This is a genomic window from Shewanella livingstonensis (genome assembly GCF_003855395.1).
GTDB classification, from domain to species: Bacteria; Pseudomonadota; Gammaproteobacteria; order Enterobacterales; family Shewanellaceae; genus Shewanella; species Shewanella livingstonensis.
In genome coordinates this window covers 2,821,512-2,936,854 of record NZ_CP034015.1, presented here as the reverse complement: position 1 = coordinate 2,936,854, position 115,343 = coordinate 2,821,512, and the positions used below count along the sequence as shown (strand labels likewise).

Sequence of the window (115,343 nt, the reverse complement as noted above, 5' to 3'; positions counted from 1 at the left end):
AGAAAAGCATCAGCTTAGAGAAAGTGTATGTTATTGCAGCGATTCTTGAATGCTCAGTGCATGATTTAATCCCAGACGAGAAAGCGATTTTACTTGAGGCTGAATAGCTTAAGACACAAGATTGTTGAGTAAAGTGAAGGTTTATTTTGTCGTCATTAAGTCAGTTTTCGAATAAAATTGACTTAATAAAACTTTAAAAATATATAAAAAACAATGCTTTAAGTTTAAATAGGTGTTGATTGTATTATTTTTTGAGTGTAATGTAGTCCCCAAGAATAAAGCAGGCTAAATTAAAGCCTGCAGTGCTGGGGATAATGACTCAAACAATTAACCATTCTATCGACGCTTATTTATCATACAGGCAAATCAAAGCAGCACCTTCGACTTTGAACTCAGAGCGAAGCAAGGCTTTTAAACTAAAAGAATTAATTGGCAAATGGCCAATTAGCGCTGTGACTCACAGTGACATTCTGCAGCTCATTCAAACGCTTGATGCGCAATATGCAAACAAAACTATCAACGAATTCTTAATCATTTTACGTGCAGTGTTTAATCGCGCATTACGAGATGGTGCTATAACTCAAAATCCTCTCACAGATATTTCAAACTTGAAAGTTCTTCATCCTGAGCCAGAGCCTTTCACTCTCAGTGAATTAGCTTCAATGAGTAAAGTAAAATCTGAATGCGAAAGTGGCAGAAACTTGTATCAGCTCGGTGTACTAACTGGTCTGCGTATTTGTGAATTACTTGCCTTGACGTGGGAAATGGTCGATTTAAGCCGCGCCCAGTTACGCGTAACCATTGCGTTAGTCGATAACATATATAAGACACCGAAAACAGCAGGCTCTGTTCGAACGGTTGAGTTATGCGATTCAGCGATTGAAATATTACAACAACAATATTTAATCACCGGTCACAAAAAAGCCGTTAACTTTACCGTTTTACAAGCTGATAATAAAACCAAGAAAACTCAACCTTTTTCTCCTGTTTTCTACAACAGCAAAACTAATCAACCTTTTCTTCACGCAAAACAATATAACAAAACCTATTTTACGCCATTACTGAAAGCTGCTGGCATCACTCATCGCGGCGCAGGACAGCTCAGGCACACATTTGCAAGCCAATCCCTCACCGCGGGGATACCCAAAGAGTGGATAGCGCGCCAAATGGGGCATAATTCTACAGCAATGATAGACATCCACTATGGCAGATGGATGTCTCAAGATGCACCTAATAATTTAGTTCTTGTTTCAAAGCAATTTTCAAGTGTTTTTGGACGAATTAAGCCTGACAAAACAGAAGTTCAATTTTCGCAAGCCACCAGTGATTTATTGCCTCCAAATCATACAGTTTTACAAGGGAGTTCCTTCGCGAGCAGCGGTCACACCGCATTTACACCTGAACAAGTCAACACGTTGTTACATCAGCATCCCCAACTGTTGATGCAATGCATCACTCAGCTTCTAGTTCAGTCGGCTATCGGAGGAAGTTATGAGAGAAATTAGGGCTTTCTATTCGATTGTTAATTACAGTTTTAATGCTAAAGGACGTAGGACTGGTAAAGCATCTCTTATTCATTCGCTTCGTCTTTCTAGCCCTAGTATGTCCGGATTAACTTATCTTGGGAAAATGAGTAAGTTATTTCGAACTCGTGACGAGTTGGCGGTAGAGTGGGATGTTGCTTTATCAGCAGCAAACCTGATTGATACTGACGAAGGTATTGTCCCCCTTGATTCATTTTCACAAGAGCAGCGTGAGCAAATATTGTTTGATGTGATGGGAGATACAACAAAAAGTGCAGGATCATATGCTGAAAAAAGCAAAATAAAATCAAAAGCTCTTTATAAGATAAAACAATGGTTAGAGAATGAAAATGTGTCAGGAACGTTTTCTTTGTTAATGAAATCTTATATTGAGTCAAATGAATTTATTAACATCAATGAAGTTAAAGACACACTAAATCAGTTAGATATACCTAGAAAAAAACAGAAAATCGCACAGATAACGAAATATATCAAAGCCCACAACGCCTTAATCGATAAGCCTAAAACACTCAACTCCACTAATTTCGAAGAAGTATTATTTAAAATCCCCGTCAATCATTGTGTAGGCACAGATATCATTAGTAATACTGAAATGATGAGTACGATGAAGTTGTTTTTGCAAACATTTTACTCTGAATATCCGATTAAATTGATGGTTTTACATCATGATGAGCGCTTACCAAATGAAAATACTGGCGGGCATGTTCATGCATTTATTTCAGGAAAAAACAGCTTGACTGGGGAATATGACTTACGTTTGTCACAAATAAAACGTGTGAATGAGTTTTTGATAAAACGAGGAGATACCAGTGATTGTTTAGATGAAACTGGTCGTTTACGTTACATAGACGCGAGCTCAGTCACCAGCTACATGCAGCAGATGTTTTATGAATTTATTAATGCAGACTTGTTTAATAAAAAAGACTTGAATGTCGAATTTTCACCTGCATCAGAGCGTAATTCTGAATTGAGAAAACAAATGAATGCTGAAGCTCGATTGCCCAAATATCAGCGTCAATTTAATTATTATAACCGCACAATTGAGTGGCAACAGCAACAGGTTACTGTGTTGAAAGAGACTTGGAACTCGATCACTTATAACATATCAACGAGTGTAGAAGAACAGGATAAATTGAAAGCTAAAAATATTGAATATATAGAAGAAAATCGCAAGTTAAAAATTGATAATGACAGCATCAAAAGCGAGATTTTTCAGGGACAGCAACTTGCACGAGATTTAACCGTTGATATACAGCATAAAAAGAGTGAAAAGGTTAAGTTAAATCAAACCCTTGATGGCATGAAAAAACAAGTTAATGAGCTGGGTAATATCATCAGCCAAAAGCGAGCACTAATAGACAGCTTAGCCGAGATGACCTTACAGAAACTACTTCCTTTGAGCCAAATATTGGAACGGATGTTTAAACGCTTACATGTTTACAATAACTCTGATGCGCGTGGATTCTTGGGTCTTATCGTTGATGCATTTAACGACAAGTTGTCACCCCAGCATCGAGATATTTCTATAGATATAGCTAAATTAACAAAAGACAGTGAACTAGAAAGTGCATTAAAACGAAAAAATCAGAAACTGACTAAGGATGAATTTGATTTAGATTAGTTAGTGTTAAAAATATCAATAATTTTGAGATTAATCGTCTTAGTTTTGCCATAGTCAGTAGTTAATTAAGTTAACATTTCTCAATAACGAACACATTAGGATCTTTGAAGTGCTACTAGCCTAACTAGGCGTAAATTCGAATAATCAATCCCCAAGCATAGGCCCACATACACCATTGTGCATGTGGGCCTTTTACGCTTAAGCAACATAACCTCTCTTTGTCTTACAGACTCAATGTAACAGCCTTCTCTGCACAGTAATGTAACCTATTGCCTGATATCTAGAATACTTTCGATAACGCTTTAGAGTGAGTTACTAGTGATTTTTATGTCACTTTAGAGTGAGTCCAATAGGTTTAGCTAACAATAGCGGCAATACAGATTAACCCGATGGCAGTGTTACTGCCAATGGTGGCAGAGATAATGTCACAGATGGCAGTTTGAGTGCCAACCGAGACATCAAAGAACATGAAAAAACTTTTAAGGTAATGATATTATTTGTTTTACTTGTAATTTAATAAGTGTTTTAAATACTTGGTGTAATTATCAATTAGTGTAAAATTTTCACTACAGCAGAGTGCGAGCCGAAATCGAAACTAAAAAAATTGGCTCTCTATGAGTGCGACCGTTTTTTGTTAACAAACAAAATCGCTCTCATAGAGAGCCAAATCATTGCAGATAAACTCATCATTATCCGACTAATCTAAGACATTCTGGCCCCATTTTATTTAAATAACAGCACTCAAAGAGTGCGTAAAAGTGTATATCGGCTATTTTGACGGCTAAAAAGATTAACCCACTTAAAAGTGGGTATATACAGTAACCCGGTACGCACCTATCCCACTTTTGGTTCCCAAAAGGTCGGATAGGTGCTCGGGTAAGGGGAAACCCCTTAACCCCAACAGCCACATGCTGTGCATGTGAAAAAATCAAAAGCGTGAAAGATAAAATCAGTATGCACACTTTTACGTGGTGCGCACTGTATTTATGTACAGTTATAATGGTGTTTCATCGATTTACGCTAAAAATCGAATAAAAATCGTTTTTTAGTTGTATCGTATTGAAAATAGAAAAATCGTAATCGTCTGATATTAATGCTTTTAATTTTTCTGGCGGTGACCACAAACTCTACTTTACGCGCAAGCTCGGTTTGTTTTTGTCTGTTAGGCACAATTAATTGCTTTACTTCAATAAGATAGCAAATGTAGGATGATATTAATCAATAACTTAAACGGCTGACTTTAAATTTATTTGGCCCTTTAATAAACTGTTAAAATTTTCAATCACCGACATGGAGTTCATGTGAACAAATACTTATCAATAATCTCTTTAGCTCTTTTATCATTTACTTCTCAAGCAACCAATTTAATCAATGATGAACGGATTAAAGTTCAAAAGGATTGCTTTACTTCAATATTCCAAAGCTATGATTCATGGCGTGGCTTTATGGAGAAAAAATATAGTAAAAGAATTAAAACCAAAGAGGAGCTACTCAAAAAATTGTCATGGTTTGATTCTATGTTCGGGGAGGATAATTTTAATCATTATAAGAATAACTTATCGTGTAATACGTTTAAATATCAAGTCGATGGCAATGATGTATACGGATATATTATTAAGCCAAAAATAAACTTAGAAAAATTACCTGTACTAGTATATAACCGTGGTGGTAATGGGAACTTTGGAGGCGTTGTTTTCGGGTCAATGATGCAGAACTTATTTCCTATTGCTAACGAAGGTTTTGTCATTATCGGTAGTCAATATCGTGGAACTTTTACCAAAAACCCATCTGCTCACGATGAATTTGGTGGAAGTGATGTTAATGATGTCACTGCATTATTAGATTACATCCCAAGTATTGAGGGGGCTGATGAACAGCGTATTGGGATGTATGGAGCTAGTCGTGGAGGAATGCAAACTCATCTAGCTTTAAAGAAAACGAGTAAAATAAAGGCAATAGCAACGATTGCTGGTACTACTGATTTGTTAAAAGAACTCGATTTTCGTCCGGCTATGGAAAAAGTATACGCTAATAGGATCCCCTATTACGATAAAAACAAAGTAGCAGAATTAGAGAGGCGCTCAGTATTAAAATGGGTTAGTGAACTATCGCCGAATATTCCTATTTTACTTTTACACGGTGAAAATGATAAACGTGTATCAGCTAAAAACTCTATTGAGTTAGCAAGTGCCCTAACTAAAAACAGCATTCCTCACAAACTTATTATCTATCCCAATGATAATCATGGTTTAATGCAAAACAAAGAAAAAGCAAATAAAGAGCTTGTTAGTTGGTTTCGGGAGTACTTGTAAAAAATTTCTAATCGGGTAGCCGGAGGCATCTAGCCTCCAGACCCATGCGACTCGGCACTGGGCGGTTCATTTAGAACGTTAAGTAAACCTTCTGAGAAGCAAAATAAATGAAGATACTGTACTTATTAGCAATTTTTTCCCTTTCAACCGTAGCAGAACCTGCAATTGAAATTGTAGGAAATGTCAACGACTCTGTTGAGGCTGTAATCGTACAAGAGTTTAATGATGGTGCAAGTTTATATTATGAGCATTTATTTGTTAAAAAATTACCTGAAAACTTAGGGAGCAAGATATTTAAAATTACTGAGAAAAATGCAATATTTACAATCTATTTTAAAGAGAAAATAAATGAACCAGGTTTTCAAAAAGTAAAAGGAAAATATTTTTGTCCTAATTTTAAGTGTTACTTTGGCCTATACGAACCTTTATACGTAAGATATTAGTATTACATGACAAGAGACTATGACTTTCTTGACAATCTAACCGATAAATATTTAAATGTCATATATCGACTACGAATGTTCACTATCTGAGATGTGACTTTTCGATTAGTAATTGATTATAATGAATTTTAGTTTTATTTTGTGTCTGGTTTCTTGGGTTCAAATTCCTATCCCTCCGCCACATTTAATATGAGAAAAGCCGTTGATTATCAACGGCTTTTTTTGTTTTTGGCGTTTGAGGGGCTCTCCATAAGGATTGACTCAGACAATGTATCTTTATCGAGCACCCAACAACGTATACTTTACACGTATCTGTTTAGCCAAATATTTACGCGACAAGGGCTTCCCTTTTGACGTAAAAGTCTCCTTACTAACTCGTGACAGAGCAGAAGCGGTCATCCGTAACATTGATGTTGCCGGAGCACTCAAAAAAATCATCAGGTCTATTGACCATCAAACCCGTATTAATGATTTTATTCGCTACGTTGATGAGGTCATTAACCATCTTAGAGCTCAGTTTGATGCTGATGATTCTGATATTACGTTCAACATCACGCAAAAACCTCATGCTATCCCCATTAGAGACACTAAGTTGTCTCAGCATCGTGAAACCACAGCTGTTGCGCAAGCAAAGCCTGTTATTGGGTTAAACGAAGCATTAAGCGCATTTATTATTTCAAAACAAAAATCAGCCATTCGGCCGCTGTCTATAAAGCAGCTTGAGCAGCGTACTCGGCATTTTATTGATACCGTATCATCAAAATCCATTCTTAAAACCAAGCTTCAAGCTGAATATAAATGTGTGCATGACATCACCAGTGCTGATGCGATGACCTATCGAGATGCTTTACTGACTCAAGGCCGAAGCTACAAAAGCAATAAAGAGTACTTAGCAGCAATATTCCAGTTCTTTAAATGGTGCCAGCTAATGAACTACTGCAACCACAACCCCTTTGAAAGCGTTACTGTCGGACAAAAACCAAAAGCTAAACCGAATCAAGCTAGAGACCGCTGGATGCATCCTGAACTTAAACGACTACTTCGCAGCTCATCATTCAAGGCTTCAACAACCGATTTCAAATGGGTCACCCGTTTGATGCTTTATGGTGGTTTAAGGCCTTCAGAAGCTTGCCAGCTCAAACCTGGAGATATCAAACTAATCGACGGCATACACTGCATTAGCATTGATGACAGTGGCGCTGTACAACGATTAAAGAACCTCAATGCTAAACGTTATGTGCCAATACATCAGCACTTGCTTGAGCTAGGCTTTATTGCGTTTGTTGAGCAAAGAAAATCAACACATACCCAGCTGTTTGATTATAAACCCGTTGGCATCATTGAAGATTGGTCAAAAACTTACTGCAAACAGCTCGCTAAGCTTCAAACCGAAATCGGCATGCAAGCGAATCAGCGTCCAACCGCCTACGGCCTAAGACACACGTTTATCGATGAAATGAAGCAATTAGATATCAGTGAGCACATCGTGGCGCAAATCGTCGGTCACGCTAATCCCAACATCACTTTCAGTCGTTACGGCAAAGATATAAACGTTGCTGCATTGCTTAAGGATATTGAGAAAATTGACTATCAAATTTGATGATCGGGTGTGGTTAATAAATAAACTTTAAACCTAAATTAACAATCTGTCTCGATTGGCAGTAACAGCGCCAAATGAGGCACAAACACTGCCAAAGCTGTCATTATTTCGCTACAGCAGAGAGCGAAAATTAATGGTATTGAAAATGGCTCGCAGTCAGTGAGTGCGAAAAAAAACGTGTAAATCAAACAAGCGTTTCAAACATTGCTTTTTTAATAAATTGTCTTAAATACTCTGTCTAGGGAATCCCCAGATAATCCTTTTAAATTTCAAAATAGTAGACACGCATGGTGCTATCTGATCTAATCAATTTCGCCAAAAACCTATTAAATCTAACACCATGCGTGATATCCATATACTACACGATTTGCTTAAAAAACAATGCCCAAAAATTCATCAAAAACGCCTTAATTCTCTGATGGTTGCCACTGAATCACTACTCGATGGAAATCAATTGTCACTCACTCAGCTTGGTCGCAATATTACAGGCTCTGTGGCGGCTAAACATAACATTAAACGTATTGACCGACTCTTAGGTAATCATCACTTAGTTCAAGATAAAATAACGATATATCAGTGGCATGCTCGTTATCTGTGTGCTTCAAACCCCATGCCTATCATCTTGGTCGATTGGTCTGATGTCCGTGAGCAGCTTCGAATGATGACATTACGCGCATCAATTAGTGTTCAAGGCCGTTCTGTGACCTTGTATGAACGCACTTTTTTGTTTGAAGACTACAACGCACCTCGCAGCCATAATGCGTTTCTCGCTGAACTCGCCAATGTTCTACCTCAAGGCTGTTGTCCGCTCATCGTGACCGATGCAGGTTATCGTAATACCTGGTTCAGAGAAGTTGAACGTTATGGTTGGTTCTGGCTTGGTAGAGTACGTGGCGATGTAAGCTTTATGCATCATGGAAAAGCGACCTGGTTCTCGAATAAATCGCTCTACCCGAAAGCAAACTCAACCGCTAAAGACATAGGTAATGTCCAGCTTGCACGTAAATCACCGCTAAGCTGCCATTTACATCTATTTAAGGCTAAGCCCAAATTACGTAAAGATAAGCGCTCTTCAAAAGCAGGCCGAAATCACACAGCACAAAAGAGTTATCGCTTAGGCAGCAAGGAGCCCTGGTTACTGGCGACCAACTTACCGCCTGAATATTTCAACTCGATAAAAGTGGTTGAGTTATATGCTAAACGCATGCAAATTGAAGAAACCTTTCGGGATTTAAAAAGCCCGCAATATGGAATGGGGCTGAGGCAAAGTCGCAGTCGGTGTCCAAAGCGATATGATGTGTTATTGCTTATCACAATGCTGGCAGAAATACTGTTGTGGTGTATAGGTATAGCCGCGAGGCATCTTGGCTGGCAGAAGGATTTTCAGGCGAACAGCATCAAACATCGCGCTGTATTATCCGTTGTAAGATTAGGAAAAGAAGTGCGGCGAAGGCCAAAATACACGCTGAAAGCATCGATAATTTACTGGGCATTAAACGAATATATCAAACTGGTTCATACCGCTGGCAGACCTAAATTATGAGGGGATCCGCCAGATTTCAAGCAGGCTATCCTTCTTCAAGATACAAGACAAATAAGAATCTAAAAGTATTAAATTTTGCTGCTTTAGAAAAACAATAACTATGTTACTTTTTCAATAAAATGCTTTTAACAAAATAGCAACTACTGTACAATTTTTAGTCGACTTTTAGACTCGAATGATTGTTGAAAATAGCTTAATTAAACTATGTTGATATTTGTCGATACAAAGTAAAACTTCGACAATCACTAGACAGGAATAATAATTTTAATCGAAGGAATCGATATGAGAATGATTTATTTAATACTTGCCATTTTGTCTTTTCAGGTTTCAGCTCTTGATGATAAAAGCTTTGTAAAAACTTATGACCTCAATAAAAACCACTATTACTTAAGTACTGGATTTCAAAACTATGAAAGCTTTAATCACTTTCAAGTTAAAGCGGGTACTTTTTTTCAAGCTTGTAATGACAATGGACTACAGCCTTGGGTAATAAAGCATGGTGAGGTCGTACCACAATTACTATGGGAGGATGGTTCAAAATACATTAACTGCTCATCAATTCAACAAGTAAATAACAATACATATCAGCTAAGTACAGATGAAGTTTTATTTAATCCTCATCCAACAAATGATATATATGTTACAGATGGAACAACCCAAGGAACTCGAATATTCAACGAGTTTGAATTCATAAAAGAAAGCATTAGTACGTTTAAAGATCCTGTTGAAATTCCTCAAAATATATTGAAAGTCGGGAGTGACAACTACCTTTACTCACTAGCTGGTGGTAACTATTTATTCGATATAACAACGAAAAAAAGCCATAAATTTCATAATTTAGAGCATTTTTACAATCAAAGAGAGTGCTCACTTTGGGGAACTTCGGTAGTTTGTATATTGGAGGGTAAGCTTTATATTTCCGATGGAACAGTAAACGGAACAAGGTTAATTTATGAGTCAGATGACGAAGACCGATATAATTTTACTGACACCAACAAACATGATGAATTTGTTACTCTTACTTTATTAGGGGAACAATCTAAACTCATTAAAATAAATATTGAAACAGGTGAGAAGCATACTTTATACGAGGCGAGTGAGAAATGGTTTTTACCCAAGAAAATCATACATACCAATGACGCTTCATTTTTTGTAGAATTAGCCATAAGCTCAAGAAATCAGGGCCACCGCATGAGTGTTTAATTTTTAACCGAACCACTAAATCCAGTCTTTAATACTGCTTCAAGCATCGATGGATTCATCATGCATCGCTTTTGTTTTCCAACAATGCTTATCTTCGTCGGCTCTGCACGTAACATATTCAAACTCATATGACGCAGGCATGACAGATTTTCCGCCCCATGAGCGTTGTATATTTGACATGCATCCTCACTCATACTGACATCAAGCACCCAGTGCATCGATTCGATGCCCCAATGTTCTCGAACGGCTATCGCTGCTTGTTCGGCACTTAACTCTTTAGAACTGATGTAATAACGATACTCAAGCTCGATTGGCTTTCCTTTCTCAAGGCGACAACTTTCAACCATAACGATATTTTTTAGCCCCTTCCACTTTGAAAAGTCACCGAGTAAGTTTTTACTATCAATAACATAGCACTGGCGACACTCAGTACGTCCGTGACCGTGTTCAATCACTGATTTGTCCGTATTGTTAGCTCGCTGGAAAGCGAAGGCTTGTACTATCGCTTCGCGTAGCTTTCCCTGGTTACTTTTAACGGCAAGCAGATAGTCACCCCCTTGGTCCACAATGGTTTTGGCTATCTTTGTTTGACAAGCCATCGCATCGATAGTCACTAACGCCCCTTTGATATCTAACATCTTTATCAACTCAGGAATGGCGGTTATCTCATTGCTTTTTTGTTCTGTTTTAAGCTGACCAAGCACTAATTTGTTTGAGGAAGCGTAGGCACTAATCATGTGTATGGTACTGGCTCTATCTTCACGATTGTATGACCCTCGAAGCGTTTTTCCATCAATAGCAATAACTTGGCCTTCAGTAAGGGTGTGTATCGAAGACATCCAATTGATAAAACATTGGTGAAACTGCTCAGGTTCAATGGTTGATATGATACGAGCAATCGTGTCATCAGCGGGAATGCCGTTCACGAATAGTTTGTTGTTTTTAAACCAATCATGATGCCCAAGAATGTATTCGCGAATATCAAACCAGCCTTTAGCGCCTGCGATAACGGCACATAGCGAACCAAACAGTACCTCAAAAAGGCAATAGGTCACTTTAGCCCCTTGACGCTGGTCTGTTATTGTTTGGAAATTCTCTTTGAAGTGGTCAATATGCATGGTGTGCTCCCAAAAAAAGGGAGTATAAGATCATAGCGAGATGTTAACGTCAAACCTTATGTTAAATTGATTGAAAAACGTTCACGATCTCGCCCTGCTCAAGAAATGAATCCGTACTCACTTATAATCTATTTAAATATAACAATAAAACTAAAAAATCAGATTTTATCTATAGGGATAAAGTGGAAAATTATTGGGGAGATTTATCAATATACTATATAAAAGACCAACTATTAATAAAAGGAAATAGCAGTCCTCACAGTAATGACCCAGACGATATTTTTTCATTAAGTAGTGATAACACGTTAACAAAAATAAAATTAACAGCTAATGAAAATCGAGTAAGTTACATAAATCAAACAGATGACGAGGTTTATTTTTACTGTGCTAATAATGGTGAACACATAAAGACTTACTCACCAGAAACAATGACATTTTTAGATACATCTTTCAGTCAAATTAATTATATATCTCAATCATTTATCCATGATGACAAATTATTTGTTGATAAAATCTTAAAAGAAAATAGTTATGGAAATGGGTTACATACATTCAACAATACCACTAAAACATTTGACTATATTTCAAGCGTAGAGAAAGGCATGCGAACAGTTTCAAGTGACATTAATTTTTCTAGTATAAATAATTCACATATTTTTGCTTATGGTTGGTTAGACGATAAAATAAAATCTTTAGAAAACTTAGGTTTTAATGAAAGAAATGGAAGCCATGTATTTTTTAAAATGTCGGTTGAAGACGGGGTGGAAGTAATTAACCAAACCTTACCTACCGATTACCCTAAATACGGAAATAACGCTATAAAAAATATGGAAAACGATGTCTTTTATTTGTTAAATGGAAAAGTAAACAAATATGATAATTTAGCTCAATCCACTAGCGAAGTATTTAATTATGAAAGAGATATCCCAGGAGGCTGGATAAATAATTTGTTATTCACAGATGAAAATAGATTATTTGTAGAAGCTAGCGCTAATGAATTAAGAATTATTGATACACAGTCAAATAAATCTTTCTCAACTAGTGATTTAGGTTTAGAGGCTGATTCGGTGTATCAGTGTGGGCAACTTGTTGTATCTCCGAATTTTTCATATGATACTGAAACAAAAATGAACTTTAACAAATGGAATGGCAGTCAATATACTCTCATACAATCAATAGATCTCCTATCCAGCAGTTATGATGTATATCACTTAGATAATAAAAATGGTAAATTTTATTACCTTAAAGCAACATATAATCAAGATTATGTTCCTAAACAAACACTTTCCATTTACTCTTTCGATTGCCAAACTGAAAAATCTGAAAAGTTATATTCGCTTGAAGAAGATGAAAGCACTCAAAACATACAGTATCTTGATAATAAAATAATATTCTCAAGCTATTTATATGGAGCTAATGGTTACACTTCGAAGTTGCAGTCTTTAGATCTTAACACAAACAACTTAACGATTTTACATGATGACTATTCTCAGTTTAATTCAGAATCTATGTTTTATACGAATAAGGGCGCGTACCATTTTAGATTAGAGAATGGGAAATTTAGATTTTCTTTGCTCTCAAATAATACCAATACTGAACTGAGTAGTTTAAATATCTCTAATATGTTTATGTCTATTTCACCATTCACGTTTGATAATGACCCAAAGAGCTGGATATTTCTACCCGTTACACTTTTAGATGGACTGCTTCAATTAGCAGTATATATGCCTGAGTATGACCGTTGGCACACTATAAAAATTCCAAATGTTTACAACGAAACAACTTTTGATTCGAAAAATTTATATTTTGACGGTCATTATTATTTCCGATATGAATCATACCTAAATGGCTACGAAATGTTTACTGTAAACCAAAGCTGCTTAGTTTCTCAAGTGGTTCACGGTGAGCAATGTAAAACACCATATGAAAACAGGCCTCCCATCATGCTAGATATTGATAGCCCGACATTGGAAGCTAATCAGTATCTTTATGTTCCAACCAGAGCATGGGATGAAGACATGGATAAGCTAACCTACTCCATTAACCAAACACCTAGCTGGGTGAAGTTTAACTCTGAAAATGGTGAAATTCATGGTCAAATCCCAGCAGATTTCAATACAAATATAGACAATATCATTATCACTGTTTCAGATGGCACAGAAACAACATCTAGCGTGCCATTTTCAATTAATATCAAAACTGATGATGAAGAAGGTAATACAGATACTGGTGGAAACGATGAGGATGATGAAACAGACACACCAACACCTGATAACTCTGAAAAAGGCGGTTCATCAGGCGGTACACTGTTCATTGAAATTTTATTAATCATTCTCGCTTTACTATCAAGACAAAAAATGTTGGTAAATTATATCAATTATAAAATACGAATAAATATGACCAAGCTAAGCCGCTTGCGATGAAACAGACCTTTTGAAAGAGCAAGTTAAGGGCTCCGCGGAACGGGTAGTCTATCGATATGGTAATTAAAGATGGCCAGACCAAGACAAACTATCGTTAGCTTTGAAGATACGCCTTACTATCACTGCTGTTCTCGTGTGGTACGTAAGGCATTTCTATGTGGAATTGATAATGCCACTGGTGAAAATTTTGAGCATCGGCGTGAGCGGGTTGATGCTCGTATTCTTGAGTTAGCGACCATTTTTGCTATTGATATTTGTGCCTACGCCGTGATGAGTAACCATCTGCATGTGGTGTTAAAAGTTCATGCTGATAAAGCAAAACTGTGGTCAGATAAAGAAGTGCTCATTCAATAGCACAAGGGCTTCAAAGGTACGTTACTTATGCATAAATACCTAAAAGAGGAAGACCTTAACCAGTTTGAGCTTCAAACGGTTAATGAATGCATTACCGAATACCGTAAACGCTTAATTGATATCAGTTGGTTTATGCGCTCACTCAGTGAGCCCATCGCCAGAATGACCAACAAAGAAGATAAGTGCACAGGCCGATTCTATTCGCTGCCATCCATGGCACTCACCCGTCGGGCCAGCTAAAGCTGTTCAAATTTATTCCCAATAAATTTGTGGGAAGGCAGGTTTAAATCTCAGGCTTTGCTTGATGAAGCCGCAGTACTAGCCTGTATGGCTTATGTCGATTTAAACCCTGTCAGAGCCAAAATGGCTGCAACTCCTGAAACCTCAGATTACACCAGTATTCAGCGCCGTATCAATTCAGCAATGAAAGGCGAGCAACCATCTGAGCTATTACCGTTTGTGGGTAATGAGCGACTCAATAGGCCTAATGGACTCATATTCAGCGTAAAAGACTACATAATATTGGTTGAAGATATCGGTCGGATTATTCGAGAAGATAAGCGTGGCGCCATTAGCTCAAGCAGTCAGAATATTCTGAATAGACTCAACATCCCTGCAGAGAATTGGCTTAAAATCACCACAGAGTTTGGTGCATTATTTAAAGGTGCTGTCGGTGCCTTACCTGCATTAACCGAATATTGTGAGCATTTAGAGTGAAAACGACGACAAGGCGTGGCAAATTGTCAGCGCTGGCTGTGCGCTTAAGCATTAATTTTTTGAAAACCACCATCTTCCTTCTACTTGATTGATATCAAGATTTTCTGCTTTGTTGAATTTCTTAGATGACCATAAATCACTAATTTAACGATAATATTTTAGCCATATCGATAAAAATTGATGCGTTGATCACATCTACCGTAACCCTCGCCAAAGCCATGAAAACGAGTTATGTTACTTGCTCAAATAATAGGAGGCATCGTTTTTGACGAGGGTTTATTGAACGTTAGAAGAGACGACATGCTACTTAATGCAGTTACGAGAATAATCAAATATCCAACTCTTGCACAATTAACGAAAGGGAAGGGAACTATTACAGTCTCGAATCCATTGATAAAACACATTAAAATTACTATAGGATAAATAACAATGATTGAAAATATTGAACCTGGAATTCCTTGTCCAACGTCAAATTGTGGCCATAAGATACAGTACACGGTAAAAGATTTGATTGATGGTAAAGTGATTAAATGTCAGCATTGCTTAGTTGAATTTTCAATGAATGAGGAGGGGTTAAAGAAGCGCGATAGCAACCATGACTGATTTAAACCATGCCTTGGAAAATGCAGATACAACAAAAAATCTCTGTAAAACACATTCAGTTGGGTGAGGCAACCGCATGAGTATTTTTTGCTCACAATGAATGATTACAATACTGGATTACTTCCAACGAACCATGAAGTGATAAATTACTGAATAAAATCAGTTGTAAAACATACTTACAATGTTTAAAAAAGGTTCGGATTCTCACTCAACATAATTAACTTTCTCATAGCCAATACATTCTAAACAGATTTAATATTCCTGCCGAAAACGGGTTAAAAATCACTACCGAATTTAGCTCACTATACGACGTTGCAGTAGGGGTATTACCTGCATTAAGTGAACATTGTGAGCATATAGACCGAAGCGACGACAAGGCACCAAAAATTGTCAGCGCTAGCTGTGCGCTTAAGCATTAATTCTTGAAAAACCACCATCTTCCTTATACTTGATTGATATCAAGATTTTCTGCTGCTCCTAACTTCGAAAATAGTTAGTAAACTACTAATTTAAATCTAATGTATTAGTCATATTGATAGAAAGAGGTGAGTTGAGTATATCGACTATACCTCTCGCCAAAGCCATGAAAACGAGTTATGTTATTTGTTAAAAAATGGCTCCGTTTTTTTATATCACCACAACTTATAGTGATTTGAGGATAAGTGGATGTTAAGGATTTTGATGTTTTCAACTATCTTAATGGCATTAAGTGGATGTCTGCCAACGACCGATGTTGAAATAAGCTTCAATACTGACAAGTTAAATATTGAACAGCAATATATGGCCCTATGCACTAATCTTAAAGCATTGGGCTTTGTTAGTGATAATTATGAACAAGAAGACGAAAGTGCTAATAAATGTTGGATGGTGGGCAGTTATTACATTGATCTGAAGCGTGTAAGTAATGGATTGATAGGGCAATATGTTGAAGTTATGTTCAGGGAAGATGAACAGCAATCAAAGTTAACTTATTCTGAGGTAGGAGATTTTAAAATGACTGACATGGGAGTTGCCCAATTTGAAAAACTGAAGGTCATATTAACCGAGGTCGTAGGAAAGTATCGCATTAAATAAAGTACTTTAACATGGCCGTATGTACCCCTCCGGTGAGTCAAGATCATACTCTGCTCACCGAAGGCTTTTTGGCATTAGTTTTCTGTACAACATTCTCAGTCTTATCATTGCTTTTGATGCGACTTATTTACTGCTAGAAGCGGCTATACTGCCCTGATGTTTATAAAGACGGGGCTTAATAGTGAAATCTGAACCAATCATGCGTAATTACAATAATTAAGACACCCACAATTATTTCGTAACCAGCCGCTGGACTAAATTTGGTTCAATCCCTGGAAGCATTACCGACTTTACAGAAACGTATGGCTATGACTACCTGACAGACCGTTTAGAAGACAGGACAATTAGTATTGCGAATGGTAGTAAAACGTATCAAGATTTCAATTATGATGACTGGGGTAATATTAAATTTAAAACGGGTGTGGGCAATTACACCTACTATGCAACTAAACCGCACCAGCTTAATGAGGTCAAATCAGCCTCTGGAGCGCAATTATATAAGTTTTTTTACGATGCCAACGGCAATAGTAAAACTGATGGCACCCGCACCTTTACTTATGGTAGTTACGACAAGCCAACATTAATCACGAAAGCTGGCAGTAGTTCTACCATGAAATATGGGCCTGAGCGTGAGCTTATTTATAAATCTGATACGTATGTCGAAAATGGCAAAAATGTGACTTATCAGACAACCTATTTAGGTAATTATGAAAAGGTATATCGTACGGGTGGCGCAGGTACATTAACCGAGCATAAGTTTTATGTCGGCGATATTGTCTATACCCAACGAAGCAATGGTTCAACTGATACTTTTTATCTACACAAAGACCATCAAGGCTCGGTCATCGCCACAACCAATGGCAGTGGCGCAGTCGTCTCGCAAGCGATTTATGACCCATGGGGTAAACGTACCGCTGTGTATCTTCATAGTTCGTTGGCTAGTTTTACGACCAGCGAACCGACAGACAGAGGATATACAGGCCATAAGCACATAAAAGACTTAGATATTATTCATATGGGTGGGCGTATTTACGATTCAACCTTGGGTAGATTCTTGCAAGCAGATCCCTTTATTCAGGCACCGTTGAATAGCCAGAATTACAATCGTTATTCCTATGTGTTGAATAATCCGATGAGCTATACCGATCCGAGTGGTTATTTTTTCAGTGGGCTGAAAAAATTTGTTAAAAACTGGTGGAAACCTATTTTAGCTGTAGTTGCCGTTGTTGCTACTTATGGTGCTGCCACTAATTGGGTTGCGGGATGGGGAGCTACATGGGGAACTGCTGCAACAGCAACTTCGGCAGCAACATTAACTACGGCAGGTGGAATTGTAACTGGGGGAATAGCTGGCGGAGCCGGTGGCTTTGTTAGTGGAGCACTGATGACTGGAAGTCTAAAAGGTTCTCTAACAGGAGCTTTGAAAGGGGCATTTAGTGGTGCAATATTTGGTGGAATTGCTGCTCATTATGGTAATACATGGAACTTTTCTCGGGTGATGTCTAATAGCGTTGCAGGTGGTATTTCAGGTGAAGCTACAGGGGGGAGCTTCCGGGAAGGCTTTAAGCTTTCATTTGCTCTTTCTATGACTAGGTTAGGATGGGAACATATCAAGGAACGAACAAATATGTTGAAACTTAGAGCAACAAAAATTGAAGGTAATAGACCTCCTGTATATAACAAGCATGGTGAACTGATGACCTACTCAAATAGAGATATGTCGCAGATTGTAGGTACAGATGCTGGAGATGGTAACTGGTTTACAAATTTGACAAAAGATTCAGGTATGGAAGGAACCATATTTGAAAATAAAAGTTCAACATGGGCAAGAAGCATGAATGCTATTTCTAAAGGTCATGACTTTTGGAATTCTGATATTTCGAAATTAGTTGGTTTTCAAGGTTATGACTCTATGACTGGCATGGTACTTTCAGGGACTGAAACTTATAATACAGCTTTCCAAGCTTGGAGCTTAGCTGGGATGGTTCCAACAGCGGCTTATACAGGTATCGCAATGACAGCCAATGTTCCTTACATTTATGATTGGCACAGAAGAGAATATTATGAATAAACTATTTCCCTTATTTCTTGCTTTAAATACTATGTTGTTAGGTTGCACTAGTATCGACAACAGGTTTTTAGATATAAATGAAAACCACTATTATGCTGATTGGTTAAAAACAATTGAGGAATCTAATGGTGAAGGAGTATATTTTATTTTTGAAGCTGTTGATTTCTCAGAAACAGGTGAAAAAAAACCAAGTTTGAGAAGGTTGAAAAAACTAATTAGTCTTTTTAAAAATAAACCGAAAGAGTGTTTAGAGCATATGGAAATTATTGATGAATCAAGAAACCTGTATGAAGGCGGTGGTGAAACAATTTATATAAGGTGCGGGAAATAGCATAATAAAACCCTTAAATTTTGATTTCAAATAACTAAACCCAAAGAAGCTTTCTTCAACGGTACTAGTTGCCCGAAGGTTTGGCTTCTTTGGGAGCAAAGCAAACACTAACGAAAACCAGCGGGAGCTGTTTTTCTTTTTTCTGGCGTTTGGGGTTTGCACTTCGCTTCCTTTGGGTTGGTGCCAAAGCGAGCAGGCGCTTGTGGGCTAGTTGAGTTTAATCAGTCCCGTTCGACTTATACTTCATTATGATTAAATTTTTAGATGCACAAATTAGCGCTTTTAAAGGTCCATAATTATTGACTTATTTCAACTTCAGGAATAAAGTCAATCTTAGTTAACAATTGCAGAGTTTGATGGTGTAAAAATCTGCAACTAAATGAATTTAAACGACTATTTTAAATATTTAATTCGAGAGTCTGGGTTCAAATCCCTATCCCTCCGCCACATTTATCGAAAAAGCCTCATCAGAAATGATGAGGCTTTTTTGTTTTGGCGAAAGATAGGACTTTGAACCCACGGGTTCCTCTTGTCTTTTTATTAAAAAGAGCAGAGCAGGCTATCCCTTCGCCACATTAAATACAAAAATCCGTTGATTATAATAGGCTTTTTTTCTAGAGTTTGAGGATCTCTCCACAAAGATTGACTCAGACAATTTATCTGTTTTTTATATCAGTAGGGCACCTTGATAACGTATACTTTACACGTATCTGTTTAGCCAAATATTTACGCGATAAGGGTTCCCCCATTGATGTAAATAAAACCGCTGCGTAAATGATGATATACAAACTCCCTTGTATTTATTAACAATATAATCAATACAACTCAAAATGGAGTTGGTCTCCATATTCGTTATGTCTAATAGGCAAACCTTTTAATTATGAAATTTAAATCAAAAAAATACAGTATCGACTCAACTGATTATCAAGTCGGTCAAGATAATATTTTAAAGTGGGGCATGGATGTTCATAACACCGTGTTCACCGTTTCTGTCGGGTTATCCATTTTGTTTATTGTGGCTCTACTGGTTTTTCCACCCGCTGATGCCAAAGCTGCCATTGATTCAGTGAAGGCAGCCGCTCTATCTCACTTTGACTTCGTGTTCATGTGGACTGCTAACATTATGCTCATTTTTGCCCTTGCGATAGCCTTTTCCCCATTAGGCAAAATTCGCTTGGGCGGTGACAGCGCCACCACTGACTACTCAACTATTTCTTGGATATCCATGCTATTTGCTGCAGGTATGGGCATTGGCCTTATTTTCTGGGGCGTGGCAGAGCCAACAGCGTTTTATACTAATTGGTTTGGCACCCCCCTCGGCGTGGAACCATTTACACCAGAAGCCCGTGAATTAGCGCTCGGCGCCGCGGTATTTCATTGGGGTTTTCATGCTTGGGCTATTTACGGCATGACTGCACTCTCATTGGCCTATTTTGTTTATAATAAGGGCTTACCGCTTTCTATGCGCTCGGTTTTCTATCCCATACTAGGTGATAAAGTTTGGGGTAAAATCGGTGATGTGATCGACATTATGGCGGTACTGGTTATTTTGTTTGGTCTTGCAACGTCACTGGGTTTAGGTGGTTCTCAAGCGGCCAGCGGTATAAGCCATGTGTTTGGTTTTGAAAATAGTATTTATCTACAACTGACGATTATTCTGCTCATTATGGGGCTGGCTATTCTCTCTGTGGTGCGTGGCATGGATGGCGGGGTTAAACTGTTGAGTAACATCAACATGATTATTGCCTTTATATTTCTGGGCTTTATCAGCATTCTTAATTTCACGACTGTGCTTGATTCATTGGTAACAGGCGTTGTTGGTTATGTTAAAAACATCATACCACTGAGCCAGAACTCAGGCCGTGAAGACACCAGCTGGTTACACGGTTGGACGGTATTCTACTGGGCCTGGTGGATAGCGTATGCGCCTTTCTTTGGTATGTTTGTTGCGCGAATTTCGCGTGGCCGCACCGTACGTGAGTTTCTGGCATGTGTGTTGATTATCCCTACTTTAGTGACCACTGCTTGGATGTCTTTTTTTGGTGGCATCGCGATTCAACAAATCATTGATAAGGTTGGCCAGCTAGGAACAGAGCAAGGTATTACCGATGTTTCCTTGAGTTTATTCTACATGCTCGATGCTTATCCAATGGGTGATTTGTTGTCCATTATTGCGGTTGTATTGATTATCGTGTTCTTTGTGACGACCTTAGATTCCGGCTCTATTGTGGTCGATAGTATGACCGCAGGCGGTAAGTTGGAATTACCGATGAAGCAAAAAATAGTGTGGGCGGTTATCTCTGCGGTAATCGCGATGGTGATGTTGTGGATTGGCGGTACTGATTCGATTCAAGCACTTCAGTCGGTTACCATTATCGCAGCACTTCCATTTGCTATTATTTTAATACTTGCTTGTATTAGTTTAGTTCTCGGCATGCTTACTGAGGTAAAACGCCGCAGTTAAGTCGCAAATAATTTGCTTAACGACTGTGAAGGGGTTTATCAAGATACATTATTGATAAACCCTTTTTTTAGTCTTGAATGTAGGCCGCTATTTCAATAATCTGGCAAAGAGTGTGAGATTAAGATTAACCATACAAAACTAGGCTTTCTATGTTTACGATACTGACATTTTTTACTGTGTTAATGTTACTGGCGACTTTACTGCCTCTTTCGCGGCATCCGCATTGGATTGTCAGGAGTATGGATTTTCCCCGATTACAATTGTCGATATTAGCCACAATGCTATTGATTGCTGATATGGTTTTTTTCGACATTCACATGCTCAGTACGCTGCTATTAGCGGTGATCACCACGTTGTGCTTAATTTGGCAGCTTAGCTGGATATTGCCTTATACTTTTTTATTTCCCAAAGAGGTTAAAACGTCCACTGAGTTTAATGTCGACAATCAACTCAGTATTATCACCTCTAATGTGCTCACGCCTAATCGTAATGCCGAAGCATTGATCCAATTGGTAAATGAACATAAGCCGGATGTACTGGTCACACTTGAATCTGACCAATGGTGGCAAGACAAGCTTAAGGTATTAGAAGCAGAGATGCCTTACAGCATTAAATGTCCTCTTGATAACCTCTATGGGATGCACGTTTATTCTCGTTTACCTTTAGGCGAACAACAAGTATGTTATTTGGTTGAGAAGGATGTGCCATCGATACATGCAACATTAACCTTACGCACCACAGACCATATTCGGATGCACTTTCTCCATCCAGCACCACCAAGCCCAACAGAAAATATTGAATCGGCACAGCGAGATGCTGAATTAGTCATAGTGGCTCGAAGTGTCGCAGACAGTGACCAGCCCGTGATCGTGACCGGCGATCTTAATGATGTAGCCTGGTCTGCCACGACTCGACTATTTCGTAAAATTAGTGGTTTGCTTGATCCACGTGTTGGCCGTGGGGCATTTAACACTTTCCATGCAGATTACTCATTTATGCGCTGGCCATTAGATCACTTATTTCATAGCCAACATTTTACTTTGCAACACATTCAGCGTTTACCTTCGATTGGTTCGGATCATTTTCCTTTACTGACTAGACTGTCGTTTACTCCGTCCCAAAGTACCCAACAGCAAGGTATTGACGGGGGTGGATCTGAGCATGAGTGGGCCAAAGACATATCTGCGGAACAAAATGTGAATAAGCATGATGTACCAAAGCCTGGTGAGGCTCAATAAGCATCTATAGTGACAATGATGAGCCTATATTCAAGATTTTATCTCTGTAAGCGGTTATTTTTTATTAATTAATGCTTATTAATTAAACGAGGAGTACTGTAGTAGAGTTGATCAAGCGTGTTGTTTCTCTGTGGGTCTAAACTCATTAGTGTTAATGTGTTCAAAGCAGTCTGGCGCTCCGTTGCAAACTTGTTTTTGTTAGGGGATAAAATGAATTTTAAAGACTATTACACGGTATTGGGCATTGATCCGCAAGCGGATGATAAAGCGGTAAAAGTCGCTTATAAAAAACTGGCGGTGAAATATCATCCCGATGTCAGTAAACATGCTGATGCAGAAGCAAAATTTAAAGAAATTGGTGAAGCTTATGCGATATTGCATAATGCTAAAAAGCGTGCTGAATATGATGAAGTTCGTCATCATCATCTAAACAGGTCACAACATCACTACGCTGATCAAGCTGGCGCCGCTGGTGGGCAAGATTGGGGGCAACAGCAAGGCGATCCTCAAAACGATCAAGAATTTTCTGATTTCTTTAATTCAATTTTTGGTGCAAGGCATTCAGGCTTTGACCCAAACGGACCACATCAAGCTCGTCAAACTCAGCACGCTAAAGGTCAAGATATCGAAATGGAGTTCCCGATGTTTCTAGAAGAAACATTGGCCGACACCCTTAAGCCTGTTTCATTTACCCTGCAACAACGCGATGCTCATGGTCATGTGGTTGATCATCCTAAATCCTTAAAAGTGAACATTCCCGCCGGGGTGAATAATGGCGAACGTATTCGTCTAAAAGGCCAAGGCGGACCAGGGCAAACCAAAGCCGATAACGGCGATTTGTATTTGAAAATTCGTTTTGCGCCTCATCCTTTATTCGACGTTGATGGTCGAAATTTGACTATTGTTGTGCCTGTGGCACCTTGGGAAGCGGTGTTGGGTACTAAGGTTAAACTGCCTACCTTAACGGGGCATATTCAATTAAGTATCCCAGCTAATAGTCAATCAGGGCAGCGGTTACGTATAAAAGGTAAAGGGCTATTGAGTAAAAAAGAGCAGGGCGATTTATTTGCAGTACTTAAAATAGTGGTGCCAACGTTATCAGACGATACAAGCAAACCCTTGTGGACTGAATTAGCTGAAAAAAATACATTCGACCCTCGTGCCAGTTGGAGTAAATAACGATGCTGCAGATTAATATAAGCGAACAAGATTGTTGGTTGAGCAGTGATGAACTGTGTGAATGCAGCGAAATTAGCTCGGCATTATTACTTGAGCTTGTAGAGCACAGTATTGCGATTCCGCTGCAGGGCGAGGTGATAGAGCAATGGCAATTTAGTGTTGAGAATTTACATCAAGTTAAAAAAGCCACGCGCATTCAACGTGATTTGGCCCTCGACTGGAGTGGTATTGGTTTAATTTTACAATTACTCGATGAAAGAGACCGACTGGAGCATGAAGTGCATATGCTAAAACAACAATTAAGTCGATTTAAAACATAGATTATCCAAATGGTTACAGTAAGCCATTATACAGTAGTAAATATAAGAGGTGGCTTGCTGTCTCTCTGATATGGCAAGTGATATCGATCGATATTAAGAAATGACAACAAGCAGACTGCTCTATCCGTGAGGGCTACATTTGCTTGTTATCGCGTTGAAGCAATATGTAGTAATGGCTTGATTCTAGCCGGACAACGTCGGTTCTATAATCGAGCCGTTTAAGGTCGTTGATCGTAGATCTAGTGGTCGTTTATAAATGTTTATTAAAGCGTTTCGCCGCTAATAAGACTCCAATACAGGTAAAGCCGAGTAACCACAGTGCATCTTTGCCTAATGACATCACTTGTGCTTCTCTGAGCACAATGCCTCGCACCATACGAATAAAATGAGTTGCAGGCAGCGCTTCGGCTACCCATTGTGCCCCAATCGGCATTGCTTCATAAGGGAACATAAATCCAGACAACAAAATAGATGGCATCAGCACAAAAATGGTTAACTGCATCGCTTGAAGCTGAGTTTTAGCTATGGTGCTAATGACCAGGCCTAATGCCAAACTGGCGCAAATAAACAAGAAAGACGCCAGGAATAACGAATCTAAGCCACCGCGCACCGGAACTGAGAATATCCAATGACCAGCACTGAGAATAATTGCTACTTGGATGAGCCCAACCAAAATATACGGAATGATTTTACCCAACATCAGTTCCAATGGTCGCACTGGTGTTACAATTAAAAACTCCATATTCCCCAGCTCTTGCTCACGTACAATTGCCGCAGATGTAAACATAATCATCGTCATTGTTAGGATAACCGCCAGTAAGCCGGGCACAATATTAACCACTGATCGCTGCTCTGGATTAAAGTATTCGACCACTTCAAATGTTGGTACATTCATTGTGGCTGAACGGTTAGCCACTTCGTCCAGTGGTAAATTTCTCAGCGCTCTGATCGTGGCGGCAACCATAGTATCGGAGCCGTCTAATAACCATTGTCCTACTGGCCGGGTAATTTGCGACGGCCTTTGTTTTGAATCAAATGCGGGATGGATTAACAAGCGTTGGGGTAAATCAAGCGGTAAATAAAGTACGGCTTTTACTTCACCGTTGGTGATGGCTTTTTCTGCTTGTTCGATAGAGTCATATTGATGTTTAAAGTCAACGGCTTGCGTAGCCACTATGGTCTGGGTAATCGCTCGGCTATAGGTGGTTTGGCTCATGTCGATAATGCCTGCGGGCACATGGCGAATATCAGTATTAATGGCATAACCAAATAACATTAATTGCAATAATGGGATCATTACAATCATGCCAAATGTCATTCGATCTCGAGAGAGCTGTTTCATTTCTTTGAAGACAATGGCAATTAATCTACCCCACATGTCGACCTCCGGTGCTAGTGACAAATACGTCTTCAAGACTCGGGCGAACGATTTCAAGTTGGTGCTGATCGCACACTGAACTCAGAAACTGCAACGGCTCTGTTATAGACTCATTGACGAGTACCCTTAAGCGGGTACCCGATTGAGATGCTGAAATAACGGCGTCAACAGCAGTCAGTTTCTGTTTTAATTCCCTGATATTATCGCCGCTGACTTCGATAACCGTGGCCCCCATTGATTGCATTAACTCACGCGGGGTTCCATTAGCTCGTTTGATACCATTTTCTAAAATGGCTAATTGATGGCAGCGTTCTGCCTCATCCATATAGTGTGTCGACACTAAAATAGTTGTGCCACTGTCACTGAGATCAAACAGATGCTCCCAAAAGTCCCGACGGTTTTGTGGGTCCACGGCTGAAGTGGGCTCATCAAGAAACAACAGTTCAGGGCGATGCATCGTAGCGCAGGCTAACGCTAAGCGTTGTTTTTGACCTCCACTCATGGTGCCAGCTAATTGCTTTTGTTGCTGCTCAAGGCCATATTGTTCCAGTAAGCTGGTAATACGGTTTTTATCTTTAACACTGTAGATGGCCGCAACAAAGCGCAAATTTTCCAACACTGTTAAATTGTCATACAAGGAAAATTTCTGCGTCATATAGCCTATTCTGCTTTTAAGCGACTCTTCGTTACCTTGCAGCGGTAAGCCTAAAATAGTCGCCTCGCCAGCACTGGGCTTTAGTAACCCTGTTAACATTCTAATTAAGGTTGATTTACCACAGCCATTGGGACCGAGAAAGCCATAAATACTGCCTTTAGGCACTTGTAAGTTGAGTTGGTTTACGGCGACTAAATCACCAAATCGACGGGTTAATCCTTTTGTTTCGATGGCATAAGCGGCTTGTTTCATGGTAATCGAACCTCAACACCCAAACCGATCGGCAAGTTTTCATTAATGGGTAAGTCTATTTCAGTTAAATACATTAACCGGGCTCTATCTCGTTCATTGAGGGCAAAATAAGGTGTAAAGGCCGGAGTACTTCTTATATTGCGTACGGTTCCTGTTACGGGTTGATTATGGCCATCAATCCATACTGGCACTAGGTCACCTTTATTTAATTTCCCCAGAGCTGTGGCGGGCAAATATACTCGCGCATAAAGTCGGTCACTGGCCAACAGTGTGACTAATTGAACATTGGCTGCGACTCTATCGCCAAGCTTCCAAGGTAAAACATCTACCACTCCCGCTTTAGGTGCTCGAATGCTTAACTCGGCTAAAGAGTGGTGTGCATCGGCTAGCGATGCTTGCGCCATGTCGGTTTGAGCTTGTGCTTGGAGTACTTCTTCACTGCGAGTACCATTTTTAAGCTCTAACCATTGTTGTTTTGCTTGAGTTAATTGCGCTGCGGTTTGATCCCTTGCTGCTTTGGCTGAATCAAAATCAGCTTTTGCGACAATTTTGTTAGACCACAGATCTTTCATGCGCAAATAGCTTCTGGCTGCTTCTTGCGCCTGGGCTTGTACAGCAAGCATTGCAGCGTCGGCGGCAGCGAGTTGCTCTAAACGAGTCCCCGTTTGCAATTGATTAAGTTTTGCTTGTGCTTGAGCCAGACTCGCTTGTCGCTGATTAATTAGCGATTGTGCGTGGCGCGGATCAAGTTGAAGAAGCAGGTCTCCAGTACTCACTTTTTGTCCTTCTGTAACCACAATCGAGCTTATCTGCTCGGCAACAGGGGCAGAAAGCATCATTCGGTCTCGTTCAATTAATCCCATTGCACGGTCGCCTTCCTCCCCAGTACAACCTGTAAGGAGTAAAATAATCACTAAACAAAATAGATGAGGTATCATCATTAAACTCCTGATCCTGAAGATAGTGTTGATGGCTCTTGGAATAAGCCTTGATTCATCACCAGCATATTATGGGCGAGCAACTGGTCCAGCATGGATTCGCTAAGAGGTAAGTCTAATTCTTTCAGTAACACTTTAGGCGCAATCAGTGGGAAAACCATTAAGCTCAGAAAACTTAAGCGGACCCATTTGGGATCGAGCTGCGGATTAATTTTTTGTTGGTTGGATAATTCTTTAATCCAGTCGCCGGCATAACCAATCATTTCATGAATGACATTGGATACAATGGTGAATGCTTGATCACTATCTTGTTGATTCAATGATTGGAAAATGAGCCTTGGCAGTGCAGGGGCTCTTTCCATTATTCGATAATAAGCCCGCATTAAGGCTTCAGGAGTGTCTTTTTGGTTGTTTAAATCGTGTCGGAATACACTGGCTACGGGGGCTATGGTTTCTCTTACCATGGTTTCAAACAAACCAGCCTTAGAATCAAAGTAGTAACGGATCATTGCAGCATCAACACCAGCACGTCGAGCCAGTTCGCGAATAGATACCCGATCATAGCTATTGTGAAGAAAACAGCCTTTTGCGGCGTCGATGAGTGCGGCGCGAGTTTGTGTCTCTCCTTTGGGTCTTCCCGGTTTATCTGCCATTTCAAATTCCGTTAATTCATCTGTTGATGAATAATAACAAATACTGTCAAAGAGAATAGGACATTAATTCCGCAATGTGTGATCTCGTGCGGAATTATAATAATGAATAGTGACTTTTATTTTAAATAAATCAGATTTTTAAATAACTCAGAATCTTAAATAAGCCTGAAATTATCAGCTATATTTGCTAAAATCCGTCTAAGAAATTATATCGGCCGTCATTTTGAGAGTGTCGGGTCGCTCTAACAGAGGTTTTATGAAGATGAATAAGGATAAGTACAGTATAGATAATACCGATTATACTGTTGGGCAAGATAACATTCAAAAATGGGGTTTTGATATACATAACGCCGTTTTTGGGATTAGTGCAGGTTTAATCACTGCTTTTTTAATCGCAATACTCATCATCGATCCTGCAACATCAAAAGAGTTTTTAGATGGTTTAAAATGGCAGATAATCGGCACATTTGATAGCCTCTTTATGTGGTCCGCCAATATTTTTGTGATCTTCTGCCTGGGATTAATTATCTCACCATACGGTAAAATTCGCTTAGGTGGAGATGACGCAAAAGCTGATTATTCAAGACTTTCTTGGATTGCGATGCTTTTTGCTGCTGGCATGGGGATTGGGTTGATGTTTTGGGGTGTTGCTGAACCTTTGGCCTATTATACTGGTTGGTTTGAAACACCATTGAATGTGGTAGCCAATACTCCAGAAGCCGCGGAACTTGCTCTTGGCGCAACGATGTTCCATTGGGGATTACACCCTTGGTCAATTTATGGTGTTGTTGCTTTGTCTATGGCTTTCTTTGCCTATAACAAAGGTTTACCACTGTCTATTCGTTCAGCTTTTTATCCTATCTTAGGAGACCGCACCTGGGGTTGGCCTGGACATATCATTGATGTTTTAGCCGTATTAGCCACATTATTCGGTCTTGCAACGTCATTAGGTTTAGGTGCTCAGCAAGCTGCTGCTGGTTTCCAACATGTGTTTGGCATTGAAGCTGACCTCACCTTACAAATTACTATTATTGTTGTAGTAACGATGCTGGCTGTTATTTCGGTAGTCCGAGGCCTTGAAGGTGGAGTTAAAGTAATAAGTAATATCAATATGTTACTTGCTGTTGCTTTGCTCATCTTTGTTGCACTTGTTACTTTCGCCGTTTCTATGGGAACGATTCCAACAACGGTAATGGGTTATATTAAGAATATTATTCCATTGAGTAATCCTATCGGTCGTGAAGATGAAGCTTGGATGCATGGTTGGACTGTGTTCTATTGGGCTTGGTGGATTTCATGGTCACCATTTGTAGGTATGTTTATTGCGCGTATCTCTCGAGGTCGTACAGTACGTGAATTCCTTGCCACAGTATTAATAGTGCCAACGGTAGTGACTATCTTATGGATGTCTGTGTTTGGTGGTATCGCCATTGATCAAGTTATCAATAATGTAGGCACATTAGGTAGTGAGGGGTTAACTGACGTGCCGCTTGCTATGTTCCAAATGTTTGATTCGTTGCCATTAGGTAATCTGTTATCAATGTTAGCCGTGCTATTGGTATTGGTTTTCTTTATTACCTCTTCAGATTCAGGATCGTTAGTCATCGACAGTATTACTGCCGGTGGTAAAATTGATGCTCCTATCCCACAACGTATTTTTTGGGCCGTAATAGAAGGTGCAATTGCAGCTGTATTACTTTGGGTTGGTGGTACTCAGGCGATTGAAGCATTGCAAGCGGGTGCTATATCGACTGGATTACCGTTCACCATTATTCTATTAATAATGTGTGTTAGTTTATTGATGGGTATGCGTACCGAAAAGCATAACAAAAGCTAGTTTTTAACTTGCAATAAAAAAGCCGATGATTAATTCATCGGCTTTTTTTATGCATTTTTAATTTAGGTTAGAGGTGTTATAACCATAAATTTTTAATCGCAGTGTCTGGACTAAAGTGATATTTAATTTGTGCCTGCAGTAATTCCGCAGTGGCAATAGCGTCGGTTAATGCATCATGAGGAGCATATGCTGGTAAGTTATAACGTTCACGACTATTAGCAAGCCGAATTGAATGTGGACGCTTTCGCTTAAAGAAATTAAATAAACTCTGAGATTCCGCCCGGTGCAAATTCGCTTCAATTTGCATGGTGTCTATTACCGGAAAAACAATTCCTTCATTAATTAACAAGCGTAGCGTGTGATTAAGAAAATCACGTTCAATATGTCGATAATGCACCACTACCACTTTACCGGCTAATTGATCTAAAAGCTGTTCCAAAATCAATAATAGATCAGGCGCCCCTTGTAAATCTGAGTGGGTTATACCGTGAATAATAATGGAGTTTTCTTGGAGTTTATCTTGTGGGTTGAGATACCATTGCTTTGCTTTACGGCAAAAAATACGCTGTAACGTAAAGGGCACTAAACCAATGCTAATGATGCTATTTTGCTCTGAGTCTAAGCCTGTTGTTTCAAAGTCCAGTGCAACAAAATCAATATCACTTAATGGCGTTTCATTGTGATAAGTTCCCGCATGGTAAAAATCATGCAAGCGTCGATCTTTACTGTTTTGCACTTTTAATTCTAGAAAGGCTTGCCAGTTTAAAATCTCCTGTTTACTGAAATTAGTCATGAGTTAGCCTTTAAAGTTTGTTGGAACTGTAGCGATATTTCAAAAAGTTCTGCGCATTACTTAACACTAAAAAAGCATCTTTAAGATTACGGCGTTCAAAATCAGACATACTTTCTGGTTCAATATTATTATCAGGTTCAATTCCAGATTCAATATCGGATGATTGGTGCCGTAGGCGCACCAAAGAGATAAGTTCCATGGCATGTTGTAAGTCTTCACCCTTTGAGGTGGGCAGAATACCCGCGTCGATAATATCCTCTAAACGTTCGAATGAGTTTTGCGATTGTGAGCCGATGGCTAGCGCATGTACTCGGATCAAGTCTGCTAATGGCGCAGTACCACGACGTTTTAAATTGATGGAGTTATTGTGACGACCGTCTTTTTCCATTACAAAATCTTTAAAAAACCCCAGTGGTGGTTTGCGGTTGAGGGCGTTGTGCGCCAGACAAGCTAAAAAGCGGTTATTTTTCTTGGCTTTACTCAAGATAAATGCATTTAATTGTTCAGCCCATTTAACCCGACCATAAACCCCGGTAAGATCGAAGAATATAGAGCAGTTTAATAAAGCTTTCGGGTTTGGGTTTTCTATCCAGTCACCAAAACACTCTTCCCATTCTGAGCGAGTTTTTCGGTACTCAGGATTACTGGCCATAATATCTCCAGTACAATAACTGTAACCGCAAGCGGCTAACCCATCACACACAAAATCAGCTAACTTTGCAAAATACTCACCATGCACCGCGACTTTATAGCTATTATCCAGAATAATGGCATTGTCTTGATCGGTTACCATCAGTTGCTCATCACGTGCCATTGAACCCAGTGCTAAAAAGCAGTAGGGAACCGGTGGCGGGCCGAATTTTTCTTCTGCAAGTTCTAATAAACGCTGCTTAAAGTTACGGCCGATTTCAGACATTGCCCGTCCGACCATATGCGAATTGGCATCTTCATTAACCATGCGCACAAAACAACTTTTTAACTGTGAAGAAAGCAACACTAGATCCTCGCAACTTTTCTGCTGGAAAATACTACTGACAAATAACAAACTATTTTGCGACTCATAACGGATAATATCGGCAACTTCAATTAAGCCTATGGGTATTTTATTTTTAAGAATAGGCAGATGATCAATATTATTACGGAGCATAAGTAGCATCGCTTCAAATATATATGCGTTATGATCCAGTGAAATTAAATCGGTCGACATGACTTGTGAAATAGGACTATCTACATTGACTCCCGCAGCAATAACCTTAGCGCAGAGATCATGTTCAGTAATAATACCCACGAAACTACTATCTTGTTGATCGTCTAAATCTGGATCATTGATTAATACGGCTGAAATATTCTCTTCGGCCATTATTTTCGCAACGGCTTGTATCGTGCTATTACAAGGCAGAATAACAGGCTCTCTAGTCAGTAAGGTTTTCACTTTAGAGGTGGTCAATGCATTGGCATCAACGGTTTTACCTTTTACCGCCTGTTTTAACCGAGTGGTATCCTCAGCCTCAACAAAATCTGCAAAATCATCATAATTTTCGCACAAGTCATTGAACACTGACTCTGGAATACAGTACACGAGAGTATCTTTTACTGCTTTGGCCGGAAAACGCACTTTATTATTAGTCAGTAAACCCATTTGGCCAAATAATTGCCCTTGATCAAGACGATTATAGAGCTCACCTTTACGGCGATATAACTCTACGACGCCACTGCGGATCATATAAAGTTCGGTAATCCTGTCATTAAAGTTAACAATCATACTATCGGTACGGTAATAAGAGATCTCAACACTTTGAGCAATATCAATGATGGCTTGTTCTGGAAGTTGATCAAAGGGGGCATGTTGAGCAATAAAGCTTTGAATTTCGAGTAGTTCGGCTGACATGAATAGGCCTGTTAATGTGTGATGACTGGAGCTTTGTTTATAGCTATGTCGATATTATACGAGTAAACGACGTAACATGGGAATCTATCGTTGTTATTGAATATTTAGCTGTGGGTCTACTACTGTGTTTTTACGGCTAATATCTAGGAATAACAACACAAACCACGTTCAGTTTGGATGAGTACCAGAGTATCCCAGTTGCTCCCATCCAGCTCTGGAATCATTAATTTACTGATGTTTAATAATGGATAAAACAACAAGAAACGGATTAAAGTAAGAGTGGATGAATAATATAGTTAGGTCAAGTAAACGTAACCTATTTACAGATCGCAGGTACACATCGGAGGGGCTATATCGGTCTGATATTTTTCAGAAAAACTATTAGGCCAGCGCTTTCATTGTGTTGCATTGATAACTTAAGTGAGTATGTTGGATTGTGATTGTTAAGTCGACTCAAAAGTGACGCTTGTTATAAGGCGCTTTGCATTGGCTAAAAAGGTTAAGCATTGCTATTCATCTCACGTCTATTGAGTAACAACAATATTTATGATTAAAGCGTTAATACTTTTAAGATAGCTTGAGGAATATAGTTAAGCAGATCACTCGCTAACACGCTATATTGGCTTAAATCCTTTGCGGCAATGTCGCCCGCTAAACCGTGCAAATATACCCCTAAACACGCAGCATTAATTGGACTAGCACCCTGAGCACAAAATCCAGCTATCATACCCGTTAACACATCGCCAGTGCCTGCTTTGGCTAGCGCACTATTACCCGTTGGGTTGATGAAGACTCGCTCGCCATCACTAATCACGGTGTGTTGACCTTTAAGTACGACCACTGTTTTATATTGTTTGGCTGCAATATTGGCATAATAGACTCGTTGAGCTTGGATCTTGCTGACATCAACATTTAATAATCGAGATAACTCCTTTGGATGAGGAGTGATAATGCTGTTTTTGGGTAGGATTATTGGTGTTTGCATTGTGCCGCTAGCGTGAGATAAACCACTGATAAAGTTAAGCGCATCGGCATCGAAAATCACTGGATTAGTGTTAGTTTGAATTTCCCTGAGCAGTGCATAAAAAAAACCTCTATTACCTTCAGGAACGATTAAGCTATTTAAATGGTTATTGCTATGGTTTTTATTATCGAGAGAATTATGAATAGCGTTAACGCTGAGTTGGTCAGTACTTTGGCCAAGGCTTAAGCCACTGCCTATAGAAATGACGCTGGCTTGGGTGAGTTTATCGCGAAGTTGTAACACGGCTTTTGCATCGATTGTTTGTACATCCATCGATTGCATATTGGTCGATGGCAGCTGTTTTAACAATAAATCAGTCGGTTGGGTGAGAATATGATCCTTTTCTGTTGGACTAATCAACAGCGGCAGGGTAACAACATTGGGCGTTAATGCACTCACACTGTCACACACAATCGGGCTACTGGCTAAAGTCACATAACCTGCACCCACTCGCAACGCCGATATACTCGACAGATAAGCCGCACCGCGATAATTAATTGAACCAGCAATATTAAGGACGTTGCCGAAAGTCATTTTATGGCTATCGTTTGGCCTAGGCGGTAATATTGCTTTGATATAGTCATGGATTAGAGTTTGCATTGGCCCTTGTCGTATAATATTAAATATCTACCATTAAACATCTATCCATTAAAGTAGCACACCCAGCCAATACTTAATGGCCGTCAATGCAAAAATATGATGATATTTCGTTGAAACTATTCATTAATCAATCCTAGACGTATTGTAGTGAATATGGCATAGATTACACCGTCTGACTATAGAGTTAACGTGAAGTAAAATGAATGACTAGATTAAACTAGGACATTATTAGTGGAGGAGGAATTGCAGCATTATTGGGTCAAGATTTATCCGTTAGCGATAGCGGACTACTTTCTTAACGCTGATATCGATAATCTGTATGTTGATGCTCATATTTGTCAAACTGGCGTAGATGATGACGTGATTTTTTGGTGAAAGTGCTGAGGTGATGGTGTGTTTAATGACGTTTTTCCGATGCAGGTTAAGCAAATCTGATTGGCGATAAAGGTTACATTATTATTCCTGATGCGTTTAGGACTTCTGTATACAGTTTGTATCATGCAGATAACTTAGTGGATTCATTTACCGATAACCGGAAATCTTTGGGATATCATTTTGAAGCCGACGAAGCGTGTCGATTGATGACTCAGGATATCGTACAAAGCAATATTGTATTGCATCAACATAACCTATTTTTTCACTCGCAATAAGCGAGAATCAAGGCACTGATTTAAGGTTGATTTAGCCGCTATGCTGACAAAATAACGGCTGACAATCATTGAGTTGGTTAACGTTTGTTATCTGTTGTAGGTTTGCTGACACTTTTATTGTCGCTGAACTGTATGGCGACCAATACCACAGCCACAATACTGGCTAGTAGCATTGCGGTAGAAAAGCTCGCAGTGATGCCACCGGGAATAAATTCAACAAACGAAGTCATAAACTGAGAGATGTGGATAAATGGGACTTCAATAGCTTGCAAGCATACTTTGATAGGTAATGGTAAGGCTGCTGGGTATATGTTAACCATTAGTTAGATCATGAATAAGATGTTTAGAGTAGTGCATAGTGAATATTGGCAGGTTGATGGTTAAGCGGGTTTAACCATAATGTGTTTGAAGTGCTGGGCACTCGTTAATTGCCTAAATTATTTAAATCATCAAAATAGTCTTGTGAGTGAGCATAAGCTAAATAAGTCAGAGAGTAAAAAGCTCAATTAGCCATTAGTGGCCAATTGAGCTGGTTTTATTTGTTAGCCTTCGTTCGCTAAGAACTCAATAATTTGTTCCATGTTCAGGTTAAAGTCATCAGCACGAACACATTTAACTATGATGTCGTCAGTGACGGTGGCTAAATCAATTTTTTGCCCAGTTTCAAAATGGTCTGGTTTTAAATGATAAAACGGTTTAACCAGTGGCCGGATAGGATCTTGTAAATTATGGCCTTGAACAATAGCCAATCTGTTTGACTCAAGTTGTACTACTGAGCCGACAGGATAAACGCCCATACAGCGAATAAACTGGTCAACTAAGTCTTTATCTAATTCATTGTTTTCAGCTAAGGCGCGTAAAATACTGAACGCTTTGACCTGGGCATAACCTTGTTTATAACAGCGGTGTGAAGTCAGTGCATCGAAAATATCGCATATGCTGATCATGCGGCCGTAAAGGGTTATTTTTTCCGCTGGTACGCCAAATGGGTAACCTAGTCCATTTAGTTTTTCGTGATGCAAACTGGCTACTTCTAAACTCAGTGCACTAATGCCTGGGGTATTTTTCATTATCTCAATTGAGTAACTGGCGTGAGTTTTCATAATATGAAACTCTTCTTCAGTTAGCCTATCGGGTTTATTCAGAATGCGGTCGGGGATCATGATTTTTCCAACATCATGTAAAAATGCACCAATAGCTAATTGATTAACAATGTCTTTGTCAATTTTTTTGTACACGGCAAACATGGTCATCAGCACGGACACAGACACAGAATGTTCTAATAAATATTCATCTTTATTACGAATATTAATCACACATGACAAAGCATTTGGATTATTAAAAATTAAATCTGTGGATTCAGCGGTAATTTTTTGTACCGGATCCATGTCCAGAGGCAAACCATGCTGTGCATTATGAAACAGCTTTTTTTGAATGTCTTTTGACTCATTAAACACTTGGCGTGCTCTCACTATTTCTTGATTAAAGAAATTTGCTTTAACATCGGTGCGTGCAGGCGTGAGTTTACGAGGCGGTTGAGACTTAGGCACACTGATTTTTTGCTCAGCTTTTTCGACAATAACTTCAGTTTTACTGGTATCAATAAGCAGTTTAGTAACCGATTTTCGCTTTAATGCTTCAATGACTCGTTCGCTTTTAAGCACACCAGGTTTAGCGAGCGAAAACGTATCTTTGGGTTCGGTTATTTCGACCACATACATTCCAACACAAACGTCAGTAATGTCATGTTCAATCAGCATAAATCGTTTCCTTGGGGTTACTTATCAACGTATGAGCCATGCTAGACATGATATTGTTATAGCAAGATATGTTTAATAATATAGCGTATTCAGCACTGTAATATAAGCGAAATAACTCAATGAAGATCAAGCTTTTACCAAAACACTTAGGAAGAGTTTATAAATGTATCGACAATGAAATATAAGACTTCATTGCAGTTTATGACGAATTACCTACTACGTCCAATATGTTTAAATTACCGTCATGTGATAGCGGCTATGTTATTCAATAGTTATTATTAGTATTGCGAATATATAAGCTTAAATTTTTACTCTATGTGTATTATCTAATACATCCTGTTTACATAAACGAGTAAGCATCGAGTGCTAACAATTCATACTCAACATCTTGGTGTATTTTTTGGGCAACACTTGCTTCACTTGCACCTAAAATAGCAATAAGCGGTAAAAAATGTTCCTGAGTCGGATGATTAAACTGGGCAAACGGCGCGAGCTGCATGTAGCTCAACAACGATTCGGTATCATTATTTACTAATTTCTCTTCAACCCACTTTGTGAATTGATTCATCATATCAACGCCATTGGGTGTTTTAGGCTGACGAAAAACCTCGCTTAAATTATGGCTTATTCCACCAGAACCAATGATAAGAATGTTGTGGTGTTTTAACGATGCTATAAGCTGTCCATATCGATAGTTTTCTGCTGCACTTACACGGGTATTAATCGATATTTGTACAATGGGAATGTTCGCGTGCGGGTACATTAATTTCAGTGGGATCCACACGCCATGATCCCAACCTTGTGTTAGAGATAAATTGACCTTAATACCTGCACTCATAAACGTGTCGGCAATTTGTTTTGCCAATACAGGTGCGCCAGGTGCAGGGTAGCGAATTTGATACAGTTCATTAGGGAAACCATAAAAATCGTGTACCGTTTTGGGCTGCGTTCCAGCGGTAATTACCACATCTTCGGTGACATCTAAATGGGCCGAAAATACCACAATGGCTTTTGGGGTAGGAAGCTGTTGGCCTAGTCGTTGTAAAAAACGCGATGTGTTGCTGTTTTCAACCGCCATCATAGGCGATCCATGCGATATAAACAGCGGATGTTGAAGTTGCTTCATATTCTACCTCGTGTAATGCCAATGGGTTGATTTAGCGTTTTTGAATCGGCTTTGGCCAACATTATATTGTTAGTCACATAGATGATAAACATGCTTATAATGGATAAACAATCAACATAGCGTTGTTAATGTATGGATAAACTCGACACCATGAGAACCTTTTTGACCGTGGTGCAAGAAGGGGCGTTTACTAAAGCGGCTGATAAATTGAATTTATCACCACAATTGGTGAGCAAGTATATTTCGGCTTTAGAGCAAAGTTTACACACGCGGTTATTGCAACGCACCACTCGTCGATTGAGTTTGACTCAAGCGGGCGCAGAGTATTATCAACGTTGTGTGCAAGTGATTGCCGATATCGATGAAATGGAAAATGAATTAACACAACATGCCGAAGTGGTGTCGGGCACCTTAACGGTCAGTGCGCCCATGTCCTTTGGCAGTTTGCATTTACCACAGTTATTAATGGATTTTCAGCAGGCTTATCCCGCGATTAAACTGAATATTAAGCTAACCGATTTAAAAGTAGATATTGTCGAGGACGGGATTGATGTAGCAATCCGCATTGGTCATTTGGCTGACTCATCTTATATTGGTAAAAAGGTTGCGCCCATTTACATTGCTATTATGGCCTCGGCAGATTATTTAGTGCATCAGGGGATACCGAAAACACCGGCAGAATTACAACATCATACTTATCTTAAATATTCATACTCAGACGATGCTATGTTATTTGCTGGTTTTGAACAAACCAGTCAGTCGCTTAAGTTTAACGAAAATCTGATAGCCAATAATGGTGAACTGTTAGTGAATACGGCTATTTTAGGGGGTGGAATCGTTATTCAACCCACGTTTATCGCCAGTAAAGCGTTAGCTGAAGGTAAACTTGTACGCATACTCAGAAATTTTGAACCTAAGCCAATGGGTTTGTATATGGTGTATGCTAATAGACAGTTTTTAGCGGCGAAAGTGCAGTGTTTTGTTAATTTCGTGAGCCAATATTATGGTCAAACGCCTTACTGGGATGATGTACTGTAAAATGATTGTTTTTCGTCATCCGTTACTTATCAACAATCATATTTAGTACTAAACTTATAACTTAATTGCTGGGAATATTATGTCCGTGACCACTCAACTGGGATTATTTTTAGATGTAGTTCAACAAGGCTCGTTTGCCAAAGCGGCCGCGTTACATGACATGGATAATTCGTCACTCTCTAAACAAATTAAAAAGTTAGAGTCGACATTAGGCGTGCAGCTTCTTAACCGCTCGACTCGCTCATTTGCATTAACCTCAGCAGGTGAAGAAATTCTAGAGCAAGCCCATATTTTAATAAACACTTTAGGTGATATTCAGAATATTGCAGACTCCTATCAATCTGAGCCTAAAGGGATTATTCGTATAACCTCATCCATTTTCTTTGGCCAACACTATTTACAGCCGGTGATTAGCCAGTTTATGAAACGTTATCCTAATGTCAAAGTAACCGTGTCGTTAGATGACCGTAAAGCTGATATTATTTCAGATCACTTCGACGTGGCATTTAGAGTGGGGCGATTGGCAGAGTCTAATTTGATTGCCAAGAAAATTGCCAAAACCCATTTTGCGATAGTGGCCTCCAAAAATTTTATTGAACGTTACGGTATGCCAACGACGCCAGAGCAACTGATAACCTTGCCCGCGGTCATTTATAGTAATGGTGAATCATCCATAGATGTGATGCGGTTAAGTCAACATCCCCAGGGCGAGCAGTTTAAAAATTATAAGATGCAGGGTAATTTAAAAGTGAGCGATGTCAGTTCGATGATTGCTGCAGTGGTAGATGGTTTGGGCTATACCATGATTGATTTATTTAACTTAGAAAAGCCGATTGCGGAATTTAATTTAGTGCCGCTGTTAACGAATTATAGTTTGTCGACTATGGATACTGGCATTTATGCAGTGTATCCACATCGTAAACAAACGTTACTAGTGAGTGAGTTTATCAAGGCGGTGCAAGACTATATTGGCACGCCGCCTTTTTGGTTGTCGCACATGCCAAATTATAAACATCTCTATAATGGCTCAGCTAAACCGTAAACGATTGTAATACAGACTTGCAGATTTAGTCAGTTCAGTGCCGTTAACTTAACTGCACTGATGTGAATCAAAACACAAGCGTTAAGGTGCTAAACCGTCAACAATATATTGGTTAATATTGTCAGTTGCGGCTAAACGAATCGCTTTAGCAGGGGCGTATTCGGGGTCGTTTAACCACGCCTTTGCCGCTTGAGAGTTTGGAAACTCAATGATCACTTTTATTTGGCCTTGTTCACCCAATAAATCGATACCTGAGCCGCTAGCCGCGAGGATAGTGCCGCCATGTTTAGCAACCGTTCCGGCAGTGATTGAATTTGAGCCTGGATTGTATTTCGCATACATTTCAGGATCGGTAACATCATAATTAATGATAAAAAATGCGCTCATTTAATTTTCCTTATTATTCGTTTATTTCACTGACAAAATGCATATATTGTTGCATGTCACCCACAACCGCCTGTTCCATTATTGCCCCTGTGATTTTGGCATAAGGTTGGTTGAAATGGATATCCCATACGTCAGACTCTTTACGCCAATGTTCATAAACCACTAAGGTGTTGTCATCATCTTGAACGGTGTAAAGATCAAATAATAAATTACCATTTTCTTGACGAGTGTGTTGAATATGGTCTTCAAACTGTGTCAAAAGAGGCTGACGAAATTCCGAATGAATTGGGAAAATAAAGAAAATTGAAAATATATCATCTTCGGGATTGGCAGGTGTCATCGCAACTGGATAAGGTTTGGTATCATTTACTTTGTACACTTGTGGGGCAGTGGCTAATGTGTCATCTAATAACGTAATAAAATCTTGGGTATAAGCTTGGTTTTTATGAAACTCAAATGCGGTCGCATCTTGCCAACGTTCGTAAGCAAAGAATATATTCGGGTTGGTGTTATCAACAAAAATAGCCATATCTGTATTACCCTTTTCTTTACGGGTGCCATTCTTGTTGGTGATTAATGCATCTTTAAAGCTCTGTTGATATTGTGGCTTTACGGTAAATTTAATTATTTGCGTGAACATGCCATGCTCCAAATTTATTATATAGTTGCTGAATCAAGTGTTGATATCGATAAGCACTTTAGAGATCGTAACGATGATAAAAAGTGCTTCAAAGGAGTCTGGCTCCAATTATTTTTTCAGATAAACTCGTTCGTCATCATTAAAAACCCGCTAAAACAATTTTGCCTTTAGCTTGCTGAGTTTCTAAGCGCTCGTGAGCTCGGCGTAAGTTCGTCGCATTAATCACACCATAATGTTCACCCACAGTGGTTTTAATCTGGCCGCTGTCGATTAGTTTAGCGACATCGTTAAGCAGTTGATGTTGAGCTTGCATGTCGTCGGTCTTAAACAAAGAGCGAGTGAACATCAGCTCCCAGTGAATTGAAATGCTCTTCATTTTAAACGGCATAATGTCTAAGCTTTGTGGATCGTCAATTAACGCAAATTGACCTTGTGGCTTAATCACCTTTTCTATTTCCATTAAGTGTTCAGAGGTATTGTTTAAACTCACAACATAGTCGACTAATGGCAACTGTTTTTCGGCAAACTGTTCACTCAATTTATAACGATGATTAATAATATGGTCAGCGCCTAAGTCTTGTAACCATGACACGGTTTCTGCTCGTGATGCCGTAGCAATAATTTCAAGTTGGGTGAGCTGTTTTAGTAATTGCACCATAATTGAACCCACACCACCGGCTGCGCCGATAACCAAAATACGTTTGTTGGCGTTGTCTTTATCCACTTTTAGGCGGTCGAACAATAATTCCCATGCGGTAATGGCGGTCAATGGCAAAGCAGCGGCTTCGTCAAAAGATAAGTTTTTTGGCATATGGCCCACGATACGTTCGTCGACCAGTTGGTATTGTGCATTACTACCTGAACGAGTCACATCACCGGCATACCATACTTTGTCGCCAGGCTTAAACAAGCTGACATTTTCACCCACGGATTTAACGATACCAGCAGCATCAAAACCTAATATTTTCCATTCACCTTCAGGTGCCGGCATATCTTGACGAATTTTAAAGTCGGCAGGATTAACAGACACCGCTTTGACTTCAACCAGAATGTCACGGTCTTTCGCAACAGGCATATCTAACTGAATATCTTGTAATGATAATGGATCGTGTACCGGTAGATTTTGCTGATAACCAATGGCTTTCATGGCAGTAGCCTCTTAATAATATCGTGATGATGAATGAATACATGTGGCAATACGTATACGTAAAATGTGTTGCCCATGAGTTAATAGCGTCATTGTGCCGTTTTTAGTTAGCGGTAAAAAGAGCAACTAAAGCCAATCATTATGGATATATATGACCATAATAAGTGGCCGTTATGGTGTTCCGCATTAATAAGTGAGAGGTCACTTATTAATGCAGATTGGTATTAATTGCTTGATAATGATTTAATTATCACTTTGGTTACATTTACTCGCCCAATCACTCAATAACATTCGAGCATGACATGACTATCCCTAATATTGGCTTCAACCATGAAAAAACCAAGCAAGCTGAATTAGAGATTATTGAACTGTCTAATTTGTATTGTCGACCTAACATGGAACACGATCCTCAAGCACCTCATCGCGTGTCATTTTTTATGTTGATCTATATTAAACAAGGTGAGGGCAAGCATTATGTGGACTTTACCGGTTATGACTTTAAGGCCGGTTCATTAATCTTTGTGCAGCCAGATCAGGTGCATAGTTTTGATTTTTCGCATCAGCCTCAAGGTAAAGTATTACTGTTTACCCAAGCCTTTTTAGACAAAGTACATGCCAATATGCGGCTACCTAATTACACCCCAACACATTTAAATCAACAACATAATCCGCTGTTGCAACTCGACAATGTTAACCACGCCCGCACTGAAACGTTAATTAACGAAATACTCACCGAAAGCACAATAGAACCGTCTGAGCCGTTAATTGTCATGTATTTATTTTCAGCGCTTGCCTTGTTATTACACCGCTTACGTCCCGCGTTAAGCCACGATAACTTGTCAACAGACCAAAGCCTTAAGTTATCGAAATTCTTTAGTTCAATGGAACAACATGCTCATAAAGTACGAGATGCTAATTGGTTTGCGGGGCAAATACACACCACCTATAAAACCCTTAATAACATTTGTAAATTAGCAACGGGCTTAACCGCAAAACAGATGATCGATGCTTATACCATTATCGAGATTAAACGGCGCTTGGTGGTGAGCAATGCAACGACGCAACAGTTGGCTAATGATTTTGGTTTTGACGATACCAGTAATTTTGTGAAGTACTTTAAAAACCAAACACAATTAACCCCAAGCCAATTTAGTAAACTCAATACACATTAATTGATTAACCGTTAATAAAGAGTTGCATAAGTCGTGGTGAACGATACGGTTCGACTTTGACCATTTTTGTGCTCATTTACACTCTACTGGGCTATTTTGTTGCGCTATACAATGTCCTCATTGAAACCAGAGGACTTACCCATGAATACCATTACTAACAAAATCATCGCAGTTAACAGCACATCAGCAGCGCGTAAATCAATCGTCAGTGCACTTGTTACGAGTGCACTATTGGGTGGAGCCTTAATGTCTGGCAACAGCGTTGCGGCAACCGAAAAATCACAAACTCAAGTCAGCTACAAGCAACAGGTTGTTGAGTTAGTGAGCAGTATTGAAACGGGCAACCCAGCGCCAATTGGCTATATCAACCCTAACAAATACATTCAACATAACTTAGCCGTTGCTGACGGTTTAGCCGGTTTTGGTGCAGTAATGCAGCAGTTACCTAAAGGCAGCGCAAAAGCTCAGGTTAAACGTGCATTTCAAGACGGTAATTATGTGGTTACGCACACGGAATATAACTTCTTTGGCCCTAAAGCCGGCTTTGATATTTTCCGATTTGAAGACGGTAAAATTGTTGAACATTGGGATAACCTGCAAACCATCGCCGCTGCAAACCCAAGTGGTCACAGCCAGTTTGACGGTGCAACTACAGTGACCGACTTAGACAAAACCGAGCAAAATAAAACCTTAGTGGCCGATTTTGTAAACACCATTTTGATCAAAGGTGATATGGCCAAAATAGGTCAATTTATTGGTAGTGAAGATACTGATTATATTCAGCATAACCCGAATATTGGCGACGGTTTAAGTGGCCTAGGCAAAGCCTTAGGTGAGCTCGCTAAAATGGACATGCCAATGGTGGTAAAAACTAACCATAAAATATTGGGCCAAGGTAACTTTGTGTTGTCGATTAGCGAAGGCATATTCATGCAGCAACATGTGGCATTTTATGACTTGTTCCGTGTGCAGGAAGGTAAAATTGTAGAACATTGGGACACCATTGAAACCATTCCGGCTCAAACTGATTGGAAAAACAGTAATGGTAAATTTGGTTTTTAATCGCCAATGAGTTGTGTACTACATTTTATAAAACACAGGCCGCTTATCGCGGCCTGTGTTTTTTTACGTATGCCCACTTTTTATGGCGTCAGTAATTGCCTTAACGAATGCCTAAACTGCTTAAACATTGGCTCCAGGCTATAGCGATGATGCTGAATGACATCAACATTGGCATGCCAACCCATATCTTTAAACTCACTGGGTAACAACACCAATCGGCCACTGTTAACGTACTCATTGGCGATATGGTTGGGTAATAAACACCAGCCATTACCCTGCAATGTCAGTTCCAGTAACACATAATAGTTATCGGCATACCAAATCTCTGGGCTCAGCGCGAGTTGGAAGTTACTGGATTTGTTATTGCGTGACCGCATTAGCAATTGTCTATGCAGCTTTAAGTTGGCTAAGTTGTTCGATTCTTGTTGGGCTAATGGATGAGTACTCGCAACGTAGAGATCAAACTTAATTGCCCCAATGGATTCACAGTCAATGTGAGAGGGGATCGACAGCTCACTAAAAATAATCCCGGTGACGGCTCTATCTGTGTCAATCAAGTCGACAATATCAATGCTCGATGCGGTAAAAAATTCCAGTGTGGTATTGGGGAAATCAATTTCTAACTGATTAACCATACTAGAGAGTTTTTGGAAGGGTATGCCTTCATCTAAGCCGATGGTGAGCTCGGAAATAAACGGTTTATCAAGATGTTGAGCGCAAGAACGTAAGCGTTGATGCTGCGCTAATAACACTTGCGCATGTGATAACAACGTATGTCCCGCCTGGGTAAGTTGTGGGTAACGGCCGCTGCGGTCAAATAGCGCAGCATTGCAGTCTATCTCAAGGTTGATGACATGTTGGCTTACCACAGATTGCGCTTTATTGAGTGAACGAGCCGCCGCTGAAAACGAGCCTGTTTTAGCCGTTGCAACAAACGCCTCGAGTTGATCAATGCTATACATATCGCTTTTCCAGATAGTATCTAACTATTAAGTATCCTTATATTGGATGAGAATAAGCCAAACGTCACCAATAATTGAGTTTATTATGCAAACAAAAGAGAGAATATTCCACGCGGTGTCTTTTGAGATATTGGCAGCAGCCATCATAGTCCCTGTGAGCGCCATGCTCATGGAGAAAAGCACCATCGATATGTTGGTGGTGAGTATCGGCATATCGTTATGCGCAGTCACCTGGAATTATATTTATAATATTTGGTTCGATAAGTTATTAGGCAGTGACAGAGTGACGCGTACTTTATCCACTCGTATTGTGCATGCGATGTGTTTCGAAGGCGGCTTGCTAGTGGTAACCCTCCCAGTGGTTTCGTGGTATTTAAGTTTAAACCTTGTTGATACCTTAATGCTTGAAGGGGGCGTGTTGGTGTTTTTCTTTGTTTATACCGGCGTATTCAATTGGCTCTATGATAATTATCAACCTTATAAAAAGTGGTTTGGTAAATATGCTATTTGCCATTAACTCGCAGGGGGTCATCATTGCTGTAGCGAAGGTGTTACTCGAATCTAGCTTATTAATGCAGAGACAGCATAAAAAGTTAGCGTAATCATTTAACCAAATAGCAGCGGCTTATTTCACTTTAGGCTGTGGTGAAACGTTATTTTTGATGACTTGTATCATTCGCTATCAAGGCTGATTAAATCACTAGCAGAACAATCAGTTGTTACGGTAAATAAAGTAAATCTTATGCTATAAATCTTGTACATGGTATTTAGCACATGTTTGTGTGCATTGAGCATATGCCGTCAACCACTACCGATTTTGCCCACCTTTGCATCGAATGGATGAAAAAATCATCTATTACTATCTGAGCATCTATTCCTATTTAAACAACTAAGTATTTAAGCGATAAGCGAACGCATCGATGTTGCTGTATTGTATCGCTTACCTTGATCATTTTTATGACAAGCAATGGTCAGTATTTAATCCTTACTTTAAAGTCTTATTAATAAGACACTAAATGATATAAACAGCTACTTGCACCACAATGTTATTTCAGCGTACAATTGTGCGCTGAAATTAAGCTAACACGTGTACGCTATAAATGAATTTATTGACCCGACTCAATCAAGTCACTGCTAAGACCCTATTTCATACTGAATCATTAGGCAGTTATTTTGAACCGCTTATTCAGCGAGTTAAACCTGCGTGGCGAACCCATTGGTTTCGTGCTCAAGTATTGTCGTTAAAACCGCTTCGTGATGATGTATTACAGCTTGAGTTAGCACCGCAAAAAACATGGCCGCAAGCCAAAGCTGGCCAGCATGTGTTATTAACACTGGAGATCAATGGACGGTTAATGACGCGACCATTCTCTATATCGTCAGCGCCCGATCAACGCCAAACTTTGCAGCCTAAAAAACGGGTTATTCGTTTAACTATTAAACACACTGCCGATGGCGCTTTTACCTCTGCGTTAAGCCAGCATATCTCAGTAGGTGGTTTTGTTAACTTAAGTGCACCACAAGGTGAGTTTTTATTAAGTGACAGTGTGCTAAATCTGCCAGAAACGCCATTATGGTTGGTTGCTGCCGGTAGTGGTATTACTCCGTTTATGGCGATGTTGCATCAATTAGCCTTGTCGACGCATCGATTAAAGCCGTTATTTGCTAACGCTATTCAATCACCAGCCCATAAGCCATCAAACCCTATTTATGTCGTGTATTTCGCTAAAGCTGGCGAGCACTTATATGTTGATGAATTAACAGTATTAGCCCAGCTGTTGCCTCAACTTAAGGTCAAATTGTTGGTGCGTAAAAATGGCGATAATTTAGCGACTGCATTACAAGGCTGCCTAGCGTCAAGTCAGGTGTTGATATGCGGGCCGGGTCAGTTTAAGCAAGATGTTGATCACCAATTAGATGCCATTAATCATCCGCCACAACATCGTCAAGCTGAGTATTTTCAAGCTCCGATACTGCCTAAAACAGATAATGGCGAACAACATATTCAGTTAACCCAGCGGGGCAAACAAACTCAGCTGACGTTAGCGACTAACGACACCTTATTAAATGGCCTAGAGCAACAAGGGATTAGTGCTACTTTTGGTTGTCGAATTGGTGTGTGCCACCAATGCCAGTGTGTTAAAAAATCTGGCGTAGTCAGAAACTTACGCACGGGTGAGTTATCGCAACAAGGTGAGCAATTAATTCAATTATGTATTTCTCAGGCGGTGACGCCACTTGAGTTGGAATTATAAATAGATGAATAAAAATATTAACTTTGACTTATTGGCTAATGAGTTAGATGACTTAAAACGTCAAACCCTAAAGGATGTAGGCGCCATAGATGCAGCCTATATTCGTAACGTTATTGTATGGCAAAGAGGCTTAGAGTGGGGCGGTCGTGCGTTATTGATGCTCGGGTTTATCCATCCATTATGGTGGGTTGTCGGTGTATTAAGCTTAGCCAGCGCCAAAATTCTCGACAATATGGAGATTGGTCATAACGTGTTACACGGTCAATATGATTGGATGAACGATCCTCATATTAACTCGCGTCAGTTTGATTGGGATATTGCCTGCGACGGTAAAAGTTGGCAGCGTATTCATAATTATGAACATCACACTTATACCAATGTAATCGGTAAAGACCGAGATTTTGGTTATGGCTTACTGCGTTTGTCGAATGACTTTTCGTGGCGACTTAAAAATCTGTGGCAATTTATCACTTATATTTATTTAAGTGTGTTATTTCAATGGGGTATTTCTTATCACGAACTTGCCGCTGAGCGGGTTTTTATGGGTAAAAAGAAACAAGGTAGAGCATCTAAAGTGAATGCGAGTGAACTCAAACGACGCTTTTTTAGCAAAGGGGGCAAGCAATTATTCAAAGATTATCTGGTGTTTCCTCTGCTTGCAGGACCACTATTTTTGTGGGTAATAAGTGGTAACTTAATCGCCAATTTACTGCGTAACTTATGGACCTCAACCATCATCTTTTGTGGTCATTTCACCTCAGATGTACATACCTTTAGCCAAGCTGAGTGTGAAAATGAAACTCAAGGCCAATGGTATTATCGTCAGGCATTAGGCTCGTCAAACATTCTTGGTGGCAAGCTGTTTCATATATTAACCGGTCACTTGAGTTTTCAAATTGAACATCATTTGTTCCCCGATTTGCCGTCGTCTCGCTATCAGCAAGTTGCACCCCAAGTGCAGGCGATATTTGCCCGTCATGGCATTGCGTATCACACCGGGCCTTTTTTACGTCAATACAGCCAGGTAGTTAAACGAATACTGCGTTATTCGCTACCATAAACAACATTAAATGCGCCAAAAAAGCACTTCAATTGAAGTGCTTTTTTGTGGATAAAATATTCATAGGTGCCGCTGTTATGAGCCGTTAAGATAGGTCAATCTGTTTATACTGGAAACGCGGAACAAAATGATGCATTCGGACAAAGGCGTACGTGCCGTTGCGGTACTCGAAGCAAGCAAGGGAATATTAGCTTTAATGGTTGCGATTGGGTTACATGTTTATGCCGGTCAAAACTTATCTATGCTGGCTACACAGTTAGTGACTCATTTACACCTTAACCCAGCCAGTCATTATCCCAGTGTTTTTATTTCAGCGATTGGGTCGGTATCACAGTCGAGCGTAATCTTAATGGCCCTAGGAGCAGCAATATATACCTTAATTCGATTTATTGAAGCCTACGGTTTATGGCATAACATGCGTTGGACCCAATGGTTTGCTTTGTTAAGCGGTGCAATATACCTGCCTTTTGAGGTTTATGAGATGATGAGGCACTTTAGTTTACTCAGTGTGAGTGTGCTGGCAATTAATCTTGCAGTTGTAGTGTATATGTATCGGGTATTATTTTCTGTTCGAGGATCAATATGAGATCCTCTTCAATATTTAATTAAGTGATTAAGATAAAATATTAATCGAGTTTAATGGCATATGGTTGATCCATTATGTTGAGATGTTAGTATAAAGATATACTAACATTAACGATAAATTAGCTTAAACGCTATTGATCTGCAGTAATTATAAGATGTATAGTTTATTTAAAGGCATCGTTTAAGATATTTAATTAATTCTTCTATAAACGAAATGTATGTATTTAACGTTAAATTAGATATAGTAATGATGTCGTTTACTATTTGTTTTAACAAGCATTTAATTGTAAGTTAAAACAATCATATTTATTCATAGATGATGTAATGTGAGTGAAATGTTAATAGGTGAGTATACTTTAAATATACTATTACTAACTTGCATTCACCATTTATACAAATGCTGTAATGTTATGACTAATTAATTCTACTTTGAGAGGAATAAAATGACTGACATCGATATTGGTATAAAAAAAGACGATCGACTAAAAATTGCTGAAGGCTTAAAAAGTTTATTAGCCGATTCGTATACACTTTATTTACAAACCCATAACTTCCATTGGAATGTTACCGGAATACACTTCCGCGAATTACATTTAATGTTTGAAGAGCATTATACTGAACTTGCTGTAGCGGTTGATGATATTGCTGAGCGTATTCGTACTTTAGATGTAGCCGCTCCGGGAACTTACAAAGAGTTTGCTCGTTTAAGCTCAATTAAAGAAGTTGAAGGTGTACCGAGTTCTGCTGACATGGTTGATCTGTTAACTAAAGGTCACGAGCAAGTGGTGAAAACATCGCGCCAAGTACTTAAATTAGCCCAAGCAGCTGATGATGAATCAACAGCTGCGTTGGTGTCAGATCGCATGCGCATACACGAAAAAACCGCGTGGATGTTAAGAGCAACACGCAAGTAAAGTCGTTAACATAGGTTAAGTGTTACATGATAATAAGCCCTCGCAAGTGAGCTAACACATGTAAGCCGCTTTATGGGCATTATATTTGGCTAGTATTGCCAATATATGATGCTGTAATTACAAACCGTTGCCTTTGCTGCAACGGTTTGTTGTTTTTGTTATTAGCCTACGAAATTTATCGATCCCAGCAGCCAAAAAAGATAATCTAGCATTTTGAATTTATTGATGATGCAATTGTGACTGATAACGCAGCCCTTACTGAACTTGCTACACATTTATTTTCCCAGCGAAACACGCCTCATCCTAACTCTCATTATTATGCTGTCATCCCTCAAAATATTGAAGATGCTATTGCGGTACAACAACTGATGATTAATGTTAATGGCGCTGTTGCCGGTTGGAAATGTTTAGTCCCCCAAGCTAATGGCCATTTAATTGTCGCGCCTATATTATCCGCTGCGGTAAATCAGAGCCCTGTTTGCGGCATTATCCCCAGCCTTCTGGACGGGCAGGTGTCTGCGCTGATTGAGCCTGAAATTGCATTTATCTTAGGCCAAGATATTGCGCCTTATTGCCACTACAGTCCTAGCGAGGTTGACCAAGCTATTAGCGCAACACACATGGCATTAGAGTTAATCCAAAATAGATTTAGTGGTGATAGTCAGTCAAGCTTTTATCAAAAACTAGCTGATGGTCTCAGTAATCAAGGGTTGTACATAGGTCCAGAAATCGACAAGTCAGTTGCCTATAAGGCCAGCCATATAGATGTGGTGGTGCGTGAGCTTAAGCAAACTCGAGTCGAACAGGAGTTTGCTGGCGTGCATCCGTGTGACTTACCGCAAAATCCGTTGTATTGGTTAATTAATTACTTAGCGCAATTGGGCATTAAGCTCAGCGCTGGCCAAGCCATTATTACCGGATCCTATTGCGGAGTGGTAAAAGTACCCATGGCGGCAGACATTAGCATTGAATATAAAGGTATTGGTCAATTTGATGTGAAATTTTACGACTTACTAGCATAAGAAGTTTACTGGCTAGCTTTATATTTTGTTATGTAATCGCAATATGCAGTTGATATGATGGCTGATGAGTAATGTTGCATAGATAAAAAAAGCGCCTTAAGCGCTTTATTGTTTTTAGCTTTGTAGTTGAATAAAAAACTCTTCAAGCTGTTGATTTACAGTTGCAGTATCACCGGTGGCCTTTAGATAAGAGCGTAAACCGATAATATTGACTTGGAGTTTTTTCGCCACTTGATATTTATCTAATTGAGCGGGTAAATCACCTTGATTTTGAGCTTGCTCAATGACACTAGCAAACCGATGCTCAACTTGAGTCAGCAGATCACGGGCGATGATGAGAGTTTCGTGGTGTGACTCATCCAGCTCAGCCAACGTGCGCATTACCATACATAACTCGCTAGGTACTTCTGCACTGCAAGGCAATAATAAGTTACGTAAATACTGCTTTAACCCATCCCAGACGTGGTCATTCTGCTCAATTTGAACATTTAAATTACGAGCAGAAGTTTGTGCATAATGAATCAATGTCTGGTGATATAAATCAGCTTTACTACCAAATGCGGCATAAATACTACCTGGTCGCATATCCATAGTAGTTTGAATTTCTCGTGTTGAAGTTGCCAAAAAACCCTTCTGCCAAAACAAGTTTTTTGCTTTTTCAAGCACTTCTTCGCGATCAAATTTAGAAATATTAGCCATTAGCCCCTCTTTAGTTAACACCTATTTTACGATAAGGCTGCAAGGTAAGGCCAGTCTATTATGTTAATTTTTAATCATAAATAGTTTAGCCACTATTTGTATGTTGTAAGACTTAAAATTGTATGGTTTAAAAATGCTGCCCAAAAACGTAATCGGGTATTTATTCCATTTTGCGTTAATCATTATCAGTTAATTTATTGTGGTTAAGACCATACGCCATCTTCGGTTTTACCTTGAATTTTTACATCGGCTAATTTGAATTCAGGTTTGTTGGTGGTTTTTAACTTAACTTGATAATCACGGGTTAAATTTACGATAGTTGGTGTCAGTAGCATAATCGCACTGATATTAACTACCGTCATAAGCCCCAGTGCCATATCTGCCATATTCCACACTTCTTTTAATGAGGCATTGGCTCCCCAATACACCATGCTTAAATACAATAAGGTGTATACGGTACGGCCATAGATATTGTCGAGTTTAAACAGATGCAAGTTACTTTCAGCGTAGGCGTAGTTGGCCACAACAGAGGTAAAAGAAAACAGAGTGATAATAATAGCTACAAACATATCGCCGCTAATGCCCATATGAAATGTCATCGCATTTTGGGTGATACGAATGCCTTCCATTTCAGAGCCAATATTACCTTGGGCTAATAGAATCACAATCGCGGTGCAGCTACACAACACCATAGTGTCGATAAATACCCCAAGCATTTGCACATAGCCTTGTGCAACAGGATGGTTAGGAACTGGCGTCGCACCCGCAGCGGCATGAGGTACGCTACCGGCACCCGCTTCGTTTGAATATAAGCCACGCTGAATACCGTTTTTAATTGCAGCGCCAAGAGCGCCAGCTCCTGCTTCTGTGAGTCCAAATGCAGAGTTAAAGATATCCATCAACACGCCTGGTACTTGGTCAATATTAATTAAGGTCACTGTCATTGCGGCTAAAATAAATGCTAGGCCCATAAACGGCACTATTAATTCAGCAAAGCGGGCAATACTACGCAGGCCGCCCATCACAATAATACCGGCAATAAAGGTAATTACTGCGCCTGAATAAACGGATGAAATATCAAAGGTATGATTGAGGGCATCTGAAATAGTATTGGCTTGCATGGCACTAAAGCTAATACCGTAACCGAGGAATAAACACACGGCAAATAATACTGCTAACCAAGGTTTGTTGAGTCCAGCAGTGATGTAATAAGCGGGCCCACCGCGGTATTCTTTATGATCGTCTCGTACTTTATAAAGCTGGCCTAAAATGCTTTCAGCAAACCCAGTGGCCATACCCAGTAGAGCAATTACCCACATCCAAAAGACTGCGCCACTTCCTCCCAGTGAAATGGCCATAGCGACACCCGCTAAGTTACCCGTACCAACCCTAGCAGATAAGCCTGTACACAAAGCTTGGTACGAGCTGATGCCTGATTTATCACTTTGAGTGCTGCCTTTCATCACTTTAAACATATAACCAAAATGGCGCAGTTGGATAAACCTTAACTTCAATGAAAACCACACGCCAGCAAACACCAAAATATAAATGAGTACTTGGTATTCGCCCCATAGCACATTATTGACGAGCGATATAATGTCATTAATCATTGAACAACTTCCTTGAATTGATATTGTTTTTCTAGGTTTAATATAAAAAAGATAAACACTTAAGCTTTTTATGTTCGCTTTACCGGTGCTTATTGCCACATAGCACTACGCTTGCTTGCATGGATATGCACTATATATGGATTTATATTTATTTACGAGGCGTTTGTGATGACAAATAAATATAAGGTTTTACAAAAAATGTTCACTTAACAATGTTGTTTTTTGATAATAAATAATCATTAAACAATTGCTTGCGTAGATAACGGTATTCAGCGCACTTACAGTAAGAAGCTTGTTGATGTAGCAATACACCATTCTATCTGGTTGATTATTCGTCAGGTTATACGTTGGTTAGGTATATCGCTAAATAATATGATTGTAGTTTACTTACCTCACTTTTTACTCTGAGTGAGGGTGAAACAGTATTATAGGATGTAGATCATAACGTTAGTGTGTCGCGATGAATAAATCGTTATTATTGGCAGTCTAATAATCACATTTGCACAGTAAGCCGTAATTAAGTGACCCAAAACTTGCCGTTGTCGCTAAGCAACGCTAGTACAAGTTGCACTTTTGCTCAACACATCACCAAAGGTAGGATTAACAATAATATGGTAAACCTGAATGTGCCTTTTAGTGCAAATCAGCATCAACTGGCCTTGTTACGCTTGGTCAATTGGGGCCTTAAAATTGGTCTTATTCTATTTGCCACAGACTTATTTGGATTAACAGCGCCGCCAGTTACCTTGTCATACGTGTTAATTTTTGAAGCTTGTTATGTTGGCTTTAGCTATCGCTTCCATCGATTAAGCCTGAACAACCATGGTGTATTGTTTTTAACCTTATTATTAGACACTTTATTTTGGGCAACCTGGTTATATTTCACTGGTGGAGCAACCAACGCCTTTGTGTCGCTGTTACTCTTACCCATTGCGATATCGGCTATCACCTTGCCACGCTGGGCACCATGGTACTTAACCATAGTATCAACGGCATTTTATAGCTTGATGATTGTTAATATCTCTGAAGAAACGCGCCTGTCTGTGATGGCTGATGATATGAGTAATGATATGGCTCATAGTATGAACGAGATGCCAATGGACCATGCTATGACCGCCATTCAAGCTATGCCAGCAAGCCACAGTATGGACATGGGATCGCATTATTTAGGTATGTGGTTTAATTTTGTGATTTCTGCGTTAGTGCTAACCGTTACTGTGGGGTTTATTGCTAAACGAATTCGGCGTAAAAATGCTGAGTTACACTATTTACGTGAGGCACAATTAAGACAAGAGAAAATCCTTGCATTAGGCACTGTATCAGCGCAAATGGCGCACCAACTCGCAACGCCATTAGCCACGTTACGTTTATTAGTCGATGAACTTTTAGATTCAACTCATGATGCAGTGCAAACCGAATTGAGCCACGAGATGCAACAAGCACTGAATCGTTGTGAAATCACTTTAAGCGATTTACGCTTGGCCACAGAGTCAATTCGTCAACAAAAAGGGCAACAACAATCGGTTGATAAACTCGTGATGATGTTGTCAGAGCAGGTGAGTTTACTGATGCCAGAAACGCAATTACACATCATCCTAGCACCACATGTTGAGTCAGCCACATTGAATACCGACATGAGTTTACTGCCTGCATTAATGGCCCTTATTCAAAATGGCGCACAGGCCAGCGAAGATAACCAACAGTCTGCAAAAGTTGATATCCATATTAGTCTGTCGCAGTGGTCACCTCAATCACAAGAGTTAAGTATCATTATTCGTGACTATGGTATCGGTATAGCAACTCATTTATTACAAACATTAGGTAATAACATGGTCAAAAGCCCCAAAGGCATGGGAATAGCGGTATTATTAAGCCATACCAGCTTTGAGCGTTTAGGCGGTAAATTATACCTTAAACCACATCCACAGGGCGGTACCGAAGCTATTGTAACTTTGCCACTCAGTGCTAGGTCGACTACCAAGATTGATAACCAAGATGAATGAACCTAAACGTAATAAAAGCCTTTGTTGTAGCATATTGGGTTAAATTGAGACGTAGATGAATAAATTACTGATAATTGAAGATGACGTTTCCTTAGCGACTATTTTAGCTCGCCGTCTTACTCGTCATGGATTTGAGTGCAAAGCTTGTCATAACGCCAGCGACAGTTTACTCATGGCTAGGCAGTTTGCCCCAAGTCATATTGTGCTAGACATGAAGCTGGCAGAGAGTAATGGCTTGTCGTTAATTAAGCCATTGAGGCTGCTTTTACCCCAAGTGCAAATGGTATTGTTAACCGGCTTTGCCAGTATCGCCACCGCAGTAGAAGCCATTAGATTAGGCGCAGACAACTATTTGGCAAAACCTGTCGATACTCAAACGCTGTTAAAGGCATTGATGGTCACAGCTAAAGCCTCAGGCCACGACGATATCGTAGAGCAACCGCTAAACCCAAAACGCTTAGAATGGGAACATATTCAACAAGTGCTCGCCAACAATAGTGGTAACGTATCAGAAACCGCCCGCCAACTTGGCATGCACCGCAGAACGTTACAGCGTAAGTTACTCAAAAAGCCGACTGCAGATAATCGATAGCGCTATTTTTCGGTGTTTGGGCAAAAGGAGACCCATTGCCAGCCGATATGTACATCATTTATGGTCTATGCCGTGCTTGCACTTGCACTTATCTATTGAGCAATAAATTTGCAACTTCCTTACCTTAAAGATTCTCCTCGATGAGCTGCATACAACTATTTAGCCCAAGCAGTCTTAAATGATATGATATGCAGTAATATTTCAACCAAGCTAAAGCTCACTTAGTGAAGACGTGGCAATTTTGACCTAACTATCCGCGTGATACATGCGGTAATTCGATTTATTCATTTAATTGATAGTAGGTTTATTTCTTTTCTGTCGTCCTCTGTTTAGGGCGCTCAATCTTTATAGTTTTTCAGCATTACTGGAGACAAGACTCATGACAAACGTGACTGTGGATGCCACACCATTATCTACAAAGCCATCACAAGATGGTTTTCACATGCCAGCAGAATGGGCGGCGCAGCAAGCTGTGTGGATGCTTTGGCCACATCGTCCAGACAACTGGCGCTCTGCTGGGGCTTATGCTCAAGCAACATTTGCAAACGTTGCCGATGCCATTGGTGCTGTCACGCCGGTATATATGGGCGTTCCTAAAGCATTTTTAACACAGGCAAAAACGGTTATGCCTGCTCACGTTACTTTGGTTGAAATCGATAGTGACGATTGCTGGGCTCGTGATACAGGCCCAACAGTCGTCGTTAATGCCAAGGGCGAATGCCGCGGTATTGATTGGGGCTTTAATGCCTGGGGTGGCCATAACGGTGGTTTATACTCTCCGTGGGATAAAGACGAGCAAGTTGCACAGCAGATGAATGCACAACATGGTTTTGAGGCTTATCGCGCGCCGCTTATTCTTGAAGGTGGCTCGATTCATGTCGACGGTGAAGGCACCTGCATGACCAGTGCCGAGTGTTTATTGAACAGCAATCGCAACCCCGATTTGACTCGTGAACAGATAGAAGCTTATTTGTCTGAGTATTTAAATGTGCAGCAGTTTATCTGGTTGGAAGATGGCGTGTACATGGATGAGACCGATGGACACATTGATAATATGTGCTGTTTTGCTCGCCCAGGCGAAGTTATTTTGCATTGGACTGATGATGAAGCCGATCCGCAATATCTTCGCTCAAAAGCGGCTTTAGATGTGTTACAAAATGCGGTAGATGCACAAGGTCGTAAGTTAAAAATTCATTTAATGCCACAACCGGGTCCGTTGTACTGCACCGAAGAAGAAGCCCAAGGCGTAGAAGAGGGCACGGGTGTACCACGCACGGCGGGTGAGCGCTTAGCGGGTTCTTACGTGAACTTTTTGATTACCAATCAGCGCATTGTGTTCCCACTGCTTGACCCTGCAACAGATGATATCGCTGCGCAAAAGTTGCAGGACATTTTCCCAGAGTATGAGATTGTCGGTGTACCTGCGCGTGAAATCTTATTAGGCGGCGGTAATATTCATTGTATTACCCAGCAGATCCCCTCTGGACAATAAATAAAAGCCTAAAACAAGACAAAACAAAAACAAAAACCAAAAGAAAGACAGTGAATATTTAGTCACTGTCTTTCACGATATTTATCTTTAAGAGCAATTAACCTGCCACACAATTGCCTTTCAAGAAGAGGTTTTAACATGTTCGAAGTCACTGAGATTTCTATTTCCGAGTTGCGTGCAGCGCTCGAATCAGGCCGTACTACAGCGGTTGAACTGGTTAAGTCATATTTAGCGCGAGTTGATGCTTATGACGGCCCAGCGACACAAACCAAGCTAAATGCATTGGTAGTGCGCAATCAAGATGCGCTAAAAGAAGCCGAGGCGTCAGATGCGCGAAGGGCTCGTGGCGAAACACTGAGCCCACTTGACGGCATTCCTTATACTGTAAAAGACAGCTATTTGGTTAAGGGGTTAACGGCCGCGTCGGGCAGCCCTGCGTTTAAAGATTTAGTAGCTCAATATGATGCATTTGCCGTTGAGCAGCTGCGTAAAGGTGGTGCAATATGTATCGGCAAAACCAATATGCCGCCTATGGCTAATGGTGGTATGCAGCGCGGTCATTATGGCCGTGCCGAAAGTCCATACAACGCAAACTATCTTACCGCGCCTTTCGCTTCGGGTTCGTCCAATGGTGCCGGTACTGGCACTGCGGCAAGTTATTCTGCTTTTGGCTTAGCCGAAGAGACATGGTCGAGCGGCCGTGGCCCTGCATCAAATAACGGTTTGTGTGCTTATACTCCGTCTCGCGGGGTGATTTCTGTGCGCGGTAACTGGCCATTAACACCGACGATGGATGTGGTAGTGCCTTACACTCGTACCATGGCAGACATGCTAGAAGTGCTTGACGTGATTGTTGCCGACGACCCAATAACTCGCGGTGACTTATGGCGCTTGCAACCTTGGGTTGAAATTCCCAAAGCATCAAGCGTACGCCCACATTCTTATTTGGATCTTGCCGCTCAAGCTGGCACGCTTAAAGGTAAGCGTTTCGGATTGCCACGCATGTTTATCAATAAAGATGAGTTGGCTGGCACCAGCGAAATCCCCGGTTTTGGTGGCCCAACTGGTCAGCGCATCAATACGCGTGCATCGGTAATCGACCTATGTGAAGCGGCTCGTAAAGCATTGGTAGCCGCTGGCGCTGAAGTCATTGAAGTTGATTTTCCGTTGGTGTCAAATTGCGAAGGTGATCGCCCTGGTGCGCCGACCGTTTACAACCGCGGCATAGTGACTCCAGAGTTTTTGGAAGATGAGCTGTGGGAGCTTTCTGGCTGGGCTTTAGATGAATTCTTGCGCGCCAATAATGACCCTAAGCTAAACAAGCTTGCTGATGTAAATGGTCATTTGATTTTCCCGCATGATTTAGGCACCTTGCCAAATCGTGAAGGTGATTTAGCCGCAGGCATGGATGAATACGTCAACATGGCCAAAAGAGGGCTTAAGTCGTACAACCAAATCGACAGCGTTCCCGATGGTTTGCGCGGCTTAGAAAAAACCCGCAAGTTGGATCTAGAAGACTGGATGGACGAGCTCAAACTCGATGCCGTGTTGTTCCCAACCGTGGCTGATGTTGGCCCAGCTGATGCGCACGTCAATCCTGCTTCGGCCGATATCGCCTGGAGTAACGGTATTTGGGTTGCTAACGGCAATCTGGCTATTCGTCATTTAGGTGTTCCGACTGTGACTGTACCAATGGGCGTGATGGCTGATATTGGCATGCCTGTAGGTTTAACTTTTGCTGGCCGTGCTTATGATGACAACAACTTGTTAAGTTTTGCCAGTGCATTTGAATCGACAGGCAACAAGCGCGAGATCCCTCCACGCGCGCCAGCGCTGGGTGAATAAGTACTAAGCTGCAGCATTAAGCATCAGTTTAAACATGGAACTTATGCATAAACTTAAGCACTAAACTTAAGTATCAAAAGCAAACAACGGGATTGGTTTCTACACCTCAATCCCGTTATTCATTTCTATATAAAAAATTTTCAACGAAAATACATCCTTAATGCGAGCCAGATTTAAAGCTGTTGCAAATCAACTGTTAAGGTAGTCATTCTCTCAGTGTCTATGGAATTGACCACAGGCTCACCTTGTTGCATAACTACTTACAAAACTGGCGGTAGATAATTGATAGTGAGTTTGTATTTATGGCCGATGACGAATAGGTTGCAGCTTGGCCCTTTCTTATTAATAAAGAGTGAAAATGCTAACTCTTTTGATAGAAATCTGATGGGTATTGATTTATTTATAAACAACATTAATGAGAAATAAATATTGGTAGATAAGCATATTCATTTAAGTGCTATTCAAACATTCCATTTATTATGCACAAGTAATTCCATAATAAATGGAATATATTGCCATATCATCAGCTTTAATCATCATTCATAATTCAATGGTAAACAACTTAAAAAAATGAGATGCATGATGTTCATATACAAAATCAATAAATTAATCGCTATTTTGACCTTAGGTGTTGCGTTAGTCAGTAACCAAAGCATGGCAGAGGAGCAAGTCAAAAATGAGGTGTATGCTACTTTTGATCAAGCCGTAGCTAGTATCGCTTATACTCCCGATAATCGACTGTTTTTAACCTATCATCCATTTTATAACCCTAAAGTAAAAGTTGCTGAACGTTTAGAGAATGGTGAGATAGTGCCATATCCAAATGCAGAAATGCAAAACCCTTATAAAGCGGATGGCAGTCTAAAAAATCCTAGTGAATATTTCAATTGGGTATTAAGTTCACGAACTGATGGCAAGGGGATTCTTTGGATTTTAGATTCTGGTCAGGCTCAACCAAGAACGACACCAAAGCTTGTCGCGTGGGATATTAAAAAGAATAAACTTAAAAAAATTATCTATTTGCCAGATGGTGTCACGTTACCAGAATCACAACATAATGATTTTGCCATATCAAATAAACATCATTTGATTGTTATTTCTGACGAAGGCATAGCAACAGGTCCTGTCGGTGACAAAGCTGCACTTATTGTTATCAATACAGAGACCGGTCAAAGTCGCCGGATACTGCAAGGCACAAACAGTGTATTACCTAATATGACGATGCCGATGATTATGGATAAAGGAACCCCTTACGAAAAGTCAGTGGATTTATTTATTGGTGTAGATGGTATCGTCCTGGATAAACAACAAAAGTGGTTATATTTTACACCGGTTAATAATACCGAAGTTTTTAGAATTAATATTGCCGAATTAACCGACTTTTCTCAAAGCAATGAAGCCATTGCGGCTAAAGTTGAAAAATATGCTGACAAACCGATGAACGGTGGATTAACTATTGATTCTAAAGATAACCTTTATTTATGTGAAATAGGTACACGTACTATTGGTGTTATTCCAGCAGATACCCGTAAATATCAGGTTTTTACTACCAATGATGCCATGGTATGGCCGGATGCGCTTAACATGGGCCCAGAGGGTTATTTGTATACCTCTGCCGCTCAAGTTTCATTGTCTGCAGTATTTAATGGAGGCAAAGAAATCAATAAAGCACCTTACATTATTTATCGTTTCAAACCATTAGCCAGTCCATTAATGGGTCGTTAACCTGATGCTCGTTATAAATAGCTTCAAGGAAATAAAGTGAATAGATTAAAGGTAATAAAGTTAGCTTCGTAATGTTAATGATGTTGTTTGGTGGTTTTGCTTATTCAAAGGAAAGCACATTTATAGCGCCACATTATGATTTAAAAAACATAGAGGTGAGCATCGAACAATCGGTGCTTATTCTGCGTATTAATACGCCACCACGAAATGCCGTTTCAATACAGACACTAAGTGAAATAAACACTGGATTAGATATAGCTGAACAGCAACAGAGTATTGGATCTATTATTATCACCGGCACCGATCAAGTATTCTCAGCTGGGGCGGGTGGTGAGAGCTTGCAAAAAGGACTAAAAAATCAACTAAGCCATGCGTATATCGCTCGTAAATTATTTCAACGTATTGAAGCATTTCCTAAACCTATCATTGCAATTATTAAAGGCGTTAGCGCTGGAGGTGGAAATGAGTTAGCAATGGCCTGTGATATTCGAATTGCAGGTGAAAGTGCCACGTTTCGTCAACATGAATTACAGGCAGGGCTCATTCCCGGTTTTGGAGGCATGCAAAGGCTGCAAAGAATTGTAGGTTCAGGTCGAGCCATGGAAATAATGCTAACTGGGAGAATAGTGAGTGCTGATGAAGCTTTATCAATAGGATTAGTCAGTGCTATTTTTCCCGATACTAATGTTGTTGCTCAAGGGGTCGCACTAGCTCAACACTTAAACGATAACTTAGACAAACATGCACTTGCCGTATTTAAAAAACGTATGTCAGAATCTTATGATGAAACTTACCGTACTGCGCTACATCATGATCAGCAAGCCTTTGACGAGATAGCAGCGTCAGATGAAGCACATGCGGCAATAATTAAGTTTATTGAGAAGCAGAAAAAATAACATGTATCTTAACGACTTTATCTCTCAATATCGTTAAATGGCTTGAAATTACCAAGTTCAACATGCGATTTATGCCTTGAAAACCGCGCAGCGCATAAACGTTAGCAAAACATGGCCAGACCTAGACAGACAATCGTTAGCCTAGAAGATACGCCTTACTATCATTGTTGTTCTCGAGTGGTTTGTTATGGTCAAGCTTTCCTGTGTGGGATTGATAACTCTACAGGTGAGAATTTCGAGCATCGTCGTGAGTGGGTTGATTCACGTATTCTTGAATTGGCCACCATATTTGCCATTGATATCTGTGCTTATGCACTCTTTATAATGAGCAGGGAGTAATCATTTGCATGTAGTCGTTAAAGTGAATGCTGATAAAGCAAAAAAGTGGTCAGATAAAGACGTGTTAGTTCAATTACACAAAGGCTTTAAAGGAATATTACTGACACAGAATTTTGTTAAAGGTGAAGACCTTAATGCATTTGAACGTCAAACCGTTAATGATTGCATAGCCCCGTACTGGTATCGAGCAGGAAAAGTACAAGCTGATTTAAGACCTACGGCGGTAAGACAGGAGCCAGCCAACAAGCTTAGTGATGACGAGGAAAAGCTGATACTGGCAACCTCGAATGAGGCAAGGTTTACGAGTCTACCTCCCTCGCAAATCGTGCCGACGCTGCTTGATGAAGGGGTTTATATCGCTTCAGAGTCGAGTTTTTACCGAGTGTTAAAAGCCAATGCTCAATTAAATCGACGTGGACGAAGCCAAAGCATAAAAAAAGAAGTAAACCAGATGCTTATGTTGCAGATGGGCCGAACAAAGTGTGGTCTTGGGATATCACTTATTTAGCTTCGGTCATCAAAGGACGCATTTATTATCTGTATATGTTTGAGGATATTTATAGCCGTAAGGTTGTGGGTTATGAAGTCCATGAACGTGAATGTGGTGAGCTAGCGGCCGAGTTAATGCAACCCAATATGCTGCGTGAGCAATGCTTTAAGAAGCCACTGGTATTGCACTCAGATAATGGTGCTCCGATGAAGTCGTTAACAATGAAAGCCAAGCTTGAAGAGTTAGGCGTTACCGCGTCATTAAGCCGCCCGAGTGTCAGTAACGATAATCCTTACTCCGAGTCGCTGTTTAGAACATTAAAGTATCGGCCAGTATGGCCTCGCTCTGGCTTTAAAAGCATCACCGAAGCACGAGAATGGGTCGAAGTATTGGTGACTTGGTACAATACTAAGCATAAACACAGCAAGCTCAACTTTGTGTCACCGAGTGAGTGTCATGCGATGCAAGACAGGACTATTTTATCTAAGCGTAAGATAGTGCTAGAGGAAGCGAGGTCAAGAAATCCTAAACGCTGGCCAAACGGTATAAGGAATTGTGACGCTATAGGTGAAGTCACACTGAACCCAAATAAGCAGTCTGAAACAGAAACAAGAAATGCAGCTTAAAATTTAAGTAAAGAGTGCCAGCTACCTTGAAAAACACCGCCCCTAAAACCTAACTATTTTTAGCCAAAAGCTCTTGTCTGACGATCGCAGCGCCAGCATTTAAGGCATTGAGTTTGGCTCTGGCAACTTGATGCGTTAAAGGTGCCATGCCGCAATTGGTGCAAGGATAGAGCTTGTCGGCGTCGACAAACTGAAGCGCTTTTCGTAAGGTGTCTGCGACTTCTTCTGGTGTTTCTATGGTATTGCTGGCGACATCAATTGCGCCGACCATAACTTTTTTACCGCGGATCAGTTCTAGCAGCTCCATTGGCACATGAGAGTTATGACATTCGAGTGAAATAATATCGATATTCGATTGCTGTAGTTTCGGAAATGCCTCTTCATATTGGCGCCACTCTGACCCCAAGGTTTTTTTCCAGTCGGTATTGGCTTTAATGCCATAACCATAACAAATATGTACCGCTGTTTGGCATTTAAGGCCTTCTATGGCTCTTTCTAAACACGCAATGCCCCAAGCATTGACCTCATCAAAAAATACGTTAAATGCAGGTTCATCAAATTGGATAATATCAACACCTGCGGCTTCTAATTCTTTGGCTTCTTGATTGAGTATGATGGCAAATTCCCAGGCGAGTTTTTCACGACTTTTATAATGATCATCATAAAGCGTATCTATCATGGTCATCGGGCCAGGCAGCGCCCATTTTATTGGTTGCGTGGTTTGCTGACGTAAAAATTTGGCGTCTTCAACAAACACCGATTTTTGTCGGCTTACTGGGCCAACAACTGTGGGAACGCTGGCATCATAACGGTCACGAATTTTAACTGTTTTACGTTTTTGAAAATCAACACCGTTGAGGTGCTCAATAAAGGTGGTGACAAAGTGTTGGCGGGTTTGCTCGCCATCACTAACAATATCGATGCCTGCTTGCAGTTGATCCTGTAACGACAAACGCAGTGCGTCTTGTTTGCCAGCAACTAATTCTTCACCTTGTAATTTCCAAGGTGACCATAGTGTTTCAGGTTCGGCCAGCCATAAAGGTTTAGGTAAACTGCCAGCTGTTGAAGTCGGTAATAGTGTTTTGCTATTGGTTTTGTGAAGTATTTTTTTATGTGTTTCGTTATGTGATTTTTTCATATTGATACCGTAAATTTGGACTAATGTAACGATTGAGCTAAGCGAGTAAACCGTGCGAATTACGCATAATTAGCTGACCATTGTTCAAGTACCGCTTGATACGGTTTGATAAAGTGCTCCGCAGCAAACTTGCCTTGCTCATTAGCCAATTGGCTGCGTTCTGAGCGATCATAAATAATTTGAGTGAGTGAATGATCCAGGTTGTTCAAATTGGGTTGATAGCATTTACCCGCTACAGCATTGGCATTATAAATCTCCGGTCGATAGATTTTTTGAAAGGTGCCCATGGTGCTGATAGTGCTTATCAGCTCAAGATGAGTGTAATCATTGAGTAAGTCACCAAAGAAGTAAAAAGCCAACGGCGCCACGCTATTTGGCGGCATAAAGTAACGAACCTGTAAGCCCATTTTTTTGAAATATTGTTCAGTTAAAGACGACTCATTGGGTTGGTATTCAACCCCCAAAACTGGGTGCTGATTTTCAGTGCGATGGTAGGTTTTGTTATCGGAAACACTAAGGCAAATAACCGGTGGCTTAGCAAAGTTTTGTCGGTAGACATCTGAGTTCACAAAAAATTTGAACAATTTTCCATGCAGTTCACCAAAATTATCTGGAATGCTAAATGTGGACTGGCCTTTATTATGATCCGGCAGCAATACGCTAAAGTCATAATCGCGTACATAAGAAGAAAAGTTATTGCCGACTATACCTTCAATGCGCTTGTTGGTTTTACTATCAACAATATTGGTTTTTAAGATTTCAATTGAAGGGAAGGTTTGACCACTGCCTTCGATATCCATATTAACGGAAATGATTTCAAGTTCGACAGTATAACGATCACCTTTTGGGTTATCCCAATGTGCTAAGGCATTAAAACTATTATCAATCATCTTTAACGCGTTGCGTAAGTTCGCTTGGCGATAGCTTCCTCTAGCTAAATTCGCAAAGTTGGTGGTGATACGCGTCTTGTCTGAGGGATGATAATTTTCATCAAGACAAATGCTGTTAATTGTAAATGTAAAATTATTATTCATGATGATCCGGTTTCCATTTGTCTGATTTTAAACCTGAGTTAATGCGTTACTCATCGCGCTGATGGTTAAGTCAGTAGAGCTCAGCACTTTTTCAAACTGACGGCTTAAGTTATCAAATCGACATAAGCCTGCTTGCTAAGCGTTGAGTTATTTATACGTGGTTTGGCACATCAATAAAAACGGGTTTATTTCACCTGCAACATGAGCGCAATTCATCATCAGTAAACAGTGTGATTAGCATAAGCGGTCGCCTGAAGTTAACATTGGTTGTTAACTACTTTCTCGTCGTCCCGGCAATGGTTTTGAGCCGGGATCCGGGTGTTTCATTAACCGTCGTCCCGGCAATGCTTTTGAGCCGGGATCCAGATGTTTCATTAATCGTCGTCCCGGCAATGCTTTTAAGCCGGGATCCAGGTGTTTACGTTGTACTTTTGTCGTTTATGGACCGCGGCCGCTAACGTCGCTTCGCCCACACCATAACAAGAGTGGCCAATGAAAGTTGGTCACTAATTTAGATGCTATCTAGCTCATTTTTGGACGGAAAGTGTTAAAAAATTTAATGCAGACTAAACGATAGTGCTAGGTAACGATACTCAATGTAATCACTTCTATGACACGCGGTAAACCCATCCCTGGGCGCTCTGCGAAAACATCCCTGTTTTCGAAGGTCATAGCTGCGATGACATCCGCCGTATAGTTATCTTCGATTTAACCTTGTTTGTAATTGAACGATCGAATGCATTTCTGGACATAAATTAGCTTGTAGGACAAGTATTGAACTGTTTTATCCTACTAAATTCATAACCAGAAAGTGAGTTAGGTCATTTCTTTAAAGAGAGTAAATGAACCGCCCTCGGCAACATGCTCCTGCGTTGCTCTACCTCCTGAATCCATTCAGTCGTGTGCGGAGCCGCATGCAGGGTGGTGTGAGGGCTGGAGGCTAGATACCTCCGGCTACCCGATTATAGGTATTTATTACAGAACCTTTTTATACTTATGTACATTAGTATTGCAGGTTTCGTATAAATAAACCGAGCCGAACACTTGTTGATTTGCTAAATCGTTTATTAAAGTTTTGGGTAAGTTATTAACAACTTCATCTAAGTCAAAAAAAGGGCCATACAACCCAACTAAAAGTATTCCTTTTCCATTTGAGTTGGCTATAGAAGTCATTGTTTGCTTGTTAAGTTTTTCAGAAATAACTGACACAACCTTGTTAGTTATTTCATCAGGATCGGAAATTAAACCACCTTGTGAAGGCCTATGTGGAACGTCATCTGCGCCATAAGAAGTAATGCTAATAGCAACATCTTGGCTGTAAAATGCATCGGTAATCTCTATCCAAGTGTCAGTGCCATCAATTTCTACAAAAGCATCTGGTGGATCTGGTTGAGTTTTCACGGTTAGTGATTGCCCTTTGCCTTTGAGATATTCACCGAATGAAGCTAAGACACTATTTTCGTGTGCCTCTTTAATTTTTCTACGCGAAACCATGAGAACACCTATAACGCTCCGCTTAAGCGGACTAAAATGGTTGGCTATAATGTGTAGCGAAGCGGAACCGAGCCAACCGTTTTAGTTCCGTTTTAAAGCGCTTTGTGTACGCCCTGCATGGGCATGAACTAATGCGGTGAAAGTTCCATGTAGGAAAGCCACCGTTACTCTTTTGTGATAAAGAATGCGAGTTTATGAACAAGGACATCATATGAGGCGTAGGCTAGAGATGAGTTTGCAGGCTACAGAAAAGTTACCAGATAACCATCACATCAAACAGCGCTTTTTGTCGAGCTGTTAATTACATAATAAAGAGTCGCTCCAGCTGTTCGGGCTTGTTCAACACTTGGGATAAGGACGCGGCTTCGCGCGGCCTATCCTTGTTAGTTATATTTCTATTTCGGGGTGCAACTCTTTTAACCGTTCATTGGTTACACCAAAAACAGAGAATGGATTAATCCCCATTGAAAACTCAACCCCATAAAATGGCTTAAGCTCATACTCCCTGTATTCTGGATATTCAATTCCATCGGAATATGACATTAATTGAATTATCTTTTCAATTTCAATTGATTCCGCATAATCATTTTCTGCTGAAGATAACATAAATGGAATTTGTGGGAAGGCGCCAAGAAGTTCAACATTCATTTTGCTGATTACTCGATTGTTGTCGCTTTTTGCAACAATTAGAGAAGTAGAAGCTGACTTAATAAGGTCAAAATTAATTTTATATGCATCACCTTTCTCTAGCTTCAATACTTCTTGCTTTGGAAAAGGCAGTTCTTCTCCTATTAGCGTGAACCGCATTTCAATAAAAGAACAAGCAACAAAACACTTTTTAGGACTCAAAGGATAAAATATTGTAGTGCTTGGGTTTTGAAGAAACCCTGTCATATAAACAGGATTATCCGTCCGAACAAAGAAATCATCTTCAGCAGCTTCAAGAATAATCCAATCTCGACAAGCAACATATTTATTATCTTCGCACCATTGGCAACCGATGATAGTTTCTTTATAGGATTCGTCACCGCCATGTGCTTTTTCAAGTTCGTCACGATACTTGAAAAAACTTGGAGTTCTCATAGATTGGGTAACAATAAACTGCCCCCATTTCATTCTTTCATCAGCATCTAAAGTGTCATTATTTAAAAGCTTTTCGTAGAGTGGTGCCGAGTCATTTTCTAATTCAGAATCAAGCCGATCCTCTAACTCCTGAGAATATAAATGAAATTCATAACCCCAAGCAGTCTTACCTTTATCTTTTTGAGAATCGACAACACACTTGCGATATGGACAATAGTAATAATATTTATAGTGCCAACCACTAACCTCACTCGTCCAATATTGATTGGCGAAAACAGGGCTAAAATGATTTTTTTTCGTTTTATTCTTCATAACCCCTCCAGAAATATAACGCCCGTATTTGCGGCGGTTTTGTAGCAAGGCACGAGCGGGAAAACCGTCCAAGCCATGCAGTGGCTGATGCAACATACGCTTGTGTACGCCCAGCATGGGCATGAACTAATGAGGTGCAAGTCCTCTGTAGGAAGGTCACCGTTACTCTTATCAATTAGAGAATAACATACTGTTATTAAACGTTAACTACTAGCGAATGGCAAGGGCTTAATCGCAAGGTTTGGTCCGGAGGAAGCCGCTAGCCTTCTTATGATAAAGAATGCTGGCCGATGAACAAGAACATCATATGAGGCATAGGCTAGGGATTAGTTGGCAGGGGCTGCCTCGCAAAGCATGGGTACAAGACGACGAAACCAAAAAACCATGCCACTACATTTTTAAGCAGCTGTTGCTTGTGGGAGGGCCAGGGCAAGAATATGAATGTTTTTCGTACAGGTTAGGTGCGTTTTTAAAACTTAATTTGTTCAGTACGCCATCATTTCATGAATGATTGAAAGTGATTCAGTATTTAAATTACTCATTATGAGCAAAAAATGCACACTCATGCGGTTGCCCTGGTGGGAGGGCCTACCTCACGAAGTGTTTTGGGTATCACAAGTAAAGGCCCTTGGCGTAGCTCGACTCTTGTTTTCAGTGATGACTGGGGAAACAGAAAAATATTGAGTAATGCCAAGCTCGAATAAGTTAAGAAAGCAGGATTATATTCACTAAGATATGGATGGATTGCAGTTCATTATCCTAACCAGAACGTTTAGGTTAGGTGTTCTAAATGAACCGCCCTCGGCAATATGCTCCTGCGTTGCTCTACCTCCTGAATCCATTCAGTCGTGTGCGGAGCCGCATGTAGGTTGGTCTGGAGGCTAGATCGATTATGAATGCGTACGCTGTTTTGCAACAGGCTCAGGTATAATACCCATAGGATCACTACAATTTAATAAAATAATTATATCTTCAGGAAGTTGATGATATTGAAAATTTTCATCAAATTTTAAGGAATTAAAATCATGCACTGCATCATAAATAATTTCCTCTGCCTCACTTTGAAAGTCTGCTTCAATAATAACATCATCAGAAGGGCTTAAGTCTTGTTGAGGTATACCAGTATGTTTGAGGGCATTATAGATACCGCGATCAAAAATCCGTGTACTTTTAGATATATCCTCTCTTTCCCTGCGACTTAAATTTTTAGTTTTTTGGTTAATAACTAACTTATTACCTTCCCAAAAAATATCAGATGCACGCATCTTCATTATTACATCAGTTGATTTTTCCGTAGCCGTTTTAGTTTGTTGCTCTTTCAATAATGGTTCTGTTATTCCAACAGAAGAACCAGCTAATAAAATAGCTTGTATGTAATCCATATCATTTTGTGCATTTACGTATGACTTAACAGCTCGTAGTATTAAGTTTGCAGCTATTTCTCTTTTATCCATAAGTTAAAATCACACTCCAAATCTCAGGCATTCATAACAGCTTATTGAACTGCCAAATAAATTTAAAGTCGGCCGTTCAAGTTATTGATTAATAACATCCTACATTTGCTAACTTATTGTTGTAAAGCAGTTTTATTTAGCTCCTCTGGCAAATAAAAGCGGGCTTGCGCATTAAAAGTGGGTCCAAGACTCTACAATAAATAAAAATTCATTTATTTCATTGTATTACAAAATAAACAAATTATTTATCGTACTACTTTAGTTTGCTTATTAGCCGATTTAACTTAAAAAAACTAAAAACTAAAAACTATTACCGGGACGACGGTTAAATTAGCCTGTGTCAGTTAACAACTTACTACCATAATCTGGTCTGGTGCCAGTGGCCGCAGATTATAGGTACAAAACGACCAAACAACAAAAGCTAACATCGTCGTCCCGGCTAAAAAGCATTGCCGGGACGACGAGAAAGTAGCTAACAAGCTTCTATCCAAAAATGAGTTAGATGCCTCAGCTTGAAATGCCTAAATTGAACTCTGAACTTGAGGCCGTTGAAGACTTTTTACAAGTGAATACGTGAGCGGGCATAAATACAAAAGTACAAAACAAACACCTGGATCCCGGCTCAAAAACATTGCCGGGACGACGAGCGGGTTGCAACAGGCCTTTGGGCCCGAGCAGAATTTAGTTGAATAAAGGGAAAGTAATTAATAAACAATAGTTTATAGGTGTTTTTTTTGTTTTTGGAAATGAATTTTCATTTCTTTAAAAATGCCTAAATTCAACTCCGAACTTGAGGACGTTGAAGAAAATGACGTGAAGCTCACATGGATGTGAGCTTAGCTTTCGCGGTACAGGATGTACCATCGGAAGCGTTAGCATTTTCGAATAAGGCCGAAGCAGTCTGCAAATGCAGCTCAAAGTTAAATTTAACCCCCATGGCGACCTTTTCGCCGTTTGAAAATGTTGCGGGGCGGCTGGGTGATCCAAGAGGGAACAGCCGTTGGTTTCCTTTTGGTCTGGTGTGGGTGAAGCGCCACGACGTTAGTGGCCGCAGGCCATAAGTTAGAATAGATATCATATGACATGATCTCAATTTTGCTGATGCAGCAAGCTAAGCTTTCCATTAGTATAACGAGTCGTTACCATGGGTGTTGGTTCCATCCATTTCTCTCAGGCTCTTTCTAATATCACAGCGCAGGCCTTCGACATATATGCTGACAAGATCCGCTTCCAGAAATCGAACAAATGGAATCATCGTCGACACGATGAACCATCAAGTTGTGAACAACCCTTCGACTCAAACAACAAGGTATCCCTATGACTAATCAATTGTCCCAGCAAACTCACCTTACTGTCGAGACAGTCGACGATCTCGCTAAATTGGTCAACTACTCATTGATGGACACGCTCAACAGCGATCCTGACGCGACAGCTAATGGCGACGACTATGCGCCGCGACAAGTATTCTCGGGGCACTATGTTCCTGTTAAACCGACGCCGATTGAAAATCCAGAATATGTAGCACACAGCAGCAGCTTGTTCGCTGAATTGGGTTTTGCCGACAGCATGGCGCAGTCTGCCGATTTTATGAGCATATTCTCCGGTGACCTGTCGAACGTTCCTGAACCAATAAGTAAGGTTGGGTGGGCGTGTGGATATGCACTGTCCATCTTCGGTACCGAATACATTCAACAATGTCCGTTCAGAACGGGTAATGGCTACGGCGATGGTCGAGCGGTTTCCGTGCTTGAGGCTGTGATTAACGATAAACGCTTGGAAATGCAGCTTAAAGGTGGTGGCCGCACGCCATATTGCCGCGGTGCGGATGGTCGCGCAGTGCTGCGATCCAGTGTGCGTGAGTTTCTCGCGCAAGAACACATGCACGCGCTTGGCGTACCAACGTCTCGATCGCTCTGTTTATATGTGTCTAAAACCGAGACTGTCCAGCGGCCTTGGTATTCTGAGGGTTCTAACGCTCAAGATCCTGACCAAATGATTAGTGAGGCGGTTGCTATCTCGACACGTGTGGCACCCTCGTTTATTCGGGTTGGCCAACTTGAGCTTTTTGGTCGCCGCGCCCGCACGCAGGAACACCCGCAAGCGATGGCAGAGCTTGAACAACTGATGTCGCATTTAATTGATCGTGAATACGCTGATGTTATCGACCAAAAACTCACTAATGAACAAAAAGTGCTTGTGCTGGCGCGTGAATTCCGTAGCCGTTTAACTTCATTGATAGCGAACTGGATCCGTGTTGGTTACTGTCAGGGTAACTTTAATAGCGACAACTGTGCCGCTGGTGGCTTTACGCTCGATTACGGTCCGTTCGGATTTTGTGATGTGTTCAATCCACAATATCAACCTTGGACCGGTGGCGGACAACATTTTGCATTTTTGAATCAAGGCGTGGCAGCAGAACGTAATTTCTTGATGTTTTGCACCGCATTAAGCCCATTATTGATGTCTACACCAGATTATCTAGAACAGCTCCAGCAGTTGGTCGATGGTTTTGCCACTGAGATGCAAACAAAGATGGAGCAGATGTGGGCGGCCAAGCTTGGGCTTAACACTTTTGATGCGGCGTTATTTAATGAGCTTGAAAAGCTGATGCTGCAAATCCCTGTGGATTACACAATATTCTTCCGAGAGCTTTCGTCGTTGCCTGATGATATTGGTTCACTGACTAACAGTTTCTATCTAGATTTATCGCAAGGGCCAAAAGGGTTGGAGCAACGCTGGTCTGCTTGGTTAGTACAGTGGCAAACACTATTAGGCACCGAGGGCAATAGCACTATGCTTATTGCAGACGCAGACGCACAGCCACGTAACCGTGATGATATTATGGCGCAGATGCAACGCGTTAACCCTAAATATACTTTACGCGAGTGGTTGCTGGTGCCTGCTTATCAGCAAGCCAGTGTTGGCAATTATGCACTCGTTCGAGAATTGCAGAAGGTGATGATCCAGCCTTACGCAGAGCAGTCTGAAGAAGTTACGGACAAATACTATCGACTTAAAGCATCTGAGTTCTTTGGGGTAGGTGGATGTTCGCATTTAAGCTGCTCGTCGTAGTGCTGAGATAATCTATCAGCTTTGATTGGTGTCATGCTTTATGCCACCTGCGTCAGGATTGTTATCTCAACGTATCTGTCGATTAGGCTGGTAAATTATCATTAGCCTAAAGTGGCTAAATGTTTATTTTTAGCCATAAACGACTAAATTAGCCTGTGTGCTATCAATGCTCTTAGTCGTTATTAGCCAAAAATGGCTAAGCTTGCATTATTAGCCATTTTTGGCTAAATTGGTCTAAATCTGCAAACAAAGGAGCGTTATGTGGAGCCTACCAATAAACCTATAGCCGTGATTGTTGGCGATGTTGTTGACTCAACAAAGCTAACTTCTGCGCAGTTTGAGCAACTACTTAAACGGATCAAATCTATCCAGACATGGATTAGCGAGGGGCATAGCGAAAATGCGCACAGTATTGAGCGCGGTGATGAGTTTCAGTCTGTCGTGCATGATATTGAAAATGCGTTGAGATACACCGTTATATACCGGATTGGTATTAAGGCGCTTGGTAAAGCATTTGATAGCCGGATTAGTTTTGCAATTGCGGCAAATGCCGATTTACGTGAGTCGGTGTCGGAGTCGATGGGGCAAGCATTTGTGCTGTCTGGCCGCGGACTCAGTGGCCTTAAGAATGACCGATTATTGTTTAGCTCCGATAGCATCGCTCTCACTGAGTACTTTGACTTACTGATTAAGTATCTTGATAAGCAACTTAACGACTTAACTGCGCGCCAATGTGAAGTGATGTTGCCAATGCTTCGAACCAATGAGGATTTGTCGATTAGTGAGTTAGCTGACATGCTCCATGTGGCTACAGCCACTGTCAGTAAGTCACTTAAAGCGTCTGGTTGGCCGTTGATCCATGAGTTAAATTGTCGGTTTATAAATAAAGTCGTGGGGCTCAAGTATGTTTGATTTTTTCAGCGTGCTCATTCCATTTTTATTAATTCACACCATCTGTGACTTTTATCTTCAGACCGATCGGTGGGTAGAAGCTAAAAAAGCTCGCACTTACCGTTCACCGGAGTTGTACCTTCACGCGACTTTACAGGGCGTTGCATTATTAGTGCCTGCGATGGCACTAGGAATTGATTGGCGTTCAACGGTTTGCTTAATCGTTATTGTCGCGGTAAGTCATTTTATTATCGATTTATGGAAGGTCACTACACCAAAGGGAGATAAGTTAGCTTACTTTGTGATTGATCAGGCTTTGCATGTTTCGGTACTGGCTGCGATTGCTTTTCATGTTGCCGATGGCGCATCGATTGATGCAGTGTTACAGCATGAACGTTTCTCAGATGGCGTGTTGGTGGTGTTTGCTTATGTACTCATTCTAAAGCCAACTTCAATTGTGATTGGCGCTGTGTTGAATAAGTATCCCATCGTTAACTCAGCAATAGATACTGACACAGACGCCGTTACCGACACCGATGGTGTTGCCGTTCCTGTTAGTGATAAGACAGCAAATGTGAGCGGCCTTGTTGCGGGTGGCGAGTTGATTGGTTACCTAGAGCGATTATTAATACTGACGTTTATGTTGGTGGGCAGCTATGCCGCAGTGGGTTTTGTATTAGCCGCTAAGTCGATATTCAGATTTGGTGAGTTAAATCAATCAGCCAACCGAAGCATGACTGAGTATGTACTGATTGGCTCACTGATCTCTGTGGTCATCACAACCTTAATTGGGGCACTAGTCTCATTGGGTGTAGGTATAAAATTTAAGTGAAAAACCATAAAAAAAGGCCTCTATATCAATAGAGGCCTTATAATCTTATACAGATTAAAAGCGATACCTATAATCAGCGTTTATCCCCATTCCCATAGCAGATAGACGCTGAGTATAGTCACCAAGCATTGAGTAGACATTTAATTGCGACTCAAAGCCATCAACCAAACAACGCCAAAGTGTGTACCAAAAATCGATAACGTCAGTTAGATATAAGTTATTAAAAACGGGGGATGTTTCCGACGTTATCCATCACATGAGTGTGCTTAACCTCAACCATTCTGACAATATAAAAACATCAAACTGCGACACAATGTCGCAGGCTACTGAATTGAATTAATGAACAATGTTAACTACTGGTTACCATTCATCGATGTATACCATGGTGTTGCACTTATTTATTGTTGATTCATCAGCGAGCATCGTTTTTTGTCGTTATTGATGTGAGCTTTTGGTGCTGATAAATGCGTTTTTAGATCAAAAGTGAAAAAGTCTGCCGCGATATTTGCTTAATTAGCACTACATTTTATAAGGGTATAGGCATACATTGATAACTCGATAATGAGTCGTTAGCCATTGCTGAGTTGATTTTAAACTCACTCAGATGATGTGTAATAACGCGCCTGGGGATAATACCAACTTATGAAAATAGCACTATTTATACCGTGTCTTGTGAATCAAATGATGCCAGAAGTGGCCATTGCAACGCTGACATTATTAGAAAAGTTAGGCCATGAAGTCATATTTCCTGCTGGGCAAACCTGTTGTGGTCAGCCGATGACAAACTCGGGTTGCTTTGATGAAGCAAAAAACACCACCCTTAAATTACTCAACGCTTTTAAAGGTGTCGATTGTGATGCCATTGTGTGTCCTGCTGCCAGTTGTTTGGTGGCGGCTAAAGAAAACTTCCATGAGTTTGATGGCAGCCAAGAAGCCCAAGAAGTTATTAGTAAGCTTTATGAGTTAACGGAGTTTTTACACGATATTGCTCCAATTAAAACATTTTCCCGCCCTGTAGCGGCCAAAATAAGCATGCAAATGAGTTGTCATGGTATTCGTATGCTTAATTTAGCGACGCCGACAGAGCAAATGGGTAAACAACGCTTTAATAAAGTGGAAGCGGTATTGGGTAACATTGCCGGGCTCGAGATTGTCTATCCTGCTCGTATTGATGAATGTTGTGGTTTTGGCGGCACGTTTGCGGTTGATGAAGGCGCGGTGTCGGCCAAAATGGGTAAAGATAAAGCTCAAGCTCATGCGGCAACTGGGGCTAAGTATGTCGTGGGGTTTGATCCTTCATGCTTGCTGCATTTAGATGGCATGATCCGTCGTCAAAAATTACCGATTGCAACCCGTCACATTGCCCAAATCATTAATGACGCACTTTAGGAGCCACTATGTCCGAACTATATACCGCATCGGGTTCTAAGGTGCATGCCCATAAAGCTGATATTTTTTGTCGCGATGAAACCAGAGTTGATTGGCATTCTAAAGCCCTGTGGGCATTACGTGAAAAACGTGATCGCGCAGCAGGCAGTTTGCCTGAATGGGAACAATTAAGGCTGCTTGGCTCGCAACTCAAACTGCATACTCTGAGCCATTTAGCCCAGTACCTTGAGCAATTTGAACAACAATGCTTGAGTAATGGCATTAAGGTGCATTGGGCAAATGATGCTCAGCAACACAATGAAATTGTTCATGGGATTTTAGCGAAACATAAGGTTAAAAAACTGGTTAAATCAAAATCGATGTTAACCGAAGAATGCCACATGAATCCGTATTTAGAACGTCACGGTATTGAAGTGGTTGATACCGATTTAGGTGAACGAATTATTCAGCTCGCTAACATGCCACCTTCGCATATTGTGGTGCCCGCTATACACATGAAAAAAGAGGAAGTGGGCGAGTTATTTCATCAACAGTTAGGCACTAAAGCGGGTGAGTCTGATCCGCTGTATTTAACCCGTGCTGCTCGCGCGCATTTAAGAGAGAAATTCCTTACTGCAGATGCTGCCATGACCGGTGTCAATATGGCGATAGCAGACCAAGGTGCGATTGTTGTGTGTACCAACGAAGGTAATGCAGACATGGGCGCTAACTTGCCTAAGTTGCAATTGCACTCAATGGGTATCGATAAAGTGGTGCCAAATATGGATTCTGTTGGGGTGTTGTTGCGTACATTAGCCCGTAATGCCACTGGGCAACCTATTACCACTTATTCATCGTTTTACCGTGGCCCACAAGAGGGCGGCGAGATGCATGTGATCATTGTTGATAATGGTCGCACTGAGATGATGAAAGACAAAATTTTAGCTGAGTCGTTAAAGTGTATTCGTTGCGGCGGCTGTTTAAATACCTGTCCTGTGTATCGCCGTTCAGGCGGTTATAGCTACAACTACACCATTCCTGGTCCTATTGGTATTGCGGTAGGTGCTAAGCATGACGATACCAACTCAATTCCTTGGGCCTGTACGTTATGTGGCAGTTGTACTTATGTGTGCCCAACTATGGTGCCGTTAGATAAAATTATTGCCCATCATCGTCGTTTGAAAGCAGACGCTAAGAGGTTGCCTTATGGCAAAGGTGGCTATATGCCGTTAGTGGGCCGTTTTATGGCTAGTGAAACCTTAATGAATACGTCTATGTCTGCAGCAAGATTAGCACTGCGAGTATTACCGGGGAGTTTACTCAAGCCGTTTAGTGGTGCATGGGGTAAATATCGCGAGTTGCCTGTCGCACCAGAGTCTAGCTTTGCCAGCTGGTATAATAAGAATCGGAGCCGTTAATATGTCGAATAAACACACTATTTTATCTGCACTAAAGCAATCGGCTTTGGATCAACATGCTATGCCTACCATAGATGTAGTGGCTAATAATGATGATCTTGTCGGCCAATTTAATGCAAGTTTAAACACAGTAGCGGGCACGCTGCATAGTGAAGGCGGTTTAGCAGCGTTACAACAGGCAGTTGATGAATTAATTCAACAAAATATGCAGGTGATCTCGTTATTGGACGGTATTAAAGGTAATCGCCAAGTGCCTGAGACCGCTCACGATCTGGCTGATATTGATTATGCCGTGATCCCTGGCGATCTTGGTGTGGCCGAAAACGGCGCGATTTGGGTTAATCAACCCAGTCATCGAGTGACGCCTTTTATTTGTGAAAACCTGATATTGGCGTTGGCCAAAGACAATATTGTCGCCAACATGCACCAAGCGGTTAAACAAGTGTCACTGCAACCTGGCGAATTAGGATTATTTATTGCGGGTCCGTCTAAAACCGCTGATATTGAGCAAGCATTAGTGGTGGGGGCTCATGGTGCCTGTAGTTTAAATGTGTACTTATACTAGGCATTAGTGGCCAGTTATTAATCGCCATCTGTTAGTCGCCATCTATTAGTTGTCAGTGATGTCATTGACTGAGTGTTTCAGTTAATGGCATCACGTTAACCTATAGCGATATTAATCGAACCGCTTAAGGTAGAGTAATCTGCTATTAATCAAAATGTTCATTTTCAAATTCAAACTAAAATTCCACTTCCACTTCCAATTCAAATTCAAATTCAAATTCAACTTCGAATGTAGATTTAACTTTCACTTCAAATTTCAAACTTTAAGCATCTAAGTATCTAAGTATCTAAGTATCTAAGTCTCAAAAATCGAATCGAGTTAGAACAAGTCGAAGATAGTGGCAGCACGTTGCTGAATAAACTCGATAAACAATTTCACTTTTAAGGGTTGTTGGCGACGTTGATGATACAAAATACTGATCCGGCGATGCTCACCAGCCCAATCAGGTAACACAGATACTAGCTCTTCATTCAATAGTTGCGGTTTAACAAATAATTCTGGTCCGTATAAAATCCCGCCATCACCGACAGTTGCCCGAATTGCGCCGTGTAAATCTCCTAGGGTTAATTTAGCGGGGCCATCGTAATAAAACTGTTCACCACTGTGATGTTTTAAGGTCCAGTTAAACAGCGGCCACACTTTAATTAACTGATAATCAACTAGCTGCTTTGGGTGGCGAAGTTCAATGAGTTGCTTGGCATACTCAGGTGATGCATACAGGCCGTAATTTAATACTCCCAACGATGTTGATACCCAAGATGAATCTGGTTGCGCGCCACCGACAATGGCGACGTCGACTCCTTCATCAATCAAATCAATGGTGCTGTTATTTTGGGTGATGTGCAGTTGAATGTGTGGATGTTGTTTGGAAAAGTCATTGATGGCGTCAATTAATATCATCGAGGTTATCGAAACGGGTGTCGATATCCGTAAGGTGCTTTGCGGCTCATTAATAGTTTGACCACAAATACGATCAAATTGCGCCACCACATTATAGTAACGGTCAAATAACGCACCACCTTCTTCAGTTAATCGAAGTTTACGGGTGCTGCGCATTATCAACTGAGTATTGAGGCTTTGTTCTAATTTGCTAATTTTGCGGCTAACCGTGGCAATGGGCAACTTTAACTCTTGTGCTGCAGGTGAAAACCCACCGGCATTAACGACATGGACAAACAAATGGATCAATTCAAGTTGGCAGGCTAAATGTTGGCTCATCAAGAGACCCTTATTGTATTTGTTGTTCTATTTATTGTTGGATTAATCGATGTCTCAATCACTTTATAAAGAGGAGTGTAACCCAACATAGTGTGTACAGATAGCTGAGTGAACATCGAACCACAATGGCGTGATGAATTATACCGTGGCGGCTAATATTAGCATGGGCTGACTTAAGGTTTATTGAGTGGTGTCATAAATTGGTCATAGCTAACGCTTTATGATGAATTGGATTAATTGTCGACAAAAAGTGCCTTTTGGGGTTGTTATACGATTTAAAGGTGCTATATTGTCGACAACTTGTTTTGTGTAACAGTTTTTTAATGTCAGTTTTTATTATCCAAGGTATGAATATGATCCAGCCGATTACTTCTGCAGATAAGACCTTTGTAGCGCTTAGAGACGATATAGTCGAAGGTCGTATTCAGGCCGGCTCTAAATTGAGCGAAACTGAATTGTCGACAAAGTATGCCGTGAGTAGAGCCGTGATCCGTGAAGCCATTAACCGCTTAGAGTCGTGCCATATTGTTGAGCGTAAAGCCAACGTAGGCGCTCGTGTGGTGGCGTTATCTCCACAAGGGTTGATAGAACTGTATCAAGTGCGTGAATCACTCGAAGGCATGGCGGCACGTTTAGCGGCAAAGAACATGACTGATGATGAAATCGCTGATTTGAACCATTTATTACAATCCCACTTTGATGAAGTTAAAGGCGGCGAGTCTTATTATCAAGAAGCAGGTGATGTTGATTTTCATTATCGGATTATTTTAGGCAGTAAAAACAAACACCTAATTTCAATGCTGTTTGATGGCATTTATCATTTAGTGCGCATGTATCGCGTACAACTTGGCATGGCGGGTCCGCGTGTGACCACCGCTTATGATGAACACAAACACATTGTTCAGGCCATTTTAAATCGTGATGCAGAATTAGCTGAAATGCTGATGCGTCGCCACATTATGTATTCTAAAAATAATATCGAACACAAATTATCGTAATGTCTTGCGTGTGGCGTGTTACGCCCACGGTCATAATTGCATATAAGGAAAATATCATGAGCGCAGGTAAAAAATTTCGTCAAGCATTAGCTAACAACAAACCACTGCAAATTGTCGGTACCATTAATGCTTATGCCGCCATGATGGCCAAGCAAATTGGTCATCAAGCCATTTACTTGTCTGGCGGCGGCGTGGCTAACGCCTCTTATGGCTTACCGGATTTAGGCATGACATCACTTAATGATGTCATTGTAGATGTGCAACGTATTACTTCAGCCTGTGATTTACCTTTGCTGGTGGATATTGATACGGGTTGGGGCGGGGCATTTAACATTGCCAAAACCATTCGTGACATGGAAAAGGCCGGCGCTGCAGCAGTGCACATGGAAGACCAGGTGGCGCAAAAGCGTTGTGGTCATCGTCCAAATAAAGAAATTGTGCCAGTAGAAGAAATGGTCGACCGCATTAAAGCGGCGGTTGATGCCCGTACCGACCCTGATTTTTTCATCATGGCGCGTACTGACTCGTTTGCTCAAGAAGGGTTAGAAGCCGCTATCGAGCGTGCTAAAGCGTACGTGGCAGCCGGTGCAGACGGAATTTTTGCCGAAGCCATTAAAACAGAAGAGCATTATCGCGCCTTTGCTGAAGCATTAGATGTGCCTATTTTGGCTAACATTACTGAGTTTGGCCAAACTGAATTGTGGAATAAGCAACAATTAGGCGAGTGGGGCGCGGCAATGGTGTTGTACCCATTGAGTGCATTCCGTGCAATGAACAAAGCGGCTGAAAATGTTTACAGTGCTATTTTAACTGATGGCGACCAAAAAGCAGTGGTAGATACCATGCAAACTCGTATGGATTTATACGACTATTTGGGTTATCACGATTATGAACAAAAATTAGACAGCTTATTTGCCGAAGGTAAAAATAAATAACGGCCTCAGTACGACAGCAAGACTCGATTACAACTAAAATAACAATACCCTACAATCGCGATTTAGCATGGCTAAATCGTGAAAAGCATAAGAAGGAAGATATCATGGTAGACAAGAAATTATCAGGCGCAGGATTACGCGGTCAGAGTGCTGGCGAAACAAAATTATGTACAGTCGGTAAATCAGGTTCAGGCCTAACGTACTGCGGTTACGATGTCTCTGATTTAGCCGATAACGCTACCTTTGAAGAAGTCGCTTATTTATTATTTAACGGCGAGTTACCAAACCAAGCTCAGCTAACTGCATATAAAGCAGAATTGAAAGCGCAGCGTGATTTACCTGATGCACTAAAAGCGGTATTAAAATTAATTCCTGCTGATGCTCATCCAATGGATGTTATGCGTACTGGTTGCTCGTTTTTAGGTAACCTTGAGCCAGAAGTCGATTTCACTCAGCAACACAAAGCGTCGAACCGCTTATTAACCGCATTTCCGGCCATCATGTGTTTTTGGTACCGTTACACTCATGAGGGTGTAGAAATTGATTGCACCACAGATGAAGATTCTCTGGGTGGACATTTTCTTAAACTGCTTCGCGGTGAAACGCCGTCAGCGCAACATCGCCGTGTAATGGATGTGTCGTTAATTTTGTATGCAGAGCATGAGTTCAACGCATCAACCTTTACCGCGCGTGTATGTGCCTCAACATTATCGGATATGTATTCTTGTGTTACCGGTGCGATTGGTTCACTACGTGGCCCGCTGCACGGTGGTGCTAATGAAGCGGCGATGGATATGATCCAAAAGTTCAGCTCGCCAGCCGATGCTAAAGTACAAATGGCATTGATGTTAGCACGCAAAGAAAAAATCATGGGCTTTGGTCATGCTATTTATAGCGAGTCTGATCCACGTAATGTGATTATCAAAAAGTGGTCTGAAAAGCTGGCTCATGAAAACGGTGACACCTCTTTATATGACATCTCTGTCGCGTGTGAAGAGTTTATGTGGGATACCAAAAAGTTATTCTGTAACGCTGACTTCTTCCATGCCTCTGCTTATCATTTTATGGGTATTCCAACTAAGTTATTTACCCCAATCTTTGTCTGTTCACGTTTAACCGGTTGGGCTGCACATGTAATGGAGCAGCGATCGAACAACCGCATTATTCGTCCAAGTGCAGATTATGTCGGCAGTGAGCCTCGTAAAGTGACGCCTATTAGTCAACGTTAATCAACTTGCCGAGTCTCATTATGATGACTCGGCTTTTTTCGATTTAGATTAGCGCTTATTCCTTTCATATTTATTGTGGATGAAGTTATGAATACTCAATACCGTAAAGCCTTACCTGGCACCCAATTAGATTATTTTGACACCCAAGAGGCTGTTGATGCGATTGAGCCTGGTGCCTATGCCAAACTACCTTATTGTTCTCGTGTGTTTGCCGAGAACCTAGTTCGTCGTTGTTCGCCAGAGATGCTTACTGATTCGCTAAAGCAGCTGATTGAGCGCAAAAGTGACCTTGATTTCCCGTGGTATCCGGCCCGTGTGGTTTGTCATGATATTTTAGGTCAAACTGCATTAGTCGACTTAGCAGGCCTGCGTGATGCGATTGCTGAAAAAGGTGGCGACCCCTCAAAAGTGAACCCAGTAGTACCGACTCAATTGATTGTCGATCACTCGCTGGCTGTAGAGCATGCTGGTTTTGAAAAAGACGCGTTTGAGAAAAACCGCGCCATTGAAGACCGCCGCAATGAAGACCGTTTCCATTTCATCAATTGGACCAAAACGGCATTTAAAAACGTTGATGTTATCCAACCGGGTAACGGCATCATGCATCAAATTAACTTAGAGCGTATGTCGCCTGTAGTACATTCGCTAAATGGTGTCGCGTTTCCTGACACATTGGTAGGTACCGACAGCCATACACCTCATGTAGATGCATTAGGTGTTATTGCCATTGGTGTGGGCGGCTTAGAAGCTGAAAGCGTCATGCTCGGCCGAGCATCTTATATGCGTTTACCGGAAATTGTCGGTGTTGAAGTAACAGGTAAGCCACAACCTGGTATTACCGCTACCGATATAGTGCTGGCGTTAACGGAATACTTACGTGCGCAAAAAGTGGTGTCATCGTATCTTGAGTTTTATGGCGAAGGTACCACCCATTTAACCCTTGGCGATCGCGCTACTATTACTAACATGACGCCTGAATACGGCGCCACCGCGGCGATGTTTTATATCGATAGACAAACTATCGATTATCTAACGTTAACTGGCCGTGACGACGAGCAAGTTAAACTAGTTGAAACCTATGCCAAGCAAGCGGGTTTATGGGCTGATACCTTAACTAATGCTGTGTATGAACGTGTATTACACTTTGACTTGTCATCTGTCGGTCGTAACATTGCAGGCCCGTCTAACCCACACAGTCGTGTACCGACATCTGAATTAGCGGCGCGTGGTATTAGTGGCGTGGTTGAAAACGAACCCGGTAAAATGCCCGATGGTGCAGTGATTATTGCCGCTATTACCAGTTGTACTAACACCAGTAACCCACGCAACATGATTGCTGCCGGTTTATTGGCTCGCAATGCTAATGCTCGTGGTTTATTACGTAAACCTTGGGTGAAATCATCGCTTGCGCCTGGCTCTAAAGCAGTGCAATTGTATTTAGAAGAAGCAGGTTTATTGCCTGAGCTTGAAAACTTAGGTTTTGGCATTGTCGGCTTTGCCTGTACCACGTGTAACGGCATGAGCGGCGCGCTTGATCCAGTCATTCAACAAGAAGTGATTGATCGCGACTTATACGCCACAGCAGTGTTGTCGGGCAATCGTAACTTTGACGGCCGTATTCATCCTTATGCTAAACAAGCATTTTTAGCATCACCACCCTTGGTCATTGCTTATGCCATTGCCGGTACGATCCGTTTTGATATTGAAAAAGATATTTTAGGCATCGATAACCAAGGCCAAGAAGTCACCTTAAAAGACATTTGGCCAACCGACGAAGAAATCGATGCAGTTGTTAAAACAAGTGTTAAGCCTGAGCAGTTTCGCAAAGTGTATGAGCCAATGTTCGACATTAAAGTCGAGTATGGCACTCACGTAAATCCACAATATGATTGGCGTCCGCAAAGCACTTATATTCGCCGTCCACCTTATTGGGACGGAGCATTGGCGGGTGAGCGCACCATGAAAGGTATGCGTCCATTAGCAGTGCTGGGTGACAACATCACCACCGATCATTTATCGCCATCAAATGCGATTATGCTCGACAGTGCCGCAGGTGCATACCTAGATAAAATGGGCTTGCCAGAAGCTGATTTTAACTCTTATGCCACTCATCGTGGCGATCACTTAACTGCGCAGCGTGCCACGTTTGCTAACCCTAAACTGTTTAACGAAATGGTGCAGGAAAATGGCAAGGTTAAGCAGGGCTCCCTTGCCCGCGTTGAACCAGAAGGCCAAGTCACTCGCATGTGGGAAGCCATTGAAACCTATATGGAACGTAAGCAACCACTGATTATTATTGCTGGTGCAGATTACGGTCAAGGTTCGTCACGTGACTGGGCTGCAAAAGGCGTGCGTCTTGCTGGCGTTGAAGTGATTGTTGCTGAAGGTTTTGAGCGTATTCACCGTACTAACTTAGTCGGTATGGGCGTGTTGCCACTAGAATTCACAGCAGGCCATAATCGTCATACTTATCAGATTGATGGTACCGAAACTTACGATGTGGTGGGCGAACGCAAACCGGGCGCTATGCTACAAGTGATTATGACTCGTAAAAATGGTGAGCAAGTGACTATTCCGGTTAAGTGTCGTGTTGACACTGCTGAAGAATTGTCAATTTATGAAGCGGGTGGTGTCTTGCAACGGTTCGCGCAAGACTTTCTAGCCAACGAAACCAAGTAATAATTTGATTGTTGTGCCTTACTTAATCGGCAACTTATAAGCTTATTTATAAGTTGCCGGTTTGGTCTTTTGTTATTTTAGGAATATGTGATGGCTCATTTACCACAAATTAAAATTCCAGCGACTTATATGCGCGGCGGCACCAGTAAAGGGGTATTTTTCAGTTTAACTGACCTCCCTCTGGCGGCTCAAGTCCCCGGCGCTGCCCGTGATGCGCTATTATTACGCGTGATTGGTAGCCCAGATCCTTACGCGAAACAAACCGATGGTATGGGCGGCGCAACGTCTAGTACCAGTAAAACGGTTATCTTATCTAAAAGTACTCAAGCCGATCACGATGTTGATTATTTATTTGGTCAAGTCTCGATTGATAAGCCGTTTGTTGATTGGAGCGGTAATTGCGGTAATTTAACCGCAGCGGTTGGCTCATTTGCCATCAGTAATGGGTTAATTGATAAAAGCCGTGTGCCGCACAATGGCACTGCAATCGTGCGTATTTGGCAAGCCAATATCCACAAAACCATTATTGCTTATGTCCCTATTACCAACGGCGAAGTGCAAGAAACCGGTGACTTTGAACTTGATGGTGTGACGTTTGCTGCAGCCGAAGTCCAAGTAGAGTTTTTAGACCCAGCTGACGGTGATGGGGCGATGTTCCCAACCGGTAATGTGGTCGATGAACTTGACGTGCCAGGTGTGGGGACCTTTAACGTCACCATGATTAATGCCGGTATTCCGACCATTTTTATTAATGCCGCTGACATTAATTATCTGGGTACTGAGTTACAAGACGCAATAAATAATGACGACAAAGCCTTAGCGATGTTTGAAACTATTCGAGCCTATGGCGCCGTTAAAATGGGCTTAATTAACCATATTGATGAAGCGATTGCCCGCCAGCATACCCCTAAAGTGGCTTTTGTTGCACCGCCAGTACAATATGTGTCGTCAAGTGGTAAAACCGTGACAACGGATGATATCGATTTAGTGGTGCGCGCATTATCTATGGGTAAATTACATCACGCGATGATGGGCACTGCAGCTGTGGCTATTGGTACTGCTGCTGCAATACCGGGAACCTTGGTTAACTTAGCCGCTGGGGGTGGCGAGCGAACTGCTGTTCGCTTTGGTCATCCTTCTGGCACGCTTAGAGTAGGCGCACAAGCGCAACTCGTTGATGGTCAATGGCAGGTTAAAAAAGCCATTATGAGCCGCAGTGCAAGGGTGCTGATGGAAGGTAACGTTAGGATACCGCAATAGCATAAACGGCTGTTTTTTTTGTTAAATAGATAAAACCTTGGCAATGCCGAGGTTTTTTTTGCTGATTTATTAGACGTTAAGATTAAGGTTATATCATTAACAGACATAAAAATTTAACAATTAAATTATAGAGTTAATATGTTATTTTGTGATTAAACAAAAATGTGATAACCATCAAAAAATGCTTGATCCTGTAGTGAAATTAGTATGTTATATGCTGAATTTATTCCGATATATTGTCATTATTATCTTTAAGAAGAAACGATCTTTCCAAGGTGAGTTAAAAATTTAAATTGAGGTTAGTCGTTAACATCAAAATAACTTTTTGGTTTAAGTTATAAAATCATAAACCAGGAAAATATTACAGTTCACGTATAATCGTGAAGCGCATTGCATAACACGCTAGTGGCAATGTATCGAAAAAGAAGGAAACAAATATGGTTGAACACATCACAGGTATGCTGGCATTAATCGGTGTGCTATCGCTTTTGTGTCAATGGGTTGGTTGGAAGTTACGTCTGCCAGCAATTTTACCGCTTTTATTGTGTGGTTTACTGCTGGGGCCTGGGTTAGGCATATTAGATCCAGATGAAATTTTTGGCGATTTATTGTTTCCTATCATTTCGTTAGGCGTCGCGGTTATCTTGTTTGAAGGTGCGCTGACACTTAACTTTAAAGAAATTAAAGAACATGGCCGAATGGTGACCCACCTTGTCACTATTGGCGCTTTCATTACTTGGGCATGTATTGCACCAGCTGCGCATTTTCTGCTAGGTTTTGATTGGGCTATCGCCATGCTATTTGGTGCGTTAGTAGTCGTAACAGGCCCAACAGTAATTGTGCCTATGTTGCGCACCGTGCAACCTAAATCAAATTTAGCCAGCATTCTTCGTTGGGAAGGCATTGTTATTGATCCAATTGGCGCATTACTCGCGGTATTGGTATTTGAATATATTGCGGTAACGGCAGATCCAACCACCCATGTGCTTTACGCATTAGGCATGACGTTGGTATTGGGTTTTGGTTTAGGTGCACTAGCGGGTTACCTTACCGGTTTGGCCATTCGTAAAAATCTATTCCCTCATTATTTACGAAATACTGCCGTGTTAACCATTATGTTGGGTATTTTTGTTGGCTCAAACATCATGCAAGAAGAGTCGGGCCTATTAACTGTAACGGTGATGGGGATCTGGCTTGCCAACATGCGCGGAGTTGATATTGCCGACATTCTAGAATTTAAAGAAACCTTAACCGTACTGCTTATTTCTGCACTGTTTATTCTGTTAGCGGCACGTCTTGATTCTGGCGCCATGCTTGACCTTGGCTTTGGTGGTATTGGCGTACTATTAGTGACTATGTTTATTGCCCGCCCATTAAGTATTTGGATTTCTGGACTTGGGACTAATTTGCCTTCGAAAGAGAAATGGTTTTTAAGTTGGGTCGCACCTCGGGGTATTGTTGCTGCGGCAATTTCATCATTGTTTGCGATTAAACTTGAAACCGTTGGTTTAGAAGGCGCAAGTTCAATTGTACCGTTAGTGTTTTTAATCATTATCGGCACCGTGGTTATTCAAAGTTTAACGGCAGGTCGTTGGGCGACGTTTTTAGGCGTGAAAGAAGGCTCTAATCAAGGATTATTAATCTTTGGTGCATCTAAGTTTTCCCGTGAGTTGGCTTCAATTTTGATTTCTAAAAATATAAAAGTCATTTTAGCGGATAACAACTGGGACAGCATTCGCCAGGCGCGCATGGACAATATTCCGGTGTACTTTGGTAACCCAGCATCAGAGCATGCATCCAATTTCATGGACTTAAGTGGTATCGGTCGAGTGCTCGTGATGTCGCCGTACCGTCAGTTAAATCCGTTGGTGACTTTTCACTTCCAGGATTTAATGGGTACAGAAAAAGTCTATGGTTTAAATAATGCCGACAGTGCTAGTGCACGTCATCAGTTGTCTGAATCTTATTTAAAGCGCTTATGTTTGTTTGGTGAAAATATTTCTTACGCTAAAATTGCTACCTTAATGGCAAAGGGTGCAGTACTAAAAATCACTAATATTACTGAGAACTTCACCTTTGAGCACTTTAAAAAACGCTATGGTGAATCTGCTATGCCGTTGGTTTACTTAACCAAAGAAGGCAAGGTTAAAGTGATTTCTGGTGTTGAAACCATTGTTCTGCCAGTGGGCATAGAGTTAATTAGTTTATTGCCACAAGAAGCGCAAGACCAAGCGATTATTCAACGTGCATTAGATGACGAAGCTGATCGCCAAGCTAAAGCATTAGCTGATGCAGAAGCAAAAGCGGCTGCAGAAGCAAGAGCTATTCGCGAAGCGCAAGAAGCAGAGCAGCGTGCCATTGAAAAAGCACGCCGTAAAGAAGAAGAGTTAGCACAGTTTGAAGAGCAGGAAAAGGCACGCTTATTGGCTGAGGAAGAGGCGACATTAGTGAAGCAAGAAGCCTCTGAACTGGCTAAAGAGTTAGCCGCAAAAGAGAAGGCTAAGCAAGTTGCAATGGTAACAACAGAGTCTACTGACGATGTAACCCCCGCAGATGACGATAAGCCAGCACCAACAAACGAGCCTAAAACGGTTTAAATATGAGGGCGATTGCGCTAAATATATCGCAATAGCAAAAACGAAAAAGGCTTAGCAATTAAATGCTAAGCCTTTTTGTTGGATGCTATCTTTACCAAGCAGTTTATTGAGGCAAATATTTCATGTGATTTAACTCAAATGTATTAGCTCAAATAAATTAGTCTGCTAGCGTAGTTAACACGACTTGATGATGATCTTTAGTTTTAAATTTGTTAAGTAAATGACTTACTTTGCCATCTGTACCAATAATAAAACTCAAACGTTGAATTCCATCATAAATTTTTCCCATAAACTGCTTTTTACCCCAAACCCCAAAAGCATCGGCAACGGCGTGGTCTTCATCACTTAACAAGGCAAAATTGAGTTGCTGTTTGTCGGCAAACTTGGCCAGCTTAGCCACAGGATCTGGGCTAATACCAAAGACGGTTACGTTCAGGTCATCAAGCTGAGCTTTGATATCGCGTAGACCTTGTGCTTGTACTGTGCAACCAGGTGTAGAAGCTTTAGGGTAGAAGTATACCAACACAGGTCCTTTGGATAGGGTATCTTGTAAAGACACGTTTTCGCCTGCTTGATTTTGTAAGGTGAATTTGGGTGCTGTGTCACCAACTTGTAATGTATTCATTATGTTCCCTTATCTATATAGTTGATTATTAGATCATTTTTAGCAAAAAAGCTCACCACTAACGAGATAAAAAATTGGACTAAGGCGCCGCAATACCCTGCATGCGTTTAATACTGCATTCTAATGACATCGACTCGGCCAACTCATGTATACCTTGTTCAAGTTTCAATAAGTTGACTTTTTCAGGGATGTTAATGGCTAACAAAATAGACTGGGTTTTTAGATTGTTATTGTCATCAGCGTGGGAGCGCACTGCAGCTAAATCGAGGCCTCTTTCAGCCAAAAATTGAGTAATACTCTTCATGGTTCCGCGTTGGTCTTCGCCATTAAAAATGACTTCAATACGAGAGACAAAGTTTTTTGGAGTATGTTTGGACGTTCGCTTCATAACCGTCATGAGTTCAAGTTCAACGCTCAAGGCGGGTAATAGACTTTCAATTTTTGTAATTGCTGACCAAGAGCCTGATATCATCATAATTAGGGTAAATTCATTACCAAATAATGCCATACGACTGTCGACTATATCGCAATCACAATCACTTGCTAAACGCGCTAAACGACTCACTAATCCTGGACGGTCTGCGCCCATTGCCGTAACGACCAGAAAATTGGTCATGGATTTTCCTCACTTTTTGATATCGTAGAGCGAAAACTTATGCCGAAGCTTATAAGTTTTGGTGCGGGTGCTAATGCTATCATTTTTCGCTAAAACACCTCAATATAGTAACCTATATCACTCACATAAATGTGATTATTTTTTAGCGCTATAGCTTCAAAGATGCTAGGTTACGCTGCATTAAATAGCATAAATGACTTATTTAAGATTATGGTTACCGAAGAGCTTGTCATTAGTGGTTGGCATCAGTAACATAGCGAATCCTGAAACCGTGGGGAAGATAGATGATAAACGGAAGCATCGTAGCCTTAATCACACCAATGAATAGTGATGGCACAGTAGATTATGCAAGTCTTGAACGACTTGTTGAGTTTCATATTGAACAAGGTACTGATGCTATTGTTGCTGTCGGTACTACAGGCGAGTCTGCCACTTTGCCGATGACAGAGCACGCAGCTGTTGTTAGTCAAACTGTTAAGTTTGCATCAGGTCGTATTCCTGTTATTGGTGGTAATGGCGCAAATGCCACTGCCGAAGCGATTGAATTAACCAAATCAATGCAAAAATCAGGTGTTGTCGCCATGCTTGGCGTTACCCCTTATTATAATAAACCAACGCCTAAGGGATTAATTGCCCATTATACGGCCGTTGCTGCTAGTACTGACATTCCTCAAATTCTTTATAATGTGCCAGGTCGTACTGCTGTTGATATGAAGCCAGAGACTGTTGCTGAGTTATCAAGTGTGAGTAATATTGTCGGCGTTAAAGAAGCCACAGGCGATTTAAGCCGTGTTGCGCGTTTACGTGAACTGTGTGGTGATGATTTCTTACTTTACAGCGGTGATGATGCTACAGCTCGTGAGTTTTTATTACTTGGTGGTAATGGCGTCATTTCTGTGGCAAATAATATTGTTCCGCACGCGTTTAAAACCATGTGTGATGCTGCGTTAGCCAAAGATGCAATATTAGCTGAAACAATCGATCAACCATTAATGGGGATTTATCGCTCGTTATTTTGTGAAGCCAACCCAATCCCAGTGAAATGGGCTGTTCATAGAATGGGTTTGATAGCTAATGGTCATATTCGTTTACCTTTAACTGAACTTTCTGAGCAGTTTCATGGTCTGTTAATAGAAACAATGAAACAAGCTCATATTGAGGTAAAATAAATTCATGTTAAAGAAAGTCACTCCGTTACTCCTTGTTGCAGCTGTTTCAGCTTGCAGTACGCCATTAGATCGCCGTCAGGCGAATGGTAATGATGATTTCGTTAATGCAGAAACTACGCCATTATTAACGATCCCACAGGGCTTAAATACGCCTACTTACAGCAAGGAATATGATATTCCTGCTGTAAGCAATAAGGTCAATAAGCTGCTTGTTGGTAAAAATCTCGATATTCGTGCGCCATTACAAGTGTTACCAATGGCCGAAGGTACACATATCGAAGAAAGCAGTGACAATATTCGTGTTGTGATTGAATCTATTGAAAGTACCACAGATTTAAAGCAAGAAATTTATGATGTTATTGATGGTTATTTAGCTAAAAACAATATTGCCGTTCTCAGTGAAAACTTTGAAGAAGGTTTTATTGAAACAGATTGGATTGAGAATGATGAAATCATCGAGTCTAATTGGTGGAGCAGCGACAAAGTATATCAATTACGTCAGCGTTATCGTTTTCAAGTAGACGTAAAACCTCATGGCCGCTCAGGTTCTGTGGCGATAGACTTAGTTGAACACCAAGAGTTTTATGATGATAAAGATCAAAAAATCTTATTAAGCGGTGAAGATAAGCGTCGTTACACCACTGATATGCTAAACAATGCGATTGCTTACATGAGCGTTAAGCGTGATCAAGCTATTCGTGCTGCGCGAATTGAGCAAAGCTTGGGTATTAAAGTCGATTTAGTGACTGATGCTACCGAGTCTGCTTATTGGTTGGCCGATGCAAACTATAAATCTGTATGGGACCGTTTACGCTTAGTGTTACCTGAAATGGGCTTTGATGTTGTTGATACCGATAACAGTAAAGGCTTGTTTTATATTAACTTAGAAGAAAGCGGTGGTTTCTGGAGCTCGTTGTGGAGCGAAGAAAAATTGTCATTGAAAAAAGGCAATTATCGTTTACTGCTTAAAGAAACTGATGATGTAAACCAGACTAAAATATTGTTACACGATGTAGAAGACAAACCTCTTTCAGACGAGTCTATTACCGAAGTGTACAAAATAATTTCTGACTTAATGCAAGAAGATCGTAAAGTTCGTTAAGGTTTATTATTAGCAGATTTAAACATAAAAGAGACGCATTGAGCGTCTCTTTTTGTTTTTTAATTCGCGCTATACTCCCATGTAAAAATACGCCGCTTATTCAACAGAACGCTAATCAGTTAGTCTCAATATTCAGTTAAGCCCTCCATCACACCCAAAAGATTTCTTATTTACAATACGGTTTCATCGCGGGTAACGCATGTACATCAGTAAAGAATAAGAATTGTGCGGTAACTATTTGTCACAGCATGTGTCGATAATGTAGCTTTGTTAGTGTTTTGTTATTCATATTATGGCTAACAGTGTGCATGTATGCATAAATGGATGGTCAAATAAGCAATAAAGTGCATATAAATATCATATGAACTATTTGTTTAATATGTTCGTAATTTGTAAGCAAAAGTAAAACGGCTTGCTGTAGATTTATTGCTAAGTACAATTACAGTAGCTCATTAATCCTCTATATAATTCATTTAGCCTTTAATGGTTACGGAATCACAATGAAAAAGATAATCCTACTGATTGTCGTAGTGCTCGTCGCACTGTCGGCCTACTATTTAATGTCTCCTAAAGAAGAGATAGTTCAACGCCCTAGGCCTATCCCTAATGTTGTTGTTGCCAGCGTTGAAATTATGCCTATTCGTGATGAAGTAGAAGCGTTAGGCACAGGCAAAGCATTTGAATCGATTATCGTGACATCCAAAGTGACTGAAATAGTGACTAAGATTAATTTTAATGATGGTGATTTAGTTGAAAGGGGTACGCTTTTAGTGCAGCTGAGAAATGACGAACATAAAGCTAAAGTAGCCGTTACCGAAATTAAGTTAGTTGAAAATCTCCGCGAATTAGATCGTATCCGTTCACTGGTTACCAGTAAAACGATTGCTGAATTAGAGCGCGATCGTTTACAAAGTTTAATTGATACCACCCGCGCAGAAGTTCAGCAGGCAAAAGCGGCTCTTGAAGATCGTGCAATTAAAGCACCCTTTGCAGGCAAGTTAGGCCTACGCCAAGTGAGTGTCGGCAGCTTAGTTAGTCCTGGTGAGCAAATCAGTACTTTAGATGATGTCAGTAAAATTAAATTAGACTTTTCTGTACCAGAACGTTTTATTCAAGAGTTACAGCCAGGTAAACTCGTTGAAGCCAGAGCGGTTGCATACCCTGAACAGATATTCAAAGGCGTTGTTACGTCAATTGACACCCGCGTAAACCCTGATACCCGAGCTGTAGTTGTGCGTGCGGTAATGCCTAATGACGATTTTAAGTTATTGCCTGGTATGTTGATGAAAGTCCGTCTTATTAAACAAAGTCGTGAAGCACTGCTGTTACCCGAAGCCGCTATTATCCCTATTCAAAACAAACACTTTGTTTATATTGTTAGCGCTGAAAATAAAGTAGAGCAAGTACAAGTGACTTTAGGTACACGTACCCGTGGTTGGGTTGAGATTACCCAGGGGCTTGAAGTCGGTCAACAAGTGATTATTCGCGGTATTCTAAAAGTGCGTCCTGGTGATGAAGTTACAGTACAGCAAGCTGAAAACTTTAAGTTTGTTCAAGTAGAAGGTATGGAGAAGTCGGCATGATATTAACTGACTTATCGGTTAAAAGGCCGGTTTTAGCTTCTGTTATCAGTATTTTACTTGTTGTATTAGGTTTAGTGTCATTTGGAAAATTACCGTTACGTGAATATCCCAACATTGATCCACCAATTGTGTCGGTGGAAACCAGCTATCGTGGTGCCAGTGCCTCCGTCGTAGAAAGTCGGATTACTCAGCTGATTGAAGATCAAATTAGTGGCGTAGAAGGCATTCGTCATATCAGTTCGTCTAGTAGCGATGGTCGCTCAAGTGTGACCATTGAGTTTGATATTAATCGTGATATTGAAGCCGCGACCAACGATGTTCGTGACCGTATTTCTGGTTTATTGGAGCAATTACCCGAAGAGGCAGATGCGCCTTCGATTTACAAGGCCAACGGCAGCGACGAAGTTATTATGTGGCTCAATTTGGTGTCAGACCAAATGGATATCTTGCAGTTAACAGATTATGCCAACCGCTATTTAGTGGACCGCTTTTCGGTTATCGATGGTGTATCCACGCTGCGTTTAGGTGGCGGTAAAGTATATGCCTTGCGCATTTGGATTGACCGGCAAGCATTAGCGTCACGCAATTTAACCGTGTCAGACGTTGAAACGGCATTACGTTCTGAAAACGTTGAATTACCTGCAGGATCAATTGAATCAAAAGAACGCCATTTTACCGTTCGTTTAGACAGGGTATTTAAAACGGCCGAAGATTTTTCAAACTTGGTGATTACCCAAGGTGATGACGGCTACTTAGTTAAGCTCGGCGATGTGGCAAAAGTTGAAATTGGCTCTGAAGAAGAACGGATTATCTTCAGGGGCAATAAAGAATCCATGATTGGGTTAGGGGTGAGTAAACAATCAACCGCAAACACTCTAGAAGTGGCGCGAGCGGCCAATGCCTTAGTGGATAAGCTTAACCCAACATTACCAGCGGGTATGCAGATTAAGCGCTCATACGACAGCTCGGTATTTATTGAAGCCTCTATTGATGAAGTATACCAAACCCTGTTTATTGCCATGGTATTAGTCATTGTGGTGATTTATTTATTTCTAGGCTCGGTGAGGGCAATGTTAATCCCTGCTATCACAGTGCCAGTGTCTTTGCTTGGCACCTTTATTGTACTTTATGCACTTGGTTACACCATTAATTTATTAACCTTACTCGCGATGATCCTGGCGATTGGTATGGTGGTTGATGATGCGATTGTGATGCTAGAAAACATTCATCGACGTATCGAAAATGGTGATTCACCTTTAAAGGCGGCCTTCTTAGGTGCGCGCGAAGTGGGGTTTGCTGTAGTTGCAACAACACTCGTGCTGGTTGCTGTGTTTATGCCCATTACCTTTTTAGAGGGTGATTTAGGCAAGTTGTTTAAAGAGTTTGCCGTAACCATGAGTGCGGCGGTGATATTTTCGAGTATTGTCGCGTTAACGCTAACACCAATGATGTGTTCTAAATTACTCAAGCCAGCAGGGCAAGACCCGTGGTTGGTTAAGCAAGTCGATAAGATGATGAATACCTTATCTGGCTGGTATTTAGTGAGTCTCAAAACCGGGATGAAACGGCCGGTGTTAGTATCGTTAGTGGTACTCATAGCGTTTGGGCTGAGTGGTTATTTAATCAACAAAGTGCCACAAGAATTTGCTCCGCAAGAAGACCGCGGAGCGATGTTCTTAATCGTAAACGGTCCACAAGGTGCCAGCTTCGAATACATTGAAAAATACATGGACGAAGTGGAAGGGCGTTTAATGCCGTTGGTTGAAACTGGCGAAATTAAGCGCTTATTGATCCGTGCCCCTCGTGGTTTTGGAACTGCTGCTGATTTTTCTAATGGCATGGCTATTATTGTGCTCGAAGATTGGGCTGAGCGTCGCAGTGCCAACGAAATCATTGTCGATATTCGTAATCGTTTAGCTGATTTAGCAGGCATTAGAGCGTTCCCTATTATGCGCCAAGCTTTTGGGCGTGGCGTAGGGAAACCGGTGCAGTTTGTCATTGGTGGTCCAAGCTACGAAGAACTTGCGCAGTGGCGGGACATTATGATTGAAAAAGCCAAAGATAATCATAATATTGTTGGCTTAGATCATGATTACCAAGAGACTAAACCGCAATTGCGGGTGGTGATAGATCGTGAACGTGCAGCAGATTTAGGCGTGTCTATTTCTCATATTGGTCGAACTCTCGAGTCAATGCTAGGTTCGCGTTTAGTGACTACCTTTATGCGTGATGGTGAAGAGTACGATGTAATAGTGGAGGGTAATCGTGATAATCAAAGCACTGCGACGGACATGGAAAACATCTATGTACGTTCAGATCGCTCGCAAGAACTGATCCCACTATCGAATTTAGTCTCAGTTGAAGAGTTTGCTGATGCAAGTTCATTGAATCGATACAACCGTATGCGTTCAATCACCTTAGAAGCTAATTTAGCGGCTGATTATAGCCTAGGTGAAGCATTAGATTACATGAATGACCTTGCTGCGACTTATTTACCTGCTGAAGCGGTAATAAGCTATAAAGGTCCATCACTTGACTATCAAGAGTCAGGTAGCTCAATGAACTTTGTTTTTGCACTGGCTTTAGGTATTGTATTTTTAGTCTTAGCTGCTCAGTTTGAGAGCTTTATTCATCCTATGGTGATCATGCTAACCGTTCCGCTCGCCACTTTAGGTGCGCTTGTGGGTCTGTGGTTAACAGGTCAGAGTATTAACATATACAGTCAAATTGGTATTATTATGTTAATAGGCTTAGCGGCTAAAAATGGTATTTTGATTGTTGAGTTCTCTAATCAACTGCGCGACCGCGGAGTTGAATTTCAGCAAGCTATTTTACAGGCGTCTACGCAGCGGTTACGTCCTATTTTAATGACAGGTATAACCACAGCAGCAGGCGCGATTCCATTAGTGATGGCCTCAGGAGCTGGGGCTGAAACCCGTTTTGTTATAGGTGTTGTGGTGTTATCAGGCATTTTACTGGCGACGTTCTTTACTTTGATTGTTATTCCGGTTGCTTACAGCTTATTTGCTCGTAACAGTAGTTCACCGGAAGCGGTTGCTAAGCAGTTAGAAATCGAATTACAAGACGATTAATATTAGCCAAAGTACTTAAATAAGCATATCAAAAAGCCAGTCATATAAATGACTGGCTTTTTTAGTTAACTCGTTTCGACTCTGATTTATTTGCACTTATAAAATAGCTTTTTATCTCATTACCTGGGTTAGACAGACTTATAATCGCTTCAGTACTGACCTTTAATCGACATTATTAATAAAAATAGGTGACCCATTTTCGAATCTGACTCGGTTTAATTATGTTGGCTATTTACCGCGAAGAATCAGGCAGCTTGCTGTTGCCGTAGCTAATAATTTACCGTCTTCAGTGGTTAAGGTTGCTTGTGCAATACCCAATGACTTAGACAAGTTCATCACACTGCCTTTGGCTAATAAACGTTGCTTTTGTGGCACTGGGCGCACCATTTTAATATTCAAATCAATAGTTGAGTAACCGACACCAGCTGGTAAAGCTGAATGGACTGCACATGCGGTTGCTGAGTCCAGTACAGTGGCGGCAAAACCACCATGCACGCCGCCCATCGGATTGAGATGACGCTCATCAGCGAAGGCTTCGAAGGTGACTTGGCCTTCGCAGACTTCAATAGCGGCCATTGGCATGGTTTGGGTAATTGAAGGAGCAGGGATATCGCCGTTAAGCATGGCTTGCATTAATTGTAATCCTGTAAGGTGTTTCATCTTAGTCCTTTAGCGATATGATTAATGTGTCAATATAAAAAAGGGTAAAGCTTGCGCTTTACCCTTTTTATTTTTAGGTCAAAAACCTAGCAGCTAAGCTGCTCTTTCTTGCTTTGCTTTTGGTGCAAGTTGCGCACGAAGTTCATCGGTATCGAAGTCATCAACGTTAATTGATTTCAAGCGACCAATTTCAGCTTGTTCAAGTAAAGCGATTTCGCTGTCGCTTAACACACCAAGCGCTTTACCTTCTGCAGCAATTTTGTCTAACCACATAAATGGCAGACGTTTACCAGCAGCTTTACAGACTTTATCGTACAGTGGTTCTGCGGCAAGGATATCTTTGAACGTCTGTTCTTGGATACCGACAGGGTTGAACTCAGAGGGAGTCCAGAACTGACCTTTGCCTAAACGGTCACGGCTCGCACAAGGCGTTTGCATGATCTTAGCCACTTTATGATCTAACACATCACTAGGACGCTTAATTGGACGACCAAACGGGAAGATAACCGCACGTAGTGCAATACCAAGACCCATTGGGAAGTTGTTAAGTAAGTCATCTAATGAATCTTGTAACTTGTATAATGAATCTTCAACAGCCCATTGTACTAAAGGTAAATCTTCAGTTAAACGGCCATCATCTTCATAACGTTTTAACGTTGCAGAAGTCAGGTATAGTTGGCTCAATAAGTCACCTAAACGTGCAGAAATACGTTCTTTACGTTTTAGATTACCACCTAGTGTAGCCATTGCTAAGTCAGACAATAACGCTAAGTTAGCACTGAAACGGTTCATCTGCTGGTAGTAACGTTTGGTTTTATCTGAATAAGGGCTATTTGAGAAATGAGATGAGGTTAAGCCCATCCAAAAACTACGAATAAAGTTAGACGTTGCAAAACCAATATGACCAAAGATTGCAGCGTCAAAATTAGCTAAACCACGGCTTGCATCGGTATCAAATGCTGATTCCATTTCGGCCAATACATATGGATGACAGCGGATAGCCCCTTGTCCATAAATAATCATTGAACGAGTTAGAATGTTGGCACCTTCAACGGTAATCGCAATAGGTGCGGCTTGGTAGCCACGGCCTAAGTAGTTATTTGGTCCCAGACATACACCTTTACCACCGTGAATATCCATCGCATCAATAATGCATTTCTGCATTCTGTCGGTTAAATGGAATTTAACGATAGCGGATACAACCGATGGTTTTTCACCTAAATCAATCGCCGTTGTAGTAAGAGTTGCTACAGCGTCCATAAGATAAGCATTACCGCCTAAACGTGCCATTGGCTCTTCGATGCCTTCTAACTTACCAATTGGTAACTTAAATTGACGACGAATACGTGCATAAGCGCCCGTTGCAACAGCAGCTGTTTTTACGCCACCAGCTGAGTTTGACGGTAGGGTAATACCACGACCCACAGATAAACATTCAACTAACATTCTCCAACCTTGGCCGGCCATTTCTGGACCACCAATAATGAAGCTTAATGGCACAAACACTTCGTTGCCGCGTGTTGGACCATTTTGGAACATACAGTTCAATGGAAAATGACGACGACCAGTTTCAACACCTGGAATATCCGTAGGGATAAGCGCACAAGTGATACCTAATTCTTCTTTATCACCTAATAGGTGATCCGGATCGCGCAGTTTAAACGCTAAACCTAATACCGTCGCAACAGGTGCTAGGGTAATATAACGTTTGTTCCAGGTTAGCTTCATACCAAGCACTTCTTCGCCTTGGAATTCACCTTTACATACCACACCAAAATCTGGAATAGAACCCGCATCGCTGCCTGCTTCTGGACTAGTGAGTGCAAAACATGGCACTTCTAAACCTTGGGCTAAACGAGGCAAATAATGATCTTGCTGATCTTTAGTTCCATAGTGTTGTAACAACTCACCAGGGCCTAACGAGTTAGGCACACCGACTGTTGATGCTAATTCGCTACTCACGCCTGCGAGTTTTTGCAGTACGCAAGACTGGGCATAAGCAGAGTATTCTAAACCGCCATACTTTTTCTTAATGATCATGGCAAAGAAGCCATTGTCTTTAAGGAACTGCCATATGTCCTGAGGTAAATCACCAAGCACATGTGAAACCTGGTGTTGATTAGTCATTTTACAAACTTCTTCAACAGGACCATCTAAGAATGCTTGCTCATCTGCAGTTAACCGCGCTTTAGGATAGTTATGTAATTTGCTCCAGTTAGGATTACCGGCAAATAAATCTGCTTCCCACCACGTTGTACCGGCTTCAATAGCTTCTTTTTCTGTAGAAGACATTTCTGGCATGATACCGCGATACACTTTTATCAGTGGACGACTGATAAAGTTTTGTCTGAATGATTTTATGTTTAACGGAAGTGCAATAACAAGGAATACAATCCATGTAATTACACCAATAATGTCCATAGTGCTACCAACGACTAACACAATCGCCGCAGCAATCGTTGTTGATAATAGCGATACTCTTAAGTATGCCATCGCGCCGAGCACAAAGATCATCGCGATGATCCAAAGTAGGGTGGTCACTGTACTTCTCCTTAAAGCTATTTATGTAGGCAAGATAGCTTATTTATTGTTGATCTCATTCACAAGAAAGATTGTGGTCAGACCTGTGTCACTTAAAAGTTAACCTTATGCCGCCTCGAATACAAGTATTATTCAAACAATTGTTTAAATATTTGTGTGTTAGAAATATTCCACTCAATTGGCTTACTCGATACAATACGTTTATGAAAAGTGTTTAGCTCAATATAGCAACTAAAAAGGCAAGGCTAATGTGTGAATTACTGGCGATGAGTGCCAATGTGCCAACAGATATTGTGTTTAGTTTTACAGGCTTGGCTGAGCGAGGCGGAATAACCGGTCCTCATGTTGATGGTTGGGGGATTACCTTTTATGAAGGCAAAGGAAACCGCACGTTTAAAGATGCTTGTCCTAGCAGTAAATCACATATTGCACAGTTGATTAAGTCATATCCGATTAAAAGCGAGATAGTTATAAGCCATATTCGTCAAGCTAATCGTGGCTGTGTTTCTTTGGTCAATACTCATCCATTTAGCCGTGAGCTATGGGGCCGCTATTGGACCTACGCACATAATGGTCAATTATCAGATTACCAAGCGAAATTTGCCGTGTCTCGTTTTCAACCTGTAGGGGATACCGACAGTGAATTGGCTTTTTGTTGGATATTGGAATCGGTGGTCAATAAGTTTGGCGATTTTGAACCTGAAAGTATGACGAATGTATTTGAGTATATAAGCCAACTTGCCGATGAGATAAGACAACTGGGCGTGTTTAATATGTTGTTGAGCAATGGTATAGATTTAATGACATATTGTACGAATAATTTGTGCCATATCACCCGCAGGGCGCCATTTGGCCAGGCAACTTTAATTGATACTGATGTTGTCATCGATTTTAGTCAAGAAACCACGCCAAATGACGTGGTAACTGTTATTGCGACTCGCCCATTAACCAACAATGAGAATTGGGTTGTTTTACAGCCCGGTGAGTGGAAGTTATTTCGTCAAGGTGAGTTAATCCGCAGCTAATTGCTTAATCTCGTCCAATTCAGACTCACTAATATCGGTCTCACTTTCAGCTACTACGGCAAGCTCATCAATAGCAGCCGAACCTTGATCTTTAGGGCCATCAATAACGATTGGTGTCATAGGCGGTAAAGGCTTTTCATATTGGTAGCTTGCTAGCTGAATATCCAGTTGCTTACTGCCTTTTGAAAAGTGACTTAATCGAACTGGCAGATAAGCTAAATCCGGCGCCATCCAGAAAAATGTTTGTCTTTTGGTGCTATCACGCACGACTTCAACTTTAACGGTATCGTAAGTGCCGCTTTCTATAGTGACTTTTTCATTGCCTAATACTCTAAATTGATAGTCATCAACTTCTTTTTCTTTAACCATTTTATAATCTAATGGCCGTAGATTGGCTGCGAGATCCATTCTGAATTGTAATTGGACCATTAAAGGATCAAATACTTTTTCTTGGTATGGCAGCTTTAGGGCTTCTTGTTTGTAGATGGTATGAATAAATTTCTGCGCTTTAGCAAATGCAGTTTGTTCAGTGTAATCACTGCCGGTACCTGTGCGTTCTTGTATGTATCTAAATGGCACTAATTTGCCGTTTTCAAGGGTAAATTCACTGGTAAGGTGGCGTTGATCAGACAGCATTAATAAACTAACATCACTATCAAAATGATAACTGTAAAAACCACTGTCGGTTGCAGGTAAGCGATAATTTGCCACCCCTAATTCTATGCTGCCGTAAAATACCTTGTATTGAGCACTATGAGCCGTTAATGGTGATAAAATAGCGGCTTGTTCAATGTCACTTAATGATGCTAGTGAGATAGTTTGCTCAATTTTTTCTGCAATAACGGCAGTTTCTGACAGAGGCAATTTAACCGTAGACTCATTATCGGCAGTGAGTGGTTGGTTTTCAGAGGCATGTGCGTCAACCACAGGGCTAATACACAAGATTAACGTGAATAAGCGAGTTAATTTATTGACCAATGTATAATTACCTTTAAGTTGAAAATAGTTAATTGCTTGAAGTTAAAAGGGTAATGTCATTACCAAGGTAGCAATATCGGGTTGCCATTTATATTGAGACAATGAAATCTTACCTGCGTTCACTTCTATCCCATCTAATCTTAGTAATTGTTGTTGGATTCGAAACGGTTCACTATTATTAGTGAAGGATATTTTTCCTTGGCTATTAATAACCCGATGCCATGGGAGTGCTAACGATTGTGGTGCTAATTTCAATGCTCTTGAAACATAACGAGCTCGCCCTGGTAAACCAGCTAGATCAGCAACCGTGCCATAAGGTAGCACAGCACCTTTTGGGATAAGATTAACAATAAACCATATACGCTCCATTGGCGTCAGCTTAGTCATGGTATTCCATATCGAGTATTGTTGCTAAAAGCAGTGTATTAGCAATAGATAATAGAAAAACTACTGCCATTGTACAACCGCAATTTTTTAAGAGGTGGTATTGTAATTTGAACCGTCATAGTACGGTAAGGTAAACACATAGGAAATGACTGAATGCGCCGCCGAGAACAAATAGATGCCAAACAGCATGGTTGTATGGAATACGTTTACCAACATAGAAAATAACGCCTAAGCTGTAAAATAGCCCCCCACCAAACAATAACCCTAAACCTAGGTCAGTCATTTGGCTGTTTAAATCGCCAATAACAGTGACGCACAACCAACCCATCACTAAATATAGTACCACGCTAAAAGCCTTAAAACGTCCAATAAACAATGTTTTAAAGACCACCCCCCCAAGGCTAAAGACCAGATAGCGATGAGTACGATGGTCGCTTGTGAACTTTGTAAACTGATTAACATTAATGGGGTATAGGTACCGGCAATCAAGGTGTAAATAGCACAATGATCTGCCATTTTAAAACGTTTTCTCCACAGTTCACTTTTACTCGAATGGTATAAGGTTGAAGCAAGAAATAATGCAATAATGCTAATGCCATAAATTAATACCCCAGCCATTTGCACAAAAGACAAACTATCGGGTGCTTTTATTAGCATCAGGATTAAACCAATAATGCCGGCAACGACACCTAATGCATGTGAAACAGCATTGGCTTTTTCTTCAGCATGACCGTAATCTGAACCGGATGACGCATGCGCTGTTTGCTCAGATGCCAAGGTGTGTGATTGTGAATTCATAATATCCTGTAATTAACGCTGAATGTTATTTGAACAAGGTTAGTTTATCAGCCACAAATCCAAATAGCTACATTTAGGTGAACACGTGTAAGCTGAAATGTTTTACTTATTTACCATGCTGCAAATCCTGTTTTCGAGCTTGATTGGGTTAACTTTTATTAATCTAATTAGTGATTAACTGCATAAATAAGGTGCGACTCAATTAGATTGTTGACGTTATACTTACAGAATAATTCTTGGAAGATTAGTCTTAATGTTTGAAAAAAATCAACCGGCCAATTCGCATCAATCTTCTATAACTAACAGCACTTATTCGCTGTGGGGTAATAAGCCATCACCTCAAATTGATAATGCGAAAATTGATTTTGACAAAGACGTCACACCTTTTGTTGAGGTTGAAGATGATGTTGTCGATGAAAACGAGTTGCAACAGTATCGGCAACAACTTGCGAATGATATTCAGGTGCAATTAACGGGTGCTGTAAGCCCCGTATCTACTCACTATGAAACGTTATTAGTGTCTGATGAAACTCCAATTAATGCGAATGTATTCCAACGTGTTTTAGCTGTTGTAACTAGCAGTAAGTACACTACTTTAATCGTAGTTTTTATACATGTTTTGGTGATTAGTATAGCTTTGATATTTGGACGGGTTGATTTCAGTGGTATGGCTGAAGTTCCTCTGTCTGAAAGAGCATCAAAACCATTACCGCCTTTAAAAAGTTATCTTATCACCCAAGCTGAATACGATAAATTAGTTGAGCGAGCACAATTAAATACAGCGGAGCAATCTATTGAGCCAGAAGATGACATACCAGTTGCCACGGATGATCTCAGTAGTAAGTCTGAATAAGTTTAACCACCGATGACAAAACAATGAGTACTTCATCGACTCATTGTTTATGATGAAAAATTACATTCGACAGGTGCAGTAAAAGTTTGTTGTACAATATGCAAGCTGTTAGCGTGTAACTGTTAAGACACTTTGTGGTATTTAAATCGGTTAGCAACTAAAGACCAACACAACGCACACAATAAGCCGCAAATAAGACCTACAAGATGTGATTCCGTTGCCACTCGCGCATTGATTAGTTCGGTAATACTTTCGGTAGCGCCAAATACTTGCTCATATCCCACCTTGATGATGACACCGATCAGCAGTAAATAACCTGAACGATAGCCTCTGCGGATGTCCATTATAGCGCCAAAAGCAAATAATCCGTGTAATAAACCACTTAAGCCAACATAGGCTTTTAAGCTAGGATAAAACAGATATAAGCCTATTCCTTCTAGTAAACATAAGCTTAAAAACAGTATCAACAACTTACCTGAATGGTATTTGTAATGCACTTCATGCAAAAATACTATCACCCAAAATCCGGCTAGGTTCATCAGTAAATGCCATAAGTTAGTGTGTAATAGGTTACCGGTGATTAATCGCCAAACTTGCCCATGAGCAATTGCGTCATATTGATAACTGAAATACTGATCAACAGGAAAAAAAGCTGGCGTAGAGACATCTGCTGCAAATAAGCCAATACAAATAAGGCTGATAACTACAACAAAATGATAAATCCCAACACTGTTTGATTTATGTTTTAGCAAAATATTCTCTATACCCATCGTTAAATATCATTCAGGCCAATGGGTCTGAAGACACGTTGTTAACGGTAATGCAAAACAGCTATTAAGTTTACAGGAGTAATTTTTTACCCATTAAAAACGCGGTTGCTTTGCTAATAGTGTTAATAATACGCTTATATTTTACTGTTTAATGAGGCCATCACTGATTGACTGTTTTGCAGGTAATCGTCTAAACCACGTTGACGTAATACACAAGCAGGGCAATCACCACAACCTTTACCCACAATACCGTTATAACAAGTTAACGTTTGATGTTGTACTAAGGCTAATTGTTGATATTTGTCAGCCAGCGCCCATGTTTCCGCTTTATTAAGCCACATCAACGGGGTAATAATTTTAATAGGTTTATCCATTCCTAGCGCTAATGAGTTTTGCATAGATTGCACAAAGTCATTACGGCAATCTGGATAACCGGAAAAATCGGTCTCACAAACACCGGTTATAATGGCATTACAACCCAATTGATAAGCGTAAATACCCGCCAAAGTTAAAAATAAAATATTACGACCAGGAACAAATGTATTCGGTAAACCATTATTCATCAACTCATGTGACACCGGAATAGCGTCGCGGGTTAATGCTGAAATGGCTAACTCGTTTAATAAGGTCGTATCCATCACTTTATGGCTGGCTAATTTCAATTCTATTGCCAATGATTTTGCCACTTCAATTTCTTGGCGATGACGCTGGCCATAATCAAACGTGATGCCATGTACTTCATCATATTGTGATAAAGCCTGAATAAGACAAGTGGTTGAATCTTGACCACCACTAAAAACTACAAGGGCTTTAGTGGTGGTATTTGGCTTTGTATCTGACATGAATATACTCTTAACATACTGAACTGACTTGCAAGATCGATGTGATCAACGCCTAGTGGTTCATGTAAATATAATCAATATTTTACCTAAGCCAGGCCCAACTGCAAAGCCATAGCGCTAAATACTTGCAGCTAACGGTAAAATACTCTATAAATGCCGACCCATTATTAGTCAGCTAGTGACTACTGGCCTCTAAAAGTAAGGTAAACAATGAAATATCCCGTTAACGAAGTATTTGAAACCATACAAGGTGAGGGCTCATATACTGGTGTTCCTGCACTGTTTGTTCGCTTGCAGGGCTGCCCTGTGGGTTGTGCATGGTGTGATACTAAGCAAACGTGGGATGTGTTACCTGAGAATAAAGTGACTGCAGAGCAAGTTATTCAAGTCGATGGCACTATAGGACGATGGGCTGATCATAATGGACAGACTTTATTGCAAGCGTTTGCTGGTAAGGGCTTTACCGCAAAGCACATAGTATTAACCGGTGGTGAACCTTGCTTGTATGATTTAACCGAGTTAACCACCGATTTTATTAAGGCGGGTTACCAAGTTCAAATTGAAACAAGCGGTACGTTTGAAGTGAAATGCCATCCAGATGTATGGGTTACTGTATCACCTAAAATTAATATGAAAGGTGGCTACAAAGTACTTGAACAAGCGTTAAACCGTGCTAATGAAATTAAACATCCTATCGCCACAGAACACCATATTGATGAATTAGATAAATTATTACTCAATATTGATATCAGCGATAAAACCATCTGTTTGCAACCGATCAGCCAAAAGGCGCGTGCAACAGAGCTCGCCATGAAGGTGTGTATTAGCCGTAATTGGCGTTTATCGATACAAACACATAAGTATCTGAATATAGATTAAAAAGTTTTTTCAGTTCATTATTACCACTTGTTTTTACGAGACAAAAAAAGCCGTTGAATCGATATTCAACGGCTTTTTAATTTCAACAGGTTAACGCAGTAAACCTGATTGATTAAACGCGACGAGTTTTTCTCGATAGTGCTCGAAACAACCAATATTATTTTTTATCCATTCTGGATTATAATAAGTGTCTAAATAACGTTCACCTGCATCACAAATCAAGGTCACAATTGAGCCTGTTTCACCCGCTTGGCGCATTTGTGTTGCCAGCAACAAAACGCCATACAGATTTGTACCTGTTGATGCGCCCGTTTTACGACCCAATAGTAGCTCTAACCATTGTATTGTTGCGATTGAGGCTGCATCAGGAATTTTAAGCATGCTATCTACCACCCCTGCAATAAAGGACGGCTCAACTCGGGGGCGACCAATGCCTTCAATTTTACTGCTTTTATCGCTCACAAGGGTAGCATCACCGCTGTGAAAATAATCATAGAATACTGAGTTTTCAGGATCAACAACGCATAGCTGAGTTTTTTGTTGTTGATAGCGAATATAACGCCCAATAGTCGCACTTGTGCCACCGGTACCTGGGCTCATGACAATCCAACTCGGAATAGGGTGGGGCTCTTTCTCCATTTGGCTAAAAATAGAATCAGCAATGTTGTTATTACCACGCCAATCGGTGGCGCGCTCTGCATAAGTGAATTGGTCCATATAATGACCTTGCAACTCAACAGCTAATCTTTCCGACTCTGCATACATTTGGCTGCCATTATCGACAAAATGACATCTAGCACCATAAAACTCAATTTGTTGAATTTTCTTTTTTGCAGTGGTCTTTGGCATTACAGCAATAAAAGGTAATCCGAGTAATCGAGCAAAATAGGCTTCAGAAACCGCGGTACTACCAGATGAAGACTCAATAATTGGGGTATCTTTTTTAATCCAGGCATTACACAGCGCATACAGAAATAATGACCGAGCCAAGCGATGTTTTAAGCTACCAGTAGGATGAGTACTCTCATCTTTTAAATAAATGTCTATTCCGTCAAGTTGTGGAAGATCTAATTTTATAAGATGGGTATCTGCAGACCGTTGATAATCGGCTTCAATTTTTGCGATGGCCTGATTGACCCAAGTAGATGACATGCAATAACATCCGTTATTCCGAAAAGGAATAAATAATAACTAAAATGTCAGATTAAAAGTAGTGTTAATCGACATCGAGAGATAATTATTATTAGATGTTGATGGGGAAAGAAAAATTAATTTATATTAGCAGATAGCATTACAGTATTTGTACAAGCAATGTGAAAATAAGAAGTGATAAGTAGGCTGGATTAATGACAATAACGAATGGATTGATGATATTTAGCAAGATAATATGGCAATGCTGTTAGTAGAATTAGTAGGCGATAAGCTTAGTAAATCAAGATGTAAAATGGTGGAGGGAGAAGGATTCGAACCTTCGAAGGCTGAGCCGTCAGATTTACAGTCTGATCCCTTTGGCCACTCGGGAACCCCTCCACAGCAAGATAGATATGAATAAAAGAAAGATGGTGGAGGGAGAAGGATTCGAACCTTCGAAGGCTGAGCCGTCAGATTTACAGTCTGATCCCTTTGGCCACTCGGGAACCCCTCCACATATTTTCTTTTTTCTTACTATCTCTTTACATTCTAACTCGGTACAACTTTAACGCTTAACAACTTACATTTTAGTTCTTACATTTTACAACACCGCAAATGGTGGAGGGAGAAGGATTCGAACCTTCGAAGGCTGAGCCGTCAGATTTACAGTCTGATCCCTTTGGCCACTCGGGAACCCCTCCTCAATTGCGGTCGCCATAGTAGTCAGAAACCTTTTGTATGTAAAGTGTAAAATTGAATAAATTACTAAAGTTTATGACTGTTTGGTCGATAAAATAGCATCGAGCAGTAGTAGTGATGTTTTTATATGCAAATTGAGTCAACATTAGTCAATGAGTTACAAATAGGGAGCCGATTAAACGTCGCGATTGAACACAATCGTCGCGGTGAATTTGGCTTGCTATTGGCTATGTTGTCAGTTGATGCTCGCGATATGGCTCAATTTCAATTAGAGAATGATGTTGATAGCACGCAAAAGTTGCGTAATAAATTTGCTTTACCACAACCGCAATTATTAGTAGATGATATTTCTGTTCACCCAAATACTATTGATAATGCGATAGTGTTTCAGCAATGCGGGGCAAGACAGTTTCAACTTCAGCAAGCATTAACACCAGAAGCGCTAGTAATTCGGGGCTCTCAATCTGATGCAATGGTCGAAGTATTAAGCAACTGTGATTATCTAACTAAAAATAAAGCTATTAATGCATATCAACAACATACACCAATAGAAGACATGCATTTTTTAGATCAACTTAGCACCCAGCGTAAGATTTCAAACACGTTATCGTTACAACTGGCTTAACGCCTTAGATTGGTGCACTGGGCATACTACAGCCACGTAGAAATTTTTGATATTTGTGAGCATGGCAAATAAAAGCTTCCCTAAACTGCGATATATTTGCAAATAACAGTGAATAAACGAATAGGGTGAAGTAATGATTAAACAAATAAAGCAGCAACAAGGCCATGTTAGTGACAGTTGTACCGATTGCGGTAGTTATGTCGATATTGGTGCTGTTGTTGAAGCAGAAGATACCTTATTAGTGCTCAGTTTCATCGGTGATAATGCATTATTGCAAGCTCAAACGATGCAGCAAATAGCACAACAACGATTTACTGATACTAAAGCGGATATTAAAAATGTCGATAACAGTATCTCGTTACAACTTGAGTTTGCTTTTAGTGTGGAGAAGATGATTTTTCAACTTGAAAATCAACTGTAAATTTGTACCCAATGTTATGCAAATAACAATGTTTCATGTGCTTGTTGATAAACATTTTTATGCTATTGAGCATAGTCAGTAAATTATCTTAATAAAGCGTAACAATGTACTACCAAAGGATTGCTGTTTTTGAGTATCGCGTGTACTCTGCTTTACTTAACCAAAGGTATAGTAGCTTATGTTAATTAAATATGCACAATGCCTTTAACTCGAGTTTTACTCCCTATGTATTACTGTAATATTTTGACTAATACTCTGAAATTTAGCACCCATAATAACAAGTGTAATCAGTCAATAATATTAAAGAATTAGGGTGATGAAGCCATTTTTCGGGATTTAAATGAATCGAAAAGAGCAACAGCACTTATTGGAATTAATTGTAAATTCCAGTGCTAAACAACAAGGTGATTTCGTCAAAACTGCAGAGTTGGTATGCCAACTGCTGCGAGAATATTTTGAGGCATCATTTGTATCTGTTTGGTCATTGAGACATAAAATCGACAATGATAGTTTTGCTGCGGCTGACAATTTTATTTGTGAACACAGCTTAGTTGCCAGTAACATTGACGATAAGTTGAGTTATTTATCTCATTTGAGACAAATTACCGTTGATCCTCAATATTTCAATGAATTACGTTCCCATCGATATATTTTATCCAGCGACAACCCGCACATAAATCTTGTAGAAACATTTTCTGATTATTATCAATACCATAACATTACTACCAGCATCGATATTGCCATCAGAATTAATGGTCATATAGAGGGTGTTTTGTCGGTAGAAACGTGCGAAGAAGTCAATTGGATAAAATCCGATGTTCAATTTGCGATTCAATGTGCAGATCAGTTAGCGTTAGCGCTAGCAACACGTGATACCTATGATCGTAATGAACAAATTTATTTGTTAAGAAATGCTACTGAGCAATCAGAGCATGTAGTTATGCTGGTCAATACCGATAGTCGTATTATTGAATATGTTAACAGTGCTCATGAAAAAATGACCGGATTACCTCGTGCTACGGTTGAGCACCACAGTGCTTCAAAGCTCGATATATTTAGAAATACGCCACAATTACTTGACCATATCATTAACAAGTTACGTAACAGTGAGATTGTCAAAGGTGATCTTAAACTGGCGCGGGTTGATGGCAGTGAATATTGGTTGAATTATCATGTTACGCCGTTTGTAACAGAACAAGGCAAACATTATGCGCTAGTGTCCAGTTATGATAATTCGGCTGAATATTTACACAAAGCGGAATTAGAACGATTAGCATGGAATTGTTCATTAACGGGTTTACATAATCGAAGTCATTTTATTCCTATCCTAGATCGTGCTGCTGATGGAATATTAATTCTTATCGATTTATTGGGTTTTAAGCGTTTTAACGATACTCATGGCCACGAGCAAGGTGATGGTTTATTAATTGAAATGGCACGTCGTTTGAAACATTTTGCATTGGCAGCAAATGCTATCGATGTCGCGAGAATAGGCAGTGATGAATTTGCTGTATTACTGCCGTCGATGTTACCGGAAGCTGATATCGAACAAATGATCGATAGGCTATATATGAACCTAGCCGCGCCATCAGTCATTTCACGAGAAAAAGTAGAACCTAAACCAGCGATTGCCGTGGTAGATATTCAATCTGTAGTAGGGCTATTTACCCCGTTATCCTGTGCTGATATTACTCTTCAATATGCCAAGAAGAAAAATAATGTTCATTATCAATTTTTTAATGAAGCGTTACTAGAAACCTTTACCACTAAAGCAGAAATAGAACGTGATTTACACCATGCTATTCGCGGTCGTGAGTTTGAGTTGTATTATCAACCATTAATGGATTTGCAAAATAATCAATATATTGGCGCTGAAGCGTTAATTCGCTGGAATCATCCTAAAAAAGGTGTCCTATATCCAGGTGCTTTCATCGAAATTGCAGAACAAACTGGGATAATAAATCAAATTGGTGAATGGGTATTAGAAACCGCCTGTAAACAATTGAATTTATGGCAGCATAGAAACGTTAATATTGCGATGCATGTGAATGTTGCTGCTCGACAATTTTTTAGCGGCAACTTGTATGAGCAAGTCTGGCGTTTAATGACACGCTACCGTATTAAACCCAATACTTTGATCCTTGAAATCACTGAAACTGAACTCATGGGTGATATTCGTTATGCCATTAATCTATGCCATGAATTGGCAGAATTGGGTGTCGGCTTAGCGATTGATGACTTTGGTACTGGCTATAGTTCGATGAAATATCTAAAACAGTTTCCTATTTCAAAATTAAAAATAGATCGTTCGTTTATTATGGATATCTCTTCTAGTCACGAAAGTCGTGAAATAGTCAGTGCTATTATTGCGATGGCAAAGGCACTTAACATTTCGATAACCGCTGAAGGAGTCGAGACTAAAGAGCAAGAAGAGTTTTTAGCCTTAAGTGCGTGTCACCATGCACAAGGCTTTTTATATAGTCCGGCGATACGGGTGAATGATTTTGCTTTATTTATCGAGTCTCACGAAGCTAAAAATCACGTATTTACATAGATGAGCAGCAATACTGGAACTTGAATAAGCAGTCTAATGTTCGCTCATAAAATAGAACTCTCAGATAGTTAAGGCGTTATTATCAATACTGTTAGTTGATATTGACGTCATTTATATAATGCTAACCGAGTCGTTTTGCGCAACATTGCTTAAACTTTTTACCGCTGTTGCAGATACATGCATCGTTTCTGCCAGGTAAACGGGTTTGCATTTGTTGTCCCTCAGTATATAACCAATGACCGTCTCGTTTTATAAATGATGAACACTCATAAATAGCATCTAATTGGTTATCTTCAATAAACCAGGCTTTAAATGTGACCTCGCCATATTCAGATAGTTGTGTTGATGACAACACCTCTAATCCTAACCACTGCATTTTACCCTGGGCAAGTTGCTGCTCGGTCACGCCCTGCAAATAATCAACATGATGAGTCTTAATCAAATAATGAAAATGAGCTAACACAAAGGCACTGTATCGTGAGCGCATTAAACGCTCTGGCGTCTCTGCCACAGCACGTCCTGAATGACATGGTTCACAGCATTGATCGTAGGTAAGAGAAGTGCCACAAGGACAATGTGTTGTTTTTGAATCTAAAGTCTGATTATTGTTCATTGAATTTATTCTTTTGTGGCTGAAGCAGCAATAAACTGTCGACCATAATATAGATTCGGTACCGGTTTCGCATCATAGTAAAAATGTGGTGCTGCATGAGTGTTAGAGTCAACACTGATTTTCCATTGTTGTTTACTGTCTTTAGTAAAAACGGTGACAAATTTCCCCGCAAACTCACTAATAGGTTCACCAGACTCTTTTCCTGGATGAAAACGCACTAAATAATATCCAATGTCGGTTGCACTATTTGGCTCGGTGTAACGTACCAGTATGCGGAAGTCGACTTCCAGTGTAGCGTTCTTATGTTTAATTTTATTAAAAAATCGACTATACAAGTTTAGAATATTTTCTTTACCGCTAATAATGCCTCGTTCTTGTGTTTCAGAAATATACACAGCATCGTCGGTGTATAAATTCTCCATAGTAGTTAAATCTAATTGTTCAAAAGCGTGAGTCAATTTTGCAAAATTAGCATTCAAGGTCTTATGAGGGATAGGCTCTGCGGCAGAAACGCTCAACGAGGTTATGCAAAAACTCACTGCTAATAGCAATGAAGATAACCACAGTGTATTTAATAAGGTCAATATTCTTTTCAAGGAATTGTTCTCTTTTTATCTAATGTATATCAATAATTGCAAGTGATACCGTAAACGTAACTATAGATTAATCATCGACTTTGCTAAAGCGTATAATCTTTACAAAGTATGTAGGAGGAGACATATGTCGTTAAGTGATGACGAATTATTTTTACAAGAAATGGCCGATGTGAGCCCCCTTAAACATGAGCATCAATCGCAAACAGCCCAAATATGGCTGAATCAATCAAGTGTAACAGATGCTCAACTGGCAAAGCGAGCGGCAGCGGAGCAACACGAGTTGTTACAGTTATTACCAACAGATCCCTATTTATTGAAACAGCTTGAGCCTGATGATGTGGTGAGTTACAAAATGGACGGTATTCAGGACCAGGTTTTTAATCAACTCCGCTTGGGTAAGTACCGAGCCAATACCGTGTTAGATTTACATCAATATCGACTTACACAGGCGCGTGAAAGTTTAGTTAATTATGTATTAAGTGCTTATGAACACGGTGAACGTAACTTACTGGTTATTCATGGTAAGGGTTATAAAAGCAAACCTTTTCCTGCATTAATGAAATCTGCGGTATGCCATTGGTTACGGTGTATCGAACCCGTTACAGCATATCATTCGGCCAATACAGAGTGTGGTGGAGTAGGTGCTGTATTTGTGATGCTAAAAAAATCACAGCAAAAAAGAATTGAAAATGCACATGTAAATAGGAAAGGTGGCGGATTTAGGTAGCTATAGAGATTATTTATTAACATTATTAATAATAATGGCGCTAATATTTGTTAGCGCCATTATATTGAGTGAAAAAATTAGATGCTAAATGTCTGCATTATATTGAACGAGATCTGCATTGGTTCACTAAAACGAGCATTACCAGCCGCACTGACGGTTAGCTTGTGTATTTTGCTCATCTAACCATACTTGCAATGGGGCAAAGTAATCTAATACTGCTTTAGCATCCATTTTATCAGAACCGGTCACAACACTTAGGGCTTCAGGCCAAGGTTTGCTGGCACCCATTTCGAGCATTTCATTAAGCTTAGCGCCAGCTTCTTTGTTGCCATAAATACTACAACGGTGAACTGGGCCTGTGTCGCCTGCAATATCACACAATGCTTTATGGAACTGGAACTGCAGTACATGGGCTAAAAAATAGCGTGTATAAGGCACATTGCCTGGTACATGGTATTTAGCACCCGGATCAAAGTCGGCTTCAGTACGTTCAATGGGCGCGTTAACTCCTTGGTACTTTTCGCGTAAATCCCACCAAGCTTTATTGTATTGGTCGGGCTTAATGGTGCCGTTAAAGACTTGCCAGCGCCATTGATCAATCATTAACCCAAAAGGCATAAAAGCAATTTTATCTAGCGCTTGTTTTAACAACAAGCCAATATCTTTAGATGCATCCGGTACCGTTTCTAGCAAACCAATTTGCTGCAAATACTTAGGCGTAATCGACAGTGCTATTGTGTCACCTATGGCTTCGTGGAAACCATCGTTAGCTGAGTTTTTAAAAATAAAAGGTTGGTTTTTGTAAGCGCGTTGATAAAAATTATGGCCTAACTCATGATGAATAACCGTAAAGTCTTCGGCATTTTTCTGAATACACATTTTTATACGCAGATCATCAAGATCATCTAAATCCCACGCCGAAGCATGGCACACTACATCGCGGTCTTGAGGTTGAACAAACATGGAACGGGTCCAAAATGTTTCTGGTAATGCGCCAAATCCGAGTGAGGTAAAAAAACCTTCAGCTTGTTTGACCATTTTAGTTTCATCATAACCATTTTGTGCCAACAGTTCGGTTACGTTGTAACCTGGGTCTGCATCTTTAGGCGCAACGCTGTTATAAATCGTCCCCCATTGCTGTGCCCACATATTACCCAACAAATGT

93 protein-coding genes, 3 tRNA genes and 3 pseudogenes (2 of these 99 cut by a window edge) are annotated in these 115,343 nt (G+C 40.5%); 60 read left to right on the top strand and 39 right to left on the bottom strand.

Going from position 1 to position 115,343, the window contains the following annotated elements:
* The 8 genes from EGC82_RS12615 to EGC82_RS12575 all read left to right on the top strand — a co-directional run.
* On the top strand, positions 1-107 hold the final stretch of the coding sequence (locus EGC82_RS12615) for a helix-turn-helix domain-containing protein (protein ID WP_124731077.1). It extends 133 nt beyond the left edge of the window; the window shows 107 of its 240 coding nt (coding positions 134-240); the start codon falls outside the window, past its left edge; the stop codon is at positions 105-107.
* A gap of 207 nt (positions 108-314) precedes the next feature.
* Positions 315-1,505, top strand: a complete 1,191-nt coding sequence (locus EGC82_RS12610) for a tyrosine-type recombinase/integrase (protein ID WP_124731076.1) — start codon at positions 315-317, stop codon at positions 1,503-1,505.
* Complete coding sequence (locus tag EGC82_RS12605) at positions 1,492-3,165, top strand: hypothetical protein (RefSeq protein ID WP_124731075.1); 1,674 nt, start codon at positions 1,492-1,494, stop codon at positions 3,163-3,165. The genes EGC82_RS12610 and EGC82_RS12605 overlap by 14 nt, the downstream gene beginning before the upstream one ends.
* Positions 3,166-4,466: 1,301 nt before the next feature.
* Positions 4,467-5,477, top strand: coding sequence for an alpha/beta hydrolase family protein (locus EGC82_RS12600; RefSeq protein ID WP_124731074.1), 1,011 nt, complete (start codon positions 4,467-4,469; stop codon positions 5,475-5,477).
* Positions 5,478-5,584: 107 nt separating this feature from the next.
* Entirely contained in the window at positions 5,585-5,920 is a 336-nt protein-coding gene (locus tag EGC82_RS12595) for a hypothetical protein (protein ID WP_124731073.1), read from the top strand.
* Between the two features lie 268 nt (positions 5,921-6,188).
* Positions 6,189-7,520: a tyrosine-type recombinase/integrase gene (locus tag EGC82_RS12590; RefSeq protein WP_124731072.1), complete on the top strand. Its 1,332-nt coding sequence runs from the start codon at positions 6,189-6,191 to the stop codon at positions 7,518-7,520.
* Positions 7,521-7,860: 340 nt separating this feature from the next.
* On the top strand, positions 7,861-9,063 hold the full coding sequence (locus tag EGC82_RS12580; protein WP_124731070.1) for an IS4 family transposase: 1,203 nt from the start codon (positions 7,861-7,863) through the stop codon (positions 9,061-9,063).
* A 282-nt stretch (positions 9,064-9,345) separates the two neighbouring features.
* The gene (locus tag EGC82_RS12575) at positions 9,346-10,266 is read left to right on the top strand and encodes a hypothetical protein (RefSeq protein WP_124731069.1); all 921 of its coding nucleotides are present in this window, start codon (positions 9,346-9,348) and stop codon (positions 10,264-10,266) included.
* Here EGC82_RS12575 and EGC82_RS12570 read toward each other — a convergent pair.
* Positions 10,263-11,384, bottom strand: a complete 1,122-nt coding sequence (locus tag EGC82_RS12570; protein ID WP_124729838.1) for an ISAs1 family transposase — start codon at positions 11,382-11,384, stop codon at positions 10,263-10,265. The two genes, EGC82_RS12575 and EGC82_RS12570, sit on opposite strands and share 4 nt — an antisense overlap.
* Positions 11,385-11,566: 182 nt before the next feature.
* On the opposite strand from EGC82_RS12570, the gene EGC82_RS12565 reads away from it, so the two are divergent.
* The 9 genes and pseudogenes from EGC82_RS12565 (at position 11,567) to EGC82_RS12520 (ending at position 24,158) form a co-directional block, all read left to right on the top strand.
* The gene (locus EGC82_RS12565) at positions 11,567-13,807 is read left to right on the top strand and encodes a putative Ig domain-containing protein (protein ID WP_124731068.1); all 2,241 of its coding nucleotides are present in this window, start codon (positions 11,567-11,569) and stop codon (positions 13,805-13,807) included.
* 69 nt (positions 13,808-13,876) lie between these two features.
* Positions 13,877-14,878, top strand: a pseudogene (locus tag EGC82_RS21575) (transposase).
* A gap of 1,284 nt (positions 14,879-16,162) precedes the next feature.
* Positions 16,163-16,555, top strand: a complete 393-nt coding sequence (locus tag EGC82_RS12550) for a hypothetical protein (protein WP_124731067.1) — start codon at positions 16,163-16,165, stop codon at positions 16,553-16,555.
* A 421-nt stretch (positions 16,556-16,976) separates the two neighbouring features.
* Positions 16,977-18,626, top strand: a complete 1,650-nt coding sequence (locus EGC82_RS12545) for an RHS repeat domain-containing protein (RefSeq protein ID WP_124731066.1) — start codon at positions 16,977-16,979, stop codon at positions 18,624-18,626.
* Positions 18,619-18,957, top strand: coding sequence for a hypothetical protein (locus tag EGC82_RS12540; RefSeq protein ID WP_124731065.1), 339 nt, complete (start codon positions 18,619-18,621; stop codon positions 18,955-18,957). The genes EGC82_RS12545 and EGC82_RS12540 overlap by 8 nt, the downstream gene beginning before the upstream one ends.
* Before the next feature lie 880 nt (positions 18,958-19,837).
* Positions 19,838-21,421, top strand: coding sequence for a BCCT family transporter (locus EGC82_RS12535; RefSeq protein ID WP_124731064.1), 1,584 nt, complete (start codon positions 19,838-19,840; stop codon positions 21,419-21,421).
* A 239-nt stretch (positions 21,422-21,660) separates the two neighbouring features.
* Entirely contained in the window at positions 21,661-22,659 is a 999-nt protein-coding gene (locus EGC82_RS12530; protein WP_244212463.1) for an endonuclease/exonuclease/phosphatase family protein, read from the top strand.
* A gap of 210 nt (positions 22,660-22,869) precedes the next feature.
* Complete coding sequence (locus tag EGC82_RS12525; protein ID WP_124731062.1) at positions 22,870-23,838, top strand: DnaJ C-terminal domain-containing protein; 969 nt, start codon at positions 22,870-22,872, stop codon at positions 23,836-23,838.
* 2 nt (positions 23,839-23,840) lie between these two features.
* The gene (locus tag EGC82_RS12520) at positions 23,841-24,158 is read left to right on the top strand and encodes a chaperone modulator CbpM (RefSeq protein WP_124731061.1); all 318 of its coding nucleotides are present in this window, start codon (positions 23,841-23,843) and stop codon (positions 24,156-24,158) included.
* Between the two features lie 250 nt (positions 24,159-24,408).
* On the opposite strand, the gene EGC82_RS12515 is transcribed toward EGC82_RS12520, so the two are convergent.
* Genes EGC82_RS12515 through EGC82_RS12500 form a run of 4 tightly spaced genes read right to left on the bottom strand, consistent with a single transcriptional unit; the run spans position 24,409 to position 28,034 of the window.
* Entirely contained in the window at positions 24,409-25,536 is a 1,128-nt protein-coding gene (locus tag EGC82_RS12515; RefSeq protein WP_124731060.1) for an ABC transporter permease, read from the bottom strand.
* Positions 25,526-26,443 carry an ABC transporter ATP-binding protein gene (locus EGC82_RS12510; RefSeq protein WP_124731059.1) on the bottom strand — a complete coding sequence of 306 codons (918 nt, stop codon included), beginning with the start codon at positions 26,441-26,443 and terminating at the stop codon, positions 25,526-25,528. Before EGC82_RS12510 ends, EGC82_RS12515 begins: the two co-directional genes overlap by 11 nt.
* Entirely contained in the window at positions 26,440-27,384 is a 945-nt protein-coding gene (locus tag EGC82_RS12505; protein WP_208646899.1) for an HlyD family secretion protein, read from the bottom strand. The genes EGC82_RS12510 and EGC82_RS12505 overlap by 4 nt, the downstream gene beginning before the upstream one ends.
* Positions 27,384-28,034, bottom strand: coding sequence for a TetR/AcrR family transcriptional regulator (locus EGC82_RS12500; protein WP_124731058.1), 651 nt, complete (start codon positions 28,032-28,034; stop codon positions 27,384-27,386). The genes EGC82_RS12505 and EGC82_RS12500 overlap by 1 nt, the downstream gene beginning before the upstream one ends.
* Positions 28,035-28,290: 256 nt before the next feature.
* Here EGC82_RS12500 and EGC82_RS12495 point away from each other — a divergent pair, with 256 nt between their 5' ends.
* Positions 28,291-29,871 (top strand): BCCT family transporter, encoded by a 1,581-nt coding sequence (locus EGC82_RS12495; RefSeq protein WP_124731057.1) that lies wholly within the window; start codon positions 28,291-28,293, stop codon positions 29,869-29,871.
* Between the two features lie 76 nt (positions 29,872-29,947).
* Here the strand turns inward: EGC82_RS12495 and EGC82_RS12490 are convergent, their stop codons facing one another.
* The 3 genes from EGC82_RS12490 to EGC82_RS12480 all read right to left on the bottom strand — a co-directional run bounded on the left by EGC82_RS12490 (position 29,948) and on the right by EGC82_RS12480 (position 34,176).
* Positions 29,948-30,664: a 3'-5' exonuclease gene (locus EGC82_RS12490; protein WP_124731056.1), complete on the bottom strand. Its 717-nt coding sequence runs from the start codon at positions 30,662-30,664 to the stop codon at positions 29,948-29,950.
* Positions 30,665-30,674: 10 nt separating this feature from the next.
* Complete coding sequence (locus EGC82_RS12485; protein ID WP_124731055.1) at positions 30,675-32,552, bottom strand: DUF294 nucleotidyltransferase-like domain-containing protein; 1,878 nt, start codon at positions 32,550-32,552, stop codon at positions 30,675-30,677.
* 550 nt (positions 32,553-33,102) lie between these two features.
* Entirely contained in the window at positions 33,103-34,176 is a 1,074-nt protein-coding gene (locus tag EGC82_RS12480; RefSeq protein ID WP_124731054.1) for an NAD(P)H-hydrate dehydratase, read from the bottom strand.
* A 243-nt stretch (positions 34,177-34,419) separates the two neighbouring features.
* On the opposite strand from EGC82_RS12480, the gene EGC82_RS21730 reads away from it, so the two are divergent.
* On the top strand, positions 34,420-34,551 hold the full coding sequence (locus EGC82_RS21730) for a hypothetical protein (RefSeq protein WP_279629998.1): 132 nt from the start codon (positions 34,420-34,422) through the stop codon (positions 34,549-34,551).
* 352 nt (positions 34,552-34,903) lie between these two features.
* On the opposite strand, the gene EGC82_RS12475 is transcribed toward EGC82_RS21730, so the two are convergent.
* From EGC82_RS12475 to EGC82_RS12465, 3 genes are all read right to left on the bottom strand, one after another.
* The gene (locus EGC82_RS12475) at positions 34,904-35,146 is read right to left on the bottom strand and encodes a hypothetical protein (RefSeq protein ID WP_124731053.1); all 243 of its coding nucleotides are present in this window, start codon (positions 35,144-35,146) and stop codon (positions 34,904-34,906) included.
* 222 nt (positions 35,147-35,368) lie between these two features.
* The gene (locus EGC82_RS12470) at positions 35,369-36,586 is read right to left on the bottom strand and encodes a cyclic di-GMP phosphodiesterase (RefSeq protein WP_124731052.1); all 1,218 of its coding nucleotides are present in this window, start codon (positions 36,584-36,586) and stop codon (positions 35,369-35,371) included.
* 340 nt (positions 36,587-36,926) lie between these two features.
* The gene (locus EGC82_RS12465) at positions 36,927-37,712 is read right to left on the bottom strand and encodes a DODA-type extradiol aromatic ring-opening family dioxygenase (protein WP_124731051.1); all 786 of its coding nucleotides are present in this window, start codon (positions 37,710-37,712) and stop codon (positions 36,927-36,929) included.
* A gap of 132 nt (positions 37,713-37,844) precedes the next feature.
* Between EGC82_RS12465 and EGC82_RS12460 the strand changes: the two genes are divergently transcribed.
* The gene (locus tag EGC82_RS12460; protein ID WP_124731050.1) at positions 37,845-38,750 is read left to right on the top strand and encodes a LysR family transcriptional regulator; all 906 of its coding nucleotides are present in this window, start codon (positions 37,845-37,847) and stop codon (positions 38,748-38,750) included.
* Between the two features lie 79 nt (positions 38,751-38,829).
* Positions 38,830-39,792 carry a LysR family transcriptional regulator gene (locus tag EGC82_RS12455; RefSeq protein ID WP_124731049.1) on the top strand — a complete coding sequence of 321 codons (963 nt, stop codon included), beginning with the start codon at positions 38,830-38,832 and terminating at the stop codon, positions 39,790-39,792.
* An 81-nt stretch (positions 39,793-39,873) separates the two neighbouring features.
* On the opposite strand, the gene EGC82_RS12450 is transcribed toward EGC82_RS12455, so the two are convergent.
* The 3 genes from EGC82_RS12450 to EGC82_RS12440 all read right to left on the bottom strand — a co-directional run bounded on the left by EGC82_RS12450 (position 39,874) and on the right by EGC82_RS12440 (position 41,966).
* Positions 39,874-40,179 (bottom strand): DUF1330 domain-containing protein, encoded by a 306-nt coding sequence (locus tag EGC82_RS12450; protein ID WP_124731048.1) that lies wholly within the window; start codon positions 40,177-40,179, stop codon positions 39,874-39,876.
* A 13-nt stretch (positions 40,180-40,192) separates the two neighbouring features.
* Positions 40,193-40,819: a putative quinol monooxygenase gene (locus EGC82_RS12445; RefSeq protein WP_124731047.1), complete on the bottom strand. Its 627-nt coding sequence runs from the start codon at positions 40,817-40,819 to the stop codon at positions 40,193-40,195.
* A 139-nt stretch (positions 40,820-40,958) separates the two neighbouring features.
* Positions 40,959-41,966: a zinc-binding alcohol dehydrogenase family protein gene (locus EGC82_RS12440; RefSeq protein WP_124731046.1), complete on the bottom strand. Its 1,008-nt coding sequence runs from the start codon at positions 41,964-41,966 to the stop codon at positions 40,959-40,961.
* A 302-nt stretch (positions 41,967-42,268) separates the two neighbouring features.
* Here EGC82_RS12440 and EGC82_RS12435 point away from each other — a divergent pair, with 302 nt between their 5' ends.
* Entirely contained in the window at positions 42,269-43,138 is an 870-nt protein-coding gene (locus tag EGC82_RS12435) for an AraC family transcriptional regulator (protein ID WP_124731045.1), read from the top strand.
* A gap of 141 nt (positions 43,139-43,279) precedes the next feature.
* Positions 43,280-44,200: a nuclear transport factor 2 family protein gene (locus tag EGC82_RS12430; RefSeq protein ID WP_415837657.1), complete on the top strand. Its 921-nt coding sequence runs from the start codon at positions 43,280-43,282 to the stop codon at positions 44,198-44,200.
* Positions 44,201-44,280: 80 nt separating this feature from the next.
* Here EGC82_RS12430 and EGC82_RS12425 read toward each other — a convergent pair whose 3' ends face one another.
* Positions 44,281-45,162: a LysR family transcriptional regulator gene (locus EGC82_RS12425; protein WP_124731044.1), complete on the bottom strand. Its 882-nt coding sequence runs from the start codon at positions 45,160-45,162 to the stop codon at positions 44,281-44,283.
* Between the two features lie 85 nt (positions 45,163-45,247).
* Here EGC82_RS12425 and EGC82_RS12420 point away from each other — a divergent pair, with 85 nt between their 5' ends.
* From EGC82_RS12420 to EGC82_RS12395, 6 genes are all read left to right on the top strand, one after another.
* The gene (locus tag EGC82_RS12420) at positions 45,248-45,679 is read left to right on the top strand and encodes a PACE efflux transporter (protein WP_124731043.1); all 432 of its coding nucleotides are present in this window, start codon (positions 45,248-45,250) and stop codon (positions 45,677-45,679) included.
* Between the two features lie 583 nt (positions 45,680-46,262).
* The gene (locus tag EGC82_RS12415) at positions 46,263-47,417 is read left to right on the top strand and encodes a flavin reductase family protein (protein WP_124731042.1); all 1,155 of its coding nucleotides are present in this window, start codon (positions 46,263-46,265) and stop codon (positions 47,415-47,417) included.
* A 4-nt stretch (positions 47,418-47,421) separates the two neighbouring features.
* The gene (locus EGC82_RS12410; protein WP_124731041.1) at positions 47,422-48,477 is read left to right on the top strand and encodes a fatty acid desaturase family protein; all 1,056 of its coding nucleotides are present in this window, start codon (positions 47,422-47,424) and stop codon (positions 48,475-48,477) included.
* 127 nt (positions 48,478-48,604) lie between these two features.
* The gene (locus EGC82_RS12405; RefSeq protein WP_124731040.1) at positions 48,605-49,063 is read left to right on the top strand and encodes a DUF2127 domain-containing protein; all 459 of its coding nucleotides are present in this window, start codon (positions 48,605-48,607) and stop codon (positions 49,061-49,063) included.
* Positions 49,064-49,505: 442 nt separating this feature from the next.
* Positions 49,506-49,976, top strand: coding sequence for a Dps family protein (locus tag EGC82_RS12400; RefSeq protein ID WP_124731039.1), 471 nt, complete (start codon positions 49,506-49,508; stop codon positions 49,974-49,976).
* Between the two features lie 236 nt (positions 49,977-50,212).
* Positions 50,213-50,998 (top strand): hypothetical protein, encoded by a 786-nt coding sequence (locus EGC82_RS12395; RefSeq protein ID WP_124731038.1) that lies wholly within the window; start codon positions 50,213-50,215, stop codon positions 50,996-50,998.
* A gap of 114 nt (positions 50,999-51,112) precedes the next feature.
* Here the strand turns inward: EGC82_RS12395 and EGC82_RS12390 are convergent, their stop codons facing one another.
* Positions 51,113-51,697, bottom strand: coding sequence for a TetR/AcrR family transcriptional regulator (locus EGC82_RS12390; RefSeq protein ID WP_124731037.1), 585 nt, complete (start codon positions 51,695-51,697; stop codon positions 51,113-51,115).
* 203 nt (positions 51,698-51,900) lie between these two features.
* Positions 51,901-53,307 carry an alanine/glycine:cation symporter family protein gene (locus EGC82_RS12385; RefSeq protein WP_124731036.1) on the bottom strand — a complete coding sequence of 469 codons (1,407 nt, stop codon included), beginning with the start codon at positions 53,305-53,307 and terminating at the stop codon, positions 51,901-51,903.
* A gap of 611 nt (positions 53,308-53,918) precedes the next feature.
* Between EGC82_RS12385 and EGC82_RS12380 the strand changes: the two genes are divergently transcribed.
* From EGC82_RS12380 to EGC82_RS12350, 8 genes and pseudogenes are all read left to right on the top strand, one after another.
* A complete protein-coding gene (locus EGC82_RS12380) occupies positions 53,919-55,310 on the top strand; it encodes a sensor histidine kinase (protein WP_124731035.1) in 1,392 nt (463 codons plus the stop codon).
* 55 nt (positions 55,311-55,365) lie between these two features.
* Complete coding sequence (locus tag EGC82_RS12375) at positions 55,366-55,902, top strand: response regulator transcription factor (protein WP_124731034.1); 537 nt, start codon at positions 55,366-55,368, stop codon at positions 55,900-55,902.
* 379 nt (positions 55,903-56,281) lie between these two features.
* Positions 56,282-57,394, top strand: a complete 1,113-nt coding sequence (gene aguA, locus EGC82_RS12370) for an agmatine deiminase (RefSeq protein ID WP_124731033.1) — start codon at positions 56,282-56,284, stop codon at positions 57,392-57,394.
* 138 nt (positions 57,395-57,532) lie between these two features.
* The gene (locus EGC82_RS12365; protein WP_124731032.1) at positions 57,533-59,239 is read left to right on the top strand and encodes an amidase; all 1,707 of its coding nucleotides are present in this window, start codon (positions 57,533-57,535) and stop codon (positions 59,237-59,239) included.
* A gap of 579 nt (positions 59,240-59,818) precedes the next feature.
* The gene (locus EGC82_RS12360) at positions 59,819-60,964 is read left to right on the top strand and encodes a major royal jelly family protein (protein ID WP_244212462.1); all 1,146 of its coding nucleotides are present in this window, start codon (positions 59,819-59,821) and stop codon (positions 60,962-60,964) included.
* 71 nt (positions 60,965-61,035) lie between these two features.
* On the top strand, positions 61,036-61,860 hold the full coding sequence (locus EGC82_RS12355; protein WP_124731031.1) for an enoyl-CoA hydratase/isomerase family protein: 825 nt from the start codon (positions 61,036-61,038) through the stop codon (positions 61,858-61,860).
* 111 nt (positions 61,861-61,971) lie between these two features.
* Positions 61,972-62,199, top strand: a complete 228-nt coding sequence (locus EGC82_RS21570) for a hypothetical protein (RefSeq protein ID WP_164839068.1) — start codon at positions 61,972-61,974, stop codon at positions 62,197-62,199.
* 178 nt (positions 62,200-62,377) lie between these two features.
* Positions 62,378-63,315: pseudogene (locus EGC82_RS12350) on the top strand (IS3 family transposase); the annotation flags it as partial.
* 49 nt (positions 63,316-63,364) lie between these two features.
* On the opposite strand, the gene EGC82_RS12345 reads toward EGC82_RS12350, so the two are convergent.
* The 5 genes from EGC82_RS12345 to EGC82_RS12325 all read right to left on the bottom strand — a co-directional run bounded on the left by EGC82_RS12345 (position 63,365) and on the right by EGC82_RS12325 (position 69,830).
* Positions 63,365-64,453, bottom strand: coding sequence for a methionine synthase (locus tag EGC82_RS12345; protein ID WP_124731030.1), 1,089 nt, complete (start codon positions 64,451-64,453; stop codon positions 63,365-63,367).
* Between the two features lie 59 nt (positions 64,454-64,512).
* Positions 64,513-65,487 carry a DUF1852 domain-containing protein gene (locus tag EGC82_RS12340; RefSeq protein WP_124731029.1) on the bottom strand — a complete coding sequence of 325 codons (975 nt, stop codon included), beginning with the start codon at positions 65,485-65,487 and terminating at the stop codon, positions 64,513-64,515.
* Positions 65,488-66,462: 975 nt separating this feature from the next.
* The gene (locus EGC82_RS12335) at positions 66,463-66,981 is read right to left on the bottom strand and encodes a hypothetical protein (protein WP_124731028.1); all 519 of its coding nucleotides are present in this window, start codon (positions 66,979-66,981) and stop codon (positions 66,463-66,465) included.
* A gap of 387 nt (positions 66,982-67,368) precedes the next feature.
* On the bottom strand, positions 67,369-68,493 hold the full coding sequence (locus EGC82_RS12330) for a DUF4238 domain-containing protein (protein ID WP_164839131.1): 1,125 nt from the start codon (positions 68,491-68,493) through the stop codon (positions 67,369-67,371).
* A 773-nt stretch (positions 68,494-69,266) separates the two neighbouring features.
* Positions 69,267-69,830, bottom strand: coding sequence for a hypothetical protein (locus EGC82_RS12325; protein ID WP_124731026.1), 564 nt, complete (start codon positions 69,828-69,830; stop codon positions 69,267-69,269).
* A 1,317-nt stretch (positions 69,831-71,147) separates the two neighbouring features.
* On the opposite strand from EGC82_RS12325, the gene EGC82_RS12320 reads away from it, so the two are divergent.
* The 6 genes from EGC82_RS12320 to EGC82_RS12295 all read left to right on the top strand — a co-directional run bounded on the left by EGC82_RS12320 (position 71,148) and on the right by EGC82_RS12295 (position 77,976).
* Entirely contained in the window at positions 71,148-72,902 is a 1,755-nt protein-coding gene (locus EGC82_RS12320) for a protein adenylyltransferase SelO (protein WP_124731025.1), read from the top strand.
* Between the two features lie 261 nt (positions 72,903-73,163).
* Positions 73,164-73,814: a MarR family transcriptional regulator gene (locus EGC82_RS12315; protein WP_124731024.1), complete on the top strand. Its 651-nt coding sequence runs from the start codon at positions 73,164-73,166 to the stop codon at positions 73,812-73,814.
* Entirely contained in the window at positions 73,807-74,625 is an 819-nt protein-coding gene (locus EGC82_RS12310; protein ID WP_124731023.1) for a DUF3307 domain-containing protein, read from the top strand. The genes EGC82_RS12315 and EGC82_RS12310 overlap by 8 nt, the downstream gene beginning before the upstream one ends.
* 642 nt (positions 74,626-75,267) lie before the next feature.
* On the top strand, positions 75,268-76,014 hold the full coding sequence (locus EGC82_RS12305) for a (Fe-S)-binding protein (protein WP_124731022.1): 747 nt from the start codon (positions 75,268-75,270) through the stop codon (positions 76,012-76,014).
* Between the two features lie 8 nt (positions 76,015-76,022).
* On the top strand, positions 76,023-77,411 hold the full coding sequence (locus EGC82_RS12300; protein ID WP_124731021.1) for a lactate utilization protein B: 1,389 nt from the start codon (positions 76,023-76,025) through the stop codon (positions 77,409-77,411).
* 1 nt (position 77,412) lies between these two features.
* On the top strand, positions 77,413-77,976 hold the full coding sequence (locus EGC82_RS12295; protein WP_124731020.1) for a LutC/YkgG family protein: 564 nt from the start codon (positions 77,413-77,415) through the stop codon (positions 77,974-77,976).
* A 318-nt stretch (positions 77,977-78,294) separates the two neighbouring features.
* On the opposite strand, the gene EGC82_RS12290 is transcribed toward EGC82_RS12295, so the two are convergent.
* Positions 78,295-79,194, bottom strand: coding sequence for a LysR family transcriptional regulator (locus tag EGC82_RS12290; protein WP_124731019.1), 900 nt, complete (start codon positions 79,192-79,194; stop codon positions 78,295-78,297).
* A 353-nt stretch (positions 79,195-79,547) separates the two neighbouring features.
* Here EGC82_RS12290 and EGC82_RS12285 point away from each other — a divergent pair, with 353 nt between their 5' ends.
* The 6 genes from EGC82_RS12285 (at position 79,548) to EGC82_RS12260 (ending at position 88,892) form a co-directional block, all read left to right on the top strand.
* Positions 79,548-80,192, top strand: coding sequence for a GntR family transcriptional regulator (locus EGC82_RS12285; protein WP_011637320.1), 645 nt, complete (start codon positions 79,548-79,550; stop codon positions 80,190-80,192).
* Positions 80,193-80,248: 56 nt separating this feature from the next.
* Complete coding sequence (prpB, locus tag EGC82_RS12280; protein WP_123883525.1) at positions 80,249-81,127, top strand: methylisocitrate lyase; 879 nt, start codon at positions 80,249-80,251, stop codon at positions 81,125-81,127.
* 104 nt (positions 81,128-81,231) lie between these two features.
* Positions 81,232-82,356 carry a bifunctional 2-methylcitrate synthase/citrate synthase gene (gene prpC / locus EGC82_RS12275; RefSeq protein WP_124731018.1) on the top strand — a complete coding sequence of 375 codons (1,125 nt, stop codon included), beginning with the start codon at positions 81,232-81,234 and terminating at the stop codon, positions 82,354-82,356.
* A gap of 87 nt (positions 82,357-82,443) precedes the next feature.
* Complete coding sequence (gene acnD, locus EGC82_RS12270) at positions 82,444-85,035, top strand: Fe/S-dependent 2-methylisocitrate dehydratase AcnD (RefSeq protein WP_124731017.1); 2,592 nt, start codon at positions 82,444-82,446, stop codon at positions 85,033-85,035.
* Between the two features lie 90 nt (positions 85,036-85,125).
* Complete coding sequence (gene prpF, locus EGC82_RS12265; RefSeq protein ID WP_124731016.1) at positions 85,126-86,295, top strand: 2-methylaconitate cis-trans isomerase PrpF; 1,170 nt, start codon at positions 85,126-85,128, stop codon at positions 86,293-86,295.
* Positions 86,296-86,732: 437 nt separating this feature from the next.
* The gene (locus EGC82_RS12260; RefSeq protein WP_124731015.1) at positions 86,733-88,892 is read left to right on the top strand and encodes a cation:proton antiporter domain-containing protein; all 2,160 of its coding nucleotides are present in this window, start codon (positions 86,733-86,735) and stop codon (positions 88,890-88,892) included.
* Between the two features lie 157 nt (positions 88,893-89,049).
* On the opposite strand, the gene bcp is transcribed toward EGC82_RS12260, so the two are convergent.
* The gene (gene bcp, locus EGC82_RS12255; protein WP_124731014.1) at positions 89,050-89,517 is read right to left on the bottom strand and encodes a thioredoxin-dependent thiol peroxidase; all 468 of its coding nucleotides are present in this window, start codon (positions 89,515-89,517) and stop codon (positions 89,050-89,052) included.
* Between the two features lie 79 nt (positions 89,518-89,596).
* On the bottom strand, positions 89,597-90,133 hold the full coding sequence (locus tag EGC82_RS12250; protein WP_124731013.1) for a glycine cleavage system transcriptional repressor: 537 nt from the start codon (positions 90,131-90,133) through the stop codon (positions 89,597-89,599).
* A gap of 284 nt (positions 90,134-90,417) precedes the next feature.
* Here EGC82_RS12250 and dapA point away from each other — a divergent pair, with 284 nt between their 5' ends.
* The 4 genes from dapA to EGC82_RS12230 all read left to right on the top strand — a co-directional run bounded on the left by dapA (position 90,418) and on the right by EGC82_RS12230 (position 97,079).
* On the top strand, positions 90,418-91,302 hold the full coding sequence (gene dapA / locus EGC82_RS12245) for a 4-hydroxy-tetrahydrodipicolinate synthase (RefSeq protein ID WP_124731012.1): 885 nt from the start codon (positions 90,418-90,420) through the stop codon (positions 91,300-91,302).
* A 4-nt stretch (positions 91,303-91,306) separates the two neighbouring features.
* Positions 91,307-92,404, top strand: coding sequence for an outer membrane protein assembly factor BamC (gene bamC, locus EGC82_RS12240; RefSeq protein ID WP_124731011.1), 1,098 nt, complete (start codon positions 91,307-91,309; stop codon positions 92,402-92,404).
* A gap of 500 nt (positions 92,405-92,904) precedes the next feature.
* A complete protein-coding gene (locus tag EGC82_RS12235; RefSeq protein WP_124731010.1) occupies positions 92,905-93,987 on the top strand; it encodes an efflux RND transporter periplasmic adaptor subunit in 1,083 nt (360 codons plus the stop codon).
* Positions 93,984-97,079 carry an efflux RND transporter permease subunit gene (locus EGC82_RS12230; RefSeq protein WP_124731009.1) on the top strand — a complete coding sequence of 1,032 codons (3,096 nt, stop codon included), beginning with the start codon at positions 93,984-93,986 and terminating at the stop codon, positions 97,077-97,079. The genes EGC82_RS12235 and EGC82_RS12230 overlap by 4 nt, the downstream gene beginning before the upstream one ends.
* 228 nt (positions 97,080-97,307) lie before the next feature.
* Here EGC82_RS12230 and EGC82_RS12225 read toward each other — a convergent pair whose 3' ends face one another.
* The gene (locus tag EGC82_RS12225; RefSeq protein WP_124731008.1) at positions 97,308-97,739 is read right to left on the bottom strand and encodes a PaaI family thioesterase; all 432 of its coding nucleotides are present in this window, start codon (positions 97,737-97,739) and stop codon (positions 97,308-97,310) included.
* A 93-nt stretch (positions 97,740-97,832) separates the two neighbouring features.
* Entirely contained in the window at positions 97,833-100,280 is a 2,448-nt protein-coding gene (gene fadE / locus EGC82_RS12220) for an acyl-CoA dehydrogenase FadE (protein WP_124731007.1), read from the bottom strand.
* A 248-nt stretch (positions 100,281-100,528) separates the two neighbouring features.
* On the opposite strand from fadE, the gene EGC82_RS12215 reads away from it, so the two are divergent.
* A complete protein-coding gene (locus EGC82_RS12215) occupies positions 100,529-101,305 on the top strand; it encodes a class II glutamine amidotransferase (RefSeq protein WP_124731006.1) in 777 nt (258 codons plus the stop codon).
* Here EGC82_RS12215 and EGC82_RS12210 read toward each other — a convergent pair.
* The 3 genes and pseudogenes from EGC82_RS12210 to trhA all read right to left on the bottom strand — a co-directional run bounded on the left by EGC82_RS12210 (position 101,291) and on the right by trhA (position 103,468).
* Positions 101,291-102,121, bottom strand: coding sequence for a DUF3108 domain-containing protein (locus EGC82_RS12210; protein ID WP_415837637.1), 831 nt, complete (start codon positions 102,119-102,121; stop codon positions 101,291-101,293). The two genes, EGC82_RS12215 and EGC82_RS12210, sit on opposite strands and share 15 nt — an antisense overlap.
* A gap of 204 nt (positions 102,122-102,325) precedes the next feature.
* Entirely contained in the window at positions 102,326-102,670 is a 345-nt protein-coding gene (locus EGC82_RS12205) for an MGMT family protein (protein WP_124731005.1), read from the bottom strand.
* 115 nt (positions 102,671-102,785) lie between these two features.
* Positions 102,786-103,468, bottom strand: a pseudogene (gene trhA / locus EGC82_RS12200) (PAQR family membrane homeostasis protein TrhA).
* A gap of 253 nt (positions 103,469-103,721) precedes the next feature.
* Here trhA and EGC82_RS12195 point away from each other — a divergent pair.
* Entirely contained in the window at positions 103,722-104,321 is a 600-nt protein-coding gene (locus EGC82_RS12195; RefSeq protein ID WP_124731004.1) for a hypothetical protein, read from the top strand.
* 122 nt (positions 104,322-104,443) lie between these two features.
* Here the strand turns inward: EGC82_RS12195 and rrtA are convergent, their stop codons facing one another.
* The gene (gene rrtA, locus EGC82_RS12190) at positions 104,444-105,073 is read right to left on the bottom strand and encodes a rhombosortase (RefSeq protein ID WP_244212461.1); all 630 of its coding nucleotides are present in this window, start codon (positions 105,071-105,073) and stop codon (positions 104,444-104,446) included.
* A 152-nt stretch (positions 105,074-105,225) separates the two neighbouring features.
* The gene (gene queC / locus EGC82_RS12185) at positions 105,226-105,933 is read right to left on the bottom strand and encodes a 7-cyano-7-deazaguanine synthase QueC (RefSeq protein WP_124731002.1); all 708 of its coding nucleotides are present in this window, start codon (positions 105,931-105,933) and stop codon (positions 105,226-105,228) included.
* 210 nt (positions 105,934-106,143) lie between these two features.
* Here queC and queE point away from each other — a divergent pair, with 210 nt between their 5' ends.
* Positions 106,144-106,812: a 7-carboxy-7-deazaguanine synthase QueE gene (queE, locus tag EGC82_RS12180; RefSeq protein WP_124731001.1), complete on the top strand. Its 669-nt coding sequence runs from the start codon at positions 106,144-106,146 to the stop codon at positions 106,810-106,812.
* A gap of 90 nt (positions 106,813-106,902) precedes the next feature.
* Here the strand turns inward: queE and EGC82_RS12175 are convergent, their stop codons facing one another.
* From EGC82_RS12175 to EGC82_RS12160, 4 genes are all read right to left on the bottom strand, one after another.
* Positions 106,903-107,964, bottom strand: coding sequence for a PLP-dependent cysteine synthase family protein (locus EGC82_RS12175; RefSeq protein WP_124731000.1), 1,062 nt, complete (start codon positions 107,962-107,964; stop codon positions 106,903-106,905).
* 293 nt (positions 107,965-108,257) lie between these two features.
* A tRNA-Tyr gene (locus EGC82_RS12170) sits at positions 108,258-108,342 on the bottom strand.
* 30 nt (positions 108,343-108,372) lie between these two features.
* A tRNA-Tyr gene (locus EGC82_RS12165) sits at positions 108,373-108,457 on the bottom strand.
* A 102-nt stretch (positions 108,458-108,559) separates the two neighbouring features.
* Positions 108,560-108,644 (bottom strand) — tRNA-Tyr (locus EGC82_RS12160).
* Positions 108,645-108,769: 125 nt separating this feature from the next.
* Between EGC82_RS12160 and EGC82_RS12155 the strand changes: the two genes are divergently transcribed.
* From EGC82_RS12155 to EGC82_RS12145, 3 genes are all read left to right on the top strand, one after another.
* Positions 108,770-109,267 (top strand): VC2046/SO_2500 family protein, encoded by a 498-nt coding sequence (locus EGC82_RS12155; protein ID WP_124730999.1) that lies wholly within the window; start codon positions 108,770-108,772, stop codon positions 109,265-109,267.
* Between the two features lie 133 nt (positions 109,268-109,400).
* A complete protein-coding gene (locus EGC82_RS12150) occupies positions 109,401-109,688 on the top strand; it encodes a DUF406 family protein (protein ID WP_124730998.1) in 288 nt (95 codons plus the stop codon).
* Between the two features lie 340 nt (positions 109,689-110,028).
* A complete protein-coding gene (locus EGC82_RS12145) occupies positions 110,029-112,242 on the top strand; it encodes a sensor domain-containing phosphodiesterase (RefSeq protein WP_124730997.1) in 2,214 nt (737 codons plus the stop codon).
* 121 nt (positions 112,243-112,363) lie between these two features.
* On the opposite strand, the gene EGC82_RS12140 is transcribed toward EGC82_RS12145, so the two are convergent.
* Complete coding sequence (locus tag EGC82_RS12140) at positions 112,364-112,855, bottom strand: YchJ family protein (RefSeq protein WP_124730996.1); 492 nt, start codon at positions 112,853-112,855, stop codon at positions 112,364-112,366.
* A 5-nt stretch (positions 112,856-112,860) separates the two neighbouring features.
* On the bottom strand, positions 112,861-113,451 hold the full coding sequence (locus tag EGC82_RS12135) for a DUF4440 domain-containing protein (RefSeq protein ID WP_244212460.1): 591 nt from the start codon (positions 113,449-113,451) through the stop codon (positions 112,861-112,863).
* A gap of 124 nt (positions 113,452-113,575) precedes the next feature.
* Between EGC82_RS12135 and smrA the strand changes: the two genes are divergently transcribed.
* The gene (gene smrA, locus EGC82_RS12130; protein ID WP_124730995.1) at positions 113,576-114,178 is read left to right on the top strand and encodes a DNA endonuclease SmrA; all 603 of its coding nucleotides are present in this window, start codon (positions 113,576-113,578) and stop codon (positions 114,176-114,178) included.
* 138 nt (positions 114,179-114,316) lie between these two features.
* On the opposite strand, the gene EGC82_RS12125 is transcribed toward smrA, so the two are convergent.
* A protein-coding gene (locus tag EGC82_RS12125; RefSeq protein WP_124730994.1) for a M2 family metallopeptidase crosses the window boundary here: on the bottom strand, positions 114,317-115,343 show its 3' portion. The gene runs 815 nt beyond the window's last position; the window shows 1,027 of its 1,842 coding nt (coding positions 816-1,842); the start codon falls outside the window, past its right edge; its stop codon occupies positions 114,317-114,319.

What these genes read in the sequence shown, in the direction of transcription:
- EGC82_RS12260 (WP_124731015.1), top strand. Translation starts at nt 86,733, where the DNA reads ATGGTTGAACACATCACAGGTATGCTGGCATTAATCGGTGTGCTATCG.
- EGC82_RS12225 (WP_124731008.1), bottom strand. Translation starts at nt 97,739, where the DNA reads ATGAAACACCTTACAGGATTACAATTAATGCAAGCCATGCTTAACGGC.
- EGC82_RS12405 (WP_124731040.1), top strand. Translation starts at nt 48,605, where the DNA reads ATGATGCATTCGGACAAAGGCGTACGTGCCGTTGCGGTACTCGAAGCA.
- EGC82_RS12520 (WP_124731061.1), top strand. Translation starts at nt 23,841, where the DNA reads ATGCTGCAGATTAATATAAGCGAACAAGATTGTTGGTTGAGCAGTGAT.
- EGC82_RS12595 (WP_124731073.1), top strand. Translation starts at nt 5,585, where the DNA reads ATGAAGATACTGTACTTATTAGCAATTTTTTCCCTTTCAACCGTAGCA.
- EGC82_RS12570 (WP_124729838.1), bottom strand. Translation starts at nt 11,384, where the DNA reads ATGCATATTGACCACTTCAAAGAGAATTTCCAAACAATAACAGACCAG.
- EGC82_RS12320 (WP_124731025.1), top strand. Translation starts at nt 71,148, where the DNA reads ATGACTAATCAATTGTCCCAGCAAACTCACCTTACTGTCGAGACAGTC.
- dapA (WP_124731012.1), top strand. Translation starts at nt 90,418, where the DNA reads ATGATAAACGGAAGCATCGTAGCCTTAATCACACCAATGAATAGTGAT.
- EGC82_RS12385 (WP_124731036.1), bottom strand. Translation starts at nt 53,307, where the DNA reads ATGATTAATGACATTATATCGCTCGTCAATAATGTGCTATGGGGCGAA.
- EGC82_RS12415 (WP_124731042.1), top strand. Translation starts at nt 46,263, where the DNA reads ATGAATTTATTGACCCGACTCAATCAAGTCACTGCTAAGACCCTATTT.
- EGC82_RS12450 (WP_124731048.1), bottom strand. Translation starts at nt 40,179, where the DNA reads ATGAGCGCATTTTTTATCATTAATTATGATGTTACCGATCCTGAAATG.
- EGC82_RS12325 (WP_124731026.1), bottom strand. Translation starts at nt 69,830, where the DNA reads ATGGATAAAAGAGAAATAGCTGCAAACTTAATACTACGAGCTGTTAAG.
- EGC82_RS12510 (WP_124731059.1), bottom strand. Translation starts at nt 26,443, where the DNA reads ATGAAACAAGCCGCTTATGCCATCGAAACAAAAGGATTAACCCGTCGA.
- EGC82_RS12495 (WP_124731057.1), top strand. Translation starts at nt 28,291, where the DNA reads ATGAAGATGAATAAGGATAAGTACAGTATAGATAATACCGATTATACT.
- prpF (WP_124731016.1), top strand. Translation starts at nt 85,126, where the DNA reads ATGGCTCATTTACCACAAATTAAAATTCCAGCGACTTATATGCGCGGC.
- EGC82_RS12145 (WP_124730997.1), top strand. Translation starts at nt 110,029, where the DNA reads ATGAATCGAAAAGAGCAACAGCACTTATTGGAATTAATTGTAAATTCC.
- EGC82_RS12425 (WP_124731044.1), bottom strand. Translation starts at nt 45,162, where the DNA reads ATGTATAGCATTGATCAACTCGAGGCGTTTGTTGCAACGGCTAAAACA.
- EGC82_RS12465 (WP_124731051.1), bottom strand. Translation starts at nt 37,712, where the DNA reads ATGAAGCAACTTCAACATCCGCTGTTTATATCGCATGGATCGCCTATG.
- EGC82_RS12380 (WP_124731035.1), top strand. Translation starts at nt 53,919, where the DNA reads ATGGTAAACCTGAATGTGCCTTTTAGTGCAAATCAGCATCAACTGGCC.
- EGC82_RS21570 (WP_164839068.1), top strand. Translation starts at nt 61,972, where the DNA reads ATGGCCAGACCTAGACAGACAATCGTTAGCCTAGAAGATACGCCTTAC.
- EGC82_RS12485 (WP_124731055.1), bottom strand. Translation starts at nt 32,552, where the DNA reads ATGTCAGCCGAACTACTCGAAATTCAAAGCTTTATTGCTCAACATGCC.
- EGC82_RS12590 (WP_124731072.1), top strand. Translation starts at nt 6,189, where the DNA reads ATGTATCTTTATCGAGCACCCAACAACGTATACTTTACACGTATCTGT.
- EGC82_RS12155 (WP_124730999.1), top strand. Translation starts at nt 108,770, where the DNA reads ATGCAAATTGAGTCAACATTAGTCAATGAGTTACAAATAGGGAGCCGA.
- EGC82_RS12575 (WP_124731069.1), top strand. Translation starts at nt 9,346, where the DNA reads ATGAGAATGATTTATTTAATACTTGCCATTTTGTCTTTTCAGGTTTCA.
- EGC82_RS12175 (WP_124731000.1), bottom strand. Translation starts at nt 107,964, where the DNA reads ATGTCATCTACTTGGGTCAATCAGGCCATCGCAAAAATTGAAGCCGAT.
- EGC82_RS12610 (WP_124731076.1), top strand. Translation starts at nt 315, where the DNA reads ATGACTCAAACAATTAACCATTCTATCGACGCTTATTTATCATACAGG.
- EGC82_RS12140 (WP_124730996.1), bottom strand. Translation starts at nt 112,855, where the DNA reads ATGAACAATAATCAGACTTTAGATTCAAAAACAACACATTGTCCTTGT.
- EGC82_RS12445 (WP_124731047.1), bottom strand. Translation starts at nt 40,819, where the DNA reads ATGTTCACGCAAATAATTAAATTTACCGTAAAGCCACAATATCAACAG.
- EGC82_RS12410 (WP_124731041.1), top strand. Translation starts at nt 47,422, where the DNA reads ATGAATAAAAATATTAACTTTGACTTATTGGCTAATGAGTTAGATGAC.
- EGC82_RS12400 (WP_124731039.1), top strand. Translation starts at nt 49,506, where the DNA reads ATGACTGACATCGATATTGGTATAAAAAAAGACGATCGACTAAAAATT.
- prpB (WP_123883525.1), top strand. Translation starts at nt 80,249, where the DNA reads ATGAGCGCAGGTAAAAAATTTCGTCAAGCATTAGCTAACAACAAACCA.
- EGC82_RS12365 (WP_124731032.1), top strand. Translation starts at nt 57,533, where the DNA reads ATGTTCGAAGTCACTGAGATTTCTATTTCCGAGTTGCGTGCAGCGCTC.
- EGC82_RS12150 (WP_124730998.1), top strand. Translation starts at nt 109,401, where the DNA reads ATGATTAAACAAATAAAGCAGCAACAAGGCCATGTTAGTGACAGTTGT.
- EGC82_RS12305 (WP_124731022.1), top strand. Translation starts at nt 75,268, where the DNA reads ATGAAAATAGCACTATTTATACCGTGTCTTGTGAATCAAATGATGCCA.
- EGC82_RS12340 (WP_124731029.1), bottom strand. Translation starts at nt 65,487, where the DNA reads ATGAATAATAATTTTACATTTACAATTAACAGCATTTGTCTTGATGAA.
- EGC82_RS12290 (WP_124731019.1), bottom strand. Translation starts at nt 79,194, where the DNA reads ATGAGCCAACATTTAGCCTGCCAACTTGAATTGATCCATTTGTTTGTC.
- EGC82_RS12195 (WP_124731004.1), top strand. Translation starts at nt 103,722, where the DNA reads ATGTTTGAAAAAAATCAACCGGCCAATTCGCATCAATCTTCTATAACT.
- EGC82_RS12470 (WP_124731052.1), bottom strand. Translation starts at nt 36,586, where the DNA reads ATGCTGATTGAACATGACATTACTGACGTTTGTGTTGGAATGTATGTG.
- EGC82_RS12355 (WP_124731031.1), top strand. Translation starts at nt 61,036, where the DNA reads ATGTTAATGATGTTGTTTGGTGGTTTTGCTTATTCAAAGGAAAGCACA.
- EGC82_RS12310 (WP_124731023.1), top strand. Translation starts at nt 73,807, where the DNA reads ATGTTTGATTTTTTCAGCGTGCTCATTCCATTTTTATTAATTCACACC.
- EGC82_RS12390 (WP_124731037.1), bottom strand. Translation starts at nt 51,697, where the DNA reads ATGGCTAATATTTCTAAATTTGATCGCGAAGAAGTGCTTGAAAAAGCA.
- EGC82_RS12535 (WP_124731064.1), top strand. Translation starts at nt 19,838, where the DNA reads ATGAAATTTAAATCAAAAAAATACAGTATCGACTCAACTGATTATCAA.
- EGC82_RS12430 (WP_415837657.1), top strand. Translation starts at nt 43,280, where the DNA reads ATGAATACCATTACTAACAAAATCATCGCAGTTAACAGCACATCAGCA.
- EGC82_RS12285 (WP_011637320.1), top strand. Translation starts at nt 79,548, where the DNA reads ATGATCCAGCCGATTACTTCTGCAGATAAGACCTTTGTAGCGCTTAGA.
- EGC82_RS12530 (WP_244212463.1), top strand. Translation starts at nt 21,661, where the DNA reads ATGGATTTTCCCCGATTACAATTGTCGATATTAGCCACAATGCTATTG.
- prpC (WP_124731018.1), top strand. Translation starts at nt 81,232, where the DNA reads ATGGTAGACAAGAAATTATCAGGCGCAGGATTACGCGGTCAGAGTGCT.
- EGC82_RS12360 (WP_244212462.1), top strand. Translation starts at nt 59,819, where the DNA reads ATGATGTTCATATACAAAATCAATAAATTAATCGCTATTTTGACCTTA.
- EGC82_RS12525 (WP_124731062.1), top strand. Translation starts at nt 22,870, where the DNA reads ATGAATTTTAAAGACTATTACACGGTATTGGGCATTGATCCGCAAGCG.
- EGC82_RS12580 (WP_124731070.1), top strand. Translation starts at nt 7,861, where the DNA reads ATGCGTGATATCCATATACTACACGATTTGCTTAAAAAACAATGCCCA.
- EGC82_RS12235 (WP_124731010.1), top strand. Translation starts at nt 92,905, where the DNA reads ATGAAAAAGATAATCCTACTGATTGTCGTAGTGCTCGTCGCACTGTCG.
- EGC82_RS12480 (WP_124731054.1), bottom strand. Translation starts at nt 34,176, where the DNA reads ATGCAAACTCTAATCCATGACTATATCAAAGCAATATTACCGCCTAGG.
- bamC (WP_124731011.1), top strand. Translation starts at nt 91,307, where the DNA reads ATGTTAAAGAAAGTCACTCCGTTACTCCTTGTTGCAGCTGTTTCAGCT.
- EGC82_RS12540 (WP_124731065.1), top strand. Translation starts at nt 18,619, where the DNA reads ATGAATAAACTATTTCCCTTATTTCTTGCTTTAAATACTATGTTGTTA.
- aguA (WP_124731033.1), top strand. Translation starts at nt 56,282, where the DNA reads ATGACAAACGTGACTGTGGATGCCACACCATTATCTACAAAGCCATCA.
- EGC82_RS12230 (WP_124731009.1), top strand. Translation starts at nt 93,984, where the DNA reads ATGATATTAACTGACTTATCGGTTAAAAGGCCGGTTTTAGCTTCTGTT.
- EGC82_RS12515 (WP_124731060.1), bottom strand. Translation starts at nt 25,536, where the DNA reads ATGTGGGGTAGATTAATTGCCATTGTCTTCAAAGAAATGAAACAGCTC.
- EGC82_RS12475 (WP_124731053.1), bottom strand. Translation starts at nt 35,146, where the DNA reads ATGGTTAACATATACCCAGCAGCCTTACCATTACCTATCAAAGTATGC.
- EGC82_RS12440 (WP_124731046.1), bottom strand. Translation starts at nt 41,966, where the DNA reads ATGAAAGCCATTGGTTATCAGCAAAATCTACCGGTACACGATCCATTA.
- EGC82_RS12215 (WP_124731006.1), top strand. Translation starts at nt 100,529, where the DNA reads ATGTGTGAATTACTGGCGATGAGTGCCAATGTGCCAACAGATATTGTG.
- EGC82_RS12435 (WP_124731045.1), top strand. Translation starts at nt 42,269, where the DNA reads ATGACTATCCCTAATATTGGCTTCAACCATGAAAAAACCAAGCAAGCT.
- EGC82_RS12375 (WP_124731034.1), top strand. Translation starts at nt 55,366, where the DNA reads ATGAATAAATTACTGATAATTGAAGATGACGTTTCCTTAGCGACTATT.
- queE (WP_124731001.1), top strand. Translation starts at nt 106,144, where the DNA reads ATGAAATATCCCGTTAACGAAGTATTTGAAACCATACAAGGTGAGGGC.
- EGC82_RS12550 (WP_124731067.1), top strand. Translation starts at nt 16,163, where the DNA reads ATGTTTTCAACTATCTTAATGGCATTAAGTGGATGTCTGCCAACGACC.
- EGC82_RS12330 (WP_164839131.1), bottom strand. Translation starts at nt 68,493, where the DNA reads ATGCTGGGCGTACACAAGCGTATGTTGCATCAGCCACTGCATGGCTTG.
- EGC82_RS12300 (WP_124731021.1), top strand. Translation starts at nt 76,023, where the DNA reads ATGTCCGAACTATATACCGCATCGGGTTCTAAGGTGCATGCCCATAAA.
- EGC82_RS12250 (WP_124731013.1), bottom strand. Translation starts at nt 90,133, where the DNA reads ATGACCAATTTTCTGGTCGTTACGGCAATGGGCGCAGACCGTCCAGGA.
- EGC82_RS12455 (WP_124731049.1), top strand. Translation starts at nt 38,830, where the DNA reads ATGTCCGTGACCACTCAACTGGGATTATTTTTAGATGTAGTTCAACAA.
- EGC82_RS12490 (WP_124731056.1), bottom strand. Translation starts at nt 30,664, where the DNA reads ATGACTAATTTCAGTAAACAGGAGATTTTAAACTGGCAAGCCTTTCTA.
- EGC82_RS12505 (WP_208646899.1), bottom strand. Translation starts at nt 27,384, where the DNA reads ATGATGATACCTCATCTATTTTGTTTAGTGATTATTTTACTCCTTACA.
- EGC82_RS12420 (WP_124731043.1), top strand. Translation starts at nt 45,248, where the DNA reads ATGCAAACAAAAGAGAGAATATTCCACGCGGTGTCTTTTGAGATATTG.
- queC (WP_124731002.1), bottom strand. Translation starts at nt 105,933, where the DNA reads ATGTCAGATACAAAGCCAAATACCACCACTAAAGCCCTTGTAGTTTTT.
- EGC82_RS12295 (WP_124731020.1), top strand. Translation starts at nt 77,413, where the DNA reads ATGTCGAATAAACACACTATTTTATCTGCACTAAAGCAATCGGCTTTG.
- acnD (WP_124731017.1), top strand. Translation starts at nt 82,444, where the DNA reads ATGAATACTCAATACCGTAAAGCCTTACCTGGCACCCAATTAGATTAT.
- EGC82_RS12205 (WP_124731005.1), bottom strand. Translation starts at nt 102,670, where the DNA reads ATGACTAAGCTGACGCCAATGGAGCGTATATGGTTTATTGTTAATCTT.
- EGC82_RS12335 (WP_124731028.1), bottom strand. Translation starts at nt 66,981, where the DNA reads ATGGTTTCGCGTAGAAAAATTAAAGAGGCACACGAAAATAGTGTCTTA.
- EGC82_RS12460 (WP_124731050.1), top strand. Translation starts at nt 37,845, where the DNA reads ATGGATAAACTCGACACCATGAGAACCTTTTTGACCGTGGTGCAAGAA.
- EGC82_RS12500 (WP_124731058.1), bottom strand. Translation starts at nt 28,034, where the DNA reads ATGGCAGATAAACCGGGAAGACCCAAAGGAGAGACACAAACTCGCGCC.
- smrA (WP_124730995.1), top strand. Translation starts at nt 113,576, where the DNA reads ATGTCGTTAAGTGATGACGAATTATTTTTACAAGAAATGGCCGATGTG.
- EGC82_RS12345 (WP_124731030.1), bottom strand. Translation starts at nt 64,453, where the DNA reads ATGAAAAAATCACATAACGAAACACATAAAAAAATACTTCACAAAACC.
- EGC82_RS12605 (WP_124731075.1), top strand. Translation starts at nt 1,492, where the DNA reads ATGAGAGAAATTAGGGCTTTCTATTCGATTGTTAATTACAGTTTTAAT.
- bcp (WP_124731014.1), bottom strand. Translation starts at nt 89,517, where the DNA reads ATGAATACATTACAAGTTGGTGACACAGCACCCAAATTCACCTTACAA.